Source organism: Pseudoalteromonas sp. OF5H-5, assembly GCF_021530695.1.
Classification (GTDB): domain Bacteria; phylum Pseudomonadota; class Gammaproteobacteria; order Enterobacterales; family Alteromonadaceae; genus Pseudoalteromonas.
Genome location: NZ_JAKGBF010000008.1, coordinates 1 through 115,343 on the forward strand (window position 1 = coordinate 1; position 115,343 = coordinate 115,343).

Below are 115,343 nucleotides of genomic sequence, written 5' to 3' on the forward strand. Positions count from 1 at the left end.
AAGAAGTAAGAAGTAAGAAGTAAGAAGTAAGAAGTAAGAAGTAAGAAGTAAGAAGTAAGAAGTAAGAAGTAAGAAGTAAGAAGTAAGAAGTAAGAAGTAAGAAGTAAGAAGTAAGAAGTAAGAAGTAAGAAGTATTGTCGCTTCGAGCTTAATGTCCAGAGGTATTCAATCAGTTGACTCAAATAATCTAGGTAAGGCCAGCTACCACGCCAACCTTACCTTCTACTATTTCTAGTACCTATGATCTTAGGTTACGGGCACCAGAATACGGTCAAATTAATATCAGGATGATTTAATACAGCACGCAGTGGTACTTCATACTCTGAGCCGGGTTGTTTTGCCGCTTCATACACCGCTTTTTTTTCATCACCAGAGATCAATAAAACAGCCGCCTTAGAATTAGCTATTCCTGCCAAAGACAAACTCATGCGCTCGGTGATCTCACCTGTCACTTCGCTTTGATGAGCATTAATTGCGCACACAGTGTTTGTGGTCGTTAATGCGTGTTCTAGGCCATTTGCACTTGGGAATAAACTGGCGGTATGACCATCCGGCCCCATTCCTAAAATGGTTACATCAAACGGCTTTTTCAACGCTGCATAAGCAGACTCACATAGATCAGCGCCTTCTAGTGCTGACACTGCTGCATTCTTCATTGTCACAAATCGAGCATTTGCCGCTTTGTCTTTCAGTAATGTCGACTTAATAAATGCTTCGTTAGACTTTTCGTGATCCGGTTCGACCCAACGTTCATCAACCATAGCAACCGTAATTTTGTCCCAGCCAAGCTCAACACCAGAAAGGTAACGATACGCTGGAGCCGGTGATGAACCACCAGACACTAGCAACACCGCTTCACCGTCTTGCTCAATACCTTGACTGAGCCCAGTTTGAAGTAGCTCTGCAAGCGCTGCTGTCATTTCGTCTTTCGAGTTGAAGTTTCTTTCTGTTAACTGTGCCATTACGCTTGCTCTCCCGCATTGAACCAAACATGTTTGTTTTCTTCAAGCAGTTCATCGGCATCTTCTGGACCCCAAGAGCCAGCACGATAAAGTGACGGAGTCCCTTTACTCTGCCAACGCTCAATGATTGGATCAACCCACTGCCACGCTTGGCGTACTTCGTCACGGTGAATAAATAAAGCTGGGTTATTTGCAGCTGCGTCGAGCATTAAGCGCTTATATGCATCTGAATGATAGCCATTGTTATACTTTTCACTCAATGAGATATTTAGCGTCACTGGCTCTAGTTGCATTTCAAGGTTATCTAGACGCTTAGACATTAGCGTTAATTGAATACTTTCTTCAGGCTGTAATCTTATCACCAAGCGGTTTGGCTGAATTGGACCCGCCGCATCACCATAGACGTTATGAGAAACAGGCTTGTACTCAACCACAATTTCAGCACAACGCTTTTTCATACGCTTGCCTGTTCTTAAATAGAAAGGCACACCAGACCAACGCCAGTTATCAATGTGAGCACGAATAGCAACAAATGTTTCTGTTTTACTCGACCCTTCGCCCAGCTCTTCTAGGTAACCAGGTACCAGCTTACCTTCAAGGTCGCCTGGTACATATTGACCACGCACAACATTATTATCTACATCTGAGTCAATTAGCGGTCTAAGCGCTTCTAATACTTTAAGCTTTTCAGTGCGAATACTGTTGGCATTAAGTTTATGTGGTGACTCCATCGCAACCAAGCAAAGTAGTTGCAATAAGTGATTTTGCACCATATCACGAAGCGCGCCCGCTTTGTCGTAGAAGCCAGCTCGGCTTTCAAGACCTACCGTTTCAGAGATACTGATCTGAATATTATCTATGGCTTTAGCATCCCATAAATTCTCGAACAGTGCGTTTGAGAACCTAAGCGCCATCAGGTTTTGAACCGTTTCTTTACCTAAGTAATGATCGATACGGAATACTTGCTCTTCCGAGAAGAACTCACCGATTTTGGCATTAATTTCTTCTGCAGATTTACCGCAGTAACCAATAGGCTTTTCAACAACTACACGTGATTGCTCTGTGATTAGCCCTTTAATTGACAATAACTCACAACAACGGCCATAAACCGCTGGAGGAAGTGACAAGTAGAACACACGAGACTTATCTTCCCCATCAGCTAAAATATTCTTCAGCTTATCCCAGTGTTCATCTTCTTCTGTAACGTTGACTACCACAGGCACTAAAAACTGTTCAAATGCGGACCAATCTTTCTTGTTGTATTCGCCTTTGCCAAGGTGAGTTTGTAATGCGATATGTGCCGTTTCGATAAATTCTTGTTGTTTGTTTTGTTCACGAACGGTCGGTAAGATGCGAGTGCCTTCAGGTAAGTTACCTTCTTGATATGCACGATACAAGGCAGGTAGGAGTTTGCGAAGTGCTAAATCGCCTCCCCCACCAAAAATTACGATGTCAAAAGGATTAAGCATAATTCACTCTCATTAGGTTAGGCGTGCACTACAAGCACGCAGTGTTTATTCGATTTGGAGCCACTCCAAAGCCTACCAAACTCATTGTGTAACGGGTGATGATTTCGATTGCAATGCACTAGTAATATCAATTCGACTTAATACCTGCTCAATTTGAGGGATTAAGTAAGTTGGTATAAATGAGTCTTAGAAACCTGTATTTCCTCTCACAAAAATACAGGTTCTAAGCACTCCAGCGCTACCCGTTCAAAGGTATTTTGTTTACTTCCAGTTCCACTCGAAGTATTAATTTGTTCTCTTTTGCTTGTAATAAGCGATTAGACCCGCCGTTGAGCTATCATGCGGGTTAGTAACGCCTTCTTGCGTTAGCTCGGCTTCAATATTTGAAGCCAGCCCTTTACCAAGCTCAACACCCCACTGGTCAAATGAGCACACATCCAAAATGATGCCTTGGCAGAAAATTTTGTGTTCATACAAGGCAATTAGTCGGCCCACAGCTTTTGCATCTACCTTATCTAGAATAAATGAAGAGGTTGGACGGTTACCTTGGTGTATTTTATGCGGGATCAACTTATCAATTTCCGCATCCGACTTACCTTTCGCCGTTAAATCGTCACGAACCTGCCGTGCATCTACACCCGCCATCATCGCTTCCGTTTGCGCGAAGAAGTTAGACAGTAAAATATCGTGATGCTGGCCTACCTTGTTTTGCGGCTCAATTGAAGCGATAAAATCAGCCGGTACAATCACATTACCTTGGTGCAAACACTGATAAAAAGCGTGTTGGCCATTTATCCCTGTCATGCCCCAAATAATTGGCACAGTCGTATAGTTTACCTGCTCTCCTGCAAAAGTAACATGCTTACCATTACTTTCCATTTCACCTTGTTGTAAATACGCAGGCAGCATATGAAGCGCCTGATCATAAGGCAAAATCGCTTGTGCTTGATACCCCAAGAAGCTGGTATTCCAAACACTGAGTAACGCCATCAACAGTGGAATATTGTCTTCGTTGTTTGCCGTTTTAAAGTGCTCATCAATTTCAAACGCACCTTCAAGTACTTCGACAAACTTATCGAAGCCTAAATAAAGTGCGATTGGTAATCCTATCGCGCTCCAAAGCGAGAAACGACCGCCAACCCAGTCCCACATCGTAAACACGTTGTCATCGCTAATACCAAACGCTCTGGTCTTCTCAAGGTTGGTGCTCACCGCAACAAAATGCTTGGCGATTGCCGCTCTATCATTTGCAGCATTCAAAAACCACTCAACGGCAGTCTTTGCATTGGTCATGGTTTCAGAGGTTGTGAAGGTTTTTGATGACACGACAAATAGGGTTGTTTCTGCGTCTAAACCTTTTAGTACTGAAGCAATCTGTACACCGTCAACATTCGAGACATAATGCACGTTTAGCGTGTCATCTGCATACGTAGCAAGCGCATCAGTTACCATTTGCGGACCTAAGTTAGATCCACCAACGCCAATCGCAACCACATCTTTTACAGCTTTGCCTGTATACCCTTGCCACTCACCTGAACGAACTCGGTTACTAAATGCTTGTAGTTTTTCTAATTCTGCATTGACTTGTTCAGTAACGTTTACACCATTCACATAAATAGGTGTATTAGCTCGGTTACGCAGTGCTGTATGTAAAACCGCTCGGTCCTCAGTGATATTTATTTTTTCACCTGAGAACATCTTTTCTCGCCAAAGCGCAATATCACTCTCTTTTGCGAGCTGCATCATCTCAGAGAATGTTTGGTCGTCAATGCGTTGCTTGGAAAAGTCGAACAACACACCAGGGATTTGACGAGAGAACTTTTCAAATCTTTGTGCATCGTTTGCAAACATCGTTTTTAAATGCTGCTGCTCTACTCGCTGCGCAGAACTACTGAGCTTTTGCCAACTATCCAAATCTACACGACCACCCATTACATATTCCCCTAAGACGTAAGTGATTGTTAGTTACCTTACTTTTCAGGTAGTAACAACAAAGAAACATTATTAAACAAGCACATTATGTCAAAATGACAACGCTGTCAAATTGCTTCTTTTCAATTTTACATTGCGAATAATAACCTAAAATAAAATTTTTGACACCGGTATCATTCATTTATTTCTGCGAATTGTAGTGCTAAATTCTGTACTTATTAGATAGACTAAGAAAAACAGATGATCCTTTTATTAAGCCGATGGTCGCCTTAGCGGCTAAATATCACAGAAATTGGGCGCTAGCTTCTGCATACATAAAGCGCTACTATTCCTCTGTGCTTAATAATGATCGATACAGACCTGTAAATAGAAGAACAACTACATGAAAGTCACTATTAATGATGTTGCCAAGCTAGCTGGCGTATCTATGAAAACCGTATCGCGGGTAATCAATAAAGAACCTTCGGTTAGAAAAAAAACCTACGATCAAGTAATGCAGGCTGTCAAAGAGCTTAATTATCAGCCTAATATTGCTGCAAGAAACTTAGCTGGTACTTCTTCATTTGCAATTGGCTTGGTCTACGACAATCCCAATGCGTATTATGTCATTGATATGCAAAACGGGGTGTTATCTCGCTGTAGAGATGAAGGGTATGAGCTCGTCATCCACCCCTGTGAATCCAATTCGGAAAATATGGCCGAAGAATTCGTCACTATGATCAAACGCTCACGTCTTGCAGGTTTAGTCTTGACTCCTCCTCTATCCGAGCAACAAGCCATTATTGATATGCTAGATGAGCTGGGCATTCATTACGTGCGTCTACTTTCAGGCCGAGCGCAAGAAGCGGAAAGTAGCGCAAATAACTGTATCTTTGTTGACGACTACGCTGCTGCCTATGAAATTACCGAGCATCTGATCCAACTTGGGCATAAAAAAATTGCTTTTGTACTTGGTGATGAAGAGCATAAATCAACTGCAGAGCGACTAGCTGGATATCGAGATGCCCTAAAAGCACACGATATAAAACAAGATGATACACTGCTCTATCACGGCACGTACTCATTTGAATCTGGAGTAAAAGGCGCTAAAGCACTGCTGGCCGATGGCAATCCAAACCAAATCACTGCGATTTTAGGTGGTAACGATGAGGTTGCAGCTGGGGCTTTATTTGCTGCGCGGCTGATGAATATAGAGATCCCGGGTCAATTGTCTATCAGTGGCTTTGAGGACTCTCCATTCTCCCGTCAAACTTGGCCAAAGCTTACGACTGCACATCAGGCTAACAACATTATTTCTGAACATGCTGCGCGTCTATTGTTTTCTAAAACACGTGGACATCGAAAAAATGATAAAGAAGTCTCACATGTGTTCACACCGAGCATGGTGGTTCGTGAAAGCACGGGTAGAGTCACACAATAACTACTTATTTATAGTCGGCTCATGAGCCGACTAACATCAAAAAACTTCACTATTTCACCAATAGTTCTTCACTCTTACTCGACCATGCATTGATCAGCGCCTTGACCAGAGATGCAAGTGGAATAGCAAAGAATACCCCCCAAAACCCCCATAAACCACCAAAAAATAATACTGCAACAATAATATAAACAGGGTTAAGATCCACAGCTTCTGAAAACAATAACGGCACTAAAACATTACCATCTAATGCTTGAATAATGCCGTACGCGATGAGAATGGTCCAAAATTCTGGCGCTAGACCAAATTGAAACAAAGCTACTGCGGCAACGGGTAAGGTAACGAGTGCAGCACCAATAAATGGGATAAGTACAGAAAGTCCAACCAATGTCCCCAGTAATGCGGCATAGCGTAAATCCAAAATAGAAAAGGTCACAAAGCTCACTACACCAACGATGACAATCTCAAAAACTTTACCACGAATATAATTCATGATTTGTTGGTCCATCTCGTGCCACACTTGTGAAATGAGCTTTCTGTCCTTGGGTATAATTTTTGAAATTCCAGATGTAAGCTCTGACTTGTCTTTCAACATGAAAAAAGCAAGCAGTGGCACTAAGACCAAATAAATCATCCATGCGACAACGTCTTTTAATGAGGTTAATGAGGCTGAGACAATAACTTCGCCAAGCTCTAGCAATTTACTTTCCACAGAGCTCACAATTGCCTGTACCTGAGTTGTAGAGATCAGCGTCGGGTAGTATTCAGGTAAATGTAAAAGGAAGTCCTTACCCTCTTCTACCATGGTTGGACTTTCTTGGAGCAAGTTACTTAACTGTTGCCACAGAACAGGAACGATACCAAATACCAGCCCCAAAGCGACGCCCACAAATACCGCCATTACGACTACTGCTGATAACATCCTACTGCCAGTCACTCGGGTGAGCTTATTCACTGGCCATTCAAGTAAATAGGCGATCACAATTGCGACCAGTACCGGCATGACATAACTGCCAAAAAAGTACAGCAAAGCAACTGTGGCAACTAGCATCAACAATAGCGTGACGGAATGTGGATCTGAAAACTTTTTGATGTACCACGCTTTTACTAACTCAAACATCCATGATCTCCAAACACACTTCACCGCTTTCAATTTCAATAATTTGGTAACTCACCGAGTTACCATCCAAATACTTTTTGATATCTAACAAGCTCTGATCCTGACTCATCAGCAATTTTAGTTTGCCTAGAGTATAGTCATGGCGCTTTAACCGCCACTTAAACTGAACAAATAATGCAGGACAGGTAAATTCTCGTAGATCATGTACAAATTTTGTCGTCTTGTCTCCACACAAATCACTCAATGCGGTAGCCCTCAAGGCGTTGATGGTTTATTCTTAATAGCATACTCTACTTTTTGGGAATCTTAATGCCAGGCGTTAATAATAAGGCCCGATTGCCAGCCAATCCAACACTAAAAGAAATAAATTGGTACAAAAAGCAAATTAATTGGGGAGAACTTCCGCCTTTTTATCACCTTGTCGCCTCAGCGGTAAGTGAATGTGAAGGTCTGCTCCATCACGGCTTTGACAATGCGGTAAAGCGTTTGCTAGATAAGCGAAATTGGAATATAGAACTATTAGGTGGTTATGAAGATGACAGTGGCATAATTCACTGTGACAATAAACCTCAAATCGCGTTACATCAAGCATTTACTGACAGAGGTTTTGAGCTTTGGGCTTACCCAATAGCCAAAGGCACCAAGATTGATGCCTATGTTAAAGACAATCGTTTTTTGGAGTTTCGAGTATGGGATCCGCATACGATGAAAAACTTACTGCGCATCAACCAGCTCCATAAATTCATTGCGTTTTACTTTGAACGCGGTGATATAGCTGACAAAGCTCTGATACTTCATGCGCACAAAGTGCTGCATATGACAGTGACGTTTTTGCAAAAAGAATTGAACATCACTAGTGTTGCTGGGGTCTCAATAAAAGATTTTTACCAACTTTGTGAAAAAGATGCTCGAGCATGCAATGATGAAGTCGACTTAGCTAGGATCATGCTCGGAGAAGACCTTAAAAGGGATTAAAATGCGGTTAAAACCCCTATTAAATTCAATCGTTTTAACATTTGCGCTCGCTGCATCAAGCAGCGCTATTGCACAAACAGAACTGAAACTACCAGATTTAGGCACTTCAGCTCTCCAAGTACTACCTATTGAAAAAGAACAAGCGATCGGCGAAGTCATGATGATGCAGCTGCGCTCGCGCTCCCCAGTGGTTGGCGATCCGGTACTTGAAGAGTACTTAACCAGCCTAGGCAATCGCCTCGTCGCCAATGCTAATGATGTACGCTTTCCATTTACCTTTTTTTGGATAAATAACAAAGATATTAATGCCTTCGCTTTTTATGGAGGCCACGTTGGTGTACATACGGGACTCATTGCGCAATCCGATAATGAGAGTCAATTAGCATCCGTTATTGGCCACGAAATTGCGCACGTTACCCAACGTCATTTAGCACGCCGCGTACAAAACGCAAAAGACAACAGCGCCTTGACCATAGCGGGGCTTATTACTGGTATTTTGGCAACCGTTGTTGCCCCAGATGCGGGTATCGCCATTTTATCCGCAAGCCAGACCCAGTCTTCATTGAACCAACTAACGCATAGCCGAAAAGCCGAGCAAGAAGCCGACCGATTTGGTATGAATACACTACATAAAGCAGGCTTTGACCCCTATGCGGCCAGTGAATTTTTAACTAAGCTCTCGGATCAAATTCGTTTTAAAAATAAGCCCCCTGCATTTTTGCTTACGCACCCGTTACCTGACAGTCGAGTATCGGACGTTAGGCTTAGGGCACAACAATTCGAGAAAAAGCATTATCCCTCAAGCCTTTCCTACGCGTTAGCTAAAAGCCGTGTGCTTGCACGATACTATTATTCAGAAGATGCTGGTGAAGCCTTTTTCAGAAACTCTTTAAAGCGCTCAGCAGAACTCGACAAGCGCCCGCTACAATACGGATTAGCAATTACGTTACTCGATCAAAAAAAATACGAGGAAGCTGGCAAACTATTGGATGAGTTGTTAGAAAAAGATCCGAATAACCTGTTTTATCTTGATGTGTATACCGATTATTTAATTGCGACAGAGCATTCTGGCAAAGCGGTTGAGATGCTTCAAGCTCAACATCAACTCAGACCCAATAACCAAGTTATCACGCTAAACTATGCCAATGCCGCAATAAAAGCAAAACAGTATGAAGTTGCCGAGCAATTGCTTAAGATCTTTTTGCTTGAGAAACCGGATCATATTCTCGCCCGTGATTTACTCACACAAGCCTACGAAGCCCAAGAAAACAAGGCGGCTTACCATGAGTCAAAAGCGAGTGTCTATGCCCAGTATGGTGCATTTAATAAAGCAGCAGACGAAGTCCAGCGTGCACTCAATCATGTCGAAGATAACGAAGATATCAAGCGTACCAGATTAAAAGCACTACTTAGCCAATACCGTAATATGCAAAAAGAAATCGCTAAGCTGTAGGCTTAGCGATTTCTTACAGCAATAGTAAAAACGTATTTAAGCCAATTTTCTCGCACATCGCTTTTCGTCATCTCTACATTAAGCTATGATCCGCTTACATTACGACTTAGAGCAAAATAGAGCGAAATCATGTCAGTAGAAATCTATCACAACCCGCGTTGTTCAAAATCACGTGAAACCCTAGCTTTACTAGAGTCCAATGGCGTTAATCCTACCGTTATTGAATACCTAAAGACGCCAATCGATAGTGACACTTTGGCTAATTTACTTTCTAAACTTGGATTTAGTTCTGCTCATCAGCTTGTACGTAGCAAAGAAACGCTCTACAAAGAGCTTGGACTATCGAAAGAGTCGGATGAAGCGACACTGCGCACTGCCATGCTTGAAAACCCTAAACTGATTGAGCGTCCTATCGTTGTTAAAGGTGATAAGGCGGCGATTGGCAGGCCTCCAGAGTCGGTGCTTAATATCCTGTAATGAGTAAAATTCTTATTTTATACCACTCCAGTCATGGCTCTGTGGCAAATATGGCGCACGAATTTGCAGACACCATAGTGTCACAAGGTGGTGAAGCCATAGTGCGCGTATTTGAGAAGCGCCAAGACCATGATGTGATCGTAACAAAGCAAGACTTAGTAGCATGCGACGGGTTAGCGTTCGGTACTCCAACACGCTTTGGCATGATGGCAGCCCAAGCGAAAGCGTTTTGGGAAACCACCAGCGATTTGTGGCTTAAAGGCACGCTCATCGATAAACCAGCCTGCGTATTTTCGTCTTCAAGCAGTATGCACGGTGGCAACGAGGCTACCCTACTCAACCTCTCCTTACCGTTATTACACCACGGCATGATGTTGTTAGGTATCCCCTATGATGTTCCAGAGCTTTTGGCGACCGAAATGGGCGGAACGCCTTACGGTGCAACACATGTTGCGGGCAGCCAAAACAATGTTTCACTCACTCAAACAGAAATCAAAATTTGTCGTGCAGCAGCGAGTCGACTGCTACGCGTCGCGGAAAAGTTAACATGAATGAAATTGCAAAAAAGCCCATCACTAGACGCTTTCAACGCTTTGCGCTAGTCGGGTATTTTGGTCTTTTGATCCTGATGCCACTGTGGCTCTTTGTGCTTGCACCAAGAGAAGGTTACAGCTTGGGCTTTGTCTTTGTGGTGTACGTTTTACCTTTATTACTCCCGCTTAAAGGTATTTTACAAGATAAGCCATACACTTATGCGTGGGCAAACTTTGTCGTAATGTTTTATTTTATCCACGGCTTTACCCTTTTGTGGACATCTCCAGACGAGCTATTGTTAGTCCTGCTTGAGATTGGCTTTGCAACGTCCATGTTTATTGGTTGCACTTACTATGCAAGACACAGAGGCCAAGAGTTAGGGTTGAAGATCCGCAAGTTAAAAGAAGACCTTGCTGACGAAAAGGCAGCGCACGAGCATAAAGAGCCATAATCTCGCTCGCATAACTCCATTAAAAAAGCGCAGTCTTCAATGAAGTAACTGCGCTTTTTAGCATCAATCCGTCAGCTTAGTTCGTCACTGTAAGCTACTGCAACGATAGTACGGCTATCAACACCAATACTGAAAACAATACCTGCACACCAATACTAAGCCATGCTAACGCATTTACCCCGATCAGTGACCAAGGCGTTGAGCTGTTTGGGTATAGAGGGTTGCTGCGTTTACGCCTCGCAAAAACAAAAATTGCGATAGAAGCTGCCGTAGTGACAAGTGTTGCGATGGTTTTTTCATCCACCTCATCAGTAAAGAATAAAAATAACTGCAGTGGTAGCAAAATAGCAGCAAAGGCATAAAGAATATGGACAGTTTTTATTTTTTGATACTTTGCCTCATTAGAAAGCTCGATAATACCGTGCTGCTCAAATGTTTGCTTAGAAGTAAGCGCCTGATTTTTCATAGCCACACGGTAAGGGGTGTCGCCATGAATATCCGCAAGCGTCGGGTCATCACCATGTTCAAAAATCATTTCGATCATAGCTGCAGAGTTCGATGCCGCCGCATAGTGCATTAAGTTCCTGCCCGATTCGTCCAATTCATTTACTTTATGGTGCGGCAACATGGTTTCAACCGCGTTCACAAAGCCATTTTCAACCGCTAACATAATCGCTGAGCGCCCACTGCTATCTCTCGCAGTTCCTGTCGCGCCCTGCGTGACTAAGGTGATAATCGCTGATTGCTTCACCTGTTGTTGGGTTAGCTGGAACAATAGCGCTTGTTCCAAAAGACCCGTTACTTCATCTTTGTCACACATAGTGCAAAGCAGCTCAAAAGTCTGCTGTCCATCCAGCAAACTATCTGTTGCTAGTTTAGCCGTGGCTGCTCGGTCAAGCAGACAAGTATCAATATGAGTCAATAGTGCCGCATGTGTTGCCTCCGAGCTGTTGCACCACAGAGAAACAATTTCTTTCGCGCTAAACTTAAGCCCTTTCTCCAGTAGCCATATCAGCGTTTTTTCATAATGTTTGTCACAGAGCAACTCTACAAACGATAAGCTTTGCTCTTGCACCTGAGCTTGAATATTAGAGTACTGGCCAAGACGCTGAATGAGTGTTTTTATTAGCTCATCCTGATCAGTATCATTTTCCTCAATGTGTTGAATTACGCTATTAACGTATTGACGCTGTTTATCGTCATAGTCATCAATATGCTGAAAATAACAGGCTTCGAACGGCTCTAGCGGTCGTAACCAAGCGAGGTAAAATAAAGGAGGTAGAACAGTGGTCGTTACGCCCTGCTCATCTTTCATTTGTTGGCAATTCGGCCATGCCTCTATGGCATCTAGAATGTAAGCACCGTTTTGTTCGATTAACCCCTTTAACAGCATGGGATACTGAGCAGGCCAAATTAACACTTGTTCCATGAATGCGCTATTATCCTCAGAATGTAAATATATGCAGCATAATTATCGCGAAATGACTAGGTGGTGAATAATATCAACAGTCGCGCTAAAATGCTCACCTATTTCAGGACAAATTTAAAAAATAAAGCTTTTTTGAGGAGCTAGAATGGGCAATCAATTAGAAACATGGCAAGTGGTCTTGATCATTGCTGGCGTGTTAGGGGTGATTTGGAGCAATATTGCGTTGTTAAAGTATTCCGCCAAATTTGAAATGAAAAAGAAAATAGACGAGCAAACGGCACCTTTTGACAAAGATAAAGTAACATCCAAAAACAACACGCCTCAAAACAATCCAAAAAAGGATGAAGATTGAAGCATGTTGCGACGTTAGACGTGCTGACTAATCATTCATCCACATTTGAAATTTAATCGCACATCATAAGGCTTACCGAGCGCACCATCGGCTATTCCTCCACCTATGGTCATTGCAGCCCCTGCATCATCGACACTATTTCGACCAAAAATCCACATCGCCATACCGGCAGCCTCAACGGCGTTAGCTACGCCTTTTTGCGTGATATAAGTACTCTCAGGCGTATCGCTGTTATAAATGATATCTAGATTCACAACATACGCGACCATATCAGCTTGTTTGCAATAGTGTCTAGCCTGCTTTAATGCTTCTTTACTACCCGCATCACGGCTGTCGGAAAATAACATAATATTATGCACACCATCAGACGATGGACGCACATCATCATGATGAGCACACCCAGATAACCAAACCGCTAAACCAACACTTAATAGAATTCTTTTCATCACACTCTCCTATTCATTAAGCGCAAGCTTAGAGGTTATTTCGGTTTAGTTCCGTTAGTCATTGTTTAAATTTGTAGTAAGCGACACGGTTGACCAATCACTGAGCTCACTTAACTTCCACGTCCACCCAAACTAAACGGTGATCGGAGCTGGCATGACGACTTTCCACTAAACGGAATAATTCGTCTTCTTTGCTTGGCCAGAAAACCCCGCTGCTAAGTACTTGAAAGCCGAACTTGGATGGTAGTACGTAATCTACGCGTGCCCCCCAATGTGCGGTATAACTGCGACTCGCACTTCCCTTGCTATGTTCACTTCCGCCTCTACTCGTTGGCGCTAAGTCCGAAAACACTCTAGGGTTATCTAATAATTGCTCTATCACACCGGGTCTATGTTTATCCCCTGTATCGGCAGCATTTAAATCACCGACAATGACAAATCGTGTATCATTTTTAAGGCCACCTTTAACGCCATTATCATCATAAATGTACTGGCTACGTTTAGGGTCGATATAATCGGCCATTAAACGGATCTCATCGTGATTTCTGTTGCCATTTCTATCCTCTTCACCATCAAAGACTGGAGGCGTTGGATGCATCGCCAACAGGCGAAACAATTTACCGTTCACTTCAATTGGCAGATCCCAGTGAGATTTTGAGCTTAGTCTCAAATTTTTCCACTCTTGCTCACTATACCAAGGCTGTTTCGTCACAGGGTCTGTTGTGACCTTATGGTCTGGCATATCTTTCCAAAGAAAGGTCTGCAGAGTTCGGGCCTGCTCTTTTTTAATCGGGTACTTTGACAGTACAACCATCCCATATTGCCCCTCATATAAACCAAACCCTTGGGCATCACCGCCATAACTAGATTGCTTGCCGTCATTATCTAAATCATACGGTGTTGGTAATCCAGTATTGACTGGCGCAATATAAAAGTAAGGATACGATATCGGCTGCTGATCCGCTTGAGGTTGTGCTAGATAGTTATTTACAAATGCCCGTACACCTTTATTTGGTTCAGCGATGTAATCAAATTCATTAAGTAGAATCACATCTGGGCGAACACGCTGAATGATTTCTGCAATATTCTTGATTTGTTGATGTTGACCATTCTGTAGCAGTTTACTGAGCTTTTGAGAGTCCAGTGCTTTCCCTTTTTGTTGATAGTTCGTTGCTTCCATACTGACATTAAAGGTAGCAACACGAAGTGTTTGTGCATTTACGACCGTTGTCATTAATAAAAAAAGTAGACCTACGTATCTCATAGACTTGCCTTAAAAAATTGTGATAAATCCCGCGTCGCCTATTTTATTCATAATCCTTTGAAAAACGGAAATTATCTCGACAGATTCAAACGATTTAATGTTGGCAAGTTAGCAAAGAGCGGTTAAAGTTAAGTGATTAACTGCCTTGTACTGCCAATGTGAAATTTGTGAGTATTTTAAAACGATTACACCTCATCACCACAAACCAAGACACCACATTTGAAGAAAAAGTGACGGCGCTGCTGACACTTGGCCTCGATGTGTTTGAGCTTGATATTGCAATCGTCAGTGAAATTCAGGCTGATATATACACAGTAAGGCATGTGATCACCCCAGATAATTCTTTGTTGGTAGGTACGGATTTCGAACTGGCAAACACCTATTGCTGGCACACTTTACAAGCTGACAGCGCACTGTCTTTTCATCACGCTGGTATCAGCGAAATTGCCACTCACCCTTGCTACGCAAACTTTGGCCTAGAGAGCTACATTGGTGCGCCGATTATTGTTGATGGTAAACGCTATGGTACCGTCAACTTTTCCGCATCTAGTGCCAAAGCCCAAGCGTTCAGTCAAGAACACTTAGATTACGTGAGTTTATTAGGTCAATGGATTGGTGTTGAAATTTCTCGGCAAAAGGCGTTAAAAAAGATACAACACCGTTCACAAGCATTAGCAGCGATGAGCCGTCTTGCTGATATTGGCTCTTGGGAAGTCGATTTTAAAAAGAACAAAGTGTATTGGAGCCAACAAACGCGACTCATTCATGGCGTTGATGATAACTTTACACCAACACTCGACAATGCCATCAGCTTCTATAAACCCGGCGTTCACCAAGGAAACATTAAACAAGCCATAGACGACGCCATCACCTCCAAAACCAAATGGGACATAGAATCCATTATTATTGATGCCAACGGCAACGAAAAGTGGGTCGCCTCTCACGGTCAAGGTGAATATGAAAATGGCGAATGCGTTCGGGTTTTTGGTGCCATTCAAGATATAGATGAACAAGTCAAAATGCGTATTGCATTGGAGCAAAAGCGCGAAGAAGCGGAGCAACTTCTTAAAACCCGGAGTGAATTTATCGCCAAAATCAGCCATGAATTAAGAACCCCGCTGAACGGTTTAGTCGGCATGCTTCAAGCGTGCAGAAAAGAAACCGACATAAAAGAAATCAAGAGCAACCTGAGCGTTGCAGTCAACAGTGCAGATATGTTGATCACATTAATAAACGACGTATTAGACTTCAGTAAGCTAAATAGTAATAACCTGAAGCTAGACAATACTCCGTTTGATCTTCATCAGTTAGTCGAACAAGTTGTAGGCCTGTACAGTCCAGCCTGTCGCGAAAAAGGGCTTTCAATTAACTTCCACATTCATAAAAAAGGTACAAATTGGCTCTATTCAGATCCGACGCGAGTTAAACAAATTATTGCAAACCTCGTGAGTAACGCCATCAAATTTACACCAACGGGTAGTATCGATATTTATGCCGACGTGCTGGGAAGTGAAACTTCACCGGTTCTACAATTAAGTGTCTCAGACACAGGCATAGGGATTGCTAAGACCAATCAAGTACATCTTTTTCAGCCATTTAGCCAAGGCAATGCCAGTGTAAGTCGGCATTTTGGTGGTACTGGCCTTGGCCTTTCAATCGTATTTGAGCTCTGTAATTTGTTGCAAGGCGAAGTACAGGTAGAAAGTGAGTTGGGTAAAGGAAGTACCTTTGTCGTTACCTTCCCAATAGAGTTTGCAGACGAGGCCGACGACGTACAAGAACAAAAGACTGAAGAGCAGCATATTTCCTTATCAGAATGTAATATCCTGCTTGTAGATGATAATCAAATCAACGTACTGGTGATGGAAAAGTTACTGAATCAGTTTGGTGCAACTCACATCGACAAAGTCTATAACGGAGAGCAAGCCGTAAAATCATGCCAAGACAAAACCTTTGATATTGTGTTTATGGATTGCGTCATGCCGATTATGGATGGCTTCGAAGCCACTCGCAGTATTCGTAGGCTGTCAAAAGAGAAACGCCAAGGGCCGCACATTATTGCGTTGACCGCCAATACTTCAGAGTCGGATAAGGAAGCCTGTTATGAAGCTGGCATGAATAACTTCCTGTCCAAGCCTATTCAGCTCGACGCACTACGAGGCGCGCTTGAGCCCTTCACGCACAAAAAAGGAGCTTGACCTAGCTCCTTTTTCGTTATTACTCAGCGCTATTATTCCGCTGCTTTTTCTTTGCTCGCTTTAGTACCGTTACTGCTCTTCTTTGGTTGACCAGTGCGGTTAAAGATCCCTAAGCGAATGCGTATAAAGTGTAAAATCTCTCTCGCCACATCAATGTCTACAGCCTGTTCAAGCCCCTCAAAACCTGGACTTGAGTTTGCTTCACAAATTTTAAAATGCTCTTCATCGAATAATAAGTCGATGCCAGCGACATCCAGATTCAGGATATTAGCAGTTTGTGTTGCTAGCCATTCGATTTCAGGGGTGATCGGGTGTGGGCTACCTTTTGCACCTAAACTCACGTTGGCCTTAAAGTTCTTACCGCCAGAATTGCGCTCCATACACGCTACAGCACGGCCGCCAATGGTCAATACACGTAAGTCTCGACCATGACTCGACTTCACAAAACGCTGCAAAATGATATTTGCTTTTGGATTTGTTGCTTCAATAAGTTGCATCAAATCATCAAATTCACCGCGTGATTTAGACAAAAATACGCCGCTGCCCTGCGAGCCTGACAGCGTTTTAATCACGACTGGGAAACCAATTTGCTTCTCTACCAGTTCAATATTTACAGGGAACTTAACCAACATGGTTTTTGGTGTTGGTAAGTTTTGCTCTGCAAGGATCTGCTGCGCGTACAGCTTATCTTTTACGGTTTCGATAGACTGCGAAGAGTTAAAACAATGTACGCCTAAACGTTCAAGGTGACGAATAATCGCAAGCGTAAAGTAAGTCGTACCTGCACCCATACGCGGCAGTACAAAGTCAGGTAACGCAACCGGCTGACCATCGATTAGAATACTTTCTTCATCTTCTCTAGTTACCAATAGATCGAATTGATCAGGTGAGTAAACTTGAAGATCAATACCTTCTTCCTTTGCCACCGCCATCAATCTATCTATTTCATAAATTTCAGGTTTTAACAAACTGGCAGAGTCTTTGTAAATGATCCAACCGCGCATACGAATTGCCCCTTGAGTAGCGGAATAAGAGGGTCGCTGTCGACACGAATCGTTAAGTGAAAACACCTAAGCAGGTTCGTGTATCACCGGCCCCCAAACAAAAGCGCGATTATGTGGACTCACCAGAAAACAGTACAGCAAAATAAATTTATCGACACAATCTAAAAAACTACTCACGATTTTCAAAGTAAGATTGTGTCCCGTGGGCTTCCAAGGCGCTCTCAATACGTTTTAATGCCAGTTTGTATACGGCATCTCGCATTTCAAGCCCTTCATCACTTCGCAGCTGCCACGCTGCTTCAAATGCATTCGATAAATATTGCGCCAATTTATCTTGCACAGTTTGCTCGTCCCAAGCCTCTCCTTGGCGATTCTGACACCACTCAAAATAGCTTACGATGACGCCGCCGGCATTAGCTAAAATATCAGGGATAACTATCACGCCCTGTTCATGCAAGATTTCGTCGGCGTCCGCCTCAATGGGTCCATTGGCAATTTCGACAATATATTTTGCTGATACTGCTTTGGCGTTATCTCGGGTGATTGCGCCGGATAGTGCTGCGGGCACCAAAATGTCCACATCCAGCGCAAGCAGCTCTTCATTACTCAGCACTTTATGTTCAACGCTTTCACATACTGAATCATCACAGTACACGGCTTTAAGCGCCTTATTGCGTTGCTTTTCTTGATAAATGCTTTCTATATCTAAGCCATCTTTACAGTAAATCCCGCCTTTTGAATCGCTTACTGCAACGACTTTATAACCCGCTTGCTGCAATAGCCTTGCACAGTGATAGCCACCGTTACCAAAGCCTTGAATAGCTACCGTTTGTTCCGCTTTATTCCAATTATTTTTTTCACTAAGCCGCTCTATCATTAAAAATGCACCGCGACCCGTGGCGGACTCTCGCCCTTCACTCCCTCCAAAAATAAGCGGTTTACCAGTGATCACGGCTGGACTTTTTTTACGGACGATTTTCTCGTATTCGTCCATCATCCAGCCCATAATCCTAGCATTGGTGTACACATCCGGAGCAGGAATATCTTGATCGGGTCCAATAAAATCAGCATTAGCTCTGATGTATGCTCGAGCAAGGCGCTCAAGCTCCATGGGACTTAGTGATTTAGGATCAACGGTTACGGCACCTTTACCTCCACCAAATGGCACGCCAACCGCTGCACACTTTAGTGTCATCCAAAGGGCTAAAGCTTGCACCTCACTCATATCAGATTCTTGATGGAAGCGTATTCCGCCTTTTGTTGGGCCTAGCAAATCATTGTATTGACAACGATACGCCTTAAAATAATCAAGCTTACCGTTGTCACGACGAATTGAAATGTTGCTCGACAGCGTTCTTTGAGGCTGGGCTAACGCTTGATAGGTAGACTCGTTAACTCCTGTTTTTTCGACTATATGGTTTAATCTTTTCAACGCGTCTTTTAGTAGATCCGTACTCATCCTTTCCTCGCTTATTTTTTAATTCAACAAGTAATTGTATGAGTGCCTGGCGCAAAAAGATCAAGTCCATCAACAGGGATTAATAATTATGCGATTTCCTCTAAAAAGTAGGAAGGTGTATCATTTGGTGCTAATAAAAAGCATTGTTTCTTCGCTCTAGTTAACGCCACATAGAATAAGCGTCGCTCTTCTGCGTCAGGAAATGCCCCTTGTGCTGGTAAAAGCGCATCGACAAATGCTGGCGTTTTTACCTGTGACGGAAAGTTTCTATGCTTGAGACCAAATACTATCGTAAAGTCTGCTTCAGACCCTTTGGCACCGTGAAAGGTGTTATGTGAAATAATAAGCTCTGGATAGAGCTGCCGCCACTGCGCAATCTTTGATTTATCAGGTAATGCTCTGTGATTTCTTGCCAGTAAGGCAACGGAAGTTTTCCCTTCGTTGCGCTGCTCAATATGATTGAGCAGTTGTTGCGCCTGCGACAATTCATCATCAACCATCACTTTCACTACGCCCTGTCCTGCCACGCCTGTGGTATGAGAAGTGATATGCTTGGTTATTTGTTCTGGATTGCGGCAAATAAACTCACTCGCCGTGTCTAAAATGGTTTGAGGATAACGGAATGTTTTATCCAAGTATGTGGTCGTCGACTTTCCAAAATAGCGAGTAAATTCGGTTGTTAAGCGCATATCGCCACCACTAAAGCGATAAATAGCCTGCCAATCATCACCAACGGCGAACAATTGCGAGCCGGCTTTTTTATCTAGCAGCACCTGAATGAGCTTTGCCCGCACACGGGAAATGTCTTGAAATTCGTCGACCAAGATGAACTTCCACGGTGAAATAAACTGACCAGACTCTACGTAATAAATAGCCCGCTCCAGCATATCATCGAAATCAATGCTAGATTCATTGCTTAAATACAGCTGATATTCCGCAAGAACTGGCATTATCACACTCATTTGATTGCTAAATTGCGTCAGCAGTTGCTCAACCTCTCCCATGATTTGAGCATGCTTTATCAATGGTAATACCTGACTTATCAGGTCTATTGCCTGTGACGCTTGCTGTGTGCTCGAACTTTTCAGAAATAGTGCAAAATCTCGCTCAAAGTGGCTTTCTTGTCGCAACGACTGCACGGTGTCTGCAATAAATTGTTTAAATAGTTTTTTATCCGTTGCTAGATTTGAAATTGTCGGCTTTTCCCCGGTAACCGCTTCGATGATCTGCATGCCAAGCGAATGAAAGGTAGAGCAATTTAAGGTATTACAGAGAGGCCGACAGCGCTGACGCATCTCCGTCGCGGCATCATTACCATACGCAAGCAACAACAGCTCATTCGCCTGAGCTAATTTACGATGCAAGAGATACCCAACTTTGGCCTTGATAACGCTTGTCTTACCCGTGCCTGCGCCAGCAAGCAGTAATTGCCTGTCATCCTGGATCACACAAGCCTTACGCTGAGCTAGCGTAAGGGGATTTGATTCAATGCTGTCAAAAAAGTTAGCGTCTTTTGCCAAGTAGTGTTCGACAAAAGCAGACTGAAACTCAGCAATATCACGCTCATTCCAAACAGCAATTTCTCGTACCGTTGCTACTTGAGGCTTTAACGAACTTGGCACGATATTGTCATCTAGGTGCTGCCAGCTGGACCATAAGGCACCGCAAACATGACGTACTAGAGTTTGATTATGATGGCTGAGATATCGACGCGTTAATAACTGCTCGATTTTACGAATTTTGACTTGCAAGTGCTTGCCATGGTGTAAGATCCACAGTCGTTGCAATTGTTGCACTAACTCATCTGCACCTTGATTTTTAACACTTAACACATAGGTCTCGTGACCCTGTTTGATCAGGACTTTTTGAGCAAGCCAACCACGCTGAGGTGCTGGTGGAACTGTCATAGCGCTAAAGGGGATGAAACTGTCAGCAGATTTCGACTTAAGGTGGAGGCCTTCTTTCGTACATTTGGCACCACGTACCCCATAAAACAGCCGACTAAAGAGATGTAATGCTATCAATTGGTCAATCAGACAAAGTAATTCCGTTGCTGCCATGCTAGCACGAAACCCAAAAACGCGCTTAATGAAATTTTGTCATCGCTATTTATTTTTTATTAATTTCAACGAACTAATCTAATACCTAGCTAACAAATTGTGCGACTCAATATTTGAGAAGGCAGGCGAATAAGGCCTGCACATCAACATATCAAGCAGCTGTTACTGTAGTTAGCTTTGTTTTAGCCGCTAACGTTGCTTTACCAATCAGTACGAGCACCACGGCGCCAATAATCACAGGCGTAAATAAAAAGCTCCATCCCTCTAGTGCCAACATGATCAGTATTGGATTCGCGCCAGCCGGTGGGTGGGTGGTTTTTGTTACTAACATACTAAATACGCCAAGCCCCGTTGCTAATGCCAAAGTGAATTCGTTAACACCGATATACTGCGCAAAAATAATCCCGATTGTAGCGGTAATGATATGTCCAAAGATGACATTTTTAGGCTGCGCAAGTGGACTTTCAGGAACACCAAATACCAGCACTGCCGTCGCGCCCAAAGGTGCCATTAAAAAAATATGCTCAGCACTTATCGTTTGACTAAACGCCAATATTGCAATTGCGATAAACGCCCCTGCTCCAGCAATTAAAGCAAGTTGTATTTCTCTCATTGTATTCTTTCCCTTTTCAAAAGGTAGACCAACTTGTCTACCATGCAAATAGTAGACAAGTTGGTCTACTTCTGTCAACCTATAATCACGCCAATAAACATGACTGACTGATGAGTACAAAAAGACAACAACTGATCGATTGCGCAATGGGACTGTTCTATCAACATGGCATTCATGCCATTGGCATTAACGAAGTATTAAAGTCATCTGGCATTGCTAAAAAAACCCTGTACAACCATTTTGAGAGTAAAGAGGCGCTGGTGCTTGCAACACTTGAGCAGCGGCATCACCTATTTATATCTTGGTTATCTCGTTGCCTTGAAAATGCTCAAACGAATGAACAGCTCACAGAGCAGCTATTTTCAGCACTAGATCAGTGGATTAATAATAAAGTGGCGGTGCTGGGCGATTTCCGTGGTTGTTACTTTATTAACACGGCGGCAGAATTTGGTGAGCTTACCAATCCAATAAATCAACTATGCCAGCGGCACAAACTTGCGGTAAAAGCGTTACTGAAACAAGCGCTCAACGACGCTGATGACGCCGCTGTCGAGCGCTTGTTTCTATTGAGCGAAGGGATTATTTCAACGGCCTATACCTGTCATGATAGGGACGTGGCCAAGCGAGCACTCAAGAATTAAGGTATTTCTCCACTTCTGTAAAGCAAGATGCAAACTTGCTTGGTACAAACTCGATAATGTCATACCGAGCCACCTCGGCGACATAAAAGGGATCTTGACGAACAATATCAAGTAGCTCAGTTTTACTACTCGCCTTTGCCAAAATAACCCCACCAGTTCGTGGGATTTTTCTGCCAGAGGCGATAAAAGTACCATTGGCATAGAAGCGATCTAAAAACGCAATGTGAGGGGCGAGCAGCGGCTCTACCTGTTCAATTTCGGTAACATAAGTAAGATTAACAATAAATATTGAAGCTGACATTAAACTAGTTTCCTGTGAGATTATGGTTCTGATTTGGGTGCTTTTTTACGTTGTTCTTGTTTGGCTTTCGCGACATTTTTAAAAACGGGTGGTGGAATAGGAAAAAGAGAAATGAGCGGCATCAAAGCCAAAAATAGATAAGCGCCTTTTGGCATTTTTTTGGCCCATAGCACGACCTTAAAAAGTAAAAAGGACGCGATAAAAATCGCCGTAAATAACAACAATACTTCTGTGATCCCTATATCCATTATTATCTTCTCATCTATTCAATAAGCTGGATATGGAGATAAAATGGGTAAAAAGCAAGCGATATAAAACAAATAAGATAAGAACGAAAAAAGGCCCTGTGGGCCTTTGGATTTTAGTTACTTTGGGATAATCTGCGATCAGTACAGCATCGCAGAAACTGTGCTGTGATTATCAATCGCCATCGCGATACTTAGGACTGTGATATTGGCTATTGAGAATGCAAATACTTGCCTCGCCCAACCATGTAAATCTAAGTCTCTTTGGTATCCTTTTAGCGCCATCAATAACCACCAAAAACTGGTTGTACAGGCCACCGCCATAAATGCTATGCCGGTATAACCGCTAAGCGGCAGTAACATCACCACGAGTGCATAAATGGCGATATACAAAACAATGTGATGCTTGGCCTTTTCAATACCTTGCGCGACTGGCAACACCGGAATATTCGCGGCCCGGTAATCTTCAAAACGGAAAATCGCAATGGCATAAGAGTGCGGCATTTGCCAAAGACAAAACATCAATAATAAAATGGCAGCGCCAGAGTCAAACACCCCACTTACTGCGCAGTAACCAACCACAGGAGGCACTGCCCCTGACAGGCTACCAACCACCGTGCCATACACTGAGTTTCGTTTCATGTATAAGCTGTAAACACCGACATAAATAAAAAACCCAAATGCGGCAAAACCCAGCGCAATCCAATTGGTGAAATAGGCTAAGAGCCCAAAGCCAGATAATCCGAGTACCAGACTATGTGACAGTGCAGCAACTGAGGAAATTTCCCCAGTTACTGTCACACGAGTTTTAGTGCGAGCCATTGCCGCATCGATATCCCTGTCGATGACATTGTTAACTACACAACCTGACGCAACGACTAAAGATAGCCCCAGTAGAGTCAAGGCAAATAGCAGCCAATCAACTTCACCTCGAGAGGCCAATAAAAAGCCTCCTGCGACTGAAATCAAGTTTCCCATAATGATCCCAGGTTTTGTCACCTGAAAATAACGACGCAGCATGACTACTCTCCTGTTAATACATCATCATGGCGTTCGATTCGTAGATGATCCAGACCGACAGCCCCACTACCATCACAATAATCAACGCACTAAAGATAAAGGAAAGCGTGCTTGCCTTGCCTTCTTCCGTAACAAAGTTCAGGTGTAAAAAGTACTTCAGGTGCACCCAAATTTGCACTAACGCCGTTGTCACTAACGTCCAAAATGTCGTGCTAGATGACAAGCTGCCACTCATCACGGCAGCAAAAGGAATGGCTGTCAAAATAACGGATAGCACAAAGCCAATTAGATACGACTTCACACTTCCGTGGCTGTCGTGTTCATGCTCATGAACATCCATCTGTGCTAACGCTTGAGATCCACTATGGCTCATTACATTGCCCCCATTAAATAAACAACGGTAAATACACAGATCCACACGATATCTAAAAAGTGCCAGAACAAGCTTAAGCAGCTCAAACGCGTTACCGTTTGTGGTTTAAGACCACGGCGTGTCACTTCAATCATCATCACAGTCATCCAAATCAAGCCTGCCGTCACGTGCATGCCGTGCAGACCCACCAATGAGAAGAAAGAAGTCAGAAAAGCACTATGCTGCGGTCCATGACCATGTACTATTAAGTGATGGAATTCATACACTTCCATACCAATAAACACCGCACCAAAGGCAAATGTCACCGCAAGCCAAGATAAGGTTTGCGACTTTTTCTGTTTGTTTGCCGCTATCATGGCAAACCCAAAGGTAATACTACTTAACAGTAAGGCCGCGGTTTCAACCGCAACAAAGCCCAGCTCGAATATGTCTTTGCCAGACACGCCACCTGCCGTGTTCATGTACAATACGGCATAAGTGGCAAAGAACGAAGCAAACAACAAACAGTCCGTCATCAGATATAGCCAAAAACCGAATACGGTATTTGAACCTGTGTCATGATCTGCATGCTCGTGAGCATCTTCTAACGCATGCAGCGTAGCGGGAGTAATTGCACTCATGAATTAACCCTCCTGTAATGCGCGAGAAAGGTGGGCAGACTCAATCTGCTCAATCTCGTCAACCTGAACATAATAATCAACGTCGCTGGTGTAACAACGCTTAATAAATACCGCGATAGCACTGACAAAACCCACCGCCGCTAACCACCAAATATGCCAAATCATGGCAAAGCAAAACACGGTCAATGACGCGCTGATAAGCACTCCAGCCGGGGTATTTTTTGGCATGTGAATAGGCTGATAATGTGCAGGCTTTTGATATGCCTGTCCCTGCTCTTTCATTTCTGTCCAAGCGTCAATATCGTCAACTACAGGGGTTTTCGCGAAATTGTAGTACTGCGGAGGAGAGTCCGTTGACCATTCCAGAGTATGCCCATTCCACGGATCGCCTGTGGTGTCTTGCAATTGCTCGCGGTTTTTGTAGCTCACCACTAGCTGTACCACTTGGAAAATTATCCCAAACATAATGATAAAGGCACCAATACACGCGATGTATAGCCAAATGTTCCACTCTGGCGTGTTGGTATGATTAAGACGACGTGTCATGCCCAAGAAGCCGAGCACATAAAGCGGCATAAAGGCCACAAAAAAGCCAACCAGCCAGCACCAGAATGAGGCTTTCCCCCAACGCTCATCAAGCTTGTAACCCATAACTTTAGGGAACCAGTAAGCAAAACCCGCTAGATAACCAAACACTGCCCCACCGATAATGGTGTTATGGAAATGTGCAATTAGGAAAAGACTGTTGTGAAGCACATAATCCGCGCCAGGAATTGCAAGCAGTACGCCAGTCATCCCACCTACGGTAAAGGTCACCATAAACCCTAACGTCCAAAGGACCGGCACCGTGATCCGCAAACGACCGCGATACATGGTAAATAACCAGTTAAAGAGTTTTACCCCCGTCGGGACCGCAATGACCATCGTCATGACCCCAAAGAAAGCATTAACATTGGCGCTTGAACCCATAGTAAAGAAGTGATGTAGCCAAACAATGAAGCCCAAAATAGAAATCGCACCGCTGGCATACACCATCGACTTATAGCCAAACAGGCGTTTGCCTGTAAAGGTTGAAATAATTTCTGAGAAAATCCCAAACGCAGGCAAAATCAAAATATAAACTTCAGGGTGACCCCATGCCCAGAACAGATTGATATACATCATGGCATTACCACCGGCTTCATTGGTGAAGAAGTGGAAATCCATATAACGGTCAAGCGTTAGCATCGCGAGCACCGCAGTAAGAATTGGGAAAGACGCAGCAACTAGGATATTTGCCCAAGTACAAGTCCAAGTAAAAATAGGCATTTTCATTAGCGTCATGCCAGGTGCACGCATCTTAAATACGGTTACCAAGAAATTCACGGCAGTGAGCAATGTCCCAAGCCCGGATATTTGCAGTGCCCAAATATAGTAATCCACTCCGACGCCGGGACTAAACGACAACTCCGACAATGGCGGATACGCCACCCAACCGGTTTTTGCAAACTCACCAAATGCCAAGGACAAGTTGATCAGAATTGCCCCGCCCGCCGTCAACCAAAAACTGAGGTTATTCAAAAACGGAAAAGCAACATCTCTAGCACCAATTTGCAGTGGCAAGATGATATTCATCAAACCAATCATAAATGGCATCGCCATAAAGATGATCATGATCACCCCGTGTGCAGTGAAGATCTGGTCATAGTGCTCAGGAGGTAAGTAACCGGCAGCGCCGCTTGTGGCCATCGCCAACTGTGTACGCATCATGATGGCGTCGGCAAAACCACGCATTAACATAATTAATGCCAAGATAATGTACATCACGCCTAGGCGTTTATGATCGATTGAAGTAATCCAATCGTGCCACAGCACGCCCCATTTTTTGTGTTTTGTGACCATTGCAGCCACAATTAGACCAACAATCGCCACTACAGCCAACGTCACCATAATGATGGGTTCGTGATAAGGGATTGCCTCGATGGATAATTTACCAAACAACGACATAATTACTCCTCAGCCTTGCCGTGATGTGGATGCGCAGCATGCTCTGGTTTGGCGTAATAACTCATTTCGCCATGGCCCTGCATGTACTTCATAACTATGGTGTGGAATAAACCCTGCTCTACCGAGCCAAAATATTCAACGGGGTGATATTCCGAAGGCTTAGCCAGCTTCGCATAACGACCAGCGGTTAACGCTTCACCGTTAGCTTTGACATCGGCAACCCAGTTATCAAAACTTGCTTGATCTTTGGTCGCAATGGCATCGAACTTCATACCCGTAAAGCCCGCTCCACTGTAATTAGCAGAAAAGCCTTTGAACGTCCCCGGCTCGTTGGCAATCAGGTGAAGCTGTGTTTCCATCCCAGCCATCGAGTAGATTTGGCTACCAAGCTGTGGAATGAAAAAAGAGTTCATGGTGCTTTCGGAAGTGATTTTGTACTCCACTGGTACATTCGCTGGAAACACCAACTCATTCACTGTAGCAATGCCTTGCTCAGGATAGATAAATAACCACTTCCAGTTTAGCGATACCACCTGAACAGTGAGGTGTTCACCCTTACCTTCCAACGGCTTGTACGGATCAAGTGATTGTGTAGAGCGCCAAGTGATAACCCCAAGTACAATAATAATCACAATCGGAATGGTCCAAACCACGGCTTCTATTTTGTTAGAGTGAGCCCATTTAGGTGCATAGATCTCGTGGTCACGACCGTCTCGGTACTTCCACGCAAAATATAAGGTAAGAATAATAACTGGTACTACAACGAGTAACATCAGTACAGTGGCAATGATGATCAAGGACTTCTCATCCATGCCAATTTGCCCCTTGGGATCTAAAATGCCACCACTACAGCCGGTGAGCATAAGCCCCAATGAAGCGAACGCATAATTCACAACACTACGTTTATTCAATTGATTACCCTTCAACGATAAGCTGCGGCTCGAACTTCAAGCACGCTGAGTATCTATTTGTGCAAGCTATGCTGCACAAGTTCGAATTGCACTGTATCCATCAGGGAAAATGCATTAGTGAAGGGAAATGCTCCTTTGATACCAGTCACTAACCATTTACCAAATAATCGATACAGTAAACGGACAATCACATTTGCTAAGCTTACAATTCTCCCTAAAAGGGCTGTAAGTAGCCGATTAATGTAATTGAAACTGAATTGCTGACTGCTGATCCAAATCGCGTAAATCAAACGCCCTGGACTCAAATATTACGATTACGCAAACAGGCAGCGGTATCAAAAAGGAGGAGCACGACAACCATGTGCGCTAGGCACCGGTTGAGGTTGAATAGCCTCAGTAGAGGCGAATGCCGTTTTACGCAGGACAACGCCAGCGCGTGTAGGCAAAATAGTATGGAAAACTAACCAATAAAGACCTATCAATAATTGTAATGACAAGATAGGCTGAGCCCAAAACTCTCCGAGCATCACCAAAACAGAGTCAGGTAGTGAATTATCTGCAAAAAGTGCTTCTAATTCAGCTACATCACCTAGCATGCCAGTGAATAATAATGCCGCGTTAAACATCATCAATGCGCTTAGCACACTGAAAATACGACCGAATAACTGCGCACGCGTCATCGCACAACCTTGATAGGTTGTGTCGTTAGTAGTAGCAGTTTGTCGAGCATAGCTTAACAGTGGCACAGATTATCCTGATGTTTTTATCTTGATAGAATTGATTAGTTCAGAACTTTCAGTCTAAACTGAAAATTCGCAGCGAGTATAACAAAGTCGCTATTCGATTCAAGCGATATCTGCAATGATCTATATCAAATTTCCTTAATCTATCTCTAACCTTCATCCTTCTCTAAGACAAAATACTTAAACACACTTATTGGAAATAGTTCTCATTCACAATTATTTACAAAACGTGAATGTTAACATTTTTATTAACTATCAATTAGATAGCCGTCTGCACGGCTTAACACCTTATTCATCTTTTGTTCATGCTATTTATTTTTGGTTCGTTCTAAGTATGATCCTCGCCAACTGACATCGCTGTCATTTTAACTAATTCTTTGTTACTAGAGGAACTCATGAAGCAGCTGAATAAACTCTTAGGTTTGATGAAAGTGCCCAATAAACTCAGACTCAGTCTGCTTTTGTCTGTCGTGATCATTACCCTTGTGCAACTCTCATCAGCACTCGTTTTACGAGACAGCTTAACGCAAGAAAGACACATTAATGCAAAAAATCTAATGGAAACCACAATTGCACAACTTAATATGGTTGCCACCGAGGCCTCGCTCACCCCACAACAAAGACAAGAAAAAATAAAAAAGCTCATTGATGCCGCACGCTATGGTGATGCAGGTTACTTCTTCTTATTCGACCTAGATGGGAATATGGTAACACACCCCATTAAGCCACTGCTCAATGGCACCTCAATGACTCACCATCATGAACGCTTTATTCGCGAAGCATTCAGCCAGTTCGTCGTCATTGCGAATCAAAATCAACAAGGTTTTGCCCAATACCAATGGCCAAAACCGGGGACAAAGGAGCTTGAGGGCAAGCTTTCTTATATTGTTAACTTAGGGCACTATAACTGGGCAATTGGGACAGGCATTTACCTTCAAGACGTTGAAGAACAGTTTTATGACCGACTCATGTTGATGACTGCTGAAACGCTCGGCTATGCGATATTACTTATTTTCCTCTCGAGCTTGATCAGCAAAAATATTACCAAGCCACTGGATAAGCTCACCCGTACTATGGAACTTATTTCAGCGCAAAAAGACCTCACCATTGCACTGAAAAGCCACGGTAAAGACGAGCTTGCCCAAATGGCTATCGCATTTAATAAAATGAACTTGCATTTTCGTGATGTACTGCATGATATCAACGAAAACACCCATTCTTTGGCTTCCCAAGCAGAGGAGTTATCCTGTATTACCGAGCAGATCCAAGCTGGTATTGGACAACAAAACAGTGAAACAGAATCAGTGCAAAACCGCATGCAATCGCTTAATCAAGTGGCACAAGCTGTCAATAATGAGTCAAAGCGTGCGCTTGATAAAGTGACAGAGACAACCACACTGACGACCCAAGGGCTGACGCATGTAGACGAAAATGTAGCAGTCATAGCGCATGCCTCTCGTAGCGTCGACTCAGCGCAACAAGCTGTGCTCGAACTACAACGCTCATCAACCGAGATTGGTGCAGTACTTGACGTCATCAAAAAAGTGGCAGATCAAACTAATTTATTAGCATTGAATGCGGCCATCGAGGCTGCGAGAGCAGGAGAACAAGGTCGCGGTTTTGCCGTGGTGGCCGATGAGGTAAGAACACTGGCCCAGCGTACGCAACAATCTACCGATGACATTCAAGCGATCATTGATAAACTGCACAATGGCGTCGCCACAACCGTTGAAGAAATGGAGAGCTGCCGTGCAGCATCCGAACAAAGCCTCAAAGTGAGCCAAGAATGTAAGCACGCACTAGAACAAATCAACCTCTCCATCGCAACCGTGCATGATATTAACGTTAATATCGCCACTTGGAGTGAAAAGCAATCCGAAGATCTTAATGACATGACTGACAACATCAGTGGTATCGCAACAGTGGCAAACCAAACCGCCCTTGGCGCTGAACACACCAAAGCGTCGAGCCAGCAATTAAGCGAAATGTCACAACGACTCTCGCAAATGGTCAATGAATTCAAGGTGTGACCTTGCACCTATTCGCATAGGCGGAAGTGCGTACTTCCGCTGAGAAATGTCGGGTAGTAAGGGGGGGGTTAGCGCGCCAGTCACAAACTGCTCGGCGGGTAAACCGTCTCCTACCAGACTGGTTTTACTTCGGAGTAGGAGCTGCTTTACGCAGCGATCTTTAAAAGCCATCGCCACACAACCCCACCTAACAAAATCCACAGCGATTAATCAGCATAAGGGTAATGAACATGACGCTGCTCTTGTAATTTCATACCCAAATATTCAAAGGTTCCCACCAGCATCTCAGTAAATGGTGCCGGTGCTTTCTCTTGGCATGAGGTTGATAAAATCGAAAACTGCTTTTCGCGCAGTGCTCTAAGCTCAGGCTTTAGTGCTTCGATGTCCATAAAGTCGGTTATTCTGTCGATAAATGCCTTCATTCTGGGTGTCACTGCATACCAATAAACGGGGGATGCAAAAATGATGTGCTCAAAACCAAGTACCCATCTAAAAAGGTTAACAAAGTCATCATCACTGTGAGAGTGTTTGTAGCAATACTCACCAATTTTATAACGGTCTAAATAGATGAGCTCAGCTCTTTTTTCTTCTGCTAGTGCCTTTGCAGATTGGTAGGTATTTCCATTGGGGTTTGAGCTTGAGTAAATAACGACTGTTTTCATAATCTTCAATTCCAGTTGCACTAATAATAAATTGGGTGCTACCTTAAAACCTCACCTTAAGTTAAGGTAAAGTACTAATTTATGAAAACTGAAAAATTATTAAGAGACGAGCCCAACCTCAGTGTCGGTAAGGTTGCCCAAAGAGCTGACGTTGCGGTGTCTGCTCTGCATTTCTATGAGAACAAAGGGCTTATTCGTAGTTGGCGTAATAACGGTAATCAACGCCGTTATAAAAAGGATGTGTTGCGTCGAATTGCCATTATTAAAGCTGGCCAAAAAATGGGGATAACCCTAGGGGAGATAAAAGAAACCCTTGATACTCTGCCCGACTCAAGAACACCAACTAAAGCGGACTGGGCCAAACTTTCTACAGCCTGGCAAGCAAAGCTGGACGAAAAAATCGCTTACATGCAACGTTTAAGAGACTATGTCGATGGTTGCATTGGCTGTGGCTGTTTGTCGATGAAATCATGCCCTATCTACAACCCCGATGACATCGTTGCCAAAGAGGCTAACGGTGCGGTGTGGTTGGATGAGCCAGACAAAGCAAATAAAGCAAAATCTTGTTATGATAGCGAAAACCATTAAATAGGACACAATAATGAAAAAGACTGCCTTGTGCATGGCGCTAGCCATGGCAATGGGCCTGACTGGCTGCTCACTTTCTCCTTCGTCTGTCGAGACGACGCCTTCAGCTTCACAGCAAACAGTAGCAACAAATGCACAATTCGCTGACTTTTCTCAGCAGTTTATCAATGACTTATGGAAACAGTACCCAGAAGCGTCGCTCTGGGCAGGCTTTGGCAAGTACGACGATATTATCACTGTACCAACCCAAGCGACTCGTGATGCAAGTGTTGCCTTCTCTCAGGCGCAACTGGCTAAGTTACAACAGTTCGACCTTGCTAACTTAAGCAATAGTCAAAAAATCGATTATCACTTGATTGAAAATCGCCTAAAACGCGATATCTGGCATATTGAAACCTTCAAAAGCTGGCAGTGGAATCCGTCAAACTACAATGTTTCTTATGGCTTTGCGACGATACTCAATAGCCGCTTTAAAACGGATGACGAAAAGCTCAAGCTCGTTTTAGCACGTCTTCAATATGTGCCAGCGTATTATGAAGCAGCACAAAACAATATTAACAATCCAACGCTCGAATATACTCAGCTTGCGATTGCACAAAACCAAGGCGCATTTAGTGTATTAAACGACGAGTTGCTTGATAAACTCGCGACTTCATTATTAACAGCCGAGGAAAAAGCCCTATTCAAGCAGCGCTTCGCTGCCGCGAAATCTGCCATCAATGGATATGTATCTTACCTTAGCAACCTTGAAAAAGAGTTAAGCGAAAACGGTAATGCGCGCTCATTTAGAATTGGTGAGAAGCTGTACGAAGAAAAATTTGCCTTTGATATTCAGTCTGGCTACACCGCCAAGCAAATGTATGAAAAGGCAATGGCCGACAAAGCCCGTGTTACTAATGAAATGGTTAAGATTGTTGATCAACTCTGGCCAACGTATTTTGCTGACAAGCCACGCCCAAAATCTGACATTGATGCGATTGCCACGCTTATCAAGCACCTTTCAGTCAAACACGTAAAGCGTGAAAACTTTGTGAGCGAAATCAAGGCGCAAATTCCAGAGCTTGAAAAGTTTGTGATGGAAAAGGATCTCATCACGCTAGACCCTGAAAAGCCGCTAGTTGTTCGCGAAACGCCTGAATATATGCGCGGCTTTGCTGGCGCTTCAATCAGTGCTCCGGGCCCATACGACAAAAAGGAGAACACCTATTATAACGTGTCTCCGCTGGACTCAATGAGCGACGAGCAAGCTGAATCGTATCTACGTGAATACAACCATTGGATCCTGCAGATCCTAAATATTCATGAAGCCGTGCCAGGCCATTACACTCAGTTGGTTTACTCTAACGAATCTCCGTCTTTGGTGAAGAGTATCTTAAGCAATGGCGCGATGATTGAAGGATGGGCAGTATACACTGAGCGCATGATGCTAGAAGAAGGCTATGGTAACTTTGAGCCTGAAATGTGGTTAATGTACTACAAGTGGAATCTACGTGTGATCTGTAACACTATCCTAGATTACGGTATCCAAGTAAAAGGAATAAGCAAAGAAGAAGGCTTAGATCTGCTGATGAATGGGGCTTTCCAAGAGCGTGCAGAAGCCGAAGGTAAATGGCGCCGTGCAACCTTGAGCCAAGTACAATTAACCAGCTATTACTCTGGTTATCGCGAAATTTACGACTTCCGTGAAACGCAAAAACAAAAGCTTGGAAAGGAATTTGACTTAAAGACATTCCACGAAGAGTTCTTAAGCTTTGGTAGTGCTCCGGTGAAGTATATCCGCCAGTTAATGGCAAAGTAACATAATAATGTCGGCCTCATGGCCGGCATTAATTTTCGAAAAATTGATATCACCCGTTAGTCGGCCTTTAGGCCGACTAACGTTTAAACCTAAAGGGTACCCTTTAAACCCAAAGACTGCCCTTTAAACGTTGGGGGGATTGTCGACCTAAAGGTCGACCTACTTTACTATCTTCATTTCATCTAACAGGTTTTGTGCATTATCAACCTTGTCCATTACCCATAACATGTAACGCGAATCAACATGAATTGAGCGGTTTAGGTTTTTATCGTAATCCCAGTCACCAATAATGCTTTCATATACACCGTCAAACAGTAAACCTACTAACTCCGCTTTCCCGTTTAAGGTAGGCGAACCTGAGTTACCACCTGTGGTATCCACGTTAGAAAGGAAATTCACCGGTACGGTATTCATGCCACCTGTATATTGACCATATACTTTTTCGCGGATCAACTGCTGTTGCTTTTTCGGCGCGTTAAATGGTTCAACATCGGTATTTTTAGCCAGTAACCCTTCAAGCGAAGTAAATGGCGTTGCCACTAAGCCATCTTGCGGTGAGTAGCCACCTACCGTACCGTATGTGACACGGAGTGTGCTATTAGCATCTGCGTAAACTGGCTTATTTTGCGACTTGTTGTAAGCAATAATGGCTTCCATCAAAGCTGGACGTGCAGATTGCTGCTTACCAGTCAATTCTTTTTCTTCATCTTCGATTTGCTTCATCACTGCAAAAATCGCTTTTGCATATTTAATGAATGGATCAGAGCTTTGATTTAACTGCTCAAGCTCTAAATCTAACATCCAAAGACGGGCTTTTTCATCAGCAAGCTTAGAGTTAGCATACATCTCATCTAGCAGCGCTTGGTGTTTTGCTTTATTGAAGCCGCTTTCGAGTTGAAGCTGCTTATCGACTTCAGTTAAACGCGCTTCTTTTGGCAAGGCTGCATAAAGCTCCATGAAGTAAAGCATAATCGCTTTATCAACTGTTTCATCATAGCGGCGCGTCATACGCTGAAGCCCCGCTTTGATTTTTGGCATATCACGTTCTTGATAACCACTCTCACGCTCAGCATCAGGCTTTTGTTTTTCAACCGCCAAGCGATAAAGCTTACGCGCAGTAGACATCATTTGCGAACGGTGGATATAGCCAACCATCATATCACGCTCATAATGAGCTTGAGATTGAGCAACCAACTCGCTCAATTCGTTTAGCACGGCGCCATACTTTGCTTTACGGTCTGCATCGGCATTGATCCAAGTGCTAAGATCGCGCTCAAATTGCTGCTTGCGGCTATACATACTGCCTTTTTTGAAGCTTTCAATCATAGAGCCAAAGTTTTTGATGTAGTTGTTGTAACCTGCAATGGTGCTTTCATAGGCGATACGAGCTTGCGACCCTTCTGGTGCATTTTCTTCAATTAGTGCCACATACTTTGAGTTATGTTTACGTACCATGGGGTAAACCGTGTTAAACACATAATCTACTTCAGAAGCAATGCGATAACGGTTGGTACGACCCGGATAACCCGTCACCATTACAAAGTCGCCCTCTTGCACGCCTTTTGCACTCACACTCAAGAATGACTCTGGGTTGTAGGGTACGTTATCTTTAGAAAACTCAGCGGGTTTACCATCTTTACCCACATATGCACGGTAAAAAGCAAAGTCGCCAGTGTGACGAGGCCACATCCAGTTATCTATATCGCCGCCATATTTGCCCACGCCCATCGCTGGCGTGTATGCCAGACGGACGTCTTTTATCTCTAGCGATTTAATGAGGTAATATTCCAATCCACCATGAAAGGTATAAACATTACAGCGATAGCTTTCATCTTGCTCACACTCGGCAACAAGCTGTTTGCGCTTACTGTCAATGGCATCAAAACGTGCTTTACCGGTCAGTGAGTCCGTCCCAGCATTAACTTTATCCGTTACGTTCGACACTTCTTTTGTCACATAAACGCGTGAGCCCGGTGCCGCCGGCAAGTCTTCACTTGGCTGTTTTGCTAAAAAGCCATTCTCAAGAATATTGTTATCTGTTGTTGAATTGTATTGAATAGAGCCGTATGCACAGTGATGGTTTGTCACAACCAGACCTTTAGGAGAGACAAATGACGCCGTACAGCCACCTAAGCTAATCACCGCATTCATCGGGAACTCAGTGAGTTTTGAAATTGACTTAGCATCAATCTCTAGTCCTTTAGACTTTAAAATAGATTCAAGTTCAGGTAGTTGATGTGGTTGCCACATGCCTTCATCGGCAGCAACGTACTGAGAAAAGGCCAACACCATGGCCGCGGAGATAGCTTTAACACGCATATTCCAATCCTAAATGTTATATTATTTTAATTGCGGTCAGTAATGTGACCCAAGATAGCGCCAAATAGCAATTTATTTCGGTGGAATTCGATAAACCGATGTAAACAGCCATGCAGAAAGTACCAAGATAAAACGCCTAGTTTTCACTTTTTTAGCGAAACATTTCATCGGTTAATTCAAAGGGTTCCCAAGTCGCTTGTGCCGAACCAATTTCTTCTAAAATGCGTCCTTCCACGCCATCAAACGGTGCATTAGAAATCCACATTTTTACTTCACCCTTTTCACCAAACCCAAAAATGATGAATGGATTCACATCATCATCAACACGTCCTGATGCAAATGTAACAGGAGTCAATTCGTCAATTATATGGTAGGCTTTCTTCCGCTGAACTTTGAATGAAGCTCTGTAGAGTTTTGCTTGCTTGTAGTCTCGCCATTCAACATCCACTTTATGTGGGATTTCAGCACCCCAAAACGATCCTTTTTTCTGAGCATTTCCCCAACAACAGCCTATCGCTCCTGCAGGTGGAGAAAATTTATCATCAAACACTATTTTGACCATCAAGTCACTATTTTCATAAGCTGAAATACCTATATCCAACTGTGCTAGCTCGGTATGTGAAGAGCAACTGCAAAGCAGTATTAATGCCAGTAAAACAGTAGAGAGCTTATTGAACATCCTTTTCTCCAATTCGAACATCCCTAGTCTCATTTGTTTTAGATATTAACTTTGGATTGTGGGCACTTATCTAATTAAACATTTCATCGGTTAATTCAAAGGGTTCCCAAGTCGCTTGTGCCGAACCAATTTCTTCTAAAATTCGTCCTTCGACGCCATCAAACGGTGCATTAGAAATCCACATTTTTACTTCACCCTTTTCACCAAAACCAAAGATAATCTGAGGGACAAGATCTTCCTTTACCTCTCCCGTGCGGAAGGTAATACTAGGCAGGTTTTTTGCGATTTTGTATGCTTTATCACGTTGTACACTGAACTCAGCGTTGTAATGCCTTCCTTGTTTATAATCCCACCACTGCGCTTTCACTTTATGCGGGATTTCAGCTCCCCAAAACGTACTATTTGCATTAGCATTACCCCAACAACAACCTATTGAGCCTGCTGGTGGAGAAAACTTATCATCAAACACTAATCTAACCATAAGGTCACTATTTTCGTAAGAAGATACACCAATCCGCAACTTATCCAATTCTGTACTTGAAGAGCAACTGCAAAGCAGTATTGCTGCCAATAAAACGGTATAGAACTTATTGTTCATCCTTTTCTCCAAATTGATTTATTTCCATTTTTAAATGCTTTCCAAATTTGTACCTGCGGTAGCGCTTTTGCATTATTGTAAAACATTTCCCTTTGTCCATTTTCAGTCACGTACTTTGCTTTTGTTTCCTCACCGTGAGCCAATTTATCTGTAAATCCCGAATACCTAGAACTAATATGGATATAATGCTCGTATAGTTTCTGCCAAGCTTGGCTTGCTGGCCCAGCTTTAAGAGCTTTAGGTACCAAAGTTGCGACCTTGTTGCTAAGTTCATAAGGGTAGATACTTTGAAGACGCGCCATTTCTTTTAGCGGAACGCCATGTTGAATCGCCTCGTTATACATTTGGTGCAGTCCATAATGGGCAAGGGTATTATCTATTTTACGTCTCCAAACAGGCCGGTATGTGGTGTAAAAATCCTTATCTCTTCCCGAGCGACTAGCACCATACCTTAGCCTTTTAAAGCGGTAGACCATATCCACATTAATGCCAGGCCACTGATATTTATGTTCAATTGCTAATTTCGCTTGTTGCACTTTTGCTTCATGCTCTGGATTTCCGGGAATACCACGAATGCGCTTTAAAGGATACTCAATATCAATACTGATAGGGGCATACCCGCCTCCAATATCAGAATGAACACCTGGCAAGTAGACTTCCTTATGGTTAGCAAACAAACTACCATCCTTATTTTTTAATGAGCTTAGTGGGAATTTATCACGCCGCTCATCCCAAGCCGTTAAGTGATATACAGCCCCTGCACTGGCTTGATTAAGATCGAGTCTAACCGCATCGTCTAACTCATCTTTCGCATACAGCTCACCATGATCATTATCTCCATCCCCTCCAATAGACGCGACGGTATCGAAAATCCCAACAAAGCGAAATACCACTTCTTTATCGGCTAGTCTAGCATCCTGGTTCTCCCTCATTTTATTGACTAAATTAGTAAGTGCTCTTGCTGCCGCAGCGCCTCGACTAAAGCCAAAGCAATCAAGTAATACCGTGCTACAAAGACTAATTGAGCTTTTACTCTTAATGAACGTCTCGATTACATCTATGACTTCTATCAACCTTTCATCAAATGAGTAGGCAACGGCTAAATCAATTGTACTATTATCTTCTCCTGCCTTAGTGCCTACGCCTTCGACATAATGTTTAAAATGAAATTTATCATCCATTTCATACAACTCATGGAGCTTAGCGATATTCGTCGGCTCTTTATCATCAAATGGGTCCAAAATATCGTTGTACTTGTTGTTGCCTGTACCATCAAAGAAGATCCCGATACTCGGTGGCTCGCTAATAAAATATAGGTGTACATTACCCTCACCTGACACTCTGTGTTTAATCAGCTGCACTCCACCCTCAGCGCCAATCTTAAGTGCTTTTACTTTTTCTATATCAAGTAGGTCTGCATAGGGCACATTGTTAAAAAGCACCTGCTCCGGCACACCCAAGATTTTTGCTTTTAGACTATAGCGACCATCTTCACTCAACTTGCCGAATATCAAAGGCGTTTGTGTTGTCCCTTCAGAAGCTCTGGACAATGTGGGAGTATTAGCACCTAGGATCACAAAACTCACCGCCAACTCCCCTTCCAGCGACACCAATATGCGCTTTTCAGCCACCTCAGGTGATTTATCGACGTTAATCGAGGCCAATACCTGTTCAACCGGTGTTAACGGGTCTAATTGGCTTGCGCCAATGGGCTGATTAGGATCAACCCCACCACTGCTTGTAAAGGCATTGTTTCTAATCTCTGCTTTGAAATAAGACTTGCGTTTAACGATGATTAGCTGCTCTCTAGAACCGGCAGCACTGCCAGACCTTACACTTTGTAAGCCCTTTTTGATCTTTATAAAAACACGAGTAAATTCGTCACGCTTAACATGGCGCCAATTATGTCTTTGTTGCAATACTATCCAATCACTGGCATGAGGCTTTAGTTGCGTTCTAATTTCTGACGGTAAATGAGCGGTTGTGGTATGGGGTGGTAAGACTTCCAGCTCATCGATTTGTTGGTCAATCAACCAATTATGTTTTTCTTCAACTATTTTCATCCTTGTTCACCAGAGTTAGTTTTTTATACCATCCTTTCGCATTAAAACAGGCTAACATTCAACCACCCAATTGGTAAATAAAATTTAATAAAATCGTAAACAAAACATCTTATGGCGATAAGTTTTCAACGCCTAGGTCTTTGCTATATCAGCTGCAAAAGTAATGTGTGAGTTAGCCAAACTTTTTACATCATTTGTCACCCATAAATGATAGGATCGCCGCAATTGTCAGTAATGAGTCAAATTTATGCTTTCGTGTAACAACATCACTATGCAGTTTGGTGCAAAACCACTGTTTGAGAATATTTCCGTTAAGTTTGGTGACGGCAACCGCTATGGCCTAATAGGCGCTAACGGCTGCGGTAAATCCACCTTTATGAAAATCCTAAGCAAAGAGCTAGAGCCAAGTGCAGGTAACGTAAACTACGATCCAAACGAGCGCATCGCTAAGCTAAATCAGGATCAATTTGCCTACGAGCAATATACGGTTGTAGACACAGTGATCATGGGTCATAAAGAGCTGTGGGAAATCAAGCAAGAGCGCGATCGCATTTACTCATTACCAGAAATGAGCGAAGAAGACGGCATGCGTGTTGCCGACCTTGAAACGCAATTTGCTGAAATGGATGGCTATTCCGCAGAAGCAAAAGCGGGTGAATTACTCCTCGGTGTGGGTATTCCAACCGAGCAACATTATGGCTTGATGTCAGAAGTTGCTCCTGGCTGGAAATTGCGTGTACTACTTGCACAGGTATTATTTGCAGAGCCAGATATCATGCTCTTAGACGAACCAACCAACAACTTGGATATCTATACTATCAAGTGGTTGGAAGACGTATTGAATCAGCGTGATTGTACTATGATCATCATCTCGCACGACCGCCACTTCTTAAACTCAGTGTGTACACACATGGCGGATATCGACTATGGCGATCTGCGTATTTACTCAGGTAATTATGATGAATACATGTTTGCTGCGACGCAAGCTCGCGAGCGCCTGTTGTCAGACAATGCTAAGAAAAAGGCGCAAATCGCTGAGCTACAGCAGTTCGTTTCGCGCTTCTCTGCAAACGCCTCAAAAGCGAAGCAAGCGACATCTCGTGCTAAGCAAATTGACAAGATCCAACTGGAAGAAGTTAAAGCATCAAGTCGTCAAAATCCATTTATTCGCTTTGAGCAGGAAAAGCCGCTATTCCGTAACGCACTTGAGCTTATCTCACTATCACAAGGTTATGACGACACCCTATTCTCTGACCTAAATGGCCTTGTTGAAGTCGGCGAGAAAGTTGCCATCATCGGTGAAAATGGTGCCGGTAAAACGACACTACTCAACACCTTAGCAGGCCGTAAAGCGCCGCAAGCAGGTGAGTATAAATGGTCAGAAAACGCCAATATTGGTTACTATGCGCAAGACCATGCTGACGAATTTGAAAAAGATCTGGATCTTTTCCAATGGATGGAACAGTGGCAACAGCCAGGCGATGACGAGCAAGTCGTACGCGGCTTCCTTGGCCGTATGCTGTTCTCTCAAAACGACATCAAAAAGTCAGTTAAGGTGATCTCAGGTGGTGAACAAGGCCGTATGCTATTTGGTAAAATCATGATGCATAAGCCAAATATCCTACTAATGGACGAACCAACGAACCACATGGATATGGAATCAATCGAGTCTCTCAACTTGGCACTTGAACAATACGAAGGTACGTTATTCTTCGTATCGCACGACCGCCAATTTGTCTCATCACTCGCAACGCGTATTTGGGAAATTAAAGACGGTAAGATCACCGACTTCCATGGTACGTACGACGAATACCTCGCGAAGAAAGCGGCTGAAGCCGTTTAAAGGTGACGAGGTAACAACACTCAGTTCAAGCAAAGCAGTAAGGCTTGTTTTGGAAACTAAACAAGCCTTATCATTTCTCAACATTCTGCAATAGACTTTTCAACACGCTCTCAAGATAATCTGGTTCTGGAAATAAAGACTTGGTGTACAACCAATTTCTTTTTGGACCCAATGTAAACGTGCCTGTTTTCACTTTATACCCAGGATTGACGTGATAGGCTTTCGCATCAAGAATCGCCCGAACGTCACTGATGGACAAAGTCCATTGATGACCACCTTTTCCTTCCCTCGTGTCTTCCAAATAGCATTCTAATCCTTGAGGCGTCACCTTAAGTGTAGTTTTTTGTCTTGAGGTTTTAAAAACCAGCGTCTCCGTTAATTTCTCATCCGCCGATTCGTCAACTTCTGAACTCGGTTCAGGCTCATCTTCTTGTTCAGGTGGCTTTAAATAGGTTTGATAGGCTAAATAAGCGGTAATTACTGCGGTAGCCGCCGTCACTATTTGAGTTGTAGCTGAAATAAATTGTAATAAATCCATGTAACAATCCCTTATTTTCACTTTGTGAGCATAGTGATGATAATACCTATAAGCATAGACATCTGTTGTGATAACGCGAATGAATGAGGGAGTTCAAAAAGCAGAGCAGTATAAAAGAGCAAAAAATAGACAAACCCGCAATTTTACTGTTAGGATTGTTCTCGCAAAAATTGGAATAATAAAAGGGTCGGCTATGGAACGTTTACAGAATATGTATTCGATAATGTTGCTGTCTAAGCTGAAAGCAAGCTTTCCAGAATCGTGCGATATCAATCACCACACTTTTTCACTCCCATACGTAGATCAACAACTACTCGAAGACGTTGTGACTACTCACCTCAATGAAGGGCTTATCCAAGTGGATGGCCGTGACCAGTATAGTTTGACGACAAAAGCGATTGCACTGTTTGGCGAAGACGAATAACTTAATAATAAAGAAATAAGCGCACCGAAGTGCGCTTCCAAGTTATTAACCTGAGATCAGGTTAACTAGGGACTGTGATGCTATCGTTAGCATCTGCAACCAAAGTAACTTGGTTACTTATGAAATCTACGTCTAAATCCGAAAATACCAGCCAGCAACATAAGGCCGGAAAACATTGAACCACCAGATGAATCTGAGTCTGTCGAGGGTTTATCAGGCACTTGATCAATCAAGGTATTTGCTTTTGGGCTTAAGCCTTGAGCTGATTTGGGATCATCATCTAGTACAGTAATTGCGTTTATGGTTACAAAGTTAGCTGCACCCGGCTCACTATTGCTATCTTTACACTGTTCATCAGTGAAGTTAACTAATGGCACATTACCACAACGAGGAATTTTTGCTATCGCTTCTATTATATCCATGCCACTGTCAGTCACCTGACCAAAGACCGTGAAGCCACCATTGTCAACGTCCAAATTTTTACTGTTGTCTACCAAGTTAAAGAACCATTGGCTTGTCGCACTATCAGGTCTATTTGCTACCTTTGCCATTGCAATAGTGCCTTTTACGTTAGACCATTTAGGTTCATTTTTTACAGCATCGTAAGTAGCGATGGCATCAAGAGGCACATCTCCTTCATATTTGAAGCCACCACCTTGCACAACAAAATCTGGAATAACGCGGTGAATTACCGTATCAGAATAACGCCCGTTATCTACGTATTTCAAAAAGTTTTCCACGGTTTTAGGCGTACTTTCATCAAATAAATTGACCTGAAAGCTACCATGAGAAGTTTGAAATTCGACAATCGTTGCATTAGCAGCGAAGCTTCCCAACAAAGTTGAAGCGAGCAATAGAGAGTTTAGCTTGAACATACTTTTCCACTTGGTTATTTTAATTCTCTTTGCAAACTAGAATAAAAATTTATTTATAAGTCGGCTAGCAATTCATTGCCAGTGGTAACAATTAAGAACATTTGCAGACTTAGATTTACAATAACCGGTTAAGAACCCACCATACCTTGAGCAAGTTTTAGTCAAACAAACGTATTTCACCGCATAACTCCTCGGAGTAGACGGTTTATACATGCAACACTTCGTCATTTTTTATATGATGCGCCCGATTATAATTCTAAATCCAGGACAACAAGTATATGAGTAATTCCTCTGAAGCGATGATGGAGATGAATACCATCAGCGACGGGCGCTGGACCCAACACGACACACATTGGGTATTAAGTTTATTTGGCACTGCGGTCGGCGCAGGTATCTTATTCTTGCCAATTAACATAGGTATTGGTGGTTTTTGGCCACTCGTTATCATGACAGTGCTTGCCTTCCCTATGACCTATTTAGCACACCGAGGATTGGCCCGGTTCGTCCTTTCATCAAAGCAAAAAAATGCCGATTTTACGGATGTAGTAGAAGAGCACTTTGGCGCAGGTGCTGGCCGTTTAATTTCCTTACTTTACTTTTTCTCTATTTTTCCTATTTTGCTTATCTATGGTGTTGGCCTAACCAATACCGTCGACAGCTTTATTGTCAATCAACTTGGCTTTGAATCGCCATCTCGTATTTTACTCTCCGGTTTGCTCGTTGCCGGGATGATTGCCATTATGCTAGGCGGCGAAAAGCTGCTACTGCGTGCTTTTGCTATTTTGGTTTACCCGCTGGTTGGGGTATTACTGTTTTTGTCACTCTATTTAGTGCCCAACTGGCAAATGCCGGTGGTAAGCACACCAGATGTTGCAAGCTTAACCGAATTGCTTTGGCTATCCGTTCCTATCGTAGTATTTTCATTTAGCCATGCAGCCGCCATTTCTAGCTTTGCTAACGTGCAGCGTCGTCACTACAAAAGTGAGGCAGTTCAAAAATCAGAAGCGATCCTTCGTACGACCTCCATTATGTTGATAGTGTTTGTTTTGCTATTCGTATTCTCCTGCGTATTCTCTCTAACACCAGAGCAAATGGAAGAAGCAAAATCGGCGAACGTCTCTGTTTTATCCTATTTAGCTAACGTGTATAACAATCCATTTATTGAAATGCTTGGCCCCCTTGTGGCATTTATCGCGATTACTTCGTCTTTCCTAGGCCACTTCCTTGGTGCACGTGAAAGCTTTAACGGCCTTGCAACCAAGCAAACGAGTATGAGCTATAAGCTTGCTGACAAGCTAGGCGTGGTATTTATGTTTGTTGCTATTTGGGTGTGCGCTGTATTAAACCCAAGTATTTTGGACATGATGGGGGCTATCTCAGGCCCGATTATTGCGATGATCTTGTTTATCATGCCAACCATTGCCGTGTTTAAAGTACCGGCACTACAAAAATACAAAAGCCACATTGGCACTTACTTTGTACTATTCGTCGGCTTGCTGGCGGTTTCTGCATTACTGTATAACATGCTAGGCTAACCAAAAGGGAGGCATCGCCTCCCTCATCTCCCTTTCTTTCTTGTTGCTTATCCTCATGGCAGTTCAGACTAAATATAGTACTAGTTTTCAGTGTATTGAATGAACCACCATAACCGAAAAATAAGCTTTGACTTTGTTTATCTTCATGGCAGTCCAACCTATATTATGGTAGTTTTCAGTGTCTTAAATTGAATACTACAACCAAACGATGAATTTTGACTTTCTACCAGCAATTAACGAAGAAATCACAGCGCTAATCAATCAAGTGCATAACCTACCTGTGCACGAGCAAACGCTGTTGAGTGTGCTGGCGGTCGTCTATAAACCAGTTTCAGCAATCAAACTCAAACGCCTAGTTCAAGCACTCGTGGCAAAAGATATCATCCCCGAAAATGACTTTGAACAAGGTGTAAGTCATAGCCAAATTATGAAGTGGCGCTCAGACGGGTTAGTGACTTTTAACGAAGATGGAGTGCAAATAAATCTAAAACTCGCGACCAGTTTAAGCCATCGAGTCATGGCTGACGGCCAGTTTTTAGCAATCCTTAACGCTGCTGAAGAGTTTATCCCTGTATTGAATGCTTATGAATGGGAACGCCAATTTGCCGATGAACAGCGACTCATTCGAGACTTTTTATTTATCAACCAACTACCAAAAGCCCGCAATCATTTAGAACTGGCGAAAGACCCACAGGCGGTGTGTCATAAGACCAATCAAGTGCTATTACCACTGTATTTTTATCCTTTTTCAGTTGAAGGATTTTCGGCGCTTGCTGATGACTTGCAATATCAAGCTTTTGCAACTTTGCTCTATACCTTACTACAAGGTGGTCACAGCATTAGCTATGCACTTGAAGTACTCACACAGGTTCAAGCCAATACACAGAGCCCACTACTGACCTGCTTATTAGCAGAGTATCAAATCTATACCCTGCAATTGGATAAGGCTCAGGCGTTGGTAGCCAATATCCAAACCGCTTATAGTGCACAAATTATGGCAAGCATTGCTTTTTTACAACAACACGACGATATTATCGTTTGTTTTGAACAAGCACTAAAAGCCAAAGACAAAATCACCAAACGTAAAAAGCAGTACCTAGGTAGAACACTGGGTTTGTTTCATAAGTTGGCGTTATTGCAGCAAGCCAATAGCCATGATGCCGCATTATTTGACACCCTCTCTCAACAGCTTGAGTTTGAAAGCCAAGACAGCAAAGCGCCTTATAATAACTTCTTTGCCAATAACGTGCTGTTATACTGCGCAGAGAGCTTGTCGCAAAACAGTACCTACAGCAGCGCCCATTTAAATTATTCAAGTCTGAAGAAATCTCATGTTTTTGACTATTCCTTAGGTCGCTTGCTCGACTGCTTTGCACACTTCTGGTGTAATCAGAGCTTAGATGCCAAAGCGCTTGCCAGTCTCGACGACTGCATCGCAATTTTTGAGCGCCTCTCTTTACCTCTTTTTGCTGGGCTTGCAAAGCAGTTGATGCTGGCAATGCACGGTGAGCAATATCAGCTTGCGTTTAATCCCGAGCTTAATGTTAGTCACCTTGTTGCCAAAAAGACGGCGTGGGATCTGGCACTGGACAAGCTTATTGCGCTCAACCCGAACGCAAATACCAGCCAAGAAGTTGACGAACAATTTCGCCTGATTTGGCAAATTAGGCAAGGTCGCTTTGATATTGAGTTTTTAGCACGCGAGCAAAAGCGGGGTAAAACAGGCTGGGGAAAAGGTAAGCCAATTTCCTGCAAACAACTGAAACAACACCCTGAGCAATTTAGTTATATCAGCCAATCTGATAAAAAGCTGATCGACGCCATCGCACCACAGTCAGGTTATGGCTACAATGCTCGTGCGGACTACACCCTTGCTGGAATTCCAGCGTTAAAAGCCGCAGTCGGCGCCACCAACCTATACCATGAAGAAGACTTAAAACAAGCCATTACCATTGCCGAGAAATCTCCCGAGTTACACATCCGTCAACATGGCGACGATCTGCTACTCTCTATTCCTAATTTACCCAGCTATTTTGGTCAACCGCAAACCTACTCATTTACTCAGCAAGCTGAGCATCACTACGAGTTTATTGTGTTTAACCAGTCACATATACAGGTCGCTGAGATTATTGGTGAATCCGGATTAACTGTGCCTGCCAGTGCAAAACAAAAAGTGCTGTCGAGTATTAAAGCCATCGCACCTTATCTTAATGTACAGTCTGATTTAGCTGATATAGATACTGGGCTGGATAGTATCGAGGCGCAATCGGCGCTCGTTATTAACATTCAACCTTATCATCAAGGCCTCGATTTTCACTGTGTGGTCATGCCCTTTGGCGAAAAAGGGCCGATTTTTCATCCGGGACACGGTATTGCCACTGTCAGCGCCGGAATCGATGGTAAGCGCTTATCCACCACCCGAAACTTGTTACTTGAGCAGCAAAGATTGGATGAGTTAGATACGCACTGTCCCCTATTTTTGGAGATGACGGATAATCGCTTAAGTTTAGCCGAAATGGACGAAGCGCTAGAGGTGCTACAAGAACTTGAGCAGGTGATCAATCAAGAGCCTTGCCCTATGGCGCTCAAGCTCAGATGGCCCAAAGGTAAAAAGGTTAAGCTCAGTAGCAAGCTCGAAAGCCAACATTTGCAACTAGCCATGAGCAAGAAAAATGAATGGTTCGATATGACCGGCGAGCTACAAGTAAGTAATGACCAAGTTATCGAACTTAAACAGCTTCTGAAAATGGTTGCCACCAGCAATGGCCGCTTTATTGCGCTGGATGGTGAGCAAGTACTCGCCCTTTCAAGTGAGTTAAAAGCGCAACTTGACCAGCTCAATAACGCAACCGAGGGCGGAAAGTTTCACCCGCTAGCCACGCCTTTAATTGCTGAAGCCACTACCGGAATGCGGATGAAAACCTTGCCGGCTTGGGAAGAGCAAAACGAAAAAATGCAGCAAGCCGTCGCATTGACTCCAACGCTTCCTTCAACATTACAAGCCGAGCTGCGCGACTACCAGCAGGCGGGATTTGACTGGGCAATGCGACTTGCTCATTGGGGTGCAGGTGCGTGCCTTGCCGATGATATGGGATTGGGTAAAACCATCCAAGCGCTGGCGATGATATTGGCCCGAGCCAATGTCGGCCCAACGCTTGTCATCGCGCCAACATCGGTCTGCTTCAACTGGCAACAGGAAATCCAAAAGTTCGCTCCAACCTTGTCGGTGAAACTGTTTTCTGACTATCCACATTCTGATGCCAGAGCTGAGATGCTGAGCAACTTGCAACCACTGGATTGTGTGATATTAAGCTATGGCCTGCTACAGCGCGAAGTTGATATCTTAAAGCCTATCGCTTTTGAAACCATTGTCGCCGATGAAGCCCAAGCGCTAAAAAATCCTTTAGCAAAACGTACTCAAGCCGCCTGCGCGCTCAAAGGCAAGTTTAAGCTGATCACCACTGGGACCCCAATAGAAAATAACCTCACAGAGCTTTGGTCACTCTTTCGTTTTGTAAACCCGGGATTGCTCGGTAACCTCAAACGCTTTAGCGAAAAGTTTTCCGCCCCCATTGAAAACGCCAATGAAGATAAGCTCGCAGCACACCGTGCCCGTAAAGGCCTCAAACACCTGATCCAGCCTTTTATTTTACGCCGTATGAAGCATCAGGTATTAACCGAATTGCCACCACGCACTGAGATCAATGTACCAATTCAATTGAGCCAAGAAGAACAAACCTTTTACGAAGCGCTGCGCCAAAACGCCATTGACGAAATTTCACAGTCAACACAGCAAGACAGTGCCAATGAACAACGCTTTAAAATGCTGGCAGCACTAACCCGCTTGCGCCAAGCCTGTTGCCATCCAAAACTGTTAATGGCAGAAAGTCAGATAACCAGTTCGAAATTAGCGGCATTGGATGAGCTTCTAACCGAGCTGCAAGAAAACAATCACAAGGCACTTATATTCAGTCAGTTTGTAGGCCACTTGCAACTCATTAAAGCTCGCTTGGAAAAACGCGGGATCCAGTTTCAGTATTTAGATGGCAGCACGCCAAGCAAAGCTCGTCAGCAGGCCGTGAATGCCTTTCAAAAAGGTGAAGGCGAGGTATTTTTGATTAGCCTCAAAGCCGGAGGCTCTGGTTTGAACCTTACCGCAGCAGATTATGTTATTCACATGGATCCTTGGTGGAATCCTGCAGTTGAAGAGCAAGCGTCAGACCGAGCACATAGAATGGGACAAACACGCCCCGTTACTATTTATCGCTTAATTGCCAAAGGCACGATTGAAGAACAAATTGTCGAGCTCCATCACCATAAAAAAGACCTCGCGGATCAATTGCTCGCGAACACCGATAAAGTGATGAAACTAGACGTAAACGATGTGCTATCCATGCTCAAGGAGACGCTGTAACACAGATCTCTGGCGCACGATAAGGTAAATCTAATAGCGAAAAGTAGTTTTGACCTAAGGCGATCCGGCGAAAGGCATTGTCGTCAAGTTCGGCGAAAATTCGGCTATTGATATCGACTTCTTCTAAATAATCGAAAAAGCGTTTACTTTTACTGGCGACGAAATCACTGCCTGGCAAAAAGCGCTCAGCATGGGCATTAATAAATTCAACATACTGCCCCTGAATTTTCGGGTCGCTAAAATAATAGTCGTACAAAATCCGCCATGACAGATCGGCCTTTAGGTTTTTATATTGGGAGAATAACCGCTCCATGGTGTTTATGTGCAGCTCAGGATCAATTTGGTTTAGCTCTTTTGAGACTCCCATGTGCATCCAAATAATATCGTTTTCTGGGTAGCGCTTTAATACTTCCTCAAGCAAAGGTAAGTATTTGAGTGGCGCGTTGTTATCGCCTAAGTCAGCGTGCAGAGCAAGCGGAATACGCTTTTCTTTTAGCACTGCCATAAATGGCTGCCACTTGGCGATAGTCTCTTTATCTACCGCTTGATGACCGTTACCAAAATGCGCCGCTTTGACTAAATTCACTTCTCCCATCCAACGAAATAAGTCACCAAACTCATCTTCGAGTAGTGCCATTTTTGGCAAAATAGTCTCTGGTTTGTGCAAGTCAGCAAAGGTCATAGACAAGGTTATATGCACGTTATCTGCGCCATATTTAAGATAATTGCTCGCATTTTTAAAGTCATTTTGAATGCTGGGTGAAATCAACTGGCTGTAGCACCCACGCTCACCAAAGCAATCAGGCTTTCGCTCGTAGGTTTGACCAATGCCATAAACATTGATAAACACCACTCCCGCACGCTCTGCCCAAGTAACGAGCTTATCAAACGGGACCGCATCTCCCCGAAATGGCTGAAAATGGTGATGAGAATCAACGGCAAAATAACTAGATTGCGCCTTGCGGTCGTAGCACTGAGTATTATCTACACTAAAAGTTGCTAGCGTGCGTGTGCCAGTGGCTGACACACTTTGGCAACCTGCCAGTAAAACAGCACAGCTCATGGCAGTAACATTTTGTTTTACATTCATTCTTATTATCTACCGAGTCTCCTTTACCAAGGTACTTTACCACGGATAATATCCTTGTACATGACCCAGTCACCCATCAAGCTATACAGCGGATATTGAAATGTCGCAGGCTTATTTTTCTCAAAAAAGAAATGCCCCACCCAAGCAAAACCATAACCCGCGATTGGCAGCAGCCATAATAAAGACCAATGTGCAAAAACCAACGCAAAGAGCAAAATCAAGAGCACTAAGGTTGAGCCGATAAAATGTAAGCGACGGCAGGTTTTGTTTTTGTGCTCCGCGAGATAATAAGGGTAAAACGATGCAAAAGAATTGAACTCTTTGTTATTATTTTTGGTCATGAGAGTATGCGATTCGTTATTCGACTGTAATACTCAGCATAGTGCAAAGTATTTACGTTGAAAATAAAAAAGGAATGAGCGTGGCAACAGGCTCAAAAACAGTATGTTGAAACCTCTAATGATGATCACCGCTGCGATGCTGCTCCAAGCTTGCAACGACACCGCCCCAACCACCAAATCAGAGGCAACGATGAATGCACAAAGTAACATTCAATGCAGTGTGAGTAAGGGTTCTGACTCAGGTATGACCTACCCCATTAATTTCACTTTTACCAACGCAGGCCATAATGATGAAAAGTTTCTAATTTGGCATACCCCTTTTGAAGGCTGGTGGAGCCAATTTTTAGAGGTAACACAAAATGGTAAGTCGCTTAATTATCAAGGACCCATGGCGAAACGACTCGCGCCCTCAGCTAATGAATTTATGACCCTAAATGCTGGGCAAAGTAAAAGCGTAGAATTAGATTTAGCACTGGCTTATGAGATAAACACCGCACAGCCCATTACCATCACCTATCACAATCAGCTCAGTCATGCCGATGCATTAAAAGCGTCATGTAGTACGGTATTAGAATAAAACCGATATCAGCACCGTGTCTCGGCTTGTAGGTCGGCTTGTAGGTCGGCTTTTAAGCCGACAACTTAACCCAACAACCCACAACCCAACAACCAACTACAAAAACACAAAACCCCAACATCAAGGTCTCGAAATTTGGATCACAACTCGACGGTTTTTACCACGACCAATGGCGTTGTCGTTGGTATCAATATGGCGTTTTTCGCCAAAGCCGTCAGTCATAATCTTATTCTCTTCAACCCCTAGGCTCGCCATATATGATTTAATCGCCTCGGCACGTTTCTTTGACAATCTCAGGTTGGTATCACGGCCACCGTAACTATCGCTATAAGCCGAAATATAAATTTGCTCAATTTTCGGGTCATTTTTAAGGTATTCGCCGATCATATCTAAGCGTTTGCGTGACGACTTTGTCAGTTCGCTGGAATTTTTCTTGTAATTCATCACCGTAAAAGCGATGTCTTCAAAGCTGTATGGCAACAAGTTATCGCGACATTGTAAGAACGCCCAATACGCCTGTTTAAAGTTCACTGATGACAAAGAAACCGAGATTTTATCTACGTCGTTGTGCCAATCTTTATAATAAAAAGTAGGAAAGTAGCCCTTTTCAAGCTCAGTCAGCAACTGCCACGCGATGTCATTTTCAAGTTCACCGTCAAATTTTTTCAGTAATTTCATTTGACCGATACTTCTTGCTGGTTTGCCAGCTCGCCAAAGCGGTGGCACCGATTCAAGCCCTGCAAAATCGTAACTTTCAGGGCGTACCACCATATCTAGGTTAAAGATTAAGTCTTTATTTTTACTGGCATTACTTGAAAATATAGCTTCACCGTAATACGGGACTTCATGATTAAGCGCACAACTCAAACGATTGTTTTGGTCAACATTCCAATGTGATGAATCAGCTTCGGCAGCGTATTGCCGCATTGCAGCCTCGCTATTAAAAGTAATGGCGCATAACGATATACCAACCCAACCTACTGATTTATGTAACTTGATCACCCCACACCTCACAACATCAACCATTAATCTACACACGCTCAACACGCCAAAAACTAGAGCTTATCTCTACCAATTCGCGCTATTTAGAGTTAAGCAATAAATGTACCATACTAAGCGCACTCAAGCTGCTCGCTTCTTGTCGAGGTATCAGTATAATAGGCCGCTAAATTTCACAAACCAAGAAGATTATGTCTGATACCGAGCAAACGCTATTTTCAAAACGCTTTCGCGGCTTCTTTCCTGTAGTTATCGACGTGGAAACCGCTGGCTTTAATAAAGATACTGACGCCCTACTAGAAATTGCCGTCAGTATGTTAAAAATGGACGATGACGGGGTATTAAGCTTAGATCAGACAGTACACTTTCATGTTGCGCCTTTTGAAGGTGCAAATATTGAGCAAGCTGCGATTGACTTTAATGGCATTGATCCATTTTCACCACTCAGAGGCGCAGTTGCAGAAGATGAAGTGCTGAAAGAAATTTGCAAAGCCGTGCGTAAAGCCCAAAAAGCCGCAGGCTGTCAGCGCTCCGTTGTCGTTGCCCATAATGCCGCTTTTGATCACGGCTTTTTAAATGCAGCGATTGAGCGTAACAAGATAAAGCGCACACCTTTTCACCCATTTGTCAGCTTTGATACCACATCACTTGCAGGGCTTGCTCTAGGCCAAACGGTGCTTGCAAAGGCATGTCGTGCAGCAGGTATCGAGTTCGACAATAGTCAAGCGCACAGCGCACTTTACGACACAGAACGCACCGCAGAGCTCTTTTGCTACATAGTCAACAAGTGGCAAGCATTAGGTGGTTGGCCATTACCAGAGCCTGAAGCCGAGTCAGAACCTGAGTCAACAACCGACACCGAATAACAAAAATGCCAGCAAATCCAGCTGGCATTTTTATAAGTGCTCGTTTTTAAGCTATTTCTGCGGTTTTGGCCGTCGTAAACTGTTGCATGATTTTACCTTCATGCAATTTAACGAAATTAGGCGGGTAAATTCGCGAAAACAGTTTAGTGTCTTTCGCTATTTTTACTTCGGTTCCGGGGTGCATTAGCTCATTGACCGTGACTCGACTCAAGCGTGCTAATCGATGTATTTTTTGCTGTATTAACCGGATGTTACGCTGATTACGGCCATAATGTTTATTTATCTGCGCTTCGCTGTGCTGCAACTTGGCAAGATATGCATCTCGTTTTTGCGATTGCGGCGACGCCTGTGCTTTATTCATGGCTTGTTTAATATCGATGACTTTGGACGCCAGCACCTTTTCCAGCTCCACTAATTCGCGGTGCTTATCGTGCAAACTATCCCAGTCTTGGGCTAGTGAAATACGTGTTCTTGTGCCTGAAGGTGCCCCAAGTTCACCCGTTTCTATACGCATGGCATCCAATACATTTCCGCCAATCAGTTTGCCTCTAGGGGTTTCACCTTTACCTACTTTGATTAAACGCTTGGAAGCCAAATCACAATGCAAAGCTTGACGTTCAATGAGAATATCTTGTTCGCTTTCAATTCGACAGTACTGCGCATAACCTAACGAAACACTGCGCTTTGCTTTAATTGAACATGAAAAAGGTTCACCTTCAGTGCGCTTACGGCCAATTGTGCCAAGCATTATCGTGACCGCGCTACCACTTTCAAGAATAGCCGATTCCACAAAGCCAATAACAGTAATATCGCCCGAAGCCTTCACACGCATTCCATCTTTAATATCACCGCTCACAATCACGCTGCCATCAAACTCAACATGCCCAGTCGTCACATCAATGTTTTCATAGCACAGCACATCGTCAACGCGCATACCTCGAGGAATGGCTACTGGCACACCTTTTGAATCGGCAATAAGCAGGTTTTTATCGTTGGGATCGAGCTTGGTGCCTTCTGATACCTCAAGTGGCGCGTCTTTGCCTGGTTTAGGGTCAATCACGTCACCAAACACGGTATAGCCCGGCTCGCCTTCAGTTGGCGGGACTTTTTTCATTAATGGGCTGCCCGGTTTTACGGTGATGATAGCACCTAAATTGCGCATATCGACCTTACCGCCGCTCGATTCTTGTGGGCTGAGCACTCTGTCCTGCGCTGTCATACACAGGCGCACAAAACGTGCGTCATTGCCATCTTTGGCTCGTTGACCATGCGCAACAATACCATTGTAAGTGTGTCCAGGAGGGAGTTCTAACTGCTGACCGAGAAGATTATCGAGGGCTTTGCCACTGACGCCTTTTTTAATACCCGCTTGTTTTAATGCTTGTTTGGCCTTGTTCATACAAACCAGCTTACCACCACGGGCTGTGGTCACTCTCGCTTCAGCAAGCATGTTGCCTTCTTCAATACGCACCGAAATAGAAGCATCGATAGCGCGAGCCACAATCAGCGAGTCCTGCTCGGGCGCCTCACTTGCGGTAAATAATTGGCCGATATTGGCATGAATGATTTCAAAATCCGCATATGGCGACCCCTCTATCATCTCAACTAGCTGAGACGAGCTCGCCGGAAATCCGGATTCCACAGGATGAGAGAGTAAGTAGACATAGCCCTCATCCTCATCAAAACGAAATAATGACATTCATCAACCCTGAAAAGTATGCACGATCTTATTGTTATGTTGTTATTTTTAATGCAGCGAACTCATTTGAGCATAACTTCGCCAAATTGTTAAGCTTAACATCACCTGAACTGCTACAAAATATAAATGAATGTAAATCAACCTGTGCATTAAAAAGACAACTTATTATTTTCTTTAGATTTATCGGCTTTACGGTGCAAAGCTTTAGGTAAATTAAGATATTTCAAGCTTAACTTCGACAAATTAATAGCTAAGTCTCACCAGCGTTTGCGTTTGGCCACAGATAGGGTAATTTCAATCCATGCGAAAAGAAAATGAATTTTTTGGGGACAACCACGACAAAATACATACATCTCTGTTTTACCGACTCTAATAACTACCCACACGTAAACGTTTGCTATCGACAGCTCAAGGGCTAGCAAAAGCTTAATCTTATCACGCACTGTGTGAATCAACTTGATGTGAGTGCAGCGGATTCAGGATTAGCTATCATACAAATCCAAACAATAAACTCAGTTACATCACCCTAATTTGTCTCTATGTGTATTTATCGGTGAGATATTAAGCAAATACACATCTCCCAGCGTAAATCACATGCTAAGCCATTGTAATGGCATTAATCCTATGTATAATGCGAGACATAGTTAGTTGTTAGATGTATAGACACTAACAGTACTGAATTTATTCAGGGGCTGATTAGGATTCGACGGGATTCAAGAAGCCTGAGGTGCATGTCGAGGTGCGGCTGGCCTCGTAAAAAAGCCGTATTTAAAGTAATCGCAAACGACGATAACTACGCTCTAGCGGCATAATAGCCCGCTAGCACTCCTCCATGATATTCTTGTGGATCTGGTTCTGGAGTGTCACCCTACACAAGATCGCTACGGAAACCCTGGCCGGGGTTGAAGGGCTAAAACTAAGCGGCCTCGCCTTTACTTATCGTGTTCGTCCGAGATTTAAAGGTTAACCAAAAGACGATACTAAACATGTAGGACCGAAGGTCGACGCTTTCCGGACGGGGGTTCAAATCCCCCCAGCTCCACCAAATTTTAGCGTTTTAAAACAGCCAGTTAGAGCAGCATGCTTTAACTGGCTTTTTTGTTTCCGGGGCAAACATCCACATTTCATCCTAAAAAATGTCCACATCGTGACCACATTTATATAAAGCCCAAAATCCGCATATTTATTTTAGCTTTTATGGTCACATGGCTTATCCGATTTCAATCTACAATTTATCCAAATAACAATTCAAAATATGTCTTTATTGAGCCAAATTAGGCATAAATTCAGGATTGTCACTTCACCGTAATCACTATCAATTCTATGCTATCTGGACTAACATATTGATTAGATTTAAAGCGTAAGGAATATAGCGTGTCGTTAGCGAATGCTCACACAGTTCGCCAGAGCCGATTTTTGCCACTTGTTGCTGCACTACTCGTGTTAGTTGGCAGTATGCTTTATGGGCTGGTGTTATATGAGCAAGAAAAGGAGCATCATGCTGAAAAGGTAGCGGCGGCACTTGCCTCACGGCTTGACCATGTGACTGAGGGTGTAAACGAGCGCGTTACGCTGTATTGGTACGGTATTTTAGGGCTTCGCACTGCAATTTATGCGAATCAACAACACAGCTTTGACTATCAGGCGATGCAGCGTTATATCAGGTCGTTTGACTTCCAAGCGGAATATTCTGGGGCTCGTGGCGTGGGGATCATCAAATATGTCCCCGTTGATAGCGTAAGCAGCTTTATGCAACAAGCACAAGCTGAGCGTACAGACAGAACATTCTCCATCAAAACGCTAAACCCACATAGCACCAGCAAATTTGTTATCCAGTACATTGAACCCGAAGTAAACAACGATAAAGCCGTCGGCTTGGATATAGGTTCCGAAGCTAGTCGTAGAACAGCGGCAATAGAAGCTGCAACTGCCAATGAGCCGAGGCTTACCGCCCCAATTACCTTAGTGCAAGCCGACAATAAAATTAAATACGGCTTTTTGATACTCGCGCCAATTTATACCTCTATTGGTATGGCAACAAATGAAGAAAATCGGTTAGACAACTTAGTTGGTTGGACTTATTCCCCGTTACTTATCGATGAGATCCTGTCGACTTTGCTGTCTTTTCGACAAGATGTTTCAATTCAAATTTCCGATGTAACCAATAACGATGAAAACACACCATTTTATCAGGTGCTAAAAGAAGATATTAAAGAGTTGGATAACTCAGTGGCTAAACAGGTCACCTTGTTTGGTCGCTCTTGGGAAGTAAAAATTTGGCCAACTCCGCAATTTATCCGTTCACTCAATCTCGTCTCTCCTAATACCATTTTGCAAGTTGCGCTGTTGGTGTCTGCGCTATTGGCAATCATCACTTATATTCTGCTTTTAAGTTTTACGCGTCAGCGCTTAGCAGAAAAGGAAAAGCTAGCAGCCGAAGAAGAAAAAGCACAGTCCCTTGCTAAACTGAACTCTTCATTAGAACAGGAAGTAAAAGCACGAACTAAAGAAATCGTAAAATACAGCCAACTTCACACCAGCATTGTTGAAGGTTCGGGTTATGCCATTGTCGCCACCGATCCTGACGGTATCATTACCCAGTTTAACCCTGCAGCTGAGCGTTTATTAGGGTACAAAAAAGATGAACTCATTGGTAAATCATCCCCTGCCATTTTCCATCTTGAGGAAGAGGTCATAGCAAGAGCAAAAGCGTTAACGGAAGAGCTTGGCAGAGTCATTGAACCTGGGTTTGAAGTGTTTGTCGCCAAAGCCAAACAAGGTGTGGTAGATACTAGTCGATGGACTTACGTTACTAAGCAGAATCAACACGTTCAAATTAAGTTAAATGTAACAACCTTGACCGACGAACACGGCAATATTGATGGGTTTTTGGGCATCGCATTAGATCTCACTGAGCAGCTCAAACATGAGCGAGAACTCTCGCACGCCAAAGAAGCAGCTGAGCAAGCAGCCAAAGCCAAAGCCGTCTTTTTGGCGAATATGAGTCATGAAATACGAACTCCCATGAATGGCTTATACGGCACATTACAACTATTAAAGTCGGAACCACTTAACAGCACCGCTACCAACCTACTTGAGAAGGCGACTTACTCGGTTAAGGCACTTAATACTATCATCAACGATATTTTGGATTTCTCTAAAATTGAAGCCGGTAGAATTGAGCTTGAAGAACGACCATTTAATATTGAGGTGTTGGTTGAACACCTACGCTCAGATTTCTTAGTGTTGGCAAAAAACAAGGGATTAAAACTTAAGATCTACGTTGAACTTGAGCATAAGTTTTGGCTTGGAGACGAAGTCAGAGTCAGGCAAGTGTTGCTTAACCTCTTGTCAAACTCCATTAAGTTTACTGAAACTGGTAGTATTATTACCCATATAAAACCACTCCAAAATGATTCAGGTATGCTTATCACCGTTGCCGACACCGGCATAGGAATGACAGAAGCCACAATCAAAAAACTCTTTTCACGATTTGAGCAGGCGGATAAGTCCACCACCAGAAAATTTGGTGGTACGGGGCTCGGCCTTTCAATCACCCGCTCCCTAATCGACCTGATGGGCGGCACGATAAAAGTAGAAAGTACTGTCGGAGAAGGCAGTCAATTTAGCATCGAGTTGCCCTTGCAAAAGGCTAAGTGTACATCAGAGCAACCAAAAGGCGATCCGCTAACAGCAGCAGACTTGAGCGGTACGTCCATATTGCTGGCTGAGGATAATCCAGTAAACCAGCTGGTAGTGCGTTCTATGATCAGTAAAGCCAATGGTGATATTACGATTGCGAATAATGGTAAAGAGTCCATTGAACAATTCGAGCTAAACAAACCCGACTTAATACTTATGGATATTCAAATGCCTGAAATGGATGGCGTTGAAGCCTGCAAGCGTCTCAAAAGAAAGGATCCCAATATCCCAATAATCGCATTGACTGCAAATGCCTTTGCGGAAGACAAAGCCTTGTATGAGCGCGTCGGATTTGATGGTTATGTTGCCAAACCCATAGAGCAGCTTGAGCTTATCAATACCATAGCAACCGTACTCGCACAGAGCCGCAATGTACAATAATAAATTAAGAAGCAAAAAACACTTTGCGGATACATTAAACATTCTTAATCGTTTAACAAAACACGTGTACCAGTCTTCCTTTGCTGATAAAATAAGCATGCTTTATAAAACGCTCAGAGATTTACGCCATGAAATGTTCTATATCACTTTTACTTAGTTTACTTATCACATTTTGGGCATTTGAAACTTTAGCGAAATGTAGCAAAACTTTGCGCATAGGAATGAACGAAACACTGTGGCCTCCTTATATTTCCCGTAAAGAAGGTAATGTCTCTGGTTTAGAGATTAATGCGCTAAACACCTTGTTTAACGACTCATCTTATTGCTTGGAATATGTCTTTTATCCCACTTCAGCGAGAATGCTAGCAGAGCTAAAGGTAGGTAAGGTAGATGTACTAATGGCTGCGACCAAAACGGCATCTAGAGCTAAGTTTGCTTACTTCACTACACCTTACCGCCAAGAAGTCATGGCATTATTCCAACATAAAGAAAAACCAAAAATTGGCGGCGAAGTCGAGTCGTTGATCCTTGCAGGAAACACATTTGCTCTGAATGCCGGCAGCTACTATGGAATTGCCTTTGAAAAACTGATCCAAGACTTTTATAACGATCAGCTGGTACACCTGCCCAATGCCGCTCGCCGCTTTAAAATGTTGGGTAAACAGCGAGTTGATTATGTTGTTGAAGATAAGCTCGCGGGCGAGCACTTTATTCAAGCCAAAGAGTATACCGATGTTATCTATTCTGGTATCGACGCGAATAGAACTCCGGTTAGCTATATGCTTAGCAAAGTCAGTTTAACCACTGTAGACCTTGAAAATATTAATCGGCTAATTGAATTGCACCAGAGTGAACTCAACAATTTGTTTTCTTTTCATCACGTTTCCGATCCCCATTTATAATTGAAGAGGTAACCTCTACATTGTTGCTTATCTTTGTATAATGCTGTTTGTCGTAATTGATTTGGAACTATTTGTTACTGCCGACTACAGTTAATAGATGCGCAAAAATGTGGTTGGGATTTGCTTGGTTCGGTTTTTACTCTTTGTAACTTGTACATTTTATTTTTGCCAACATGCGTTGGCGAAAGACTTCTCATATTTTGAAAGTAAGCTAGACGAGGCCAGCGACTATTTAACGGTTAACCCTGCACAATCCTTGATTATTCTCGACAGTTTAGAGCAACTGCCAGATGTACCTGTACCGTTATTTATTCAGTGGCATTTGCTGAGCGCTCGTGCATCTGTACCAACAAACAAAGTTGATAGGCTCTATACCTCAATAAACGCGACCTTTCTGTATCCAGATGACATGTTTTTTAAAGCCAACCTCCCTACCATTTTGAGTGCGCTAGGGATTTGGTTACGCCGACAAGAATACCTTGATGATGCTGATACTAGTCTTAAGTGTGCCTACAAATATGCAGAAAATGACCGCCAACGACTTACGCTGACTAACAGTATGGCGCTAGTTGCCCGCAACCAAGATGACTACCAAAAAGCGAGAACATTGTATGCCAAAGCACGCAAATTGGCTGAGGAGTTAAAGCAAACCCCGGTACTTGCAATGATCGAAAGCAATTTGGGTAGCCTCGCGCTTGATCAAGGTCGAGTATTTGAAGCCGAGCAGTATTTTCGCCATGCTCTGTTGGGCTATCAAGCCGTTGATAAACGCTCGGGTCAAATCTCAGCGGGGATTAACTTGATGTTTGTCTTTCTTATTCAAAAACAAATCGTGAACTACGAACGTTTACAAGGGCCCACGTCTACCCTAACCACAGCCTTTCCAAACGAATCAAAACAAGCTTGGCTACAATGGCTTGAGGCGCGCTATAAACAACTCGAGGGGGAGATGCCCAACCAAAGCACTAAGCAAGCGTTACAACTGGCATATACCCAGTTAGAAAGCGATAAAGTAAAGCTACTAGTACATAGATATTTAGCAAAAGAGTTAGGCGTCGAAGTAACGGCTCCCCTCCCCATCACAGCCAAGTCTTTTTCAAGCCCTTGGTTTGATAGAGTGAAGCTGTGTAGCTGGTAAGCAAATACATTCGTTCCTAAACGCAAAAAAGCCGCTCAATGAGCGGCTTTTTCAAATTGAATTTGCTTATTCAGCAGCCTTAGAGACCATCACCATCGCAGGGCGCAATAGACGACCGTTTAAGGTATACCCTTTTTGCATCACAGCAAGCACAGTATTTGGTGATACATCATTGCTTGGCTGAATTGACATTGCTTGGTGTAGCTCTGGGTTAAATGCTTCACCCTGCGGGTTTACCGCTTCAACACCAAATTTAGCAAGGGCATCAGCAAATGTCTTGATAGTCATATCAATACCTTCAAGCACTGGCTTTAAAGTTTCGTTTTCTTTGTCAGAAAACTCAATCGCACGCTCTAGGTTATCGATTACAGGTAGTAATTCGTTTGAGAACTTTTCTAGCGCAAATTTATGCGCTTTTTCAACATCCTGCGCTGCACGGCGACGAACATTTTCAAGCTCAGCAGCGGCGCGAACAACGCTATCTTTTTGTGAGTCGATAGTTTGCTTAGCGGTTTCAAGCTCAGCATACAGACCAGCGATTTCTTCTTCTGGGCTCAACTCACCCGCATTTTCTGCCTGCTCTTCCTGAGTTTGTTGTTCTGCTTGTGCTTCTACAACTTCCGCTTCCGCTTGTGTTTGTTCTTGTTCAAGCTCTTGCTCTGGGGCTTTTGTCTGCTCAGACATGTGGTGATTCTCCGATTCTTTACAACTGCGGTAATTATGGGGATTGAAATGAGAGTTTCAACCCTTTATTGCGGCAATTTTTTGAATTCCGACAAGATAGCTTCGATCTTTGAATCCGCAGGGCAAATGACGCAAAAGCGACTTTGATATTCTCCTTTAGAGAAATACGGCACACTAAGCACCACTACGCGATGTAAACCGAGCATGCTTAGCTCTTCGCCAAGTAACACGGATACACCGTCTTTAAACGCCAAGCGGTCTTCAACTTGGTCTAAAAATCCGACGCCAAGATTAATCTCTCTATCCAACTCTAGGCGGTTATATAAGTAGCGCTCGCCCACAACAATCGCATTATCTGAGCCTAATTGCTGACTTAACTGCTTAGTCCACTGGGCCAAAATATGATGACAACTCGGCGGTGCGCTGTGTGCCATGGCGCGCATTCGGTGCAACCCTTCAACTAAAGTTTGTTGACTGAATACAGTATTCATCCAAGCCGCGAACTGGTAACGCAACGCGTCGGAGTCATCAACGGGTTTATCTATACAAATATTGTGTGATTGCCCCGCTCTGTCTAACAGCAGGACCAGCCAATTTTTACGATCAAAATCGAGCACTTCGACACGGAACATTTGTTTGCTGCTAACTTGTGGTAATCCAACGCAGCAACAGACCTGGAAGTTTTGGCTCAATAAGTGGGCAAAAGAGACTATTGCGGATTGATCTGGTTGCCAATGAACGGCAACATCAGCCAGAGGAAAAAACTCCTGTAGCCAGAATTTTACACCTTGATCGGTGGGCACGCGGCCAGCTGACGTGTGCGGCGAATACAATAAGCCTTGATTTTCAAGTCTTGCCATTGCATTACGTACGGTTGCAGAACAAATAGCAAGGCCGTCCTGCTTTGCTATTTTGCTGGATGCAACAGGCTGCCCTTCACCATTACAATAATGGCGCATGACCGCACACAGAATTTGTTCATCTCTGGGATTTAGTTTCATAATTATTTTAATATGGGTGTCAATTGCCAGTTTCAAGCACTACGCTTTTAATATAATCTTGCAACAAAGATACCAAGGACAAATGACTGAATGACGACCACGTTTAACACCATCGGCTTAATTGGCAAACCCAACCACGAAGGCGCGGGGACGACCTTACAACGACTCTACACATTTTTGCAAGCATTAGGATATGAAGTACTCGTAGAAGATCGCGTTGCGGAGCAAATAAAGTCGTTAGACGAAGACGCTGTTGTCGAGTTAGTTGAACTAGGTAAACGCTGCGATCTTGCTATTGTTGTTGGTGGTGACGGTAACATGCTTGGTGCGGCAAGAGTACTGGCTCGTTTTGATGTCGCCGTGATTGGGGTTAACCGCGGTAACTTAGGCTTTTTGACAGATTTGAACCCCGAAGGCTTTGAAGCGCAGCTAGAAGCGGTGTTAAGCGGCCAATTTATTGAAGAATCGAGATTTCTGTTAGAGGTGGCAGTATATCGACATCACCAACTTAAAAGCGCAAATTTAGCAATGAACGAAGCCGTATTACACGCTGATAAGGTTGCTCATATGATTGAATTTGAGGCCTTTATCAACGACGACTTTGTATTTTCCCAGCGCTCAGACGGTTTAATTGTCTCGACACCGACGGGGTCAACCGCTTACTCGCTTTCTGGTGGCGGGCCTATTTTAACCCCAGAACTCGACGCTATTTCTTTGGTGCCTATGTTTCCGCATACCTTATCCAGCCGGCCTTTAGTGGTGGATGCAGAAAAAGAAGTCAAACTTAAGTTAAGTCTAGAAAACACCGACAGCTTACAAGTAAGTTGTGACAGCCATGTTGTACTGGCTGTGCTACCTGGCGACGAGGTTATCATCAAAAAAGCGGAGAAAAGACTAAGATTGATCCACCCTAAATGCTACTCCTACTACAATGTTCTTAGACAGAAATTAAATTGGGGCAGTAGGCTTTACTAAGCACGCAAAGTTACGCAAAATAACCTTGGTTAATTTTTCTAATTTAGGTAAATAACAATAAAATGGCTTACGTTGTATTTTTCACATTGGCGCTGCTTATCACTATACTTTCAGTGTATTTAGTGATTGAAAATAATAGAAGAAAAGCCCGTGAAGCGGAAAAAAAAGCCTTTAACGATCGTTTAAAAGTGATTAGTAGCAACTTTAAACTTAAAGTTGCTGAATTCGTCGAAGCGAAGATTTTAAGGCCAAAATACGCACCGCAGATCAATGCAATTGTTGGCAACTTTTTTGTTGTTCAAGCGCACTCGGAAGAGAACTTGGCGCAACTGGAAAAAGTGTCTGAGTTATTTATCTATTCAGTGACAAACGAGCTCAATAAGTGTCGCTCAAATGGCAATATGGATTTGCTTGCTGAGCAATTACAATATTTTGTTGCCGAATTACCCACGGCAGGCATTGCCTATAATCGCGATTTCTATCGCGAGATGCTCCCGGCCCTCATTGCTCGCATTCAAACACCTGAAACACCAGCACAACAGCAAGATGAAGATGTATTAGACTCACCAGAACTAACTAGCTCAGAGCCATCCAACCAACAAAAGCAAGCAGCAGCCTTAGTAAAAGAGCATGCCGTCGGTTAATCTTGCTATTATTTTTAGCAGAATTTTTTAATTTGAGTTGCTAAACAACAAAATACTGTATAAATTAACAGTAATTCTCTGTTAGGGTGTACAGTATGCTTTTAGCTTTAAATATTCAAAATTTTGCTATTGTTAGTGCGCTAAATACTGACTGGCATTGTGGCATGACCGCAATTACAGGTGAAACAGGCGCAGGTAAGTCCATTGCAATTGATGCGCTTTCTTTATGTCTCGGTGAGCGCGCTGATCCTTCTGCTATTCGTCCAGGTACCGACAAAGCGGATATCTCTGCTCAGTTTGATGTTTCAAATCTCCCAGCTGCCAAACGCTTTCTAACGGAGCATATGCTAGATAACGAAGAGAATGAATGTATTCTTCGTCGTGTTATTAGTAAAAGTGGGCGTAGTAAAAGCTACATCAATGGCTCCCCTGTTACTGCTGGCCAGCAAAAAGAGTTAGGCCAACATCTTATTGCAATCCATGGACAACACGCCCATCAGCTACTGCTAAAGCCAGAATATCAACTGCACTTGCTAGATGCCTATGCTAGCCACACGACTTTGTTACAAGCAGTTAAGGGCCAATATAATCACTACCATAAACTGCAAAAAGAATATGCCGAACTACAAAAGTCACAACAGGCACAAGCCGCAAAAAAACAACTTCTTGAGTACCAAGTAGCGGAGCTTGACGAGTTTGCCCTACAAGAAGGCGAATATGAAGATATTGAGACCGAACATTCACGCCTAAGCCATAGCCAAACCATTTTAGAACAATGCCACCGTGAGCTCTCTCGCCTTTATGAAAATGACGAGCAGACTGTGCTATCGCAGCTACAACAAAGTGCACAAGTGTTCTCTGAACTCACCAGTTTTGACAAAACCCTTGAGAATATTGCGCAAGTGCTTGAAGAGGCAGCAGTACAAGTGGAAGAAGCCAGTAGAGAGATCCGCAGTTATTCTGATTCAGTCGAACAAGATCCGATGCGACTACAAGAGCTAGAAGATAGACTCTCTCAAGCTCTAGATTTAGCTAGAAAGCATCAAGTTCAGCCAGAATTGCTATATCAGCACCATCAAGCACTACAACACGAGCTTGAGTCTATTAGCTCTGATTCTGCACGACTGGATGCATTAGAGGAGGAAATTGCTGAAGCCATCAACGCTTATAACCAAGCTGCACAAGGATTAAGTCAAAGCCGCCAGCAAGCCAGTGCATCTCTTAACGAACGTATTTCTGCAAGTATGAAAGAGCTTGCGATGGGTGATGGTCAATTTGAGATCCAGTTAACGCCTAATCTTGGCGCTAAACCGAGCCCTCTTGGGTATGACCACATTGAATTTTACGTCTCTACTAACCCAGGCCAACCTTTACAGCCTATGGGCAAAGTTGCCTCGGGTGGTGAACTATCTCGGATAAGCTTAGCCATTCAAGTGATTATCGCAACACGCGTTACGACACCCACTTTGATTTTCGATGAAGTTGATGTAGGGATATCAGGTCCAACGGCTGCAACCGTAGGTAAATTGCTACGTCAGCTTGGCCAGTCCACGCAAGTTATTTGTGTTACCCATTTACCGCAAGTGGCATGCAGTGGTCACAACCAGTTCTTTGTCGCAAAACGGGTAGAACATGGCGAAACCTTTACCAAAATGACCCCAATGGCAGAAAGCCAACGCATTGATGAAATAGCAAGGTTAATTGGTGGAGATAAAATAAGTGACACGACAAGAGCGAGTGCAAAAGAATTATTACAAGTACAAAGTGCTTAGCCGTTATCAGGCTGATTGCTCCTGTTGATTAACGCGCAGCGTTATACCGAATTGCTGCGCGGATCAATGTACAGAAATGGGCTTCATTGATGGTGTCCTGCTGTTTTATATCAATCGCCCGTCGAGTGTTACCTGCAAACCCTGTATTGAATAACTGGTGCTCATCTTCAAACTTTGCACCGTATGCAAAGGTAAGTTTGACCTTATCTTTGTATACTTCGCCCGTGCAGATCATGCCAGCTTTTGACCAGACAGGCACTCCTGTTGGGTTGCTTGGCTTACGCCACTTGATATCTTCTTCTACCTCTTTATCAACACTTAGGATCAGACTTCTGACCTGCTGCAATACCACTGCACGCCAATCGCTTAAGCTCGCTATCTTTGCAGTGACCGCATCAGCGCCTGAGTTTATTGTTTCATTCATGATCTTTCCTTAATACTATTGATAAATATATGTTGAGTAAAATTAAGTTAGTGGCTAACAAGGGCCTGTTGACCTTTGCTGTTTGATTTTTGTTCTTCTGAGTGCGTTTTGGTCGCGACGCTCAACTTACCGCCTAGTAATCTAGGTAAAAGTTGAGCAACAATGAACAAAGCACACTCAGGTGAACCCAAAGGGCAGCGCTTGATTAGCATTTCTACTGTGTTATCGCCTGACTCACATAGAACAACTATGCTACGCAGACTCTGCCTTGTATAAACATCAATCAAACTGCTGCAAAAACAAACTTAAAAGATAAACAGTCCCTACGCAAAATTCAAATAAAAAAACCCCAGCTACAACGAATGTAGTTGGGGTTTGTGAACGACAAAAGCGTTAAACTTCTAAATAATCCAAAATGCCTTCAGCAGCGTTGCGGCCTTCAAAAATCGCCGTTACCACTAAATCAGAACCTCGTACCGCGTCGCCACCGGCAAAGATCTTAGGATTACTTGTTTGATGTGTAAATGCGCCTTTTTCTGGTGCAACAATACCGCCCCAGTGATTTATTGCGACATCGTATTGTGCTAACCAATCAAGGTTGTGAGGCTTAAAACCAAATGCCATGATCACCGCGTCGGCTTCTAGTGTATGCTCAGAGCCTTCCACGGTTTCAGCACTACGGCGACCATTTTTGTCAGGTTCACCTAATTGTGTTTTCACCATTTTAACGCCCGTGACTTTGCCTGAGCTGTCAATTTCAATACCAACCGGCTGTAAATTGAATCTAAATTCAACCCCTTCTTCTTTGGCATTTTTAACTTCTCGAACTGAGCCAGGCATGTTTTCTTCATCACGACGATAAGCACAGATCACGGATTGCGCATTTTGTCTGACTGACGTTCTAACACAGTCCATCGCTGTGTCACCACCACCTAGTACCACCACGCGCTTACCAGCCATGTTCACATAGTTATGCTGACTTTCGTCATAGCCCATAACTCGGTTGGTGTTACCAATCAAAAATGGTAGCGCATCATAAACACCATCGGCATCTTCATTTGCAAGATTACCTTTCATGCTTTGGTACGTCCCCACACCTAAGAATACCGCGTCGTATTGCGACAATAACTCGTCCATTGAGACATCACGACCAACCTCGGTATTGAGTTTAAACTCAACGCCCATTTCGGTGAAAATCTCGCGACGGTTTTCCATTACCGATTTTTCTAATTTGAATGACGGGATCCCAAAGGTCAGCAAGCCACCAATCTCTGGGTTACGATCATACACCACAGGGCGCACGCCGTTTCGCACTAGAATATCTGCACAGCCAAGCCCTGCCGGACCCGCGCCTATGATTGCGACTTTCTTATCAGTCCAAGTAACGTAAGAAAGATCAGGCTTCCAGCCCTGTGCAAACGCCGTATCAGTAATATATTTTTCAATATTTCCTATAGTCACTGCACCAAACTCTTCGTTCAGCGTACACGACCCCTCACAAAGCCTATCTTGCGGACATACTCGACCACACACTTCAGGCAAACTATTGGTACGGTGAGATAGCTCCGCTGCCTCAATGATTCTGCCGGTACGAATAAGTTTGAGCCATTGCGGAATATAGTTGTGAACTGGACACTTCCATTCACAATACGGATTACCACAATCTAAACAACGATCGGATTGCGAATGAACTTGCTGCTCAGAAAATGGCTCATAAATTTCAACAAAAGATTGCTTACGCGTAGAAATAGGCTTTTTGCGCGGATCTACACGTTGTACATCGATAAATTGGTAAACGTTCTCGCTCATTGCTCTCTCCTACTGCGCCTGAATTCTTAGCTCAGCGCTACTACGCGCTCGGTGGCCAAGTAAACTGTTTAAATCGCTCGACTTTGGCTTTACCAATGTAAACATTGGCAAATACAACTCAAAGTTAGCTAAGATCTGCTCAGCTCGAGTTGAGCTCGTTAAATCTAAATGCTCTGCAATTAAACCGCGTAGATGTTCTTGGTGCGATGCCAGCGCTTTGAGGTCTACCAGCTCGACCAACTCAGGGTTGATCCGCTTATCAAAATCACTTTCTTCATCAAGTACATAGGCAAAACCACCGGTCATGCCTGCGCCAAAGTTAACGCCAACTTGACCAAGCACACACACCACGCCTCCCGTCATGTATTCGCAGCCATTATCACCAAGCCCTTCAACAACCGCTTGTACACCCGAATTCCGCACAGCAAAGCGCTCCCCAGCTCGACCTGCTGCAAACAACTTGCCGCCGGTCGCGCCATATAAACAGGTGTTACCGATGATAGCCGCCTGATGAGAGGCAAAGCTTGAGCCAACAGGAGGACGCACGACTAGCTTTCCACCAGCCATCCCTTTACCAACATAATCGTTAGCATCACCGACTAATGTCATTTCAAGGCCACCCGCATTCCACACCCCAAACGATTGCCCTGCTGTACCATGTAACTCAAGTGCGATTGGATCTGCTGCCATACCTTGGTTACCATGCTTGCTCGCGATATAACCAGACAGCATTGCACCGATAGAGCGATCCGTATTGGATATACGACTCACCAACGAGATACCTGTCATTTCATCGATTGCCGTCTTCGCTTTCGCTAGTAAGCTTTCGTTCAACGCACCACTGTAATGTGATGGATTAGTATGGGTGCAATACAGCGCTTCATTTGACGGATTGTTCGGCTTCGCTAGAAGCGGACTTAAGTCGAGCTTTTTCTGCTTCGCAGTATTACCTTCAATGGCTTCAAGTAAATCCGTTCTACCAATCAAATCGGTGAGTTTTGTGACTCCCAAAGCGGCCATCAGTTCACGAGCCTCTTGCGCAATAAACTTAAAGTAGTTCATCGCCATTTCTGGCAATCCGTGATAATGCTTTTGACGCAACGTATCATCTTGCGTAGCAACACCGGTTGCACAGTTATTAAGGTGACAGATCCGCAGGTATTTACAGCCAAGCGCAACCATAGGGCCGGTACCAAAACCAAAGCTCTCAGCACCCAAAATTGCTGCTTTAATAATATCTAATCCGGTCTTTAAGCCGCCATCTGTTTGCAACCTAATGCGGTGGCGTAGACCATTTTCAACCAACGCCTGTTGTGTTTCAGCAAGGCCGAGCTCCCACGGGCTACCTGCATACTTTACCGATGTCAGCGGACTCGCCCCAGTACCACCATCATAACCGGCAATGGTAATGAGATCGGCATACGCTTTAGCAACACCAGTCGCAATCGTGCCGACACCGGGTTCTGAAACCAGTTTGACCGAGATCATCGCTTCAGGATTGACCTGTTTGAGGTCAAAAATAAGCTGAGCTAAGTCTTCGATCGAATAAATATCGTGATGCGGCGGCGGCGAAATCAAAGTAACACCAGGAACCGAATAGCGTAGCTTCGCGATATAAGGGGTGACTTTTTCACCTGGAAGCTGACCACCCTCGCCCGGCTTTGCCCCTTGCGCAACTTTGATTTGAATAACATCAGCTGAACGCAAATAATGTGGTGTCACACCGAATCGGCCAGAAGCAACCTGCTTAATACGCGAATTCTTTTCTGTACCAAAACGTAGCTTATCCTCACCACCCTCACCAGAGTTAGAGCAACCGCCGAGGCGATTCATCGCAATTGCTAACGCCTCGTGTGCCTCTGGTGATAATGCACCGATACTCATCGCAGCTGAGTCAAAACGTTTGTATAGCTCAGTCACAGGCTCAACATCGTTGATGTCGATTGCTTGTTGCGCCGTATTAAGCTTAAGCATGTCTCGCAGATTTGTAATTGGACGGTTATTTACCAGCTCCGCGTATTTAACGTAGTCTTGATAGTTACCCGAACGAACAGCGGTCTGCAAAGTTTGCACGACATCTGGGTTATACGCATGGTATTCACCACCATGCACATACTTTAATAATCCACCGTGTGATAGTAGTTTACGCTTGCTAAATGCCAATTTATTGAGTTGTTGTTGCTCCAAGGCAAAATCGTCAAAACACGTACCTTTAATACGGTTTGCAACTCCTTTAAAGCACAATTCAACCACCTCATCGGATAAACCGACGGCTTCAAACAACATCGAACAACGATAGGAAGCAATGGTGCTGATCCCCATCTTCGACATGATTTTGTATAAACCTTTGTTAATCGCGCCGCGATAAGACAAAGTCACCTCGCGGTAAGACTTTTTAATGATCTTCTTATCACACATTGCAACAAGGGTTTCGTAGGCTAGATAAGGATAAATCGCTGTTGCGCCAAAACCTAACAAAACAGCAAACTGGTGCGGATCTCTAACACTACCTGTTTCAACCAAAATATTGGTGTCGCAACGCTGGTTGCCATCCACTAGTCGTCTTTGTACTGCTCCCACGGCCATCGCCGCTGGGATAACTTGTTTACCTGCAGCGATTTCTCGGTCACTGAGCACTAACATCACGCACCCAGAACCTGCTTTTGCAACGGCTTCATCACAAATGCGCTTGATTGCATCTTGCAATGACTCTTCAGAACCGTAAATCAATGAAATTTTACACGCACAGTAATGGTCATCATCGGCGGCTAATAGCTGCTGCATATCAGAATAAGTCAATACTGGCGAGGCAAACTGCAAACGTTTAGCATGACCTGTGGTTTCGTTGAAAACGTTTTGCTCACGACCAATACAAGTCGCCAGTGACATTACATGATTTTCCCGTAATGGATCGATTGGCGGGTTCGTGACCTGAGCAAACTTCTGGCGGAAGTAGTCAAATATCGAACGGTGTCCTTCAGATAGCACTGCAAATGGCGTATCGTCACCCATTGAGCCGGTTGCTTCTTGGCCGTTTTCGCCCATTACGCGGATCACTTGGTCGAGCTCTTCATTGGTATAACCAAACTGCTTCTGATAGGTCAGCAAAGTTTCGTCGTCAAGATCGCGCTTGCCAGCTGCTTTCTCATCTAGCGCTTCAAATGGCGTTAAACGCTTAACATTTTGCTCAAGCCAAGTTTTGTACGGGTGTCTGGATTTCAAGTCTTGATCGATTTCATCGGACTGCCAAATCTTGCCATGTAAGGTATCAACCACCAGTAATTCACCTGGACCCACGCGACCTTTTTCTATAACTTCATCTGGCGCGTAATCCCAAATGCCCACTTCCGAGGCAAGCGTAATAAAGCCGTCTTGCGTGATCACATAGCGGGCAGGACGAAGACCGTTACGATCCAAATTACAGGCAGCAAAGCGCCCATCAGACATCACGATGCCAGCTGGGCCATCCCACGGTTCCATATGCATGGAGTTAAAGTCATAGAATGCGCGTAAGTCTTCATCCATGGCACGATTTTTCTGCCATGCAGGTGGCACTAACATACGCATAGCGCGGAATAAGTCCATGCCACCAGCTAAAAATAGCTCTAGCATGTTATCTAAACTAGACGAGTCAGAACCCGTTTCATTGACAAACGGTGCCGCATTTTGCAAGTCTGGTAACAACGGTGACGCGAACTTGTAAGCACGTGCTCTCGCCCACTGACGGTTACCTTCAATAGTATTGATCTCACCATTGTGAGCTAAATAGCGGAACGGTTGCGCCAACGGCCATCGAGGCTGTGTATTGGTTGAAAAGCGCTGATGGAATACACAAATCGCACTGGTCATCCGCATATCAGCAAGATCCATATAAAAATTCGGTAAATCCGCCGGCATCATTAAGCCTTTGTAGATAGTCACTAAACCAGACAAACTACAAATATAAAACTGCTCATCTTGTTCTAAACGCTTTTCGATGCGTCGTCTTGCAATATAAAGACGACGCTCTAAATCTTTAGGACGCCACCCTTCAGGCGCACCGACAAAAACCTGTTTAAACTGCGGTAATTGTGCTTTAGCAATAGGACCCAACATAGATGGATCGGTGGGTACTTCACGCCAACCTATGAGCGTCAGTGTTTCTTTTTCTAATTCTTCACTGATCACTTTCTCAGCCGCAGCTGCAAGCTCATGATCCTGGTTTAAAAATAGCATACCTACCGCATAGTTTTTGCCCACATGCCAATCATTTTCAGCTGCGACGGCGCGAAAAAAACTATCCGGTTTTTGTAATAACAGTCCGCAGCCATCGCCGGTTTTGCCATCTGCAGAAATACCACCTCGGTGCTGCATGCGGTCCAAACCTGTGATTGCTGTACGGATCAGTTTGTGACTCGGCTGACCGCTTACATGCGCAATCAAGCCAAATCCACAGTTATCTTTTTCTAATTTTGAGTCGTATAACATAGACTCCTCCCCTTGCTACAACGGCCAGCCCATGACGGTACGACGAAATGCTGGCAGATATTCAAAATTAGCCTTGATTGAAAGTAGAGTCAACACAAATATGAATACATATTCACAAACTTGAATATTTCTCATTGGTAAGACAAGTTAGCCAAAACCGTAATAAATTTGCCACTTTGAAAATAGTGAATATAAATTTGTAAAATGACACCGGTATCACACCAATAAGAATGCAATAAAACATAATCAGCAATAAACGTTTACGTAAACGTAAACCATACAAAAAATGAATAATTATTCACTTTTTGAATTTTATAAAACTCAATACCGAAGCACGTTCTATTACACTGTTTATATAGGTATGCAAAACAGAGCGCGTTTTTAGCTTGACGCTAACGTCAACTTAAGTTGATAAAAATAAGCGAGTAGCTCTGAGTTAGATAAGCGCGGATAGCGTTAATGAAAGTGTAGATATCTTAAATTCAATGAACTGCCGGTTTTCAACCAAACAGCAGATAAAAAGACTTGCTAAGAAAAGTAGGTAGGAAGATATTAGAATATTTTTAGAAAATAAAGCATGGCAGAGTATCTACTCTGCCATTAGCGGTTAGCTTATTCCGCTGCTGCTTCGTCTTTCTTATATTTAGCTGCTGTTTCAGCAATAAGAGGTTGAAGCTCACCCTTTTGGAACATCTCAATGATGATGTCACAACCACCGATTAACTCACCTTCTACCCAAAGCTGAGGGAAAGTTGGCCAGTTCGCATAATGCGGTAGTTCAGCACGAATGTCTGGATTTAATAAAATGTCAACATAAGCAAACTGCTCACCACACGCCATCAAAGCCTGAGATGCCTGCGAAGAGAAACCACAGTTAGGGAGTTTTGGCGACCCTTTCATATATAGAATAATTGGATTTTCTTCGATCTGCTGTTTAATCTTGTCAATAGTTTCCATTAGTTACCTCAAAATGACGTTTCATCCAATGCTTATCAATATTTAGTTTAGCATCGGCGTTTTAGCTTGCTACTCACTTTAACAACACCTGTTGCATTCATAATGCCAAACTTTAAGCAGCGATAGAACCTTAGCTGCCATGGCTAAAATAAGCATAACCGCCTGTCACGATGTTCTACGCTTTGACTTCTATTCGGCATATGTTCACAAAGAATGTGTATTATAAGTCATTAAGTCACTGGCACGCATTGCTGTTTGCCAAAACTTGAGTAAAATAGTCAGGAATTATAGTATCACTATATAGGCCAATGGTATAGAAAAGTGGGCTGATGTTAGCTACCTTTCGTATGCGTTATTGGCAAATCAACCAAAAAATGGAGATTAATATGGCATTTGAACTACCGTCACTACCTTATGCACTAAATGCTCTTGAGCCGCACGTTTCTCAAGAGACGCTAGAATTCCACCACGGTAAGCACCACAACACATACGTTGTAAAGCTTAACGGTCTTATCGAAGGTACTGACTTTGAAGGTAAATCACTAGAAGAGATCGTATGTAGCTCTGAAGGTGGTGTTTTCAACAATGCTGCTCAAATCTGGAACCACACTTTCTACTGGCACAGCCTTGCGCCAAATGCAGGTGGCGAACCAACAGGTAAAGTTGCTGAACTAATTAATGCAAAATGGGGCTCATTCGCAGCATTCCAAGAAGCTTTCAACGACAAAGCAGTTAACAACTTTGGTTCAAGCTGGACTTGGTTAGTACAACTAGCTGACGGTTCTCTAGATATCGTTAACACTTCAAATGCAGCAACGCCGCTGACTGAAGAAGGTGTTACACCTATCATCACAGTTGACCTGTGGGAACACGCTTACTACATCGATTACCGTAATGTTCGTCCTGATTACCTTAAAGGTTTCTGGGCACTTGTTAACTGGGATTTCGCAAACAGCAACCTAGCTTAACATCAACTATCAGTATTGATGCAACAATGGGGCGCAACAGCGCCCTTTTTTATGTCTGTAACTCAACATTAATACATAAAAAATCTAGTTTTTTTTGGGTATTCTTCATATCGCGACTAAGCTTTAAGTAACCTTTCCAAATCTGTGATCCGCAAACCACACCAAGTAGCTTATTGGAGGTCGTTATGACAATATTTGAACATTATCAGGCCAGATATGAAGCCGCGCAAGAAGAAGAGTACACCATCGCGGAATTTCTTGAAATTTGTAAAAATGACAAATCAGCCTATGCCAGCGCACCTGAGCGACTTCTGATGGCAATAGGCGAACCAGAAATGATCGATACGTCGAAAGATGCCAGACTTAGCAGGCTGTTTTCGAATAGAGTAATAGCTCGATACCCTGCCTTCAATGAGTTTTACGGTATGGAGGATGCCATCGAACAAATCGTATCGTATCTCAAACATGCCGCACAGGGGCTTGAAGAGTGCAAACAAGTACTCTATTTACTCGGCCCGGTAGGTGGTGGTAAATCGTCTATCGCAGAAAAGCTCAAGTATTTGATGCAAAAGGTGCCGGTTTATTCTTTAAAAGGCTCACCCGTTAACGACCACCCGCTTTGCTTGTTTAGCCCACAAGAAGATGCTGACCTACTTGAAAAAGAGTACGGCATTCCTGGGCGCTATATTAAAACGATCATGTCTCCATGGGCGACCAAACGCTTACATGAGTACAATGGCGATATTACGCAATTTAAGGTCGTAAAACGTTACCCTTCCATTCTTGATCAAATTGCTATCGCGAAAACGGAGCCTGGGGATGAGAACAACCAAGATATCTCAGCACTAGTGGGCAAAGTAGATATCCGTAAACTGGAGCATTTCGCTCAAAATGACCCCGATGCCTATGCGTATTCTGGCGCGCTATGCCTTGCGAACCAAGGTTTGATGGAGTTTGTCGAGATGTTTAAAGCACCCATTAAGGTGCTACACCCGCTACTAACTGCAACCCAAGAAGGCAACTACAATGGTACGGAGGGTATTTCCGCCCTACCATTTAGCGGCCTAATACTTGCTCACTCTAACGAATCTGAATGGCAAACCTTTAAGAACAATAAAAACAACGAGGCATTTTTAGACCGTGTTTACATCGTTAAAGTGCCTTATTGTTTACGCGTGTCCGAAGAGGTCAAAATTTACGAGAAACTTATTGAAAATAGTGAACTCAGGGAAGCCCCCTGTGCGCCTGGCACTTTAGAAACTTTAGCGAAGTTTTCAGCACTGTCTCGGATTAAAGAACCAGAGAACTCCAGTATCTATTCAAAAATGCGGGTGTACGATGGTGAAAGCTTAAAAGACACAGATCCAAAAGCTAAGTCCTATCAAGAATACAGAGACTACGCTGGTGTGGACGAAGGCATGAGCGGCCTCTCAACTCGCTTTGCCTTTAAGATCCTCTCTCGTGTGTTTAACTTTGACCACAGTGAAGTCGCAGCAAACCCAGTTCATTTATTTTATGTACTTGAGCAACAAATTGAGCGCGAACAATTTAACGCAGAAGTACAAGAGCGCTACCTAAGCCACCTTAAAGGGTATCTAATTCCGCAATATGTCGAATTTATTGGTAAAGAGCTACAAACAGCTTACCTTGAGTCGTACTCTGAGTACGGCCAAAACATTTTTGACCGCTATGTTACCTATGCAGATTTTTGGATCCAAGATCAAGAATATCGTGACCCAGATACTGGCCAACTGTTTGATAGAGCCGCACTTAACGGCGAGCTGGAAAAGATTGAAAAGCCAGCCGGTATTTCCAATCCCAAAGATTTCCGTAACGAGATAGTCAACTTTGTTTTAAGAGCAAGAGCCCATCACAATGGTGACAATCCAGTATGGACCAGCTATGAAAAACTAAGAACGGTTATCGAGAAGAAAATGTTCTCTAATACCGAAGACTTACTCCCTGTGATTTCGTTTAATGCAAAAACCTCTGCCGAAGATCAGAAGAAGCACGAGGACTTTGTCAATCGTATGGTTGATAAAGGCTATACCCAAAAACAAGTTCGCCTACTTTCAGAATGGTATTTAAGAGTTAGAAAGTCACAGTAACTTGTTAGTATGAAGAGGGTGTTATATGGCGCATTTTATTGACCGCCGTCTTAACGGCAAAAATAAGAGCACTCTGAACCGCCAACGTTTTATCCGCCGCTACAAAAAGCAGATAAAGAAAGCGGTTTCAGAGGCCATCAACAAACGTAGTGTGACTGATATCTCCAGTGGCGAAAGCATTTCTATCCCACAACGAGATATCAGCGAGCCCACTTTCCATCAGGGAAAAGGGGGTGACAGAGAGCTCATTCACCCAGGTAACGATCAATTTTCAACGGGCGATCGGATCCTGCGCCCTCCTTCTGGGCAAGGCGGTGGGTCAGGTGATGGCGAGGCAAGTAACCAAGGCGAAGGACAAGACGACTTTGTATTCTCTATTTCAAAAGACGAATACTTAGACCTATTGTTTGAAGACTTGGAGTTACCCAACTTACAGCAAAGCCAGTTAGATAAATTAATGCAAATGAAAACGCATCGAGCTGGCTTTTGTAATGATGGTATGCCTAGCAACTTAGATATTGTACGCAGTTTAAAAGGCTCAATGGCACGCCGTATTGCGATGACCTCGAGTAAACGCCGAGAGTTAAGGGAATTAGAGGAAGAACTTGCAAATATGCTTGCTGAACCGGTTCCTCCTCAACAGAAAATCAATGATATAGAACTGCGGATCCAAGTGCTAAAAGAGCAAATAGCCGCGGTGCCTTTCATCGACAATTACGACTTACGCTTTCGTAATTACGAAAGGCGTCCACACCCCACCAGCAAAGCTGTTATGTTTTGCTTGATGGATGTGTCTGGCTCAATGGATCAAGCTACAAAAGACATGGCAAAACGTTTTTATATTTTGCTCTATCAGTTCTTAACCCGCACTTATAAAGATATTGAGGTAGTCTATATCCGCCACCATACCCAAGCAAAAGAAGTAGACGAGCAAGAGTTTTTCTACTCGCAAGAGACTGGTGGCACAATTGTCTCAAGTGCGCTGAAATTAATGGATGAAATCATTCAAGAGCGTTATGCCCAAGGCGATTGGAATATTTACGCCGCACAAGCCTCTGACGGTGATAACTGGGCAGATGATTCTCCACAATGCACCCAGATACTCTCTAACAAACTACTTAAAATTGTCCGCTACTATGCGTATATAGAGATAACGACCCGTGCACACCAAAGTCTGTGGCGGGAGTATCAAGGAGTAGCCAACTCATTTGACAACTTTGCTATGCAGCACATTCGAGGTGTAGAAGATATTTATCCTATCTTTAGAGAGTTGTTCAAGAAGAACAAAAATAAGCAAAGTGCGGCATAATTTTTGGGAGGTTGCGCGATGACATATCAGCCAATTGACGATGGTCCAGATTGGACCTTTGATTTACTTGATACTTATCATCAGGAAATTGCTCGTGTAGCTGAGCATTACAGACTTGACACTTACCCAAATCAAATTGAGGTGATCACAGCTGAGCAGATGATGGATGCCTACTCAAGTGTGGGCATGCCAATTGGTTATGCACATTGGTCGTACGGTAAAAAATTTATCCAGACAGAGCAAACCTACAAACGAGGTCAAATGGGTCTTGCCTACGAGATTGTGATTAACTCTAATCCTTGTATTGCGTACTTAATGGAAGAAAATACCATGCCTATGCAGGCACTGGTAATGGCGCATGCGTGCTATGGTCATAATTCTTTCTTCAAGGGTAACTATCTATTTAAAACCTGGACAGACGCATCATCCATCATTGATTACTTGGTATTTGCTAAAAATTATGTCGCCAAATGTGAAGAAAAGTACGGTATTGATGAGGTAGAAAACCTGATTGACTCTTGTCATGCGTTAATGAATTACGGGGTTGATCGATATAAAAGGCCGCAACGGATCTCTATGTTTGAAGAGCAAAAACGGCAAAAAGAACGGGAAGATTATTTGCAGTCCCAAGTTAATGAATTATGGCGAACCATTCCTAAAGGTGAAGATGAAGAAACCGACAACCGTGCTCGTTTCCCATCGGAACCTCAGGAAAATATACTGTATTTCATCGAGAAAAATGCCCCATTGTTGGAGTCTTGGCAACGCGAGATTATTCGTATTGTGCGTAAAGTATCACAGTACTTCTACCCGCAAAGACAAACTCAAGTCATGAATGAAGGCTGGGCTACATTTTGGCATTACACTATTTTGAACCACTTATATGACGAGGGAAAACTAAGTGATTCCTTTATGTTGGAGTTTTTACAAAGCCATACCAATGTTGTGTATCAACCGCCATACAATAGTAAATTTTATTCAGGGATAAACCCCTATGCGCTCGGCTTTAATATGATGGTCGATATTCGCCGTATATGCGAAAACCCAACGGAAGAAGACAAACAATGGTTCCCGGAATTTGCGGGGAGCAACTGGCTAGATACACTGCATTTTGCGATGCAAAATTTTAAAGACGAGAGCTTTATCAGCCAATTTTTATCTCCAAAACTCATGCGCGACTTTAAGCTTTTTACGATTGTCGACAAACAAAAATCTCCGCACTTAGAAGTTGGCCCTATTCACGACGAAATGGGTTATCAACAACTTCGCAGTGCCCTTTCAGCGCAGTACAACTTGAGTAACCATGAGCCTAATATTCAAGTTTATGACGTCGATGTACGGGGAGATCGTTCACTTACGCTAAGGTATGTACCGCAAGGCGGGATCCCACTTGCCGCTTCAAAGCAAGAAGTGATAAAGCACCTCTACCGCTTATGGGGATTTAAAGTGAAACTTGAACAAGTAGATGAAAATGGCAATATTGAGCAGATAGCTCAATGCCCTGAAGAGGAAAGTGAATCGTAACTCTGTTGGTTTGACTTAGGAGCCGGCAAACAGGTTGTATTTGCCGTGACTCCTTGCTAATGCTTAGACTCTTTAGCTGCAACTACTCTACAGTGAGGTGTGTTATTAAATTCTAGACTGCACGTAAACACTTCCAACTGCAGAGCTTCGCTATTCAAAGTGCCGGTTACTTAAAAAAATTGAAGCTAAGTGGATAAATCCATACTTCCCCATTATTGGCTTTCATCGCAGCAATGATGGCAAATATAATATTAAGAATAGCTAACACAACGAACCCTAAAATACCAACCGCGACAAAAACTAAAATACCGCAAATTATGGAATAGATGATTAAGCTAATTAACCAGTTAATAGTGGCTTTTCCGTGTTGGTCGATTGTTTCGCTTTTATCCTTATTGGTTGCCCACATAACCACCGGTAATACAAGCCCTAGTCCCGGAGCAACAAAGCTCGCCAGCTGGCTCAAATGTAATAACATACAGTATGTATTTAGCGGCATCCCCCAGTATTCATCATTATCGTTCATTTTTCATTCCCTTTTATTGTTGTAAGTGATTACGCATTTCAAGCAAGTGTTTCATATTGACTGAAGTCTATGGAATTCATTCCTAATGAGTTAAAATCATTTAAGGAACTACTATTCACCTGCCTCATCTTAAAATCAATGGCTAAAGACCTCTAATTGAGAACTCAACTCTCCACTCCTCCATTAAAGCTAGATAAGCCATGATTTACAAGTCTTTTGATATCGAGAGCATGAGCGTAGACATCACAACTCCGGTTAACCGCTATAGTTTAAAGAAAAGGGTTATTCAATTTTCACCGAGTAAATAATGTCTATTCAGACTAAGACTTTACCAATTTTGGGTATAGATTTAAGATGAACCAAAGGACTCTAATCCAGACATAAAACCAATGGATCAATACAAAACCAAATTTGTTGTTGTTTATCTAATTGCTGCAATAATTACTGAGGCATGCCTTTTAATGAATGGACCGATGCGTCCTGGCTTGCCTCTTGATAATACGGTAATAATGCGTATGGAGTTTATTGCCGAAAACTTAGTATTGTGGCAGTGGTCTTGGATAGCTTGGATGTTCTCTGCACTAGGTCTTTTAGTATTTAGTGTTATTTTAGCAGATGAGCTCAAAGCAGACTTTAGAAAGCGTGTTGCCCTGCTATTAGTCGCATTGGGTGTGGCCCCAGATCTCATTGCTGAAGTGATTTATGCCTTTGTTTTACCAAAAGTAGTTCATTTAGCCATGGGCGAATCTGTATTTTTACTGTTTGAGCATATTGCAACCCATCTAACCGGTTACTTAGGTAATGGCCTTTATAATTTAGGAGGGCTTACGTTAACCTGTCTAGCCATTAAGCAAGGTATATTTAAAACATGGGTGTCAGTGTGGGGGGTCACCGCTTGGATTTTAGGTTTATTGCTGTCTGTATCTATCGCTGCTGGTCAACTTAAAGCTGCTGAGATATTTACTGCATCAAGCATGACTCTTAGTACACTTTGGATGATTATCTTTGCACATCAAGTTTTGAGGCCTAGATGGAATACGCAATCTTAAAATTAGTGCACATAGGCGCCTTGATTTTTTGGCTCGGCCCAGCTCTTGGTGCTTGGCTTGTGTTAAAAGCAATAGAAAATGAAAATATAGGACCGGTGACCGCGAAGGTGGCTCATGTATTTTTTCTTATGGTCACACTGGAACATGTAGCATTTATTGTCCTCTTATTAACAGGCTTTTCTATGGCTTTTTTAGCTGGATGGTTTACATCTCCATGGCTCCAGCAAAAGCTACTTGTGGTCGGTCTCGTGATTATCCCGTTAGAGATTGTGGATATTTTCTTGGGAAATTGGTTAGCAGCAAAGGCATCTAAAAGTGTCCACTTGGGCATTGCAAGCGCTCAGCAACGGCGTTGGTTAGCGCTCTACCACGGCCCTTTTACTAAACTTGCACTCTTAACCATACCGGTTTCAGTCGTTATCGTGATGTATTTAGCGGTGAGTAAGATGCCACTTTTATCACTTTAATTCGCGGAATAACCGAACGATACTGTTGATTTGTCTAACAGACCGCTGTTCATTCCACACCGATACTAAAAAGTTAGTGGGGTAAGAATTATAAAGTGGCAATATGAATAGAACCGCATCGCGCTAAAGTCACCATATAAAGATAAATTTACTCGCTGGCCATGTCTTCAGAGTATACAGTTACCCGATTTCTTCCGCCCTCTTTAGAAACATACAAAGCGCTGTCCGCGGCTTCAATCCATTGCTCATGTTTTTCAAAAGACTCTTCGTACACGGCAACACCAAGGCTAACCGTAATCTTTATTTGTTGTTCATCGTAGTAAATAGATGAGTTTTCTATTAACGAGCGCAGTCTTTCGGCGAAAGTGATTGCACCCTTTACGTCTGTGTCGAGCAAAGTCACTGCAAACTCTTCACCGCCGTAGCGGCCTGCAGTGTCCGTTTCGCGTAGTGTTTTGCGTAGTAAGTCAGAGATATGGCGGATTGCCTCATCTCCACCACTGTGCCCGTATTCGTCATTGATACGCTTAAAGTGGTCAATATCAAACATAAGCAATGCACTTTGGCCTTGATTACGTTTCAAGCGTTTAAACTCTTGCTTTAGGCTTTCTTCCCAAAAGCCGCGATTATGCAACTGCGTTAAACTGTCTGTTCGGCTAATTTTTTCTAATTGTTTATTCAACGACTCAAGCTCTAACTTGTTGATTGCTTCGTCGGTTACATCGTATATGATCACACAAATATGCCCTACATCCCCCGTCACTGTGGTCAATGGGATGAAAGTTGCATTCTGATACATATAATCCGCTTTGCCTGTGATAGGTCGATAATTTTTGAATCGGAAAATATACGGCTGCTGCTCCCAAATGGTAAACGACCGATTTTTTAGCACGAATACAGGCTCAGCTTTTGATCTAAACCATTGCTCATCAATACTTGGGAACAAATCAAAAATGTCTTTATCTTTAACCGCACTCGGTAACAAACCAGAATGATTTTCCATAAAACCATTCCATATACATACCTTGTAGTCGCGATCGAGTACCACCAAGCCAACATCTACGGTGTTAAACATATCCATTAACCAATGGATTTCATTCATATCAAAATCGGCTGCAGGCATAGTTAATCATCCAATAAATAGGCTACTTTGTATTTTAATGTTTTAAGTGAGTCTTCTGTGAATAACAGCATAAGGTCACAGTTAATGTTGTGATGCTCAATGCCATAGCTAATCTCTATAGCTAGCGTTCTTTGCCATCTCGCCTTGTTGGCTTTCACAAGCTCAGCAACATCACAATGTTGACCAAGCACCACGGGGTGGCCTTGACTGAAAGACATATCGAGCTGCTTAGATAGTCCCGTTAAAATTGCGCCAATCAAGATATTGCTAATATCCATTAGGAGCTCGAGCTCAACTTTGGTATTAAGATCGCCATGATAATTCATCAAAGATGCGATCTCTTTGAAACTAGAATCATTGAGCAGTAGTAGCGCTTCTCCGGAAACACCACCGCCAATAAAGCCTTGGCAAACGCCCGACGTAGTTGCGCTAGCATCAATTGCTTGCAGTGCCATATGCAGCTCATTGACTTCGAGCACGTTGACGTTTGGAATAGGTAATTCAACGAATACGTTTAGCAATCGCGCCAACAAATCCCCCGCCTGCCCCATAGCAACGTTGGTAAGCTCTTGATAGATATCACGGATCTCAGGGTCTAGCTGCTCACCAAGTTTATGAACCAAGCTTTCTCTGATTGCTTTGTCTTTTATTCCATGATGCTCAATAATTTCAGCAAGCTTAGCTGCATCACAGGGCTTACGGATAAAATCAATAGCGCCAAGTTCTATCACTCGTTGGTGCGCATTAGGCTGGATGTCGCCGGAAACAACGACAGTAAGCACAGATAAATCTTGCTCGGTAATGGCCTGTAGCACTTCATAGCCATCCATCTGCGGCATATTTAGATCAAGGAATAGAATCTCTGGAGAAAGTGCTTTTATTTGTTTAATACAGTCGAGTCCATTCTCTGCAAATTCTACTTTAATATCCCAGTCGTCTGGCAATGAACGCGCCAGCTGCCGACGGGCAAGTTTTGAATCGTCACAAATTAGGACTAGTGTTGACATACAAGCTCTCTTTCTGTTTCCCATGCGTATCGGCACGATGTCGGGAAGTTTTAGTTATAATTATGAGATTAAAGCTTAAAATTGCGACATATGTTAATAAAACGACGCCATCTTGACAATCTAAATGTCACTTAAGCTTGGTTAGTTACTGTCAGTATAATACACTCAAATCAATTAAGTTAACTTCAAAAGGAATACTTTATGCTGAAAGCGTTAGTTTTAGCGAGTGGTCTGTTTAGTGCGATATCATTAGCTTATGATTTACCTGAAAACTCGGTAGATATGGGCAAGGTAAAAGCGCAAGGTAAAGCGGTGGTATTGCTTGGTAATGGTGTAAAGCAAGGTCAGGCTGCACCGGATTTTAAGGTTGCCGATGCTGACTTCAGCCCTGTTACCCTGAAAGACTTTGAAAGTCGTGCAATTTTAATTAGTGTTGTTCCAAGCCTAGATACAGGCACTTGCAGCCTACAAACTAAACATTTCAATGAAAAAGTAGCAAGCCAATTTCCTGATGTTGCCATGTTGACGATTAGTGCTGACTTGCCGTTTGCGCAAAAGCGCTTTTGCAAAGCAGAAAATATCGACAAGGTTAAAACATTATCAGACGCCGTATGGCATTCTTTTGGTGAAAATTATGGCTTGTTGATTAAAGATATGGGCCTGCTCAGTCGTGCAATTTTTGTGCTAGACAAGGAACACAAGGTTGTTTACAAGCAGCTGGTAGAAAATTTAGCAAAAGAGCCAAACTACGAAGAAGTCGTTGGCGCACTGAAGAGTCTATAGCCTCACTATATACTCTCATCAATAAATACAACAAAGCCGGTCACTTAACAACGACCGGCTTTTTCAGTTCGTTATACCAATTTACTTCATTAATTTTACTTTTGTAGATCTAGCATTAGCTTATTAAGACGGCTTACAAAGCCCGCTGGATCTTTCAGGCTACCACGCTCTGCAAGCATTGCTTGGTCTAGTAGTACTTCTGCCCATTGTCCAAACTTGTCTTCGTCTTGTTCGTTATTCAAGTGCTTAACCAATTGGTGCTCAGGGTTAAGTTCAAATACCGGCTTAGACTCAGGCACGGCTTGACCCACCTGCTCCATTAGCTTTTGCATCTGAGAGCTCATGTCGTGATCGTCTGCAACCACACACGCAGGAGAATCTGTTAAGCGGTGCGTAAAGCGTACTTCTTTCACTTTATCGCCAAGTGCTGTTTTCACGCGCTCAACTAGGCCTTCAACTTCTTTCTCACTTTCTTCGTGTGCTTTTTTCGTCTCTTCGTCATCCATATCACCTAAGTCAAGATCACCACGCGTGATTGACTGAAGTGGCTTCTCGTTGAATTCAGTGAGGTGGCTCATCATCCACTCGTCAACACGATCCGACAACAGTAAAACTTCAATGCCTTTCTTACGGAAGATTTCAAGATGCGGTGAACTCTTTGCTGCTTCAAAGCTATCAGCCACAACATAGTAAATCTTATCTTGGCCTTCTTTCATGCGCTCAATGTACTGCTCAAGAGAAACATTTTGCGTTTTCTCGTCAGTATGTGTAGAGCTAAAGCGCAATAGTTTTGCAATAGCATCTTTGTTTGCGAAATCTTCAGCAGGACCTTCTTTGATCACATTACCAAATTCATTCCAGAATGCTTGGTAATCTTCTGGTTTGTTTTTGCCCATACGCTCAAGCATTTTAAGTACACGAGATGTACAGCCTTTACGAATAGCTTGAGTGATCTTGTTGTCTTGTAGGATCTCACGAGATACGTTAAGCGGTAAATCGTTAGAATCTAGTAAGCCTTTAACAAAGCGCAGGTAGCTTGGCATAAACTGCTCGGCGTCATCCATGATGAACACGCGTTGTACATAAAGCTTAAGGCCAGCTTGACGCTCACGATTGTATAAATCGAAAGGTGCCTTTTTAGGGATATAAAGTAGGCTGGTGTATTCAGTTTTACCTTCTACTTTATTGTGTGCCCAAGTGAGTGGCTCTTCCCAATCATGACCAACATGCTTGTAGAACTCTTTATATTCTTCTTCGCTGATCTCTGATTTATCACGAGTCCAAAGTGCTGTGGCTTTGTTGATCGCTTCCCACTCGCCAGGTTGCGCTTCAATTTTCTCGCCATCTGGGCCTTCAGATTCAGGAACTGGGTCTTTATAAAGTTCAACAGGAATTGAAATGTGATCTGAGTATTTAGTCACAATACCGCGAAGGCGATAAGTTTCAAGGAACTCACTCTCTTCTTCACGAAGATGTAGTGTGATCTCTGTACCACGCTCTGCTTTTTCGATTTCAGCAATCGTGAAGTCGCCTTCACCTTGCGATTCCCATTCAACCGCCTCTGACTCACCCGCTTTACGCGTACGAACCGTTACTTTATCAGCAACAATGAATGCAGAATAGAAACCAACACCGAACTGACCAATCAGCTGTGAATCTTTTGCTTGGTCGCCAGTTAGGTTTTTAAAGAAATCAGCTGTACCAGATTTTGCGATGGTACCTAATGAGCTGATCACTTCGTCACGCGTCATACCAATACCATTGTCAGAAATGGTAATGGTTTTTGCATCTTTGTTTACGCTTAAGCGAACACGTAGCTCCGCGTCACCTTCGTAAAGGTCACCATTTTGCAAAGCTAAATAACGTAGTTTGTCAGCCGCGTCTGAAGCGTTAGATACTAATTCGCGTAAAAAGATCTCTTTGTTTGAGTACAAAGAGTGGATCATTAGGTTTAATAATTGTTTGACTTCTGTTTGAAAGCCTAATGTTTCTTTTTGAGCTGCGGACATTGTTCTCTCCAATATAAGCAATTAATGCAGTGTTCTTTATCAATATGCTAGGTATATGGGGGAGGAGAAAAAACTTTCAAGAGACTGAACAAAATTTTTAACAAATCGCCCTATTTTTTAGATTCAATTGCTCCAAAAACAGGGCTTTTAGCAAGAAGCGTTAAGATTAGAGCTTCTTACGCCCGCTAAACGCATGCATTAACGTCATACCGTCTACAAGGTCAAGCTCACCGCCGACAGGCATACCATGGGCAATACGTGACGCTTCAACCTGATACTTATGACATAACTCAGAAATATAATGTGCCGTTGCCTCGCCTTCCACCGTTGGGTTTGTCGCTAAGATAACTTCATTAATATTGCCAGCACTTAGCTTACGCTCAAGGATATCAAGGCCGATTTCATTAGGGCCAATTCCATCCAGAGGCGATAAATGCCCCATCAGCACAAAATACAAGCCATTAAATTGGCCCGTTTGCTCTATCGCCAATACGTCCGTTGGTGATTCAACCACACAAAGCAGCCCTGTGTCTTGGCGCTTGATACTTTGGCAAATATCACACACCTCAACCTCACTAAATGTTCGGCAGCTTGAGCAATGACCGATGGCTTGCATCGCATGAGTAAGGCTTTGCCCCAGTTGGCTGCCGCCCTCTCTGTCTCGCTCTAATAAATGAAAGGCAATACGTTGCGCAGACTTAGGCCCAATGCCAGGTAAACAACGCAGCGCTTCAATAAGCGCCGTTAAACTTGGTGATAATTGCATAAATTCGTTTCTTGTGGCCCATGCAGTGCAAACGCACCGATAACAATGCCGAAATGATAAGGGATATTTCTATTGATTTAAAGCTTGAAGCAATTTCAATTCCCTTCACGCATTGTGAAGTTTAAAAACGCATTTACCATGAATTTTTCAACAATTCGACTCAAATGCTTGCAGCAAACAGGTATTCACTCGACAATGGTTCCATTCCCGATAGTAAATACAATAGGACGACTGTCGGGCTCACTTCTCGAACTAGATAGAGACTACATAATGAAAAAAACGATAATAGCAAGTGCACTTGCAGCCGTTATGCTGACGGGTTGCTCTGAGCCACAAGTCACAACAAGTGAAACCCAAAAAACAGAAAACGCAGCGGTAGCCACTGGTAAGGCCGAACTTGGCAACTTTGGTGTTGACCTCAGTGCACGCGATGAAAGTGTAAAACCAGGCGATGATTTCTTTATGTACGCCAGCGGCACTTGGTACAAAAACTACGAGATGCCAGCAGACAAAACGCGTTTTGGTGCATTCTCTGCACTTGCTGAACGCAGTGAAGAGCAAGTAAAAACCATTATCGAAGAGATTGCTAACGGTAAAAACCTAAACGCCGAAGAGCAGCTAATTGCCGATTTTTACAATGCTTATATGGATGTTGAAACCCTAAATAAGCTTGGTATTAAACCTATTCAGCCACTACTTGCTGACATTGACGCCATTAACAACACTGACGGTCTAACCCAAGCATTCGGACAATCTTGGTTAACTGGCGTAAATGCGCCGATCGGCGGCGGTATGTGGTTTAACCGTCTAGACCCAAATAAATATGAGATGTCGATGGGTGCTGGCGGACTTGGACTACCAGATCGCTCTTACTATTTAGAAGAGGCTGAGCGTTTTGTTAAAACTCGAGAAGCATACGTTACGCATATTGCAGATATGCTTAAATTTGCGGGTAAAGACAAGCCGACTGAGCGCGCAGAGGCCATTCTTGCACTTGAAACTAAAATTGCTGAGGGACACTGGCCACGTGAAAAACGCAGAAATCGCGACCTGACATTAAATCAAGTCAAACGTGACGAACTAGCAACACAGTACCCAGGCTTTAATTGGGATTTATATTTTGCTGAAACAGGCTACAAAGTGCCTCAGCTAAATATGTCTCAGCCAGAGCCGATTAAAGCAATGATTGCGCTTATCAACTCTGAAGACTTGGCCGTCTGGAAAGACTATCTAACTTATCATGCAATTAGCGGCAATGCGTCGCTGTTGTCTGAAGATATCTTCAATACTAACTTTGAATTTTATGGCAAACATTTAAGTGGTCAACAAGAACCGCGCGCACGTTGGAAACGTGCAATCAGCGAAATGTCTGGCACTACGTCGCTTGGCTTTGCAATTGGTAAAGTTTACGTTGCCCGTTACTTCCCAGAGTCTTCTAAAAAACAAATGTCAGAATTGGTTGAAAACCTACGCACCGCGCTTGGTGAAAGGATTGAAGGCCTAGACTGGATGGGTGAAGAAACAAAAGTAAATGCTCAAGCAAAACTTGCCGCATTTACTCCTAAGATTGGCTACCCTGATAAATGGCAATCATTTGATGGGTTAACCCTAACCCGTGATAACTTAATGACAAATGTGAAAAACCTACGTGAGTTTTTCCGCAATGACAGCATCGCTAAAGAGCTTGAAAAAACCGACCGTAACCGCTGGGGTATGACACCGCAACGCGTAAACGCCTACTACAACAGCTCGTTTAATGAAATCGTTTTCCCTGCGGCAATTCTACAACCGCCATTCTTCGATCCAAATGCAGACCCTGCAGTAAACTACGGCGGTATTGGTGCGGTGATAGGGCACGAAATGGGCCACGGTTTTGATGACCAAGGATCTAAATCAGATGCCAACGGTATTCAGCGTAATTGGTGGACCGATTCAGATCGCGCTGCTTTCGAAGAAAAAGCAGACAAGCTCGCGGCGCAATACAACAAATATGAGCCTATTGAGGGTAACTTCGTAAACGGTCGTAACAGCCTTGGCGAAAACATCGGTGACGTAGGTGGCCTTGCAATGGCTTACCATGCTTATAAACTGAGCCTAAACGGCAAAGAAGCACCTGTGATTGATGGCTTGACTGGCGACCAACGTTTCTTCCTTGCCTGGGCACAAGTATGGAAAGAAAAGCGTACTGAGCAAAGCATGCTAAACCAACTACGCGCAGGTACACACGCACCGGGTCAATTTAGAGCGCTTGCACCTCGCAACCATGATGCATGGTATAAAGCGTTTGACGTTAAACCGGGTGACAAACTATACCTAGCACCTGAGGAGCGCGTGCGTATTTGGTAATAACTTGAATCCCAAAGCATAACCTGCCGTCACTGGCAGGTTATGCTGCTTTAACGCCGAGCAATACGCTTTTGCTTAGTTAAGTATGCCCCGCCTAATCCGCTTAAAAACCCAAAAATATGACTTGAACTACTCGTCTGTGCAGAAAAATCAAATAACGTCGCTAAAAAACTAATGTTGGCATAGTAAGTCAATACCAGCAGAGCAATAAAACTAACAATACCAAGCACATCTCGATTGAATAGCGCAGCACCCAGCAATAAGCCAAAGTAACCCATTACAATGCCTGATGCACCAATGTGATTAGCGTGCCCAGCAAACAGCCACACCAACAGCCCTGTAGCAACCACAATAAAAAGTGTTGCTCGCTTAAACCTTGGTAATCTCGCAGCCAAATAGCCGCTAATACTTAAGCCGAGCAAATTACTCAGCAAATGTCCCCAGCTACCATGCACAAAAGGCGCAGTTAACACACCACTCAAATGATGAACATTATGCGGTACAATCCCAAAACGATAGACGGGTAAGCCAAAAATACCACCCAACAACTGTACGAGGCACATCACTGCCATCGCGTACAAAACCAGCTTAAAATTGGGCGGAAAAACTAGTGCACGTTTACTCATCTTATTGTCCACATCCCCGCTAATGGCACACCGCTGATAAGGTGGCTAAATTTTATTAACCTGTTAAAGCCAAGGGCATGTCACAACATCTTGGCTGAGGTCGATTAGAGTAACTTAGGAAGTACAGATAACCCTAGTTTTTCTTTAGTTGAAACAGACAACTTATCAACTTGAGAGATTATTTTGGCAGCTAATGCTTCTCCTTCCATAACACTTACCCCATGTTCACTTGCATATTCTTTAACTTCATCTGAAACAACACCAGTGGTAATCAACCATAAACTAACATTCGGTGTCTCTTTTTCAAATTCAATTAACTGATCAACTCCCCAATTACTAGTTGTACCTGAATGATGCTTACACTGAACATACACGATATTTGTCCCAGAAAAGTCATCACTTTTTTCCGCCCTAATATCAATATCAGAATGATCATTTGTCTGACTTTTTGACATAATATGCGTTCGATAACCTTCAATTTCTAAGAGTTCAGCAATTAACTTTTCTAAACCATACCCACCACTTTCTAGTCTAGATTGCCCTGTTATCAATCTATCTAGCAAACTACGTTCAATATGTTTTAATTCAATTTCTACTCGAGTCTGAAATTCCGAGTCAAATTTTATCTCTAGGTTTTGCTGTAGTTTTTCAATATAGCCGGCAATTTCTTCTTTAAATTCATTAAGGTTGGCAATCGACATCCTTATCTTTAATCTGCTTTGTAAGCCCTCGGTTAATTGATACCTTGGGATCTTAACCAAATTACCATTAGACTTTTTAAAAAAATTGACCGCGACTCTATTAGCTCCATTCCAAGGTGTTTCAGCGAATGATTTTTCACCAACTGCAACCCCTATTAACACAGCCCTATTTATCGGAACTACTACGATATCGCCTGCTGAAATTTCAAAAAATCGTTTGATTTGATTTCTTTGTCTGCCGACATCGATTCCCCTCTCTTTAATAAACTCATCAATTTCAAAAAAAGAATTAAATTTACTCAAATTAATTTCACGCCAACCATAACCAACTAAAGCCTGCTCGGCTAAGTACTCTGGGCCTCTAACTAATATTATGTTTTTCATTTTGTTCGTCCTTTACAGGTTAAGCCAATGCCAAAACGCTTCGGGCATTTCTTGCTCTACCATTTCCATGGCTTTGATATCGACAGTACTGTTACAACCCATCAGAGGTACTTCAATTTCTCTTGATTGCTCAGCCCAGCTAACTTCAAAGTAACGAACATTTTCATCATCATGGCATATCTTAGTTACTCTACCGAAACCGTATAGCTTCATGGTTTTACCAAATTGTTCACGCTTTTTAAGGACAAGAAGGTCACCTGCACACACTTCATACCATCGATTTATCTGAACTTCACTCTCTAGATAGTCAAAACGACAAATCCCATTTTCTTTCCAAAAAATATCTAATCTATTTGAAAAATCAGCTTCGGGACAAAAGCCCATAAATAAAATTGATGTATCTGCAGGCTTACTATATGGGATCGCATCAAGTATTAACTTTGCGTCTTTATCTCCTTTGTTGAAAATGCGTAGCGCATTTTCCTGTAAAACGGCCATTTGAGCTCGCGTTAAACTGCCACTTTTTAGCTGGTCAAGTTGATTTTGAAACTTCATAAATCCACCTCCATATTTAGAATCGTTCGATACTGACACACTTAAGTTAGAACATTTCCACAAAAAATAAAAGCTTTATTATTCAAATAGATAAAACTAACTTTTAGTGTAAAAATGCTAAAATCTCGTGCTATAGAATCGGTTTAAATCCATTTAGAACCCTCTTTTTTCAAAAAAGTAGATTACGATGATAATTTTAAGGGATCAGATAAAGTAACAGCCCTCACCGAATCCGTGGTATCTATTAGGTATCCCTAAATTTCAGACAAAAAAATAGCGCCTAAAGGCGCTATTTTTATGGGATTCTAAATTAGAACGGCATTTTGAAACCTGGAGGCATTTGCATGCCGCCGGTGACTTCTGACATACGCTTTTGCGTTTCTTCACCTACACGGCGCACTGCGTCGTTTACCGCAGCGGCTAGTAGGTCTTCGATCATGTCTTTGTCGTCTTCCATTAGGCTTTCATCGATTTCTACGCGACGTACGTTGTGGCTACCAAGCATAGTTACTTTAACTAAACCTGCGCCTGCTTCACCTGTTACTTCTAGGCTCTTGATCTCTTCTTGGGCTTTTTCCATGCGCTCTTGCATTTGCTGCGCCTGCTTCATGATGTTGCCCATTCCGCCTTTAAACATATTCTGCTCTCTTATACTTCAATTTGGTTTACTGTGATAAAAGATAAGGGCTAACGCCCTTAATTACAATGCCTGAACACTATTTTCGTCAAGCATTGCGTCAAATTCTTGGACAAACGCGCTGACGAGAGGATCGTCACGCATCGCCGCTTTAGCTTGGACAAGCCTATGTTCATCTAACTGTTGCTGTACCAAAAACGGCGTGTTATTTACCGTGTCGATATAGTTAATCTCAAGCGCGATTGGCTGCTCAAGTAATGCGCTTAGGCTTTCAGTTAGTTTCTCTCTCAGCACTGCTGAATCCAAGTGCTGTTGACTCGCATCTACTTGCAATTGTACCTGCGCGCCTTGCTGCGTTATCACACTGTGTAATGCATACTGGCGAATTCGGCCACCTAATTGCATCTTTTCAATCATGTTTGCCCAATCGTCGCTCTGGTGAGCAAACTTAATGCCACTGATTGGACTAACAAAGTTTTCCGGTGCGGGGATCTCCACTTGAATACTTTGCTCGTTATCATCTTGTTTTACCGGCGATAACTGCTCTAGCAATTCTGGCGCTAAATTTTCCGTAATAGGTTTATGGCGCTCTTGAAACGCTTCTTTCTTTTGCTTTTTTGGTGCCAAGCGAGGTGTTGCTGGCTGTGCGCGTTGCGGTTCAGGCTGATACTCAGGTGTGGTTACCGTGGTGGCTGGCGCTTGCTCTATTGGCATTGGCGCACTAGGCGCCTCAGACTTTTTTACCTCACCATTGGCTCCCACCAATCGACCCGCCCCAGAGATATTACGATTTTTTAAAATTCGTGCTATTGCTGACTGGGCTTGATTTTGCTGCTCGGTAACACTTGCTGTAGCAGCAGGTTCTGAAGCGTTTTGGTTTTGCACCTCTGGTCGAGACCAATCCTCTTGGTTTTGTGATGCCATTTGCGCGTATGCAGCATCATCAACTGGCGCACTTTCATGATGATGTGCAGGAACTTGTTCTTGGAACCCCTGCTCTACCGCCTGTGACATGATGCTGTCGTATTGGTTGGCCATCTCCGCCTCAGATGACACAGAGGCGACTGGTGCTTGGCTTTGCGCAGCAGGCGTTGGCGACACCGGCTCATACTGTGTTGTTTGTTGCGTGGTTGATATCGTTGCTTCTGGTGCATATGTAGGTGTTGCTGTCGGCTGTACCTGAGGTGATGCCGCTACCGTAGCATTATCTTCTGTTGGCTTTTTTAACAGCGCTCGTAAATCCCCTACTTTGCTTTGCTTTTCAGAAGTCTCTTGGCTCACAGGAGCGCTAGGCACTACACTATGACTTTCTTTTTCGAACGCCATTAAGCGCAGCATTACCATCTCAAACCCAAGTTTAGGCTCGGGTGCCCACTTTAGGTCTTTTTTGCCATTTAACAGCAGTTGATACAACAACTGACCCTGTTGCGGTGCTAATTGCTCGGCAAATAGCTTAATGTCGTTGTTATCAAAATTTGATAACCGCGCAGCACTAGGCACAAGTTGAGTGAGCTGAATAACATGCAATAACGCAATTAAATCGTCCAGCACACTGACAAAATTACCGTTTTGTAGTGCTATTTTTTCAATCGCATTGAGTAAGGCATCACCGTCGTGACATAAAATTGCAGACAGCAAAATGACCGCATGAGCACTATCCATCAGTCCCAGCATAGATTGCACTGCAGGCACAGTTAAATTGCCATTTGTTTGTGCAATAGCCTGATCGGTCAAACTTAGAGCGTCACGCATACTGCCATCAGCGGCTTTAGCTAACGTTTGTAGCGCTACCGGATCAAAGGCAACTTGCTCTAGCGGCAGAATTTTTTCTAGCTGTTCAACTATTTGCCCTTGTGTCATTGCGTTCAGGTTGAACTGTAAACAGCGAGACAGAATAGTCACAGGCAACTTCTGTGGATCGGTTGTGGCGAGCAAAAATTTTACGTGCTCTGGCGGCTCTTCTAAGGTTTTAAGGAGCGCATTAAAACTGTGCTTCGACAACATATGCACTTCATCGATGAGATAAACCTTGTAGCGACCACGGGTTGGTGCATATTGTACGTTGTCTAAGATTTCTCGCGTGTCTTCAACTTTTGTGCGAGAAGCCGCATCAATTTCGATTAAATCGATAAACTTACCAGTTTCAATCTCAGTACAGGCACTACACTGACCACAAGGCGTTGAAGTAACGCCTTGTTCGCAGTTAAGGCTTTTGGCAAAGATCCTAGCAATGGTTGTTTTGCCCACACCACGTGTTCCGGTGAATAAATAGGCATGGTGTAAACGCTTTTCATTGAGTGCGTTAACCAGAGCTTGTTTAACATGCTCTTGCCCCATTAATTCATGGAAGTTTTGCGGACGCCATTTTCGCGCCAGAACCTGATAGCTCATGCTTATTCGCCTTCGAACTCTACAAGTGAAAGGATTTTGATCCCAAGATCGTTGATTTTCTTTTCACCACCAAGCTCAGGCAATGAAATAACAAACGCAGCATCAGTGGCTTCACCGCCTAAGCGCTTAACCAGTTTTGCTGTTGCTTCAATAGTACCACCTGTTGCAAGTAAATCATCAACAAGTAGCACTTTATCACCTGTTTCAATTGCATCTGAGTGTAATTCAAGCGTATCTTCACCATATTCAAGCTGGTAAGACTGGCTGATCACCTCACGCGGTAATTTACCCGGCTTTCTTACTGGAATAAAAGGAATACCTAACTCATACGCCAATGGTGCACCGAAGATAAAACCACGCGATTCAGTACCGATGATTTTAGTGAAGCCGCCATCTTTATAAGCCGCAACGAATGCATCAATTGTTGCCTTAAACGCAGCTGGATTTGCTAGAAGTGAAGTCACGTCACGGAACATGATCCCTGGTTTTGGGTAATTAGGAACCGTCGCGATACTATTTTTGATCAATGACATATTCTCTGTCGTCATAATTGCTTTGCTTTAAGTTTATTACAAAAGAGTGAGATTATAACAATTTTCTATCCGGTTGAAACCGACTGAGTGACTTTGTGTGTCAGGATGGGGGAAAAGCGAACAATTTAGTGAGTATTTTATACCAATTAGCTTAATTAAGTGATCTATTTTGAGGCGAGAAAATCTTGTCGATAACACCGCTTCCGCGTCCTGCTCACGCCAAGGTACCTACATCCATATAGGCAAGGCGAAAGTTTTGCGATTTAGTTGTTCTAAATGAGAAATTTTTAACGCAGTTAGCGTCAGATTTGCTCCTTCAAATTGAGCAAGTATTAAGACTAATTGGTATATATCTGTATAGAATCGAAAAAGGCTGCGAAAAGCAGCCTCTAGGTAAATACGTTCAGCTTGACTTATGCAAGCGCTGTTGCCCAGCCTAGAATCGCGTTTAAACAACCAATTCCAGCGAATACAGCAACAAATGCAAGGAAATACTTTGCATTGAACGGATCTTTAAAGTCACCTTTAGACATAGATACTACCTTTAATTTTACAACTCGCGCCAACTGCATAGCAGCAGAAAGCATTGACTAGCGCCCTAGTCCGAGTTTAAGCACGACAAAAACAGGCCGTATAATAGTCGATGTTGCCAATAGCTTAAAGGTTTTTTGTTTTGATAATGCCAAGATCCGCGAATTCAGCTAGTGTATGCCGTGCCCCTTGCTGCAGCTGTTCAACGGTAAACTGAGGCACTTGCTGCGCTATAACATCCACAATATCAGTGAGTTGCATACCATCATTGGCTTCAATCACCGACAACATTAAGGCCGTCATCGGATTTAGTGCGACAAACTGAACTTCGTCCTCTTCGTCTCTATACAATGCAAAGCTAAACGTTTGCCCTGCTGTTTTAGTTGGCCTAAAGGTTTCACTGATCTGATGAACCGGATATTGATAATGTGCAACTCTGGCTGTACTTGCCAAGCTAATTTCAACATCTGCAAGCGCTTGTACCTTAATCGAAAGCTCATGCTCTGCTTCAACGGTCGTTGCTACATCTAGCTCTAGCCATTCATAGTGAGCAAGCTCTAACAAGAACTCAGGATCAGCTTCAGAGGGCTCGTATTCTGTTTGTAAAAACTGCAAGAACTCTTTGCTAATCTCTAAAAAGTATGGCGAATGACAATCGTGCTTAACAAAAAATAGCCTAATTAACGTCAACCAATCTTCATTAGTATACAAGCTTTTAAGTACAGGAAACGCACTGCTCACGAAGCCTTCAACATTATTAAAAAACAGCTCTTGATAGATTTTTAATCGCCGAGCTTCTACGCCATCAGGTGCAGGTTGGTTGTCTGGATCTCTAATATGCGCCATAAACTGCCGCTGAGTTTCTACAAAAGACATAACTATACCTGCTCCAAGCGCTTGGCGTATTTGGCCTGTATTGCAGAAATTTGCCCCGCTTCTGCCAGTAATTCTGCCATAGGAGGAATATTAAAATCTCGCTCTAGTAACGTCGGGAATACCCCATGAAGCTCATAGGCTTTATCTAACAAGTCCCATACTGGCGAAGATACCTCAGCGCCGTGTGTATCAACGAGTAAATCTTCGGCTTCCACATAATGGCCTGCGATATGGCCGTATGCAATACGCTCGCTTGGCATAGCCGCTAAGAATTGTTCAGCATCGTAGCCATGGTTAATAGCGTTGACATAGATGTTGTTGACATCGAGTAGCAAATCGCAATCGGCCTCAGCCAATACCCCAAGGGTAAATTCTAACTCCGACATTTGTTGTCCAGGAGCCGCATAGTAAGACACATTTTCTACAGCAATTCGACGTTCTAGATGTTCTTGGACCGCTCGGATCCGCTTAGCTGTATGATGGATTGCTTCTTCCGTAAAAGGGATTGGCATCAGATCGTACATATGACCCTCTCCCGAACAATAACTCAGATGCTCACTGTACGTAGCGATATTATGCTGTTTAAAAAATGTTTTTAGTTGTGATAAAAATTCACGATCAAGCGGTGCAGGTGAACCTAGCGATAACGATAAGCCATGACAGATAAAGGTATGTTGTTGCGTCAATGCTTGAAATTGCTTTGCAAGCTTACCGCCAAATTTTAGCCAGTTTTCTGGTGCAACCTCATAAAAGTCTACTTGCTTTGGTGGTGTATTAAGCACATCATCGACCATTTCACGGCGTAAACCAAGTCCTAAGTTGCCTAACTGCACTGTCATACTTCTCTCACTTTAGACATTATTTTGAAATAATCAGAAGCTCGCATCACAAAGGCTTTACTGTATGCACGGCATCACAAAGGCTTTACTGTATGCACGGCTTCACTTTGGAATTACCCAATAGCGCCGCTTACCTTAACATAACTAGCTGCGCTATTGGGTCGAATACAATGGTATTCCTATTTAGTGGTTACCACCGCATTTACCTTCTCCGCACTTACCTTCTTTTTTGCCTTTGGCGTCGCCACCACATTTACCTTCGCCGCACTTACCTTCTTTTTTGCCTTTGGCGTCGCCACCGCATTTGCCTTCGCCGCACTTACCTTCTTTTTTACCTTTAGCGTCGCCACCACATTTGCCTTCGCCGCACTTACCTTCTTTCTTACCTTTGGCGTCACCACCGCATTTGCCTTCGCCGCACTTACCTTCTTTTTTGCCTTTAGCATCGCCACCGCATTTGCCTTCGCCGCACTTACCTTCTTTTTTGCCTTTAGCATCGCCACCGCATTTGCCTTCGCCGCACTTACCTTCTTTTTTGCCTTTAGCGTCGCCACCACATTTGCCTTCGCCGCATTTTCCTTCACCAGCGTCAAGTTGATAACCGGCAGTCATTGTTTCAAAACTAAATGGATTAGCACTTGCGTCCGTCGCGGTTAACCCCGCGGTACCCGCAACAACAGCGCTTAAAGTAAGGGCAATAGAGTTCTTTTTAACGGTATTCATAATGTTTGCTCTCTCAGAAATAGTAGATTCAATAAGTAGACCCAAACGTCTAAATATTTATTTCGCTAAACGTTTAAAAATTTTAGCTGTAATACCAATTCGCTAAGTTTTGGTTTACATCCAGTTATAGTCCATCTGTTGTCTTTTTGCTATTTGCGGATAACTAGGGGCTGCTGATGACTTGCAGCAAACAATTAGCTAAAATGTCGCGCTTTTCGATGAGTCATCAGTGACTCATTTTATTTTTGTTGTATCTGAAGGTTAACACATGAAGCTTGTTCTGGCGCCGATGGAAGGTGTAGTTGATTTTAAAATGCGCGAATTACTCACAGATCTCGGCGGCTTTGATCTTTGTGTCACTGAATTTATTCGCGTCGTTGATCTCACCTTTCCACGTAGGGTATTTACTAGATACTGTCCTGAACTATTAAATGGTGGTTATACCAGAGCCGGAACACCGGTTAGAGTACAGCTTCTAGGTCAGGTTCCCCATGCGCTTGCTGCAAATGCACGAAAGGCCGTAAAGCTTGGCTCTCATGGTGTTGATTTGAACTTTGGTTGTCCTGCAAAAACCGTGAATAAAAGCCGTGGCGGCGCGGTTTTACTGAAAGAGCCTGAGCAAATCTATCAAATCATTAAAGCGGTTAGAGATGCGGTACCAGAAAAGCATCAAGTAAGTGCCAAAATACGCCTTGGCTTTGATGATGATGCCAATAGCACTGAAATTGTCGATGCGGTCCAGCAAGGTGGTGCGTCGAGTTTGGCAATACATGCACGGACCAAGCGAGATGGCTACAAACCGCCAGCGTACTGGGAAAAGATCCCCTCTTTATTATCAAGGTTAACCATTCCTGTCGTTGCTAACGGTGAAATTTGGCAAGTTGAAGATGCACTACTCTGCCAAACACGTAGCCAATGCCAAGATTTGATGCTTGGTCGCGGTGCGCTAGCCACCCCCGATTTGGCAGCAAAAATCAAAGCGCATGTTAGCGGAACTTATTATACTCCGCTTACATGGGAAAACGTGGTCTACCATATCCTCCACTCTTCCATGCATCAAGATGAGAATATGAGTGAAAAGTACTTTTCGGCTAGAACAAAACAATGGCTCAGTTATCTGAAACGTCAGTATGACGGCGCACATGTTCTTTTTGATGAAATCAAAACGCTTAAAAGCAAAGATGACGTCATGAAGGTGTTGCAGAAATATGCAATGTCTCCAGACATTGATTCAAATCATAACAGTGAAGTTTGACTGAAATGATAATGGGGTGTCGGATAGGAGAGCGCCCATGAATGAAAACACACAACACTACGAACAAAGCCTACAAGCAGAACTTGCCACACTTAGAAGCGACTTCTTGGGAGAGTTAAAAGCTTCACCCAATGAGTTTACTCATAATCTTGCCAATACCTTAGAGCTTAACCCACCTAATAAGTGGCTTGATATTGTGATGGAGAAGATAAATCCTGAGCAATTTCCACTCTATGATAGATTGATGAAAGTCGAAGCGGCATTATGCCAAATGGAAATCGGTCAGTTCGGGTATTGCTGTGATTGCGAGCAGACAATAGAACTTGAGTTGCTAGAACACGATCCAGCAACCCAACGCTGTCGCAGTTGTAAGACTAAGGCTTTAAAAAGTGGGGATATGCAGCAAAAATAGTCGCTGGGAAATAGACAAGATTAGCAATCAATTGTTGTGCTTGTTGTTCATTCAGCGCTAGTTTTGAGTTAAGCGCAACAAATGCTTGCTTTTGTGACCACCCTTGATAATGAATTCCCAAATCCACCGCCATCAAAGTCACGATTAGCGCTTTATGTTGCTCTATTGCCTTTGTACATTTTGCTACGGTCGAAGGCACATTAATAAACCCATCTCGCCAGTTGAGCCCTGCAATTCTTTGGCAGTTAGCCGGCAATAATTCCAGAATATAAGGTTGTTGAGTATCAGGCATTACCTTGAGCACATTCGCTTTGCTATTTTGATCATCAAACTTTGATAACATCGCCAAAACTTTAGTAGGTGAATCTTGAATAGCCCCATAAAAATTGAGCTTTGATTGATACCATTCTTTTCCATTGGGTAGTTGATGGAGTCCAAGCATAGCTCTTGGTTTATAATTACTCAGATAAGCTAACAAGGCCGAACGTGATGGTGCGTCAATATCCGAACTTTCAAGTTGGAGCATTAAAGTATCTCGCTCTAACCGGTTCAAGCGAATATTACTTTCATCGGCCTCTTTTAGTTTTACTTCTACAAACGCAAGCCACTTTCCAAGTTCATTTCTACTTACTTTATTTTTAACATTTTCCAGCACTGATATGTAAGCAGGCCAAGGCAAGTAGCGTTCAGGATATCTTTCCTGAATTCTTAAATAATCTAACTCTTTATGAGCCATAACATCTGGTTCATTCAACTCACTAGATAATAAGGCATGCCTTAGTTGTAAGTAACCTTCTGTGAATGGTAATACACTAATTTCATCGTCGGAGGGCTTGCTTAAACCATTATTAAGAGAAAGTAGTGAAGTTCTGAGCTCTTGGTAACTTACAGTTTGCTTCTGTTCAGTACAGCCAAAAAGGAATATAAGCGTAGCCAAAGTAAAACAGATCAGTAAATGCTTTTTCATAGTTCCACATTAAAATTTAGAATCAAAAAAGCCCCTTTCGGGGCTTTTTTACTAGAGACTTACGCCTCTACGCTGTGCTTTATCTTTGATAAAACCAGACCAACTTTTAGCAAATTTTCTAGTGCGAGGATCTTCCTGCGCTTTCAAAATTGCAGAGTAAGCTTGCTTAAACTTATCCTGATAGAAATAAGCTTCAGCCAAGTCTGTATAGGTATTGCCTTTTTTATCAGTACCGAGCTCTAACGCCTTGTTTAGTCTCACAATAGCTGCACTAAACTGCTGATCCTGAAGTAAAAGACTACCTGCTTTACCATAAAGTTCTGCGTCATTGTCAAACTTCGCAGCTTCTTCGTAATATTTAGCAGCATCGCTGATATGTTTAGCTTGGTGGTAGTAACTTGCAAGCGCTGTTACGTTCTGCTTTGTTCGTTCAATTTTGCCATCTTTGATCGCTTTTTCGAACGTTTGAGCTGCACGCCAAGGATCTTCTGTTAAAGAGTATAAGCTTCCAAGAATCTTATAATCATTCTCTTTTTCAAAATAACCTTTTTTATACGCCACCTTCATTACAGTCATACCTTTGCTGTAATCTTCGGTTTGCAAATAAAAACCACCCAGTTGTGTCCAAGCTTTCGGGTCTTCAGGGAAAACACGTACTAACTCTTCACCAACCTCTACAGCCTTTTTGAACTGTTTTAATTCAAAGTACGCCGCAACTTTCATCAGGTAGTATTGCTTATTAGGCTCTTCTACACCCGCAATCGCTTTATCAGCTGGAGCAATAACATTCGTATATTGCTTTAACTCATAATAAGCTTGAGCGATACGACCATATACTTTGGCGTCATTTTCACCAGTAAAGTCCATCCACGCTTCATAAGCCTTAATGCCTTCTGCGTACTTTTCAGTACCAAGCAAAAGGTCACCTAACAGCTTCATCAAATCGCCTTGCTCTTTGAAATTAAGCGCGTCAGGCGCAATGGCTAGACGTGAGTATTTAATCGCTTCGGCGTAGTTTTCCTTTTGAGCATAAAGCTGGCCGAGGTAACGGTTGACTGTCGCTTTATCGAAATCATCTGAAGGATCAAGTTCGCGAAGCATTGCAATTGCTTCATCGACCTTTTCTTCATTATAGAGTTCGAACGCTTTAGCAACTTTTTTACCTACACGCTCACCCATGATCTTAGTTTTTGCCGCTTTGCGCTTCTCTATTTCTTCATAGTTAGGCGCTGCAGAAACTGAGCTTGAGTAAATACCACCAGTTAACGCTATCAAGAGAGCAAGAGCTGTAAATTTAGGTAAACTTTTCATGTCCTGCCTCCTTAATCTTGGTTTAACTTAAAGTCAAGCTGAACTGTGATGCCAGGTTGCTTTTGTGGCTTACCGTCAACAACCTTAGGACGGTATTTCCACTTGCGTAGTGCACGTTTTGCTTCGCGGTCAAAGATGCGCTTCGGTTCAGCGTCGATAACTTCAATATCGTCAACTCCACCAAGCTCATTGATTGTGAATGATAAACGTACCCAACCTTCTTTGCCATCACGAGCAGCTTGAGGTGGATATTTTGGCTCGATTCGAACGATTGGTGTTGCATCACCGTCACGACCAAACTCGCCAGGTCCAGATAAACCACCTGCGGTTCCACCTAGATCAATACTAGGCATATTAAAGCCGATATTTCCTGCAGTCGGATCAGCCGTGTCAGGCTGAGGCGGCTGCGGTTTAGGCGGCTGCTTTGGCGGTGGCGGCGGCGGAGGCGGGACACGCTTCCGCTGCTGCACCTTTGATTCAGGCGGATTCGACATAATCTCGACTACGATTTGTTCCTTTTGTACATCTGCCCTATCTGCTCCTCCGGAGATAAGATATGACATGAAAAAGAACAAGCCGAGAGTTACTGCCCCACCTGCTAGAAGTGAAAACAGAAGTCGAATCATTACTGATCTCCAGCTATTGAAATCTTCAAGTTGTCGCCAGTCGCTTTAATTTGGTCCATAACCTTAACAACTACGCCGTGTTTCGCACCTTTGTCGGCTTGAATAATAATCACGTCAGTAGGCTGTTCAGCCATTAGACTTTCAAGGTTTGCACTTACACGCTCAACATCAACCTGGCGCTTATCCATCCAAATCTCACCGTTTTCACGGATTGCGATAAAGATGTTCGCGTTTTTGGTTTTTTGTGCTTGTGCCGCTTTTGGCTTGTTAACCTCAATACCAGCTTCTTTAACAAAAGAAGTGGTTACGATGAAGAAGATAAGCATAATGAATACGATGTCTAGCATCGGCGTCATATCTACTGCTGCATCTTCCTCTTCACGAAAACGTTGTTTACGTGCCATAGTTCAATCTCTCTCTAGTGATGAGGCAAGCTATCAACTAGCTTCTCTTTAGCCATTTTCGCACGTGCTTCTAGACGCGTGCTAAAGAAAACACCTGATAGTGCCGCAACCATTCCAGCCATTGTTGGTACCGTAGCCATTGAAATGCCTGAAGCCATTAATCGCGCGTTACCCGTACCTTGAGTAGCCATTGTTTCAAATACGGTGATCATACCTGTCACTGTACCTAAAAGACCGATTAATGGACACATTGCAACCAATGTTTTGATAATCAACATGCGCTCATCTAATTTTTCAGACACTTCAGAAATCCAAGCATCGCGGATTCTGTGTGCGTACCAAGACGTAGTATCTTGCCGGGCGTCCCACTTAGCGACGATTTCCTTATGCATTTTAGGAAATTCGCCGAGTAGGAACCAATAGCGCTCAATCATTAAAACCCACATTAGAAAGAGTGCCATTGCGACCACGTACAATACATCGCCGCCTGTAGCAACAAAATCCCTGATAGATTCCCATATCTCCATCAGGACTAACATTAGGCTTTCTCCTTCTCCGCGTGAGTAGCAACAATACCTGCGCTTTGCTCATCTAGGATGTGTAGAACCGCTTTACTACGACCATGTACAACAGCATGAAGTAGAATCAGAGGTAGAGCTGCAATAAGACCTAGTGCTGTTGTTACTAGCGCTAGAGAGATGTTACCTGCCATGATCTTCGGATCACCAGTACCATGTAGTGTGATTGATTCGAATGTCATGATCATACCAACAACCGTACCTAGTAGACCTAGTAGTGGCGCGATGGCCGCTAGGATCTTGATGATGTTTACGCCCATCTCGATACGCGGAGTTTCACGTAGGATAGCTTCATCAAGCTTAAGCTCTAGGTTTTCAACGTCTTGGTCTTTGTTGTCGTGATATACTTTCAAGATACGACCAAGTGGGTTGTTAGTGTTAGGGTTATTTGCATTTTTAATTTGCGCTTTGATTTTACCACTAACAATGAATAGGTCTAGCATACGAACGATTGCAATCAATGCACCTAAGATAAGTAGTGCTGTAATGATGTAACCAACCGTGTCACCTTGGTGCCAGCGCTCTTCCATCGTTGCACGTTGAGTATTAAGTCGTAATAATGAACCACGAGTTGGGTCAACTGCAAACATAACAAACTTATCAGCAGATGCACCGATTAGACGCTCAACACCACCTAGTTCACCGCTTGGCTGCTTACCAAGAGGAACAATTTGCTTGTTCTCAGGATCGTAAATAACGTAGCCGTCTTTAGTGACTAGGTTGAAGTTACCAACACGTGTTACTTCTTTAACGTTTACGTCACCGTTTAGCTCAGCAACTTCAGCTTCAAACTTAGTTACTTTAGCTGATTCAGTCATTTCAGTTTGGAAAGCAATCCAAAGGTCTTCAAGTTCACGAGTAGTTGGCAGCTCTTTCGCTTCAGCTAGTGAACGAAGAACTTCAGCACGTCCTGGCTTTTCAGCACTTACAAGTGAAGCTTCGATTGAACCGATGGCATCAGCAGCTGAACGACGTACAACACCGAACATTTCACCGAGTGTACCTTTGGCATTTTCAAGCTCAACTTCTTTTTCAGCAAGTGTGATTTCATTTTGCTTGAATTGTTCATTTAAACGCTCACCACGTGCTTTCTCAGCAGCCAATTCACGCTTCGCTTTGTTCAACAATGCTTGTTTGTCAGCACGGTCGTTTAAAAACTCTTGCTCACGTTGTTTGTTGATTTTGCCTTCAGAGATACGGTTTTGTTTAACCTGTTCTAGGATTTTGTCTAAGGCTTCAGTGTTTGCGTGTGCATTTAGCGCGGCACCAGCAGAAACTGTTAACGCTGCAGCAACTGCAAAACCTTTAAATAGTTTCTTCATCATTAATTACTCCGCGCCAAAGATAGGTAGGTTTACAAGTTCAGGAGCCGCTTGCTTACGTGCAATACGGATCATGCTCTTAACTGGCTTAAGATATTCTTCGCCAAGTTGATCCCACTGCTTAGTGTTGTTGTTCCAAACCCAAGCATGTTTTTGGTCGAACGACTGAGCTACGTATGCGATACGGCCAAGGCGTGCGAAGTCAACATTGATGTTTTTGCCGTTTTGTTCAAGAGAACCTTGGCTCGCAATCATTGTTGCACTGTAGTCAGTTTCAATCGTGTAAGCTTCAAGCACTTGACGGAACTTCTCAGAAGTAGTTACAGATGAGTTAGTCATGATGCTGCGAAGTTTCTCAACGCGATCTAGACGTGTTTCTTGATTAAACGGAACGTCCGCTTTGATGAATTGCTCAAGCGTATCGATCATGCGATACATCAAAGGCACAACGTCCTGTTTTGTCTTGTCAATAGTACCAATTTGACGCTCAAGAGACTCAATACTTGCATTTTGATCCGCTACAAGACGTGCAACGTGATCGTTATACACTTTAAGCAGTTCTGCTTCTTCAACTAGACCACGGTATTCCGCGATCATTTCTTGAGACTGACCGTAAAGGTTATCAATCTTTTCTTGAGACTTTTTAGCAGCCGTTTGAGTTTGTTGACCTACTTTTTGTATGTCATTCAAAGGATCTGCAATCACATTGCTGCTTGCAAAAGCTGTCGCGCCTAAAAGCGCCGTAGCTACAAGGCTCTTTCTGATTTTAACAGACATAGTTCCCAACCAATTAAGTAATGTTACTTTTATAATTTTCGCGCTCTCACCAACGTAAGAGCAACCCTGATATCATTTGACAGATATCAACTGTCCAATAATGCTAAATGCAACACGATGTGTCAACTTCACTGTGAAAACATTTTTTGTCTATAAATAAGTAATAATTATATACAAAACAAAAAATTAACATCAAAAACACAGCAAAATATACACAACCCTCGCAAAACCAACCTTTTGCATACGCTGTTTACAATATTTTACATCGGATTTATTCCAATAAATTGAATAGATATTCCAAATAGAACTTATGAATAATCTATAAAAACAGTAGTATAGTCAAAATTACTCATTGCACAGAACGCAAATTATTTCATCTTCTGCGAACTAACGCAAAATTTGTTTATCTGTCCCAAATCGCTTGATCTATTTTTTCCTGTAGAATTTGAACGAATTCAGCGACGTGTAGGCCATCCATTAAGGCGTGGTGGACTTCGATACAAAATGGCATCGTACCATCTGCTTTATTGTATTTTCCGAACACAAATTTTGGGATACCGAAGTCATCTCTACTGTGCCTTGCATGACCAAAACTGGAAAAAGATAGCCATGGAAGTATAGATACATGAACGCAATTTGGCACCTGACTTTCCGTTAAAAATTGCTCGCTGACAAGCGGCCCATTTAATTGCTCAGTTTTACTATGCAAATTGGCACTAATAAAGCGCTTGAAATCGGTTTCAGGGGCAAGCCTTACAAATCTGAAGGTTTCATCCTTCCGCAGAAAAACACTGCTAATTTCTACCACATCATATTCGACTACTGTCCCCGCTTCGATTCGGTAACGAATGGGCGCATAGCTTTGCAAAGCCAACTGCAGTGCATACAGGCAGCTAAGAGAAAACGGCACTGTATTACGCTTACTCATTTCATAAACTCTTTCCATTTGTAAGCTGACGGTGACTGTAAAATATGGCTGGGTAAAATCATTGAAGAAGGAAAAATGTTCTTGGCGGGGCCAAGTATCAAGAGATAATTTCTTTTTCATACAAAAAAAGGGGCTCATGCCCCTCTCTGGTAATTAAACGGCGTTTTTATTATAGACCGTTTTCAATAATCTCTTGAGCTAATTTATCAGCAATAATATGCGTTGAAACTTTCTCATCTTCAGAACGCTTAAAGATTTCAGTTAGCGTGTCGTAGATGCCTTCTACGTGTTTAGTCGCTGCAGCCTCATCATAACCTTCAGGTTTTGTTTCATAGTAAACATTGATGATTCCACCAGCGTTGATCACGTAATCTGGCGCATAAAGAACACCTTTTTCACGAATGATCTCACCATGACGAGACTCTGCAAGCTGGTTGTTTGCACATCCTGCAATAATTGTGGCTTTGATACGTGGAATAGTATCGTCATTTACCGTAGCACCTAGTGCACACGGCGCATATACATCAACATCTAGATCATAGATTTCATCAATACCAACAGCAGTAGCATTGAAATCATTGACCACTCTTTGTACTGACTCTTCGTTGATATCAGTAACAAATAGCTCTGCACCCGCTTCATGGAGGTGCTTACATAAAGTGTAAGCAACTGCACCCAAGCCCTGCACGGCAACTTTGATACCAGCCAAATCTTGATGACCATACTTGTGTTGGTAAGCTGCTTTAATTCCAAGGAATGTGCCTAACGCAGTATATGGAGAAGGGTTACCGCTTTTACCTTCGAGGCCCATTACGTAGTTAGTTTCTTTATGCATTACCATTACATCACCGGTTGTGATGTTTACATCTTCAGCTGAATAGTAACTACCACCTAGGCGGTCTAGGTGTTTACCAAATGCTCTGAATAGCGCTTCTGACTTGATAGTCTTAGCATCGCCAATAATGACAGATTTGCCACCACCAAATGGTAAACGTGCAACCGCATTCTTATATGTCATCCCTTTAGACAGACGCAGTACATCATATACTGCGTCTTCATCAGAGGCATAATTCCATAGACGACAGCCACCTACAGCTGGACCTAGCTTAGTGTTATGTACCGCGATAATAGCTTTAAGGCCTGATGCTTCGTCTGAACAGAATACGACTTGTTCATGGTTATCAAATTCAACTTGGTTAAATACAGCCACTTTCTTCTTCTCCAAAAATTATCTATCCCATACGGGTAAGCTCTTAGGTGTGACTTTGCGTTCAATACCACACTAAGGGCAAATAGCGCTGAAATTGGCAAGACTCTATCACTAACTCTAGCACCATTCCACAAATTGAGATGATATAAACCCAATTCAAAGCAAATACAAATATTTAATTCAAAAGAAAAGAAAAGAAAGGAAAAACAAACCAAAAATAAAAACCTTAAAGGAATTTTAATTTAACTTATTGAGCTTTTCTGAAGTTACTGTTTACGTAAACGGAAGGCTAGTAAGCATTGTAAACATATCAGTACAAAAAAGGAGGCTGCTAGCCTCCTCAATAATGCTTCGGATCGTCACTTTAACACCGAAGACAAATATTTAAGTGGAAAGTACCTATATGCTCTCCACTAACGCAAAACTGATCAACTAAGTTTGCTATCTAACTCTTCAATTCGTGCTTTCCAAATTGCAGGGCCTTGGGTATGCGCATTCTCACCATTGCTATCAACGGCAACCGTCACCGGCATGTCTTCTACTTCAAATTCATAAATAGCTTCCATACCTAAGTCTTCAAACGCCACAACACGAGATTTCTTAATTGCCTTAGCCACTAAGTATGCAGCGCCACCTACAGCCATAAGGTATACGGCTTTATTCTGTTTGATTGACTCGACAGTTGCTGGACCGCGCTCGGCTTTACCGATCATGCCGATAAGACCCGTTTTCTCTAACATTAGATCAGTAAACTTATCCATACGTGTAGATGTGGTAGGACCTGCAGGTCCCACGACTTCATCGCCAACAGCATCCACAGGACCCACGTAATAGATGAACTTATTAGTGAAATCGACACCTTCTGGCAAGCCTTGACCAGAATTCATCATTTCTTGCAGACGTTTATGCGCTGCATCTCGACCCGTTAAGATCTTGCCAGAAAGCAGGACAGTTTCACCCATTTTCCATTCTTGGATATCTGCTTTGGTCAAAGTATCTAAATTGACACGACGCGTATCTTCACCTACTTCCCAAGTCACTTCTGGCCAATCTTCGAGCTTTGGTGCTTTTAGATCTGCAGGACCTGAACCATCTAGTGTGAAATGTACGTGGCGTGTAGCGGCACAGTTAGGGATCATTACCACTGGCTTAGACGCTGCGTGTGTTGGTGCTGTTTTGATTTTAACGTCAACAACGGTTGTTAAACCACCAAGGCCTTGTGCGCCAATGCCTAGCTTATTTGCACGTTCAAAAATTTCTAGACGCAGTTTTTCTTCTGCAGTTTCGGCACCGCGTTCCATCAGCTCATGGATATCAACCGGATCCATTAAGGATTCTTTTGCCAGTACAGCCGCTTTCTCTGCTGTACCACCGATACCTATACCTAGCATGCCCGGAGGACACCAACCAGCCCCCATTGTCGGTAATGTTTTTTCTACCCACTCTGCAACATCATCTGATGGATTTAGCATCACCATTTTAGTTTTGTTTTCAGAGCCGCCCCCCTTCGCTGCAATCATCACTTCAACTTCAGCACCTGGTACTAAGTCAATGTGTACTACCGAAGGCGTATTGTCTTTGGTGTTTTTACGGCTACCTGCTGGATCGGCAACGATTGATGCACGTAGCGGGTTATCTGGGTTCATATAGGCACGACGAGTTCCCTCATCTACCATTTGTTGTACCGTCAAGTCAGTTTTATCCCACTTAACGTCCATACCGACTTTAACAAAGCAGGTTACTATCCCAGTGTCTTGACACAGCGGGCGCTTACCTTCTGCTGACATCCGTGAGTTAATTAAGATCTGTGCAATTGCATCTTTCGCGGCCTTACTTTCTTCTTTTTCGTAGGCTTTTTCTAATGCTTGGACAAAATCAAGTGGGTGGTAAAATGAGATATATTGAAGCGCATCTTCAATGCTATCAATAAAGTCTTGCTGACGGATTGTACTCATGACGGTTCCTCAATTTTCGACGGTATTTTTTGGTATTGAAACTTTCGCTGGCAATTGTTGTTATTCAGCGTCAGAAAGTCAATTTCAATACCTTAAACTATGGAATAGCAGGTAACTATGATAACCTCCCCGCCCGTTTGGGGCTAGCTTTGCAGGTCAAGTAAATGATAAACGAGCGAATAAACTGTACGAAATTAGACATTAGGCACAATGCACTAGAATTATTTGAACACTTTGCAAACGAATCTCAGGCTATCCTGTTAGATTCAAGCGATTCTGATCACATCAATAGCCGCTACGATATCATTGCGATTGCACCAATTAATTTACTTGAAGCTAAAGACGGAAATGTATTTTTAGACGGCAAGCTGCAGAGTGAATCTATATTCACTGTGATGAAAGATAAGCTTACCCAGTATAGTAATTGCAGTGCTCCTTATGATTTACCTTTTAACGGCGGTTGGCTTGGTTATTTTGGCTATGATCTCGGCCGTTATATTGAACACATACCACATTGTGCGGAACATGATATTAAGCTACCCGACGCCTGTGTTGGTTTGTATCCAGACGCGTTAATTTATGACAAAGTACACAAAGCTTGGTTTTATGTGTCGCAACCTAATACACAAAGGCTAGAGATGTATTTGCAGCGGCTCGAGGACACCTCAGCGTTCGAGCCATTTAGGCTGACGTCACAGTGGCAGTCAAACATGACTAGAGCACAATACGAGCAAAACTTTGAGCGCATTCAATCTTATTTGTTAAGTGGCGACTGTTATCAAATAAACCTAGCACAGCGATTCAGTGCTAACTTTGAAGGAACTCCGTGGCTCGCGTATAAAAAGCTTCGAAACCACAACCAAGCGCCTTTCTCAGCATTTTTTAACTTAGGCAATAGTGCTATTGTTTCTGTGTCACCAGAGCGCTTCATCCAAGTTAAAAACAATATTGTAGAAACTAAGCCGATCAAAGGCACCTTGCCAAGATTACCAAATACTGACGCCGATAAAGCGCAAGCTGAAAAACTGAGGAACAGCAGCAAAGATCGAGCTGAGAATGTCATGATAGTTGACCTACTGCGTAACGACTTGGGTAAAGTGGCCAAGCCGGGTTCCGTTGCGGTTCCATCACTCTTTGCAATCGAAAGTTTTCCTGCGGTTCACCATCTAGTCAGTACGGTAACGTCTAAACTAGCCGAAGGTAAATGTGCAGTTGATCAACTCGAAGCCGCCTTCCCCGGTGGCTCCATAACAGGTGCACCTAAGATCCGCGCCATGGAGATCATCGAAGAGCTAGAGCCGCACAGACGCAGCGTTTATTGCGGCTCAATCGGCTACCTTAGCGCCTGTGGTAATATGGATACCTCTATCACTATCAGAACCCTAGTTTGTCATCAAAATAAGATACATTGCTGGGCAGGTGGTGGTATAGTCAGAGACTCTCAAGTACAGTTGGAATTTGAAGAGACTTACCACAAAGTGAATAAAATCCTCCCAGTATTAAATGAAGATTGATCAGGTTATATCGCAATTTATGTTGGCGCCCATCATGGCGCAAACACCAACCACACTGCATACTCTCAAGCAAAGTGCGGTGCTTATTCCTATTGTTGATGTAAACGCTCGAGCCCACCTGTTGTTTTGCAAACGCAGCAGCGAATTGCCGAGCCACCCGAGTCAAATTTGCTTTCCTGGCGGCAAAGTCGAACAACAAGATAGCAATATCATCAACACAGCACTGCGCGAAACCGAAGAAGAGATAGGTCTGACAATCTCTGAGTCTCAAGTACTGGGCATATTGCCGTTTATGCAAACGCTCACCGGCTACCAAATCACCCCCGTTGTTGCTTCTGTACAACAAGATGCGACTTGGGTGAATCAAAGCGACGAAGTGCAACACACATTTACGGTGCCATTAAACCAATTAAGCATGGCCAAGAATTGGCGAACCTTCCATTTTACCAATAAAGGCAAACCCGTTTCACTCGACGGATTTATGACACCACATGGCTTACTGTGGGGCGCAACGGCAAAAATCGTCAAACAGTTCACCGCCCTATTTTAGCTCTTAACTGGTAAGACCTTTTTTAAAATCCCCCTCCACCTTGCAGATTAGAGACCTTTCTATCATGCTTACTGCAAAGCTGGCATATACTTTTGCCGATTATGGGTTACTTCCCTAAGTAGACACGTTATGATGGCGTCCGTTTTAAAGGCAATGTGAGTAAAATTTATGATCAGTGCATTCGATATGTTTAGTATCGGTATTGGCCCTTCTTCCTCTCATACAGTGGGACCAATGCGTGCTTCTAGGTTATTCGTACAAGACCTTCAGGCACAAGGCATCGTTGATGATATCACTTCGGTGAAAGTGGAACTGTTCGGTTCTTTAGGCCAAACAGGTATCGGCCACGGCTCTGGTAAGGCTGTTATTTTGGGACTTGCGGGTTACGACCCTGAGACCATAGATGCAGATCTAGTACCAGAGATCTTAGAAACCATCGAAAATGAACAGGTTATCTATCTCGACAAGCAACATAAAGTAAAATTTCCTAAGCAAGGCGCGATTGTTTTTCACCGTCGAAAAACGCTGCCTAAGCACTCCAATGCAATGGAAATTAAAGCATATAGAGGCGAAGAGCTTGCTCATAGCCAAATTTACTATTCGATTGGTGGTGGCTTTATCGTTACCGATCAGAATTTTGAAGCTGAAAAGCAAGCTGCGCTAGATATCAGAACAGAAAACCCGGCACCTTACCCATTCAATTCAGCCGCCGAGCTACTGGAAATGTGTAAAGAGTCTGGGCTTAGTGTGTCTTCGTTAATGATGGCCAACGAGAAAACATTACGTAAAGAATCTGAAATCAAAGAAACGCTATTCCACATTTGGCAGGTAATGAAAGCTTGTATTGAACGTGGTATGAAAACCGAAGGTATTTTACCGGGCGGTTTAAAGGTTCGTCGTCGTGCACCTAGCCTGTATTTAAAACTCAGTGTAGAAACGCACCAAGATCCACTGCGCGCAATGGATTGGGTGGATTTGTTTGCACTTGCAGTTAATGAAGAAAATGCAGCGGGCGGCCGCGTAGTAACCGCACCAACCAATGGTGCAGCCGGTATTCTTCCAGCGGTGTTAATGTACTATCACACTTTTATCAAAGAAGTGGATATAGAGATTGCCACACGTTATCTACTTACCGCAGCGGCGATTGGGATCTTATATAAGAAGAATGCCTCTATATCTGGCGCTGAAGTTGGATGCCAAGGTGAAGTAGGTGTTGCGTGTTCAATGGCTGCTGGCGCTCTTACCGAAATCATGGGTGGTAACGTAGTACACGTTGAGAACGCCGCTGAGATTGGTATGGAGCATAATCTAGGCCTAACCTGCGATCCTGTCGGTGGGCTTGTGCAAGTTCCGTGTATTGAGCGCAATGCAATGGGTTCTATTAAAGCCATTAATGCTTCTCGTCTTGCTTTGCGCGGAACGGGCGATCAAAAAGTATCACTAGATAAAGTGATTAAAACGATGCTTGATACCGGTAACGATATGAAAACTAAATACAAGGAAACCGCGCGCGGTGGATTGGCGGTAAACATTATTGAGTGCTAGTTGACAATTGTCAGTTCACTTTACAGATGACTTAATGGCATCATGATGGTAAATTATGATGCCATTTTTTATCGTCACTACAATGAATTCGTCATGATATTACTTATCAACAAAAAGGAGTAAATTGGCTATGTCAGGCACTACAATGGTTTTTTTGATTGTACTTATTAGTGTTGGTGGAGGAATAATTAGCGAAATCTATAAACGCCGCTTGGAATTTAAAAAAATAGACGCACAAAGAACAAAGGTGCATGATGAGCTACACTCAGAGATTACTGCATTAAAAGCAAGAGTGGCAACACTGGAGCAAATTGTTACCGATGAAGGTTATCAAGTTAAAAAAGATATAAATAACTTATAAAAGAATACGGCTAATAACGCTACTAGGCAAAGGAAAGGAGTCCTTTCTGGTTAATTTTTTCATCTCTTGTTACTGTTTACATTTGTTTTCAAAGAAGATAACCAATTGAATTAAATGATAAAAAAACACCTCTGATTACACTTTGTTTACAAAACTTAAAATTATATAATTGCTAACATTAATTTACTTGAGTACATTCGTTACTGCAAAGTGTACAAAGGTAAATAATATGAATAACAATAAATTCAAATACACCGCTTTATCCGCAGCGATAGTAGTAGCACTATCAGCTTGTGGTGGAAGCGATAACAACAATAATAGTTCAGCTCAAGAGCTAGATCATGCACCTCAGGCTGGTGTTACCCAGCTAGAAAATGTAAAACATTGGCAGACCATTTCGGGCTCAATTCAAGCCTCCGACGCAGATAGTGACAATCTATCAATTACAATATTTGACGGTGAGACAGAGATTTCGCCTGTAGATAATGTTTACACTTTTCCTCATGGTATTTTAACGCTAAAAAGTCTAACCGCTTTTGATTACTTGCCAATATCTGGCGAAGCGGCAACTATTAAGTACACTGTTACTGCAAAAGGAAAGTCAGCCAACGGTAGTATTGAGATCCCAGCATCACTAACTGACCCTCTTGCTTACCAGCAATGGCACCTAAATAATACGGGTCAAAAGGCTTACGCACTGAGTGATGCGATGAAAAAAGGCTTGGTCGACCTTTACGTCGGTCGTGGCATTATGACTGAAGAACAAGCGATTGAGTACTGGAATAGTGAATTTGCGGATGCAGAATCAAACATCTTAGTCGCTGGTGAAGATATGAATGTACCAGCAGCATTTGCCCAGGGTGTAACGGGCGAAGGTGTGACAGCCGTTGTCGTTGACTCAGGCCTAGAAATTAGACATGAAGATTTGGCTCCTAACGTTTTGCCAAATCGCTCTCTTAACCTACTTGACAATGCGCTTGATAAAACTGACCCTACGAGCACAGCGACTAATGGTGACCACGGGACTAGTGTTGCAGGTCTGATTGCATCTAAAGGCTGGAACGGCCTAGGCGGCCGTGGTGTTTCGCCTGATACTGGTCTTATCGGAATGAATTTACTGGCTAGCGGTGACAAGACACCAAAGCAAGATCTTTTAGTTCATGGCTTTCCTGGCTCTGGGATAACAGAAAGTGAGTCTATTTCTGTATTCAACCGCAGCTATGGCCTTACCTACCCTGTTCAATTTAGTTATTCGGAACTTGATGAAGCAATTGAATCTTATCCAAACAGGAAGCTTCGTTCAGGCAAAGGTGCTACTAACGTAAAATCAAGTGGTAATAGTTTTGTAAGTGAAGACTTAGAAGGCTCATTTTGTGATGACAATGGTGCAAATGACTTAGGATTAACCTGCTACAATAGCAACAGTGAAAGTAGCCAAGGGCACCCTTACTATTTCTCTATTGGTGCCGTTAACTCAAATGGTAAACATACTAGTTACTCAAGCGCTGGGGCAAACCTGTTAGCAGCAGCTCCTGCTGGGGAATATGGCCGTTGGGCTCCTGCAATGGTTACGACTGATCCAATGACATGTTTAAGTG

At 43.2% G+C, this 115,343-nt stretch carries 100 protein-coding genes and 1 other RNA gene (1 of these 101 running past the window's edge); 40 read left to right on the forward strand and 61 right to left on the reverse strand.

Annotation, left to right across the window (positions count from 1 at the left end):
- Window positions 1–251: 251 nt before the first annotated feature.
- From pgl to pgi, 3 genes are all read right to left on the reverse strand, one after another.
- Window positions 252–962 carry a 6-phosphogluconolactonase gene (pgl, locus tag L1271_RS12840; RefSeq protein ID WP_010606511.1) on the reverse strand — a complete coding sequence of 237 codons (711 nt, stop codon included), beginning with the start codon at window positions 960–962 and terminating at the stop codon, window positions 252–254.
- A complete protein-coding gene (zwf, locus tag L1271_RS12845; RefSeq protein WP_206471635.1) occupies window positions 962–2,431 on the reverse strand; it encodes a glucose-6-phosphate dehydrogenase in 1,470 nt (489 codons plus the stop codon). The genes pgl and zwf overlap by 1 nt, the downstream gene beginning before the upstream one ends.
- A gap of 285 nt (window positions 2,432–2,716) precedes the next feature.
- The gene (gene pgi / locus L1271_RS12850) at window positions 2,717–4,363 is read right to left on the reverse strand and encodes a glucose-6-phosphate isomerase (RefSeq protein ID WP_235368012.1); all 1,647 of its coding nucleotides are present in this window, start codon (window positions 4,361–4,363) and stop codon (window positions 2,717–2,719) included.
- Between the two features lie 382 nt (window positions 4,364–4,745).
- On the opposite strand from pgi, the gene L1271_RS12855 reads away from it, so the two are divergent.
- On the forward strand, window positions 4,746–5,783 hold the full coding sequence (locus L1271_RS12855) for a LacI family DNA-binding transcriptional regulator (protein WP_174170951.1): 1,038 nt from the start codon (window positions 4,746–4,748) through the stop codon (window positions 5,781–5,783).
- A gap of 49 nt (window positions 5,784–5,832) precedes the next feature.
- On the opposite strand, the gene L1271_RS12860 is transcribed toward L1271_RS12855, so the two are convergent.
- Both L1271_RS12860 and L1271_RS12865 read right to left on the reverse strand, forming a co-directional pair.
- Window positions 5,833–6,900, reverse strand: coding sequence for an AI-2E family transporter (locus tag L1271_RS12860; RefSeq protein ID WP_235368013.1), 1,068 nt, complete (start codon window positions 6,898–6,900; stop codon window positions 5,833–5,835).
- Window positions 6,893–7,144 carry a hypothetical protein gene (locus L1271_RS12865; protein WP_010375515.1) on the reverse strand — a complete coding sequence of 84 codons (252 nt, stop codon included), beginning with the start codon at window positions 7,142–7,144 and terminating at the stop codon, window positions 6,893–6,895. Before L1271_RS12865 ends, L1271_RS12860 begins: the two co-directional genes overlap by 8 nt.
- Before the next feature lie 65 nt (window positions 7,145–7,209).
- Between L1271_RS12865 and L1271_RS12870 the strand changes: the two genes are divergently transcribed.
- From L1271_RS12870 to L1271_RS12890, 5 genes are all read left to right on the forward strand, one after another.
- Complete coding sequence (locus tag L1271_RS12870) at window positions 7,210–7,875, forward strand: hypothetical protein (RefSeq protein ID WP_010606506.1); 666 nt, start codon at window positions 7,210–7,212, stop codon at window positions 7,873–7,875.
- Between the two features lies 1 nt (window position 7,876).
- The gene (locus L1271_RS12875; protein ID WP_102056568.1) at window positions 7,877–9,328 is read left to right on the forward strand and encodes a beta-barrel assembly-enhancing protease; all 1,452 of its coding nucleotides are present in this window, start codon (window positions 7,877–7,879) and stop codon (window positions 9,326–9,328) included.
- A gap of 129 nt (window positions 9,329–9,457) precedes the next feature.
- On the forward strand, window positions 9,458–9,805 hold the full coding sequence (gene arsC, locus L1271_RS12880; protein WP_010606504.1) for an arsenate reductase (glutaredoxin): 348 nt from the start codon (window positions 9,458–9,460) through the stop codon (window positions 9,803–9,805).
- On the forward strand, window positions 9,805–10,356 hold the full coding sequence (gene wrbA, locus L1271_RS12885; protein WP_102056566.1) for an NAD(P)H:quinone oxidoreductase: 552 nt from the start codon (window positions 9,805–9,807) through the stop codon (window positions 10,354–10,356). Before arsC ends, wrbA begins: the two co-directional genes overlap by 1 nt.
- The gene (locus L1271_RS12890) at window positions 10,353–10,790 is read left to right on the forward strand and encodes a DUF2069 domain-containing protein (RefSeq protein ID WP_102056565.1); all 438 of its coding nucleotides are present in this window, start codon (window positions 10,353–10,355) and stop codon (window positions 10,788–10,790) included. The genes wrbA and L1271_RS12890 overlap by 4 nt, the downstream gene beginning before the upstream one ends.
- 94 nt (window positions 10,791–10,884) lie before the next feature.
- Here the strand turns inward: L1271_RS12890 and L1271_RS12895 are convergent, their stop codons facing one another.
- Window positions 10,885–12,219 (reverse strand): ankyrin repeat domain-containing protein, encoded by a 1,335-nt coding sequence (locus L1271_RS12895; RefSeq protein WP_235368014.1) that lies wholly within the window; start codon window positions 12,217–12,219, stop codon window positions 10,885–10,887.
- Window positions 12,220–12,364: 145 nt separating this feature from the next.
- Here L1271_RS12895 and L1271_RS12900 point away from each other — a divergent pair, with 145 nt between their 5' ends.
- A complete protein-coding gene (locus L1271_RS12900) occupies window positions 12,365–12,571 on the forward strand; it encodes a DUF2897 family protein (protein ID WP_010606500.1) in 207 nt (68 codons plus the stop codon).
- A 35-nt stretch (window positions 12,572–12,606) separates the two neighbouring features.
- Here L1271_RS12900 and L1271_RS12905 read toward each other — a convergent pair whose 3' ends face one another.
- Window positions 12,607–13,017: a hypothetical protein gene (locus L1271_RS12905; RefSeq protein ID WP_017218873.1), complete on the reverse strand. Its 411-nt coding sequence runs from the start codon at window positions 13,015–13,017 to the stop codon at window positions 12,607–12,609.
- Window positions 13,018–13,123: 106 nt separating this feature from the next.
- Window positions 13,124–14,281, reverse strand: a complete 1,158-nt coding sequence (locus L1271_RS12910) for an endonuclease/exonuclease/phosphatase family protein (protein WP_102056562.1) — start codon at window positions 14,279–14,281, stop codon at window positions 13,124–13,126.
- Between the two features lie 167 nt (window positions 14,282–14,448).
- Here L1271_RS12910 and L1271_RS12915 point away from each other — a divergent pair, with 167 nt between their 5' ends.
- Window positions 14,449–16,479 (forward strand): ATP-binding protein, encoded by a 2,031-nt coding sequence (locus tag L1271_RS12915; protein ID WP_235368015.1) that lies wholly within the window; start codon window positions 14,449–14,451, stop codon window positions 16,477–16,479.
- 32 nt (window positions 16,480–16,511) lie between these two features.
- On the opposite strand, the gene L1271_RS12920 is transcribed toward L1271_RS12915, so the two are convergent.
- The 4 genes from L1271_RS12920 to L1271_RS12935 all read right to left on the reverse strand — a co-directional run bounded on the left by L1271_RS12920 (window position 16,512) and on the right by L1271_RS12935 (window position 21,615).
- Window positions 16,512–17,483, reverse strand: coding sequence for an ATP-grasp domain-containing protein (locus L1271_RS12920; RefSeq protein ID WP_102056561.1), 972 nt, complete (start codon window positions 17,481–17,483; stop codon window positions 16,512–16,514).
- Between the two features lie 169 nt (window positions 17,484–17,652).
- A complete protein-coding gene (locus L1271_RS12925; protein WP_235368016.1) occupies window positions 17,653–18,942 on the reverse strand; it encodes a Glu/Leu/Phe/Val family dehydrogenase in 1,290 nt (429 codons plus the stop codon).
- Window positions 18,943–19,028: 86 nt separating this feature from the next.
- Complete coding sequence (locus L1271_RS12930; protein ID WP_235368017.1) at window positions 19,029–21,002, reverse strand: UvrD-helicase domain-containing protein; 1,974 nt, start codon at window positions 21,000–21,002, stop codon at window positions 19,029–19,031.
- A gap of 151 nt (window positions 21,003–21,153) precedes the next feature.
- Entirely contained in the window at window positions 21,154–21,615 is a 462-nt protein-coding gene (locus L1271_RS12935; protein WP_235368018.1) for an HPP family protein, read from the reverse strand.
- Between the two features lie 110 nt (window positions 21,616–21,725).
- Here L1271_RS12935 and L1271_RS12940 point away from each other — a divergent pair, with 110 nt between their 5' ends.
- A complete protein-coding gene (locus L1271_RS12940) occupies window positions 21,726–22,256 on the forward strand; it encodes a TetR/AcrR family transcriptional regulator (protein WP_235368019.1) in 531 nt (176 codons plus the stop codon).
- Here L1271_RS12940 and L1271_RS12945 read toward each other — a convergent pair.
- From L1271_RS12945 to L1271_RS12980, 8 genes are all read right to left on the reverse strand, one after another.
- Entirely contained in the window at window positions 22,246–22,557 is a 312-nt protein-coding gene (locus L1271_RS12945) for a YciI family protein (RefSeq protein ID WP_235368020.1), read from the reverse strand. The two genes, L1271_RS12940 and L1271_RS12945, sit on opposite strands and share 11 nt — an antisense overlap.
- Window positions 22,558–22,577: 20 nt before the next feature.
- The gene (locus L1271_RS12950; protein WP_017218863.1) at window positions 22,578–22,805 is read right to left on the reverse strand and encodes a hypothetical protein; all 228 of its coding nucleotides are present in this window, start codon (window positions 22,803–22,805) and stop codon (window positions 22,578–22,580) included.
- A 138-nt stretch (window positions 22,806–22,943) separates the two neighbouring features.
- Window positions 22,944–23,822, reverse strand: coding sequence for a heme o synthase (gene cyoE, locus L1271_RS12955; RefSeq protein ID WP_102056557.1), 879 nt, complete (start codon window positions 23,820–23,822; stop codon window positions 22,944–22,946).
- Between the two features lie 13 nt (window positions 23,823–23,835).
- The gene (gene cyoD / locus L1271_RS12960) at window positions 23,836–24,195 is read right to left on the reverse strand and encodes a cytochrome o ubiquinol oxidase subunit IV (protein WP_039492345.1); all 360 of its coding nucleotides are present in this window, start codon (window positions 24,193–24,195) and stop codon (window positions 23,836–23,838) included.
- A complete protein-coding gene (gene cyoC / locus L1271_RS12965; RefSeq protein WP_010606488.1) occupies window positions 24,195–24,815 on the reverse strand; it encodes a cytochrome o ubiquinol oxidase subunit III in 621 nt (206 codons plus the stop codon). The genes cyoD and cyoC overlap by 1 nt, the downstream gene beginning before the upstream one ends.
- Window positions 24,816–24,818: 3 nt before the next feature.
- Window positions 24,819–26,801 carry a cytochrome o ubiquinol oxidase subunit I gene (gene cyoB / locus L1271_RS12970; protein WP_095729936.1) on the reverse strand — a complete coding sequence of 661 codons (1,983 nt, stop codon included), beginning with the start codon at window positions 26,799–26,801 and terminating at the stop codon, window positions 24,819–24,821.
- Window positions 26,802–26,803: 2 nt separating this feature from the next.
- Window positions 26,804–27,664 (reverse strand): ubiquinol oxidase subunit II, encoded by an 861-nt coding sequence (cyoA, locus tag L1271_RS12975; RefSeq protein ID WP_442960382.1) that lies wholly within the window; start codon window positions 27,662–27,664, stop codon window positions 26,804–26,806.
- A gap of 383 nt (window positions 27,665–28,047) precedes the next feature.
- A complete protein-coding gene (locus tag L1271_RS12980) occupies window positions 28,048–28,458 on the reverse strand; it encodes a hypothetical protein (protein WP_235368022.1) in 411 nt (136 codons plus the stop codon).
- Window positions 28,459–28,850: 392 nt separating this feature from the next.
- Between L1271_RS12980 and L1271_RS12985 the strand changes: the two genes are divergently transcribed.
- Entirely contained in the window at window positions 28,851–30,485 is a 1,635-nt protein-coding gene (locus L1271_RS12985; RefSeq protein ID WP_235368023.1) for a methyl-accepting chemotaxis protein, read from the forward strand.
- Between the two features lie 206 nt (window positions 30,486–30,691).
- Here L1271_RS12985 and L1271_RS12990 read toward each other — a convergent pair whose 3' ends face one another.
- Window positions 30,692–31,147, reverse strand: a complete 456-nt coding sequence (locus L1271_RS12990; protein ID WP_088530936.1) for a flavodoxin family protein — start codon at window positions 31,145–31,147, stop codon at window positions 30,692–30,694.
- An 81-nt stretch (window positions 31,148–31,228) separates the two neighbouring features.
- Between L1271_RS12990 and soxR the strand changes: the two genes are divergently transcribed.
- Together soxR and L1271_RS13000 are read left to right on the forward strand one after the other, a co-directional pair.
- Entirely contained in the window at window positions 31,229–31,735 is a 507-nt protein-coding gene (soxR, locus tag L1271_RS12995) for a redox-sensitive transcriptional activator SoxR (RefSeq protein ID WP_010375466.1), read from the forward strand.
- 13 nt (window positions 31,736–31,748) lie between these two features.
- Window positions 31,749–33,533 (forward strand): DUF885 domain-containing protein, encoded by a 1,785-nt coding sequence (locus L1271_RS13000; RefSeq protein ID WP_010606482.1) that lies wholly within the window; start codon window positions 31,749–31,751, stop codon window positions 33,531–33,533.
- A gap of 159 nt (window positions 33,534–33,692) precedes the next feature.
- Here the strand turns inward: L1271_RS13000 and L1271_RS13005 are convergent, their stop codons facing one another.
- The 4 genes from L1271_RS13005 to L1271_RS13020 all read right to left on the reverse strand — a co-directional run bounded on the left by L1271_RS13005 (window position 33,693) and on the right by L1271_RS13020 (window position 39,192).
- Complete coding sequence (locus tag L1271_RS13005) at window positions 33,693–35,852, reverse strand: S46 family peptidase (protein WP_235368024.1); 2,160 nt, start codon at window positions 35,850–35,852, stop codon at window positions 33,693–33,695.
- Window positions 35,853–36,003: 151 nt separating this feature from the next.
- On the reverse strand, window positions 36,004–36,531 hold the full coding sequence (locus L1271_RS13010; protein ID WP_102056549.1) for a hypothetical protein: 528 nt from the start codon (window positions 36,529–36,531) through the stop codon (window positions 36,004–36,006).
- A 70-nt stretch (window positions 36,532–36,601) separates the two neighbouring features.
- Window positions 36,602–37,129, reverse strand: coding sequence for a hypothetical protein (locus tag L1271_RS13015; RefSeq protein ID WP_102056548.1), 528 nt, complete (start codon window positions 37,127–37,129; stop codon window positions 36,602–36,604).
- Window positions 37,126–39,192: a T6SS phospholipase effector Tle1-like catalytic domain-containing protein gene (locus L1271_RS13020; RefSeq protein ID WP_235368025.1), complete on the reverse strand. Its 2,067-nt coding sequence runs from the start codon at window positions 39,190–39,192 to the stop codon at window positions 37,126–37,128. Before L1271_RS13020 ends, L1271_RS13015 begins: the two co-directional genes overlap by 4 nt.
- A 247-nt stretch (window positions 39,193–39,439) precedes the next feature.
- Between L1271_RS13020 and L1271_RS13025 the strand changes: the two genes are divergently transcribed.
- Window positions 39,440–41,035 (forward strand): ABC-F family ATPase, encoded by a 1,596-nt coding sequence (locus L1271_RS13025; RefSeq protein ID WP_010375453.1) that lies wholly within the window; start codon window positions 39,440–39,442, stop codon window positions 41,033–41,035.
- Between the two features lie 70 nt (window positions 41,036–41,105).
- Here the strand turns inward: L1271_RS13025 and L1271_RS13030 are convergent, their stop codons facing one another.
- Window positions 41,106–41,573 carry a hypothetical protein gene (locus tag L1271_RS13030; protein ID WP_010606476.1) on the reverse strand — a complete coding sequence of 156 codons (468 nt, stop codon included), beginning with the start codon at window positions 41,571–41,573 and terminating at the stop codon, window positions 41,106–41,108.
- Window positions 41,574–41,766: 193 nt separating this feature from the next.
- Here L1271_RS13030 and L1271_RS13035 point away from each other — a divergent pair, with 193 nt between their 5' ends.
- Window positions 41,767–41,997: a hypothetical protein gene (locus L1271_RS13035; RefSeq protein WP_045965390.1), complete on the forward strand. Its 231-nt coding sequence runs from the start codon at window positions 41,767–41,769 to the stop codon at window positions 41,995–41,997.
- A gap of 113 nt (window positions 41,998–42,110) precedes the next feature.
- Here the strand turns inward: L1271_RS13035 and L1271_RS13040 are convergent, their stop codons facing one another.
- The gene (locus tag L1271_RS13040) at window positions 42,111–42,872 is read right to left on the reverse strand and encodes a peptidylprolyl isomerase (RefSeq protein ID WP_235368026.1); all 762 of its coding nucleotides are present in this window, start codon (window positions 42,870–42,872) and stop codon (window positions 42,111–42,113) included.
- Window positions 42,873–43,150: 278 nt separating this feature from the next.
- On the opposite strand from L1271_RS13040, the gene L1271_RS13045 reads away from it, so the two are divergent.
- Both L1271_RS13045 and L1271_RS13050 read left to right on the forward strand, forming a co-directional pair.
- Complete coding sequence (locus L1271_RS13045) at window positions 43,151–44,407, forward strand: aromatic amino acid transport family protein (protein WP_235368027.1); 1,257 nt, start codon at window positions 43,151–43,153, stop codon at window positions 44,405–44,407.
- Between the two features lie 208 nt (window positions 44,408–44,615).
- The gene (locus tag L1271_RS13050) at window positions 44,616–48,821 is read left to right on the forward strand and encodes a DEAD/DEAH box helicase (RefSeq protein ID WP_235368028.1); all 4,206 of its coding nucleotides are present in this window, start codon (window positions 44,616–44,618) and stop codon (window positions 48,819–48,821) included.
- Here the strand turns inward: L1271_RS13050 and L1271_RS13055 are convergent.
- Window positions 48,805–49,911 carry an amidohydrolase family protein gene (locus L1271_RS13055; protein ID WP_235368029.1) on the reverse strand — a complete coding sequence of 369 codons (1,107 nt, stop codon included), beginning with the start codon at window positions 49,909–49,911 and terminating at the stop codon, window positions 48,805–48,807. The genes L1271_RS13050 and L1271_RS13055 overlap by 17 nt on opposite strands.
- A gap of 23 nt (window positions 49,912–49,934) precedes the next feature.
- Window positions 49,935–50,252: a DUF962 domain-containing protein gene (locus L1271_RS13060; protein WP_010606470.1), complete on the reverse strand. Its 318-nt coding sequence runs from the start codon at window positions 50,250–50,252 to the stop codon at window positions 49,935–49,937.
- A gap of 103 nt (window positions 50,253–50,355) precedes the next feature.
- On the opposite strand from L1271_RS13060, the gene L1271_RS13065 reads away from it, so the two are divergent.
- Window positions 50,356–50,829, forward strand: a complete 474-nt coding sequence (locus tag L1271_RS13065; RefSeq protein ID WP_039492389.1) for a hypothetical protein — start codon at window positions 50,356–50,358, stop codon at window positions 50,827–50,829.
- Between the two features lie 120 nt (window positions 50,830–50,949).
- Here the strand turns inward: L1271_RS13065 and L1271_RS13070 are convergent, their stop codons facing one another.
- Window positions 50,950–51,855 (reverse strand): flagellar protein MotY, encoded by a 906-nt coding sequence (locus tag L1271_RS13070; protein WP_235368089.1) that lies wholly within the window; start codon window positions 51,853–51,855, stop codon window positions 50,950–50,952.
- A 164-nt stretch (window positions 51,856–52,019) separates the two neighbouring features.
- On the opposite strand from L1271_RS13070, the gene rnt reads away from it, so the two are divergent.
- Window positions 52,020–52,694: a ribonuclease T gene (gene rnt / locus L1271_RS13075; RefSeq protein WP_010375437.1), complete on the forward strand. Its 675-nt coding sequence runs from the start codon at window positions 52,020–52,022 to the stop codon at window positions 52,692–52,694.
- A 46-nt stretch (window positions 52,695–52,740) separates the two neighbouring features.
- Here the strand turns inward: rnt and L1271_RS13080 are convergent, their stop codons facing one another.
- The gene (locus L1271_RS13080) at window positions 52,741–54,393 is read right to left on the reverse strand and encodes a DUF342 domain-containing protein (protein ID WP_069019829.1); all 1,653 of its coding nucleotides are present in this window, start codon (window positions 54,391–54,393) and stop codon (window positions 52,741–52,743) included.
- Between the two features lie 688 nt (window positions 54,394–55,081).
- On the opposite strand from L1271_RS13080, the gene ssrA reads away from it, so the two are divergent.
- From ssrA to L1271_RS13100, 4 genes are all read left to right on the forward strand, one after another.
- Window positions 55,082–55,438: a transfer-messenger RNA gene (ssrA, locus tag L1271_RS13085) on the forward strand.
- 329 nt (window positions 55,439–55,767) lie between these two features.
- Entirely contained in the window at window positions 55,768–58,476 is a 2,709-nt protein-coding gene (locus tag L1271_RS13090; RefSeq protein WP_235368030.1) for a CHASE domain-containing protein, read from the forward strand.
- A 221-nt stretch (window positions 58,477–58,697) separates the two neighbouring features.
- Entirely contained in the window at window positions 58,698–59,378 is a 681-nt protein-coding gene (locus L1271_RS13095) for a substrate-binding periplasmic protein (protein WP_227387232.1), read from the forward strand.
- A 97-nt stretch (window positions 59,379–59,475) separates the two neighbouring features.
- Window positions 59,476–60,516, forward strand: a complete 1,041-nt coding sequence (locus L1271_RS13100) for a tetratricopeptide repeat protein (RefSeq protein ID WP_174168588.1) — start codon at window positions 59,476–59,478, stop codon at window positions 60,514–60,516.
- A gap of 66 nt (window positions 60,517–60,582) precedes the next feature.
- On the opposite strand, the gene grpE is transcribed toward L1271_RS13100, so the two are convergent.
- Together grpE and L1271_RS13110 are read right to left on the reverse strand one after the other, a co-directional pair.
- Window positions 60,583–61,200 (reverse strand): nucleotide exchange factor GrpE, encoded by a 618-nt coding sequence (gene grpE / locus L1271_RS13105; protein ID WP_102056533.1) that lies wholly within the window; start codon window positions 61,198–61,200, stop codon window positions 60,583–60,585.
- Between the two features lie 65 nt (window positions 61,201–61,265).
- Window positions 61,266–62,201 carry an HrcA family transcriptional regulator gene (locus tag L1271_RS13110; protein ID WP_171039494.1) on the reverse strand — a complete coding sequence of 312 codons (936 nt, stop codon included), beginning with the start codon at window positions 62,199–62,201 and terminating at the stop codon, window positions 61,266–61,268.
- Between the two features lie 90 nt (window positions 62,202–62,291).
- On the opposite strand from L1271_RS13110, the gene nadK reads away from it, so the two are divergent.
- The 3 genes from nadK (at window position 62,292) to recN (ending at window position 65,592) form a co-directional block, all read left to right on the forward strand.
- The gene (nadK, locus tag L1271_RS13115; protein WP_045990546.1) at window positions 62,292–63,176 is read left to right on the forward strand and encodes an NAD(+) kinase; all 885 of its coding nucleotides are present in this window, start codon (window positions 62,292–62,294) and stop codon (window positions 63,174–63,176) included.
- A 62-nt stretch (window positions 63,177–63,238) separates the two neighbouring features.
- Entirely contained in the window at window positions 63,239–63,820 is a 582-nt protein-coding gene (locus L1271_RS13120) for a hypothetical protein (protein WP_010606436.1), read from the forward strand.
- Between the two features lie 95 nt (window positions 63,821–63,915).
- Window positions 63,916–65,592 (forward strand): DNA repair protein RecN, encoded by a 1,677-nt coding sequence (gene recN / locus L1271_RS13125; RefSeq protein ID WP_235368031.1) that lies wholly within the window; start codon window positions 63,916–63,918, stop codon window positions 65,590–65,592.
- A gap of 28 nt (window positions 65,593–65,620) precedes the next feature.
- On the opposite strand, the gene L1271_RS13130 is transcribed toward recN, so the two are convergent.
- From L1271_RS13130 to L1271_RS13145, 4 genes are all read right to left on the reverse strand, one after another.
- On the reverse strand, window positions 65,621–66,016 hold the full coding sequence (locus L1271_RS13130) for a DUF1801 domain-containing protein (protein WP_010606434.1): 396 nt from the start codon (window positions 66,014–66,016) through the stop codon (window positions 65,621–65,623).
- Between the two features lie 393 nt (window positions 66,017–66,409).
- Entirely contained in the window at window positions 66,410–67,825 is a 1,416-nt protein-coding gene (locus tag L1271_RS13135) for an FAD-dependent oxidoreductase (RefSeq protein ID WP_206471603.1), read from the reverse strand.
- 9 nt (window positions 67,826–67,834) lie between these two features.
- Window positions 67,835–72,292 (reverse strand): glutamate synthase large subunit, encoded by a 4,458-nt coding sequence (gene gltB / locus L1271_RS13140; protein WP_235368032.1) that lies wholly within the window; start codon window positions 72,290–72,292, stop codon window positions 67,835–67,837.
- Window positions 72,293–72,904: 612 nt separating this feature from the next.
- Complete coding sequence (locus L1271_RS13145) at window positions 72,905–73,249, reverse strand: Grx4 family monothiol glutaredoxin (protein WP_010375406.1); 345 nt, start codon at window positions 73,247–73,249, stop codon at window positions 72,905–72,907.
- Between the two features lie 386 nt (window positions 73,250–73,635).
- Between L1271_RS13145 and L1271_RS13150 the strand changes: the two genes are divergently transcribed.
- From L1271_RS13150 to L1271_RS13165, 4 genes are all read left to right on the forward strand, one after another.
- A complete protein-coding gene (locus tag L1271_RS13150) occupies window positions 73,636–74,217 on the forward strand; it encodes a Fe-Mn family superoxide dismutase (protein WP_010375405.1) in 582 nt (193 codons plus the stop codon).
- Between the two features lie 185 nt (window positions 74,218–74,402).
- Entirely contained in the window at window positions 74,403–76,325 is a 1,923-nt protein-coding gene (locus tag L1271_RS13155; protein ID WP_010606431.1) for a PrkA family serine protein kinase, read from the forward strand.
- Between the two features lie 25 nt (window positions 76,326–76,350).
- Complete coding sequence (locus L1271_RS13160; RefSeq protein WP_235368033.1) at window positions 76,351–77,634, forward strand: YeaH/YhbH family protein; 1,284 nt, start codon at window positions 76,351–76,353, stop codon at window positions 77,632–77,634.
- 18 nt (window positions 77,635–77,652) lie between these two features.
- Window positions 77,653–79,158 (forward strand): SpoVR family protein, encoded by a 1,506-nt coding sequence (locus L1271_RS13165; protein WP_010606429.1) that lies wholly within the window; start codon window positions 77,653–77,655, stop codon window positions 79,156–79,158.
- 166 nt (window positions 79,159–79,324) lie between these two features.
- Here the strand turns inward: L1271_RS13165 and L1271_RS13170 are convergent, their stop codons facing one another.
- Window positions 79,325–79,684, reverse strand: coding sequence for a DUF4870 domain-containing protein (locus L1271_RS13170; protein ID WP_039492452.1), 360 nt, complete (start codon window positions 79,682–79,684; stop codon window positions 79,325–79,327).
- Window positions 79,685–80,145: 461 nt separating this feature from the next.
- Here L1271_RS13170 and L1271_RS13175 point away from each other — a divergent pair, with 461 nt between their 5' ends.
- Both L1271_RS13175 and L1271_RS13180 read left to right on the forward strand, forming a co-directional pair.
- A complete protein-coding gene (locus tag L1271_RS13175; protein ID WP_235368034.1) occupies window positions 80,146–80,733 on the forward strand; it encodes a hypothetical protein in 588 nt (195 codons plus the stop codon).
- Entirely contained in the window at window positions 80,715–81,200 is a 486-nt protein-coding gene (locus tag L1271_RS13180) for a DUF2269 family protein (protein WP_102056522.1), read from the forward strand. Before L1271_RS13175 ends, L1271_RS13180 begins: the two co-directional genes overlap by 19 nt.
- A 148-nt stretch (window positions 81,201–81,348) precedes the next feature.
- Here the strand turns inward: L1271_RS13180 and L1271_RS13185 are convergent, their stop codons facing one another.
- Window positions 81,349–82,323, reverse strand: coding sequence for a sensor domain-containing diguanylate cyclase (locus L1271_RS13185; protein WP_010375394.1), 975 nt, complete (start codon window positions 82,321–82,323; stop codon window positions 81,349–81,351).
- A gap of 2 nt (window positions 82,324–82,325) precedes the next feature.
- Window positions 82,326–83,330 carry a response regulator gene (locus tag L1271_RS13190; protein WP_010606424.1) on the reverse strand — a complete coding sequence of 335 codons (1,005 nt, stop codon included), beginning with the start codon at window positions 83,328–83,330 and terminating at the stop codon, window positions 82,326–82,328.
- 201 nt (window positions 83,331–83,531) lie between these two features.
- On the opposite strand from L1271_RS13190, the gene tpx reads away from it, so the two are divergent.
- The gene (gene tpx, locus L1271_RS13195) at window positions 83,532–84,113 is read left to right on the forward strand and encodes a thiol peroxidase (protein ID WP_010606423.1); all 582 of its coding nucleotides are present in this window, start codon (window positions 83,532–83,534) and stop codon (window positions 84,111–84,113) included.
- Window positions 84,114–84,208: 95 nt separating this feature from the next.
- Here the strand turns inward: tpx and htpG are convergent, their stop codons facing one another.
- Entirely contained in the window at window positions 84,209–86,122 is a 1,914-nt protein-coding gene (gene htpG, locus L1271_RS13200) for a molecular chaperone HtpG (protein ID WP_010606422.1), read from the reverse strand.
- Window positions 86,123–86,288: 166 nt separating this feature from the next.
- Window positions 86,289–86,888 carry a recombination mediator RecR gene (recR, locus tag L1271_RS13205; protein ID WP_119231545.1) on the reverse strand — a complete coding sequence of 200 codons (600 nt, stop codon included), beginning with the start codon at window positions 86,886–86,888 and terminating at the stop codon, window positions 86,289–86,291.
- Window positions 86,889–87,158: 270 nt separating this feature from the next.
- Here recR and L1271_RS13210 point away from each other — a divergent pair, with 270 nt between their 5' ends.
- Window positions 87,159–89,234, forward strand: coding sequence for a M13 family metallopeptidase (locus L1271_RS13210; protein WP_235368035.1), 2,076 nt, complete (start codon window positions 87,159–87,161; stop codon window positions 89,232–89,234).
- Window positions 89,235–89,284: 50 nt separating this feature from the next.
- Here the strand turns inward: L1271_RS13210 and L1271_RS13215 are convergent, their stop codons facing one another.
- From L1271_RS13215 to L1271_RS13255, 9 genes are all read right to left on the reverse strand, one after another.
- Window positions 89,285–89,860: a rhomboid family intramembrane serine protease gene (locus L1271_RS13215; RefSeq protein ID WP_235368036.1), complete on the reverse strand. Its 576-nt coding sequence runs from the start codon at window positions 89,858–89,860 to the stop codon at window positions 89,285–89,287.
- Between the two features lie 104 nt (window positions 89,861–89,964).
- Window positions 89,965–90,945, reverse strand: a complete 981-nt coding sequence (locus tag L1271_RS13220; RefSeq protein ID WP_235368037.1) for a restriction endonuclease — start codon at window positions 90,943–90,945, stop codon at window positions 89,965–89,967.
- Window positions 90,946–90,957: 12 nt separating this feature from the next.
- The gene (locus tag L1271_RS13225; protein ID WP_102056517.1) at window positions 90,958–91,500 is read right to left on the reverse strand and encodes a hypothetical protein; all 543 of its coding nucleotides are present in this window, start codon (window positions 91,498–91,500) and stop codon (window positions 90,958–90,960) included.
- A gap of 310 nt (window positions 91,501–91,810) precedes the next feature.
- Window positions 91,811–92,137: a YbaB/EbfC family nucleoid-associated protein gene (locus tag L1271_RS13230; RefSeq protein WP_010368987.1), complete on the reverse strand. Its 327-nt coding sequence runs from the start codon at window positions 92,135–92,137 to the stop codon at window positions 91,811–91,813.
- Window positions 92,138–92,200: 63 nt separating this feature from the next.
- Window positions 92,201–94,528, reverse strand: a complete 2,328-nt coding sequence (dnaX, locus tag L1271_RS13235) for a DNA polymerase III subunit gamma/tau (protein WP_235368038.1) — start codon at window positions 94,526–94,528, stop codon at window positions 92,201–92,203.
- A gap of 2 nt (window positions 94,529–94,530) precedes the next feature.
- Window positions 94,531–95,076 carry an adenine phosphoribosyltransferase gene (gene apt, locus L1271_RS13240; RefSeq protein WP_010606415.1) on the reverse strand — a complete coding sequence of 182 codons (546 nt, stop codon included), beginning with the start codon at window positions 95,074–95,076 and terminating at the stop codon, window positions 94,531–94,533.
- 642 nt (window positions 95,077–95,718) lie between these two features.
- Entirely contained in the window at window positions 95,719–96,468 is a 750-nt protein-coding gene (locus L1271_RS13245) for an HvfC family RiPP maturation protein (RefSeq protein WP_235368039.1), read from the reverse strand.
- Window positions 96,469–96,470: 2 nt separating this feature from the next.
- The gene (locus L1271_RS13250) at window positions 96,471–97,307 is read right to left on the reverse strand and encodes an HvfB family MNIO-type RiPP peptide maturase (protein WP_235368040.1); all 837 of its coding nucleotides are present in this window, start codon (window positions 97,305–97,307) and stop codon (window positions 96,471–96,473) included.
- A gap of 183 nt (window positions 97,308–97,490) precedes the next feature.
- On the reverse strand, window positions 97,491–98,030 hold the full coding sequence (locus tag L1271_RS13255) for an HvfA family oxazolone/thioamide-modified RiPP metallophore (protein ID WP_039492461.1): 540 nt from the start codon (window positions 98,028–98,030) through the stop codon (window positions 97,491–97,493).
- A gap of 268 nt (window positions 98,031–98,298) precedes the next feature.
- Between L1271_RS13255 and L1271_RS13260 the strand changes: the two genes are divergently transcribed.
- On the forward strand, window positions 98,299–99,285 hold the full coding sequence (locus L1271_RS13260; RefSeq protein WP_235368041.1) for a tRNA-dihydrouridine synthase: 987 nt from the start codon (window positions 98,299–98,301) through the stop codon (window positions 99,283–99,285).
- A gap of 37 nt (window positions 99,286–99,322) precedes the next feature.
- The gene (locus tag L1271_RS13265; protein WP_010606408.1) at window positions 99,323–99,697 is read left to right on the forward strand and encodes a TraR/DksA family transcriptional regulator; all 375 of its coding nucleotides are present in this window, start codon (window positions 99,323–99,325) and stop codon (window positions 99,695–99,697) included.
- Here L1271_RS13265 and L1271_RS13270 read toward each other — a convergent pair.
- From L1271_RS13270 to L1271_RS13315, 10 genes are all read right to left on the reverse strand, one after another.
- Complete coding sequence (locus L1271_RS13270) at window positions 99,660–100,664, reverse strand: hypothetical protein (protein ID WP_235368042.1); 1,005 nt, start codon at window positions 100,662–100,664, stop codon at window positions 99,660–99,662. The two genes, L1271_RS13265 and L1271_RS13270, sit on opposite strands and share 38 nt — an antisense overlap.
- A gap of 51 nt (window positions 100,665–100,715) precedes the next feature.
- Window positions 100,716–101,975, reverse strand: a complete 1,260-nt coding sequence (locus L1271_RS13275; RefSeq protein ID WP_102056511.1) for a tetratricopeptide repeat protein — start codon at window positions 101,973–101,975, stop codon at window positions 100,716–100,718.
- Window positions 101,976–101,986: 11 nt separating this feature from the next.
- Entirely contained in the window at window positions 101,987–102,601 is a 615-nt protein-coding gene (locus L1271_RS13280) for an energy transducer TonB (RefSeq protein ID WP_010606405.1), read from the reverse strand.
- Window positions 102,601–103,005 carry an ExbD/TolR family protein gene (locus L1271_RS13285; protein WP_010606404.1) on the reverse strand — a complete coding sequence of 135 codons (405 nt, stop codon included), beginning with the start codon at window positions 103,003–103,005 and terminating at the stop codon, window positions 102,601–102,603. The genes L1271_RS13280 and L1271_RS13285 overlap by 1 nt, the downstream gene beginning before the upstream one ends.
- Window positions 103,006–103,019: 14 nt before the next feature.
- Window positions 103,020–103,544 (reverse strand): MotA/TolQ/ExbB proton channel family protein, encoded by a 525-nt coding sequence (locus L1271_RS13290; RefSeq protein WP_010606403.1) that lies wholly within the window; start codon window positions 103,542–103,544, stop codon window positions 103,020–103,022.
- A complete protein-coding gene (locus L1271_RS13295; RefSeq protein ID WP_029215858.1) occupies window positions 103,544–104,905 on the reverse strand; it encodes a MotA/TolQ/ExbB proton channel family protein in 1,362 nt (453 codons plus the stop codon). The genes L1271_RS13290 and L1271_RS13295 overlap by 1 nt, the downstream gene beginning before the upstream one ends.
- Before the next feature lie 6 nt (window positions 104,906–104,911).
- Entirely contained in the window at window positions 104,912–105,682 is a 771-nt protein-coding gene (locus L1271_RS13300; protein ID WP_010606401.1) for a DUF3450 domain-containing protein, read from the reverse strand.
- Between the two features lie 403 nt (window positions 105,683–106,085).
- The gene (locus L1271_RS13305) at window positions 106,086–106,730 is read right to left on the reverse strand and encodes a CatA-like O-acetyltransferase (RefSeq protein WP_102056510.1); all 645 of its coding nucleotides are present in this window, start codon (window positions 106,728–106,730) and stop codon (window positions 106,086–106,088) included.
- 49 nt (window positions 106,731–106,779) lie between these two features.
- A complete protein-coding gene (locus L1271_RS13310; RefSeq protein ID WP_102056509.1) occupies window positions 106,780–107,820 on the reverse strand; it encodes a Leu/Phe/Val dehydrogenase in 1,041 nt (346 codons plus the stop codon).
- A gap of 428 nt (window positions 107,821–108,248) precedes the next feature.
- Complete coding sequence (locus tag L1271_RS13315) at window positions 108,249–109,775, reverse strand: fumarate hydratase (protein WP_010606398.1); 1,527 nt, start codon at window positions 109,773–109,775, stop codon at window positions 108,249–108,251.
- Between the two features lie 164 nt (window positions 109,776–109,939).
- Between L1271_RS13315 and pabB the strand changes: the two genes are divergently transcribed.
- The 5 genes from pabB to L1271_RS13340 all read left to right on the forward strand — a co-directional run.
- Window positions 109,940–111,289, forward strand: a complete 1,350-nt coding sequence (gene pabB / locus L1271_RS13320; protein WP_102056507.1) for an aminodeoxychorismate synthase component I — start codon at window positions 109,940–109,942, stop codon at window positions 111,287–111,289.
- Between the two features lie 34 nt (window positions 111,290–111,323).
- Window positions 111,324–111,839 carry an NUDIX hydrolase gene (locus L1271_RS13325; RefSeq protein WP_235368043.1) on the forward strand — a complete coding sequence of 172 codons (516 nt, stop codon included), beginning with the start codon at window positions 111,324–111,326 and terminating at the stop codon, window positions 111,837–111,839.
- A 168-nt stretch (window positions 111,840–112,007) separates the two neighbouring features.
- Window positions 112,008–113,384 carry an L-serine ammonia-lyase gene (locus tag L1271_RS13330; protein ID WP_235368044.1) on the forward strand — a complete coding sequence of 459 codons (1,377 nt, stop codon included), beginning with the start codon at window positions 112,008–112,010 and terminating at the stop codon, window positions 113,382–113,384.
- Window positions 113,385–113,514: 130 nt separating this feature from the next.
- Window positions 113,515–113,745, forward strand: coding sequence for a hypothetical protein (locus L1271_RS13335; protein ID WP_102056505.1), 231 nt, complete (start codon window positions 113,515–113,517; stop codon window positions 113,743–113,745).
- A 229-nt stretch (window positions 113,746–113,974) separates the two neighbouring features.
- Window positions 113,975–115,343: the 5' portion of a S8 family serine peptidase gene (locus L1271_RS13340; RefSeq protein ID WP_102056504.1), read on the forward strand. Its footprint extends 974 nt past the window's final position; only the first 1,369 of its 2,343 coding nucleotides appear in the window; the start codon lies at window positions 113,975–113,977; the stop codon falls past the right edge of the window.

What these genes read in the sequence shown, in the direction of transcription:
- pgl (WP_010606511.1), bottom strand. Translation starts at nt 962, where the DNA reads ATGGCACAGTTAACAGAAAGAAACTTCAACTCGAAAGACGAAATGACA.
- zwf (WP_206471635.1), bottom strand. Translation starts at nt 2,431, where the DNA reads ATGCTTAATCCTTTTGACATCGTAATTTTTGGTGGGGGAGGCGATTTA.
- pgi (WP_235368012.1), bottom strand. Translation starts at nt 4,363, where the DNA reads ATGGGTGGTCGTGTAGATTTGGATAGTTGGCAAAAGCTCAGTAGTTCT.
- L1271_RS12855 (WP_174170951.1), top strand. Translation starts at nt 4,746, where the DNA reads ATGAAAGTCACTATTAATGATGTTGCCAAGCTAGCTGGCGTATCTATG.
- L1271_RS12860 (WP_235368013.1), bottom strand. Translation starts at nt 6,900, where the DNA reads ATGTTTGAGTTAGTAAAAGCGTGGTACATCAAAAAGTTTTCAGATCCA.
- L1271_RS12870 (WP_010606506.1), top strand. Translation starts at nt 7,210, where the DNA reads ATGCCAGGCGTTAATAATAAGGCCCGATTGCCAGCCAATCCAACACTA.
- L1271_RS12875 (WP_102056568.1), top strand. Translation starts at nt 7,877, where the DNA reads ATGCGGTTAAAACCCCTATTAAATTCAATCGTTTTAACATTTGCGCTC.
- arsC (WP_010606504.1), top strand. Translation starts at nt 9,458, where the DNA reads ATGTCAGTAGAAATCTATCACAACCCGCGTTGTTCAAAATCACGTGAA.
- wrbA (WP_102056566.1), top strand. Translation starts at nt 9,805, where the DNA reads ATGAGTAAAATTCTTATTTTATACCACTCCAGTCATGGCTCTGTGGCA.
- L1271_RS12890 (WP_102056565.1), top strand. Translation starts at nt 10,353, where the DNA reads ATGAATGAAATTGCAAAAAAGCCCATCACTAGACGCTTTCAACGCTTT.
- L1271_RS12895 (WP_235368014.1), bottom strand. Translation starts at nt 12,219, where the DNA reads ATGGAACAAGTGTTAATTTGGCCTGCTCAGTATCCCATGCTGTTAAAG.
- L1271_RS12900 (WP_010606500.1), top strand. Translation starts at nt 12,365, where the DNA reads ATGGGCAATCAATTAGAAACATGGCAAGTGGTCTTGATCATTGCTGGC.
- L1271_RS12905 (WP_017218873.1), bottom strand. Translation starts at nt 13,017, where the DNA reads ATGAAAAGAATTCTATTAAGTGTTGGTTTAGCGGTTTGGTTATCTGGG.
- L1271_RS12910 (WP_102056562.1), bottom strand. Translation starts at nt 14,281, where the DNA reads ATGAGATACGTAGGTCTACTTTTTTTATTAATGACAACGGTCGTAAAT.
- L1271_RS12920 (WP_102056561.1), bottom strand. Translation starts at nt 17,483, where the DNA reads ATGCGCGGTTGGATCATTTACAAAGACTCTGCCAGTTTGTTAAAACCT.
- L1271_RS12925 (WP_235368016.1), bottom strand. Translation starts at nt 18,942, where the DNA reads ATGAGTACGGATCTACTAAAAGACGCGTTGAAAAGATTAAACCATATA.
- L1271_RS12930 (WP_235368017.1), bottom strand. Translation starts at nt 21,002, where the DNA reads ATGGCAGCAACGGAATTACTTTGTCTGATTGACCAATTGATAGCATTA.
- L1271_RS12935 (WP_235368018.1), bottom strand. Translation starts at nt 21,615, where the DNA reads ATGAGAGAAATACAACTTGCTTTAATTGCTGGAGCAGGGGCGTTTATC.
- L1271_RS12940 (WP_235368019.1), top strand. Translation starts at nt 21,726, where the DNA reads ATGAGTACAAAAAGACAACAACTGATCGATTGCGCAATGGGACTGTTC.
- L1271_RS12945 (WP_235368020.1), bottom strand. Translation starts at nt 22,557, where the DNA reads ATGTCAGCTTCAATATTTATTGTTAATCTTACTTATGTTACCGAAATT.
- L1271_RS12950 (WP_017218863.1), bottom strand. Translation starts at nt 22,805, where the DNA reads ATGGATATAGGGATCACAGAAGTATTGTTGTTATTTACGGCGATTTTT.
- cyoE (WP_102056557.1), bottom strand. Translation starts at nt 23,822, where the DNA reads ATGCTGCGTCGTTATTTTCAGGTGACAAAACCTGGGATCATTATGGGA.
- cyoD (WP_039492345.1), bottom strand. Translation starts at nt 24,195, where the DNA reads ATGAGCCATAGTGGATCTCAAGCGTTAGCACAGATGGATGTTCATGAG.
- cyoC (WP_010606488.1), bottom strand. Translation starts at nt 24,815, where the DNA reads ATGAGTGCAATTACTCCCGCTACGCTGCATGCGTTAGAAGATGCTCAC.
- cyoB (WP_095729936.1), bottom strand. Translation starts at nt 26,801, where the DNA reads ATGTCGTTGTTTGGTAAATTATCCATCGAGGCAATCCCTTATCACGAA.
- cyoA (WP_442960382.1), bottom strand. Translation starts at nt 27,664, where the DNA reads ATGCTCACCGGCTGTAGTGGTGGCATTTTAGATCCCAAGGGGCAAATT.
- L1271_RS12985 (WP_235368023.1), top strand. Translation starts at nt 28,851, where the DNA reads ATGAAGCAGCTGAATAAACTCTTAGGTTTGATGAAAGTGCCCAATAAA.
- L1271_RS12990 (WP_088530936.1), bottom strand. Translation starts at nt 31,147, where the DNA reads ATGAAAACAGTCGTTATTTACTCAAGCTCAAACCCCAATGGAAATACC.
- soxR (WP_010375466.1), top strand. Translation starts at nt 31,229, where the DNA reads ATGAAAACTGAAAAATTATTAAGAGACGAGCCCAACCTCAGTGTCGGT.
- L1271_RS13000 (WP_010606482.1), top strand. Translation starts at nt 31,749, where the DNA reads ATGAAAAAGACTGCCTTGTGCATGGCGCTAGCCATGGCAATGGGCCTG.
- L1271_RS13005 (WP_235368024.1), bottom strand. Translation starts at nt 35,852, where the DNA reads ATGCGTGTTAAAGCTATCTCCGCGGCCATGGTGTTGGCCTTTTCTCAG.
- L1271_RS13010 (WP_102056549.1), bottom strand. Translation starts at nt 36,531, where the DNA reads ATGTTCAATAAGCTCTCTACTGTTTTACTGGCATTAATACTGCTTTGC.
- L1271_RS13015 (WP_102056548.1), bottom strand. Translation starts at nt 37,129, where the DNA reads ATGAACAATAAGTTCTATACCGTTTTATTGGCAGCAATACTGCTTTGC.
- L1271_RS13020 (WP_235368025.1), bottom strand. Translation starts at nt 39,192, where the DNA reads ATGAAAATAGTTGAAGAAAAACATAATTGGTTGATTGACCAACAAATC.
- L1271_RS13025 (WP_010375453.1), top strand. Translation starts at nt 39,440, where the DNA reads ATGCTTTCGTGTAACAACATCACTATGCAGTTTGGTGCAAAACCACTG.
- L1271_RS13030 (WP_010606476.1), bottom strand. Translation starts at nt 41,573, where the DNA reads ATGGATTTATTACAATTTATTTCAGCTACAACTCAAATAGTGACGGCG.
- L1271_RS13035 (WP_045965390.1), top strand. Translation starts at nt 41,767, where the DNA reads ATGGAACGTTTACAGAATATGTATTCGATAATGTTGCTGTCTAAGCTG.
- L1271_RS13040 (WP_235368026.1), bottom strand. Translation starts at nt 42,872, where the DNA reads ATGTTCAAGCTAAACTCTCTATTGCTCGCTTCAACTTTGTTGGGAAGC.
- L1271_RS13045 (WP_235368027.1), top strand. Translation starts at nt 43,151, where the DNA reads ATGAGTAATTCCTCTGAAGCGATGATGGAGATGAATACCATCAGCGAC.
- L1271_RS13050 (WP_235368028.1), top strand. Translation starts at nt 44,616, where the DNA reads ATGAATTTTGACTTTCTACCAGCAATTAACGAAGAAATCACAGCGCTA.
- L1271_RS13055 (WP_235368029.1), bottom strand. Translation starts at nt 49,911, where the DNA reads ATGAATGTAAAACAAAATGTTACTGCCATGAGCTGTGCTGTTTTACTG.
- L1271_RS13060 (WP_010606470.1), bottom strand. Translation starts at nt 50,252, where the DNA reads ATGACCAAAAATAATAACAAAGAGTTCAATTCTTTTGCATCGTTTTAC.
- L1271_RS13065 (WP_039492389.1), top strand. Translation starts at nt 50,356, where the DNA reads ATGTTGAAACCTCTAATGATGATCACCGCTGCGATGCTGCTCCAAGCT.
- L1271_RS13070 (WP_235368089.1), bottom strand. Translation starts at nt 51,855, where the DNA reads ATGGTTGATGTTGTGAGGTGTGGGGTGATCAAGTTACATAAATCAGTA.
- rnt (WP_010375437.1), top strand. Translation starts at nt 52,020, where the DNA reads ATGTCTGATACCGAGCAAACGCTATTTTCAAAACGCTTTCGCGGCTTC.
- L1271_RS13080 (WP_069019829.1), bottom strand. Translation starts at nt 54,393, where the DNA reads ATGTCATTATTTCGTTTTGATGAGGATGAGGGCTATGTCTACTTACTC.
- L1271_RS13095 (WP_227387232.1), top strand. Translation starts at nt 58,698, where the DNA reads ATGAACGAAACACTGTGGCCTCCTTATATTTCCCGTAAAGAAGGTAAT.
- L1271_RS13100 (WP_174168588.1), top strand. Translation starts at nt 59,476, where the DNA reads ATGCGCAAAAATGTGGTTGGGATTTGCTTGGTTCGGTTTTTACTCTTT.
- grpE (WP_102056533.1), bottom strand. Translation starts at nt 61,200, where the DNA reads ATGTCTGAGCAGACAAAAGCCCCAGAGCAAGAGCTTGAACAAGAACAA.
- L1271_RS13110 (WP_171039494.1), bottom strand. Translation starts at nt 62,201, where the DNA reads ATGAAACTAAATCCCAGAGATGAACAAATTCTGTGTGCGGTCATGCGC.
- nadK (WP_045990546.1), top strand. Translation starts at nt 62,292, where the DNA reads ATGACGACCACGTTTAACACCATCGGCTTAATTGGCAAACCCAACCAC.
- L1271_RS13120 (WP_010606436.1), top strand. Translation starts at nt 63,239, where the DNA reads ATGGCTTACGTTGTATTTTTCACATTGGCGCTGCTTATCACTATACTT.
- recN (WP_235368031.1), top strand. Translation starts at nt 63,916, where the DNA reads ATGCTTTTAGCTTTAAATATTCAAAATTTTGCTATTGTTAGTGCGCTA.
- L1271_RS13130 (WP_010606434.1), bottom strand. Translation starts at nt 66,016, where the DNA reads ATGAATGAAACAATAAACTCAGGCGCTGATGCGGTCACTGCAAAGATA.
- L1271_RS13135 (WP_206471603.1), bottom strand. Translation starts at nt 67,825, where the DNA reads ATGAGCGAGAACGTTTACCAATTTATCGATGTACAACGTGTAGATCCG.
- gltB (WP_235368032.1), bottom strand. Translation starts at nt 72,292, where the DNA reads ATGTTATACGACTCAAAATTAGAAAAAGATAACTGTGGATTTGGCTTG.
- L1271_RS13145 (WP_010375406.1), bottom strand. Translation starts at nt 73,249, where the DNA reads ATGGAAACTATTGACAAGATTAAACAGCAGATCGAAGAAAATCCAATT.
- L1271_RS13150 (WP_010375405.1), top strand. Translation starts at nt 73,636, where the DNA reads ATGGCATTTGAACTACCGTCACTACCTTATGCACTAAATGCTCTTGAG.
- L1271_RS13155 (WP_010606431.1), top strand. Translation starts at nt 74,403, where the DNA reads ATGACAATATTTGAACATTATCAGGCCAGATATGAAGCCGCGCAAGAA.
- L1271_RS13160 (WP_235368033.1), top strand. Translation starts at nt 76,351, where the DNA reads ATGGCGCATTTTATTGACCGCCGTCTTAACGGCAAAAATAAGAGCACT.
- L1271_RS13165 (WP_010606429.1), top strand. Translation starts at nt 77,653, where the DNA reads ATGACATATCAGCCAATTGACGATGGTCCAGATTGGACCTTTGATTTA.
- L1271_RS13170 (WP_039492452.1), bottom strand. Translation starts at nt 79,684, where the DNA reads ATGAACGATAATGATGAATACTGGGGGATGCCGCTAAATACATACTGT.
- L1271_RS13175 (WP_235368034.1), top strand. Translation starts at nt 80,146, where the DNA reads ATGAATGGACCGATGCGTCCTGGCTTGCCTCTTGATAATACGGTAATA.
- L1271_RS13180 (WP_102056522.1), top strand. Translation starts at nt 80,715, where the DNA reads ATGGAATACGCAATCTTAAAATTAGTGCACATAGGCGCCTTGATTTTT.
- L1271_RS13185 (WP_010375394.1), bottom strand. Translation starts at nt 82,323, where the DNA reads ATGCCTGCAGCCGATTTTGATATGAATGAAATCCATTGGTTAATGGAT.
- L1271_RS13190 (WP_010606424.1), bottom strand. Translation starts at nt 83,330, where the DNA reads ATGTCAACACTAGTCCTAATTTGTGACGATTCAAAACTTGCCCGTCGG.
- tpx (WP_010606423.1), top strand. Translation starts at nt 83,532, where the DNA reads ATGCTGAAAGCGTTAGTTTTAGCGAGTGGTCTGTTTAGTGCGATATCA.
- htpG (WP_010606422.1), bottom strand. Translation starts at nt 86,122, where the DNA reads ATGTCCGCAGCTCAAAAAGAAACATTAGGCTTTCAAACAGAAGTCAAA.
- recR (WP_119231545.1), bottom strand. Translation starts at nt 86,888, where the DNA reads ATGCAATTATCACCAAGTTTAACGGCGCTTATTGAAGCGCTGCGTTGT.
- L1271_RS13210 (WP_235368035.1), top strand. Translation starts at nt 87,159, where the DNA reads ATGAAAAAAACGATAATAGCAAGTGCACTTGCAGCCGTTATGCTGACG.
- L1271_RS13215 (WP_235368036.1), bottom strand. Translation starts at nt 89,860, where the DNA reads ATGAGTAAACGTGCACTAGTTTTTCCGCCCAATTTTAAGCTGGTTTTG.
- L1271_RS13220 (WP_235368037.1), bottom strand. Translation starts at nt 90,945, where the DNA reads ATGAAAAACATAATATTAGTTAGAGGCCCAGAGTACTTAGCCGAGCAG.
- L1271_RS13225 (WP_102056517.1), bottom strand. Translation starts at nt 91,500, where the DNA reads ATGAAGTTTCAAAATCAACTTGACCAGCTAAAAAGTGGCAGTTTAACG.
- L1271_RS13230 (WP_010368987.1), bottom strand. Translation starts at nt 92,137, where the DNA reads ATGTTTAAAGGCGGAATGGGCAACATCATGAAGCAGGCGCAGCAAATG.
- dnaX (WP_235368038.1), bottom strand. Translation starts at nt 94,528, where the DNA reads ATGAGCTATCAGGTTCTGGCGCGAAAATGGCGTCCGCAAAACTTCCAT.
- apt (WP_010606415.1), bottom strand. Translation starts at nt 95,076, where the DNA reads ATGACGACAGAGAATATGTCATTGATCAAAAATAGTATCGCGACGGTT.
- L1271_RS13245 (WP_235368039.1), bottom strand. Translation starts at nt 96,468, where the DNA reads ATGTCTTTTGTAGAAACTCAGCGGCAGTTTATGGCGCATATTAGAGAT.
- L1271_RS13250 (WP_235368040.1), bottom strand. Translation starts at nt 97,307, where the DNA reads ATGACAGTGCAGTTAGGCAACTTAGGACTTGGTTTACGCCGTGAAATG.
- L1271_RS13255 (WP_039492461.1), bottom strand. Translation starts at nt 98,030, where the DNA reads ATGAATACCGTTAAAAAGAACTCTATTGCCCTTACTTTAAGCGCTGTT.
- L1271_RS13260 (WP_235368041.1), top strand. Translation starts at nt 98,299, where the DNA reads ATGAAGCTTGTTCTGGCGCCGATGGAAGGTGTAGTTGATTTTAAAATG.
- L1271_RS13265 (WP_010606408.1), top strand. Translation starts at nt 99,323, where the DNA reads ATGAATGAAAACACACAACACTACGAACAAAGCCTACAAGCAGAACTT.
- L1271_RS13270 (WP_235368042.1), bottom strand. Translation starts at nt 100,664, where the DNA reads ATGAAAAAGCATTTACTGATCTGTTTTACTTTGGCTACGCTTATATTC.
- L1271_RS13275 (WP_102056511.1), bottom strand. Translation starts at nt 101,975, where the DNA reads ATGAAAAGTTTACCTAAATTTACAGCTCTTGCTCTCTTGATAGCGTTA.
- L1271_RS13280 (WP_010606405.1), bottom strand. Translation starts at nt 102,601, where the DNA reads ATGATTCGACTTCTGTTTTCACTTCTAGCAGGTGGGGCAGTAACTCTC.
- L1271_RS13285 (WP_010606404.1), bottom strand. Translation starts at nt 103,005, where the DNA reads ATGGCACGTAAACAACGTTTTCGTGAAGAGGAAGATGCAGCAGTAGAT.
- L1271_RS13290 (WP_010606403.1), bottom strand. Translation starts at nt 103,544, where the DNA reads ATGTTAGTCCTGATGGAGATATGGGAATCTATCAGGGATTTTGTTGCT.
- L1271_RS13295 (WP_029215858.1), bottom strand. Translation starts at nt 104,905, where the DNA reads ATGAAGAAACTATTTAAAGGTTTTGCAGTTGCTGCAGCGTTAACAGTT.
- L1271_RS13300 (WP_010606401.1), bottom strand. Translation starts at nt 105,682, where the DNA reads ATGTCTGTTAAAATCAGAAAGAGCCTTGTAGCTACGGCGCTTTTAGGC.
- L1271_RS13305 (WP_102056510.1), bottom strand. Translation starts at nt 106,730, where the DNA reads ATGAAAAAGAAATTATCTCTTGATACTTGGCCCCGCCAAGAACATTTT.
- L1271_RS13315 (WP_010606398.1), bottom strand. Translation starts at nt 109,775, where the DNA reads ATGAGTACAATCCGTCAGCAAGACTTTATTGATAGCATTGAAGATGCG.
- pabB (WP_102056507.1), top strand. Translation starts at nt 109,940, where the DNA reads ATGATAAACGAGCGAATAAACTGTACGAAATTAGACATTAGGCACAAT.
- L1271_RS13325 (WP_235368043.1), top strand. Translation starts at nt 111,324, where the DNA reads ATGGCGCAAACACCAACCACACTGCATACTCTCAAGCAAAGTGCGGTG.
- L1271_RS13330 (WP_235368044.1), top strand. Translation starts at nt 112,008, where the DNA reads ATGATCAGTGCATTCGATATGTTTAGTATCGGTATTGGCCCTTCTTCC.
- L1271_RS13335 (WP_102056505.1), top strand. Translation starts at nt 113,515, where the DNA reads ATGTCAGGCACTACAATGGTTTTTTTGATTGTACTTATTAGTGTTGGT.